Source organism: Virgibacillus oceani (assembly GCF_041521345.1).
Classification (GTDB): Bacteria; Bacillota; Bacilli; order Bacillales; family Amphibacillaceae; genus Virgibacillus_N; species Virgibacillus_N oceani_A.
The window spans coordinates 1-115343 of record NZ_JBGOHB010000009.1; the positions used below are offsets into that span (position 1 = coordinate 1).

Genomic DNA, 115343 nt, shown 5'->3' on the forward strand with positions numbered 1-115343 from the left:
GTTAGAATGGTTTTGAGTCATCGTGAATTACCTCCGTATGGTTTGTGTTTTTGTCAACCTTAATTATACGTGGTTTCACGATGGCTTTCTATTTATTTAGCTGTTGCATTTCATTTTACAATGAACCAATACAAAATTTTGAAAAAGAAAGGCCGTGTTGCATATGAAAGTATCTTTAATCGTTGCCAAGGATGAAAATAGTGTAATTGGCAAGAACAATGATATCCCTTGGCGTATTCCAAACGATTGGGATTATGTTAAAAATACAACAAAAGGTCATCCAATCATATTGGGTAGAAAAAATCTCGAATCCATAGGAAGGGCATTGCCTCATAGAAGGAATATCGTTCTAACTAGAGATAGGAGCTTTAGCTTTAAAGATTGTGAGATTGCCAACTCCATCGAAGAAGTATTTAAGCTGTGCAAAAATGAAGAGGAAATATTCATTTTCGGGGGCGAACAGGTCTATAAATTGTTCATGCCCTATGTAGAGAAAATGCATATTACGAAAATTCATCATGAATTTGAGGGAGATACGTATTTTCCTGAAGTAAATGACGATGATTGGAAAGAAGTATCAGTTGAAAAAGGAATGAAGAATGAGGAAAACCCTTATGATTATTATTTCCATGTTTATGAAAGGAAATAAATTAATGACAGAAGAAGTCCCAGGGGGCAGAGTTACGATGGAAAAGAAAAAAGCACTTGTCATTGCCATAGCCGGAGTTTCAGGTGCAGGGAAAACAACAATCACAAAACAGTTAAATAACAGATTACATAATTCTAAAGCATTATTTTTTGATGACTACGATTTTGAGGGGCCCGACATCGTTGATTGGGTTGACAAGGGAGCAAATTATGACCTTTGGAACTTAACTCCATTAATTCGGGACCTGGAAAAATTGAATCATGAACCATTGGATTATAATGTCATTGATTTTCCGTTTGCTTATAAGCATTCTAGAACAAGTAAATTCATTGATTTTGCCGTCTTTATTGATACGCCATTGGATATTGCCATGGTGCACCGAATGATGAGAGATTTTAAGCATAGCTCCAGTAAAGATATCCTTGCAGATATGGAAAATTACATCTCACAAGGAAGGCGCGGATATCTTGAGATGCTTAAAACGATTAAGCCAAATTCGGACTTGATTGTCGACGGAACTTTATCAGTCTCTGAGGTTACTGATAGGATTTATGAAAGGATATTAAGGCCGTGAAAAAAGGAGCAAAGTTTTAATTTAGATGCAAAGGTGGTGTTTTTTCTGATAGGAAACATAGGAGGAATACTTGGGATAATAATTTCAATTCTCATTTTCACCTTATTAATAATTGGGCTGTTGATTAGTAGAAAACATGCATTTAAAGCAGGCGTTTATTTTTTTGCTTTACTGATCATTCATAAACTCTATTCCTATGCAGCGCCGCGCTTCATAGAAAGTTATGTAGACAGGGTGGTATCCGAAAATATAGAATTATGGTTTGACATGACTATTGCACAACTGGTTGCCTGGTTTTCATTGGTCCCAAAAACGATTGAACTGGCTGCATTTATCTTTTTAGTTACTGGTTTATATCAGCTTAAATTTTATCGTAAACCTTCATAGTAAAAATTAATGAGTTCATTATCTGCAGAGAAGGAAAATTAAGATATGTTGTAAAGGCGGTAGAATGGTGAAAAGATTAGTGGTTATAACAGTTGGCAAAATACATAGCAGGAAAACAACATTTGTCCAAGCTTTAGAAAAAGAACTGGACAACGCACGCTTAAAAAGAATGAGGATGCCGATTGAGTATTGAGAGAATTGTTCGGATTGCTGAATCTATATAAGTTTTTATAATACAGTTCACATAAAGGGGTGTTGATGTCTATGAAACAGTGGTCTGGTTCTGCGGGAGTATGTGTGAATGAAAATGCTGAATTACTAATGATTCTACAGGGAAAACCCGAAGAGAAGAAAAAATGGTCTATTCCTTCTGGTGGAAGAGAAAAGGGAGAAACGTTTGAGGAATGCTGTATTAGAGAGGTAGAGGAAGAAACAGGATACATAGTTAAAGTTGTTGAAAAGATCAAATTGAAAAGAGCGCGTTATGACTATTGGAATACAGTAGCTGAAGTGCATTATTTCCTTGTGCAAATCGTTGGTGGGAATAGAAATTTTCAAGACCCGGATCAACTTATATATGATATTGCCTGGAAAACCATAAACGAAATAAAAACTATAGATTTATCTTTTCCAGAAGATAGGGAACTTCTTATTGATTACATAACGAAAAACTTTGCAAAAACGTAGATGGAGAAAAAAGTGAATTTTAATAGCACCAGCTTATTCAAAGCCGATGCGGAGCAGGCTTTTTTATCCCAAATGGAACTAATTAAAGAATACATTCCGGAGGCTGATATTCAACACGTCGGCAGTACAGCCATTCCAAACAGCTTAACAAAAGGAGATTTGGATATACAGGTTCGGGTTACTGCTGAACAATTTCCAGAAGCGGTTAAGGCACTTTCATTATTATATGAAATCAACGAAGGCAGTATCAAAACAGAGGCGTTCCCGGGCACTTAAAGATGACTCTATGAGTCCTCTTTTGGGGGTGCAACTGACTGTAATGAATTCTGAATTTGATTTCTTTTGGTAGTTCCGTGATGTTCTATTGCAGAATGATCAATACAGGCTGGAGTATGATGAGTTAAAAAGGACATGGCAAGGAAAAGGAATGGAATATTATAGGGAAGCCAAAGATGCTTTTATTTATAAAATTATGCACAGTCCTCAATTCCAAAAGCTTGATCATACAAGGGGTGGTAAGAATGGAGTATAAAATATGGGATAATCTTCTTTAAAAACTTGATATTTTAAAGAAGTAAAAGATATCAAAAAATGCTTGTAACATGAAAAGAAGTCAAATATTAATATTCTCTATACTTCCAGCGATCAGCCTCCTTCTACAGTATTGAACCATGGTATACATCCTAAGAAATCTATTTTTCATCCCAGACATAATGTTGTCAGGGTACTTCTGTATAATGACTTATATAATGTTATCTTTACAGGAGTGGTTAATATGATTGAAAATCAATTTATTAAACTTGTTGGCTTAAAGGAAAATAACTTAAAAAATGTTTCGCTAACTATTCCAAAAAGGAAGATCACTGTATTTACGGGCGTTTCTGGTTCTGGAAAATCATCAGTCATTTTCGACACAATAAGTAAGGAAGCCCAACGCCAGTTGAATCAGACTTTTACGACGTATATTCAAAATCGGTTACCATCATACAGTCAACCAGACGCATTATCCATCGAGAATCTTTCCCCCGCCGTGATGATTGATCAACGACGATTAGGAGGAAATATACGTTCAACACTTGGTACAGTCACAGATATTTACGCCTTATTGCGATTATTATTTTCCCGTATTGGAAAGCCCTTTATTGGCGAATCTGATGTTTTTTCCTTCAACAATCCGAAAGGGATGTGTTCAAAGTGTCAGGGAATTGGTCGAAAGGTTGAGCCTGATATAGAGAAACTAATCGATAAAACAAAATCATTAAATGAAGGAGCAATTTTGTTTTCCACATTCTCCGCGGGGACTTGGTATTGGCAGAAACATTTAATCTCAGGCATATTCAATACGGATAAAAAGTTAATGGATTACACGGATGCAGAGTGGCAAACGTTGCTGCATGGAAAAGACAAGAAAATCGTATTACCCTTAAAAAACGAACCCGTCAAGTATTTTGAAGGCGTTGCAGACAGGTTTAGACGCATGTACTTGAAAAAAGAGATCAATCAATTATCGAATAATGTGAAGAATTTTATCACTATAACACATTGCACAGCTTGTAATGGAACTCGGTTAAGCCAAGAGGTATTAAATTGCAAAATAGATGGTGATAACATTGCTCAGTTCGCTGCTATGGAAGCAGGAGAATTGATAAAGGTAATTGAAACAATACATGCTCCAATCGCAAAACCGATCATTTCCAACATTTTAAATCGATTACATCATCTCGTGGATATGGGGCTTTATTATCTTACGCTGAACCGAGAAACATCAACCTTGTCTGGAGGAGAATCACAGCGTGTGAAAATGATAAGGCATCTTAATAGTAGTTTAACGGATATGATGTATATTTTTGATGAACCGAGTATTGGACTGCATCCCCATGATGTACACAGCCTTAATCGGATGCTCCAAAAACTTCGGGACAAAGGAAACACTGTTATAGTAGTTGAGCATGACAAGGATGTTATTAAAATTGGTGATCATATAGTCGATATTGGACCAGGTGCAGGTACAAATGGCGGAGAAATTGTCTATGAAGGTAATCTTCGGGGGTTATACGACGCTGATACTCTAACTGGAAAATATATGAGGGCGAAACAATCATTAAAAAAAGAACTTCGTAAATATAACGGATATCTTTCCATTGTCGATGCCTCAAAACACAACCTGAAAAATGTTACAGTTCATATTCCTTGTGGTGTTCACACTGTAATTACTGGTGTAGCCGGTTCGGGGAAAAGTACAATGATTTTTGAGGCGTTTTTAGAACAGCATCCAGAAGCCATTGTTATCGACCAAAAGTCAGTGAGTACCTCGATTCGGTCAACGCCAGCGACATATACAGGCATTATGGATGCAATCCGAGATTCCTTTGCCTCTGCCAATAATGTAAGTAAATCACTTTTTAGTTTTAACTCAAAAGGTGCTTGCCCGGAATGCCAGGGGAACGGATTTATTAATACAGATCTTGCATTTCTTGAGCGTATTAGAACGACTTGTGAAACATGTAATGGGAAGCGGTTCAAAGATGAAGTGCTACAGTATAAGCTAGATGGGAAATCTATTTCAGATGTATTAGACTTGTCAGTACTAGAGGCACTTCAATTTTTTCAGGGGAAAGAAGGGCTTTCCATTTTAAAAGCTTTATCAGAAGTAGGATTAGACTATATGACATTAGGTCAGCCGTTGAATACATTATCGGGTGGAGAATGTCAAAGAATTAAATTAGCTGGCGAGCTGTACCGTTCTGGTAATATCTACGTTCTGGACGAGCCGACAACTGGACTTCACATGGCTGATGTTAAACATTTATTATCCATTCTAAATCGTTTAGTTGATAACGGCAGCACCGTTATTGTAATTGAACACAATCTGGATATAATGAAACAAGCAGACTGGATTATTGATCTTGGACCTGATGGAGGAAATAAAGGAGGAGAAATCATGTTCACTGGTACACCACATGATTTAGTGACAAGGAGTAACTCACTAACTGCACAATATCTAAGAAATGATATACAGGGGGACTAACCTTGAAAATCGAACGCTTATTAGGAATTATTGTGTTACTGATTCACAGAAAAAGAATAAAGGCTGTTGAATTATCGAGATACTTTGAAGTATCGGAGAGGACGATATATAGAGATATCGATTCTCTGCATCGTGCAGGAATTCCCATAATATCACTTCCTGGACAAGAAGGCGGTTATGAATTAATGGATGGGTTCAAATTGGAAAAAAAGTATCTTACTTTAGATGAACTGCTCTCTATACAGTGGGCATTGAAAAGCATTGAAAAGGCTACTGGGTTCGAAAGTATCAATGATTTGATTTCGAAAATTAATCAGTTGATTGACTCAGTACCAACGCAAGATAAAAACATCCAATTACAAATTTCACATTCGAATAATAGTTCGCAGCATATTCAAATAATATACAAATCTATTCAGAATTGCAGTATAATTAAGATTCACTATGTAGATCATATAGGAAATGAAACAGAGCGGGACATTGAACCCATGGGAATTTTTTTGAAAGATTACCACTGGTACACTTGGGCATATTGTTTACTGCGAAATGAACTCAGAGTATTTAAATTAACCCGGATAACTGAAACTTATAACACAAATCGCGATTTTACCAGACGTCCATATACGATGGAAGATATTTACGAAAAAGAAGATGAAAATTTGGGAAGCAGCATAAGGCCATTCACGGTTTGCCTCCAATTTAGCCAAGAGATGCGGGCGCAGGTATTAGATAACTTCCAGGAAGATGAAATAGTGAATAATCCAGGCGGAACAATTATTGTAAATAAAAATTATTACAGTATTGATAAAGCTATTACGCAAATTATTCGTTTTGGAAATAAAGTTCGTATTATTTACCCTAAAGAACTTATTTTAGCGTTTATTAAGCGTTTAGATGACACGAAAAAAATATATAAAGATTACAGCTGATGAATGAATAAGTAAAGTTTTATATTTTAAAACTAGTGAAATTGTTCGTGTACTTTATTAGTTTTAAACCATATATTCTTCAAGCATATTGGATAGGTAAAAGGCGGTGAAAGCAATCAAAACGTTAATAAATCAAATTCCTGAATTAAACAATTGTAAAGACATTATTCGAATTAGAAAAGGATTTTCATCTGATGAAAAATATTTGATACATATGAATGATAAGAGGTTGCTTCTTCGAATGTTTAAGCCGGATGATTTAAAACAAAAAAAACAGGAATATTGCATTCAGGAAAAGATGAGAGATTTACACATCAATTGTTCACGCCCTGTTTCTGTAGGTGAAGTGGGAGATTGTGGCTATATGCTCACAACATACATTGATGGTATAGATGCTGAGGAAGAAATTAATAAATACACAGAAAAAAATCAATTTGATATTGGTTTTACTGCCGGGAAAGAACTGAAAAAAATGCACCAACTCGCTGCACCAAATCATGTAACCTCATGGTATTCTCGGAAAGTGAAAAAGCATAAAAATTATATAGATGCATACTTGGAAAGTGGAGTGAAAGTTAAAAACGACCAAAAAATAATGGAGTATATTGAGAAAAATATTCATCTCATGAAACAACGCCCCAATCTGTTTCAACATGATGACTTTCATCTTGGAAACATCATAGTGAAGGATAAGAAATTTGCCGGTGTTATTGACTTTAACAGATACGACTGGGGAGATCCTTATCATGAATTTCTTAAAATTGGCATCTTTAGCCGGGAAATTAGTATTCCTTTTTCCATAGGGCAAATCAGAGGATATTTCAATCATGAGGAACCGAATAAATATTTTTGGCGGCTGTATTCCCTTTACCTGGCAATGTGTGTTTTCTCAACCGTGGTATGGAGTTTGAAATTTGATCCGGATAATATAAATGACATGCTGGATAGAATGTATTTGTTTTTGGATGATCATGATTACTTTAGTCAAGTACAGCCTAGATGGTATGAAACTATGAAATTTTAATCTTTTTAAAAAAAAATCTTACCCAACCGTTCTTAAAGCAGATCAATCAACACCCAGGGGGAATAGTTAGTGAGAGCAAACCTGAAATTCATTCCATTCTATAAAAACGACCCTGATTTGAATGAAATAGGAGAGCTATACTGTAAAATATTTTTAGATAATTTTTCGCTTAAAGATAAAGAAAACGCCTTAAAAAATCTGAACAATCACGCAGGTTATGAAGGTTTTAAAGGCCTAAAAGCAATAGATAGTGACGGGAATATAACAGGTTTTACCTATGGTTATACAAGTATGCCTGAACAGTTTTACCATCAAAAAATTGCAAACCAGTTATCCGCAGACGAAATCAATACTTGGCTGGACAACTGCTTTGAATTTGTAGAACTAGCTGTAGATCCTGATAATAGACGTCTTGGTATTGCAAGCAAGCTGCATGGTTTGCTCCTTGAAAACCTTTACCATAAGACTTCTGTGTTAACAACAGTTGTGGAAAATGACCCTGCAATAAACTTATACAGGACAAAGGGCTGGCAGGTGATTAATAGTAAAGCACCAGTGATCTCCGAAGACAATTTACAAGTGATCATGGGAAAAAGACTATAGTTATGAGGTGAAAGGATGACCATAAAAGGATTGAATCATTTATTATTTTCTGTTTCAGATTTAGAGAACTCCATAGCATTCTATCAAAACGTATTCGATTCAAAGCTGCTGGTGAAAGGCAAAAGCACTGCTTATTTTGACTTAAATGGAATGTGGCTTGCCCTCAATGAGGAAAGAGAAATTCCCCGCAATGAAATAGCACAGTCCTACACACATATCGCTTTTTCCATAGACAAAGCGGATTTTGACAATATGTTCAGAAAGTTGAAGGAGTTAAATGTAAACATACTGTCCGGGCGGAAAAGAGATGAGAGAGACAAAAAATCCATTTACTTTACAGATCCTGACGGTCATAAGTTTGAATTTCATACAGGCACTTTGCAAGATAGACTGGATTATTACAAAGAGGAAAAAGGACATATGGAGTTTTTTAATTAGTTAGTGTACTAAGTTTTGTCTCGGCGTTTGATTGACTGCTTCGAGAAAGTACGCCGTATTGACAGAACACTAAAAAGAACAGGTGGGAGAAAATGATGGATAAACGCTATGCGATCACAGAAGAAAGGGAGAAGGTCTTATTAACCTATTTTAAACAAGGTATTGATGGTAAATTAGATACTATTCCAAGTAAGGAAAAACGAAAATGGATTGCTCTGGAAAATATTATCAAACATTTTGAATCGACTAGAATATACACCGAATAAGAAATTAATGATATATTAAAGGAAATATACAGTGATTTTGCTGCAATTAGAAGATATTTGATAGATTTTGGTTTTATGGAAAGAAGCAAGGATTGTACTGAATACTGGGTGAAAAATTAAGAATATCAGACCCTGTCATCAAAGAGCATTCAAGAACAGGAACAACCGTCACAGTGCTGCTAAACTGAATTTAGAAGGGAGAGAGATACATGGATGGCTTTCAGAAAATGGTGGATAGCATTGAACATATCGAAAATAATTTGGACAGTGATCTTCCCATCGAAGATATTGCTGCAATAGCTTGTATGTCCAAATTTCATTTCCAGCGAATGTTTAGCATGCTAACCGGATATACCGTCAGTGAATATATCCGAAATCGCCGTATCACTGTAGCTGCTCAGGAAATCGTTCATTCCAAAAAGAAAGTGATTGATGTTGCTTTAACATATGGTTATGAAACACCTGAATCTTTCACGAAAGCATTTCGACGTATTCATGGTGTCAGTCCAAGTGAGGCGAGAAAGCATAGTAAGTCACTAAAGGCCTATCCAAAACTCTCCTTTCAAATTCAAATAAAGGGTGATGTGGAGATGGATTACAAAATTGTGGAAAAGGATGCTTTTTCAGTTGTTGGAAAAAGTATTCGAACGACGACAAACGGTGGAGAAAACCACCAGAAGATTGCTGAGTTTTGGGTGGAGTCCAATCAAAATGGTTTTGTGAAGAAGCTTGCTGAACATGCAGGAACGCTTGGATTGCTCGGTATTTGCAGTGATTTTGATAGTACCCAGGAAAATGTAACCTACTTGATTGGAGCGGAAAATAACATCGTGAATCTGCCGACTGATTGGGAAGAACATCAAATCCCAGGTGCAGCTTGGGCAGTTTTTCCGGTACATGGAGCTATGCCTGATGCCATGCCGAAAGTATGGAAAAGAATCTTCACCGAATGGTTTCCGGCAACAGGTTATGAGCATGCTGCCGGACCTGAGATGGAGGTTTATCCTTCAGATGACGACCCTTCAGCTGAGGATTATTACAGTGAGATATGGATTCCGATTAAAAAATAATGAATGAAAGCACATGGGCATTTTTGTCCCTGTGCTTACTTTTTGCAAAAGGAGATGCAAAATGGAAATTCGTAAACTAAAAAAACACGAACAGGCGCCAATGAATTTGTTGTTGTTGGCTGATCCATCCCGAAAAATAGTGGAGGAATATTTAAAAAGGGGAGAATGCTACGTTGCTGAAACCAGCGAAGAAGTTGTCGGCGTTTATGTACTGCTCCCCACCAGACCTGAAACTATCGAATTAATAAATGTTGCTGTAGCAGAAGAACAACATGGAAGAGGTATAGGTAAACAATTAGTAATGGATGCTATTAAAAAAGTAAAAGATAAAGGCTATAAAACAATGGAAATCGGTACTGGCAACTCTAGCATTGGTCAGCTTGCTTTATACCAAAAATGTGGATTTAGAATAAGCGGCATTGATAAAGATTTTTTCACCAGATATTATTCAGAAGAAATATTTGAAAACGGCATCCAGTGTAAAGATATGATTCGGTTGTCGCAGGATTTATAGTACAATGAAAAAAAAGATTGATTGGGAATGAAGAAAGTATATGCCTACATAACAAGGATCATACATTGTCAGGTGCAGGTATTGATTTTGAAACATCCAATACCTGAGGCAGGTATCCAAATACCTAAAGGGACGGTTGAAGAAAAGGAAAACACTTATCAAGCAGTGATTAGAGAAGTGGAAGAGGAAACAGGATTAATGGAATTCGATGTCGTTAGATTAATAGCTGAAGATGTTTGGAAAAACGATGACGGTGAAATACATCATAGATTTTTTTATGAGATTAGTGTGAAAAATCCTCCCGATGAGTGGGCTTATCAGCCAACAGGGGGAGGGGCTGAAGTGGGGTTGACCTTCCGTTTTTTCTGGATGTCTTCCAGGAATGAAGTTGAACTGGTTCGAGGGCATGGGGATTATTTAGACCATATTTTCGCTTGAAATAGTTTTATGTAAATTATTTAGTTTGAAAGGAATGAGTATGGTTGGAAAAAGTGAAGATTCATCCGCTTATACTCCTTGCTCTATGCATCAATTCAATCGCCATGGCTATGTATGCCTATCGTAATTTTGCAAATCAGGAAACGGGCAATGGCGTTATATTTTCAGTTTTGTTTCTCTTCCTGGTCGGGCTGGTCATCTGGGGCATCATCAGAAATAGGGAGATAAAAAAGAAAGCAGGATTTAATGGGAGTGATACTATGGTCAGAATAAGAGATGTACAACCTAAAGATTTAGATCAGATTTTGAAAATCGAACAAGACAGTTTTATCGAAGCAGAAGCTGCCACAAAAGAGGTTTTTATTAATAGAATGAACCTTATACCGGACACCTTCCTGGTGGCAGAAATAGAAGGAGACATTGTAGGATTTATCAATGGTCCGGTAATTCAGCAGCCATATATCACCGATGATCTCTTTAAACGAATAACCAAAAACCTCGATAAAGGCGGAGTGCAGAGCATTTTGGGTGTTGTTATTTCAAAAAATGAGAGAAACAGGGGTATAGCAACCATGCTTATTGAAAAACTGACAGAACTCGCAAAAGAAAAAAGAAGGGATGCTATCACTTTAACCTGCAGAGAGGAATTAGTCCCGTTTTATGAAAAGCATGGCTTTGTAAATCATGGAAGATCGGAGTCCGAGCACGCTGGTGTACAGTGGTATAATATGTTTAAAAACCTGCTGGAATAAGAGATTACAGTGCAATATTACAAAACCCCAAATAAAGTTGTTGCCCAGCCTGGAAAGGATCTGCACAATATACATACCCAAACATTACAAAGAAACAGATATGAAGAAAATCAAAGAATTCATTAAGCGGAATGGTTTTGGCACTGTTGTAATTACGGAAGAAGGTAAACCGATTGCAACGCATATACCTTTGATGTTGCGTAAAATGGATGATGATATTTATTTAACCGGACATATCGCTAAAGTAAACCCGCAATGGAAAACGTTCGGGAACGAGAATAACGATGTACTAATAATGTTCCAGGGATCACACGCCTATGTACCCTCTTCCTGGTATAAAGAGGAGGATGTACCTACATGGAATTATCAATCAGTACATGTTTACGGAACAGCAAGATTATGAGTGAAGAAGAACTGAAGGAAGACATTATATTACTTTTGGAAAATTATGAAATCCGTCGTAAGCATGCAGCCTTGTGGAAAATCTTTCTCCCGAGACGTTAAAACAAATAAGAGGGATCGTTGGTTCTAATATTAAAATCAATGAATTGAGTCAAAACAGAACAGAAGAGGATTATCAAAATATCATTGATAAATTGTATGAGGAAAATGATTTAAATGCTCAGCAGGTAGCAGACGTAATGAAAGATAAATTGAAGTAGTATTTTTAAAGGTAAATATTGTAGAATTTAACACATTCGAAAATTAAAAATCTTAATATTTTATAATTAGTGTATGTAGCAATCATGCAAAAATATGGGTATAATAATAGACAGTTGAAGGTGGTGATTAGGTGGATAAGGAAGAACTTATCAATTATTGGATCAGTTCATCCGATAGCGACTTTAAAACAATGAAAAACTTATATCGGAGTAAGGATTACCACTGCAGTCTCTTCATTGGCCACTTAGTGTTAGAGAATTGTGAAAGCAGTTTATATTCATCAATCTGGTTCTAATAACCCACCAAGATCCCATGATTTATTATTGTTATCGGAGAAATCGGGCCTTGAAACAACTGAACAGCAAAAGATACCTTATATTTAATAACGACATTCAATATTAGTGCAAGATATCCTGATTATTAGGAAACTTGGCTTATCGCCAAGTCCTAATGGAGAAAGCCTTAGTTGAACTTATGCAGGTAGGAATGTTTTATGCTTTCTTACCTGTCAAAAAAAGTTTTTATAAAAAATGCACAGCTTCATATACAGCAGATAATATTGATAAGATAAGGGAATTGAGACTATGGCTACTGTCCATTCTCGAAAGTCAATAACCGACATAGCTGCAAAATATGCCAACCTTCTAAAAGAACATGTCAATCTCCACAGTCTTTATGTATACGGTTCTCATGTTATTGGTACTTATAGAGATGACAGTGATATTGACATTGCCGTTGTTGCTGAAGGGTTTACTGGTGACATGGTTGAAGTTACATTCAAGTTAATGAAGATTAGACGTGAGGTGAATAATCGAATAGAACCACATCCCTTTATGGTTGAAGAATTTGATGAAGCAAATGTAATGGCTTAAGAAGTCATGGCAACTGGTATTTGTATAGTGTGAGAAAAAATCCTGCAGCATCATGCAGGATTTTTTCAATAGTAATATTAAACCTTTCATCTCTCCTACATATTTCCTGGACACATTTCATACTTGAAGATCTGCACAAGATGCCGATAGTGCGAGAACCTTTCCTGTTGTTCATTAATACAGGGGCAATTCATCTAGGACTAATTAAATACAAAGCTATTTTTATTTGACGAAAAATCCATAATTATCCCTATTGTATTAATTATGTGAATTAAGTAAAATCGCCTTGTTAGCAGTATAAATCTATCAAAGGGGTGTGATCTTCAGTATGTTAAAACGAGGTATTTTCATACATATAGGGGCAATGGTATTACTGTTATTTGTTTTAGTGGGGGGCGGAATACTTGTAAGCGGTAATTTTCATGCGGAACCGGAATCTGCAGTTGTGGAATCCGAGAAGGAGCGTGTTGTCATAGAGTTGAGTGAGCCTGCCATTTTTGCCCAGTTAATAGAAGATGATGAGAAACAACTGAAAACGATGGACAAAGAAGTAATACAAAGTACAAAACAGACCTTGCAACATAAGCAGCAGGCCGTTTTAAACGACATAGAAGAAGCCAGTATACATATTGAAATCTCACATGAATATGCTTTTACCTTTAATGGTTTAGCTTCAGAAGTTAGTTCCGATGATATTACCAGATTGGAGAAAGTCCCTGGTGTGGAAGCAATACATAAAGATGAGACATTTTATATTAATCTAGAAGATAGCGTGCCACTAATAGGGGCTCCAGAGGTATGGGAGAAAGAGGATGAAGATGGCCAATCTTTGACAGGAGAAGGAATGACGGTTGCGATTATTGATTCGGGTATCGATTATAACCACCCGGATCTCGGTAATGGTTTTGGTTCTGACTATAAAGTAGTCGATGGCTACAATTTTATTAATGATAGTAATGATCCAATGGATGATAATGGACATGGTACACATGTTGCCGGAATTGTTGCAGGAAATGGGGAGATGACAGGTGTTGCTCCAGATGCCAATCTAACAGCATATAAGGTGATGAATAGTAGCGGAAGAGGGAACACGTCCGATATTATTGCAGCCATTGAGCGTGCTGCAGATCCAGAGAATCCGCACCGGGCTGATGTCATTAATATGAGCTTAGGGGGGCCTGGTGATGAAAACAGTCCACTATCTCAGGCTTCTAATCTAGCAGTACAATCAGGTGTTGTTGTGATAGTATCATCAGGAAATAGCGGTCCGGGTAAGCACACCGTTACTGCTCCAGGAAATGCAACAGATGTATTAACGGTTGGAGCGAGTATGAGTGGGGTAAATATCCCTGAGGCAAGAATAGTTAGTCCTGTTAATCATTTTATCCAATCTAATAGATTGAGTTTTTCTGCAAGTATTGATTCAGATCTGTCAGAGGTTGAAGTTGTTGATGTGGGCAGAGGCACACCAGAGGAGTTTGAAGGAAAAGATGTTACAGGAAAAATGGTACTTTCCTTGAATAGTCCAGGAAATTTTAATATCGCATCGCTTGCAGAAGAACATGGTGCATCGGGGATATTATTTTATTATGAATCAATAGGAGGAAATGGACCTGGCTTCCCGTTTGAGAATTCTAGTGAAAATGAGTATGAAAAGAATGGCCAGCATCAATTTTCAATTGGTCCAAAATTTGATGGAAGGTTAAATATTATTGCTCTTGAGATAGATCAGCAATCCGGAGAATTAATAAAAAGAAACCTTGCAGATGATCAAGTCGTAAATCTTGAATTAACAGAAACTGAAGGAACGGATTTAATGGCGGACTTCAGTTCGCGGGGACCGACCGAAAATTTCCATATGAAGCCGGAGATAGTAGCACCAGGTGTTGAAATTTTATCTACAATGCCGGAAGATTTATTTGAGGGCGGCTATTATCGTTATTCCGGGACAAGCATGGCAGCACCGCATGTTGCTGGGGCTGCCGCAATTTTGGCACAGCAACATTCTGAATGGAATGCAGGAGAGATACAGAGTGCACTTGTCTCATCGGCACATCAACTTCCTGATGCTGACCCTATTACACAGGGAGCGGGAAGATTAGATGTAAATCAGGCATCAGAGACAGAATTGTTTTCTATGCCTGATCAACTATCCTTTCAAACTGCTGATTTGCATCAAGAAGAAGTCAATGAACAGCAGCAATTTAAACTTGTGAATAAAGGAGACGAACAACGAACGTATCAATTATCCCATCAAATGTATAGTAAAGATGAATTGGAGGAGTACGGAGTTACAGTTAGTGTAGAACCGGAAACAGTAACCCTAGAACGGGGAGAAACCAGTGAAATTGAGGTCAGCATTTCGATGGACCAGCCACATGCTGACTTGGATGTTATGGGTTGGATTGAAGCAACACCTGTTGATGACAATGTTGATGAAACGATTCATATTCCTTTTTATCTTGGAGTTCAGTATATGCAAATTCATCTTACGCCTGAACCGGCATATGGTGCAACAGAAGCATTTATTTATAGTCCGCTTCATCTTGAGGAGGCTCCGGTGTTATCCATTACTGCTCCAAGTGGTAAGACAATGGAACTGGAAGCTGAGTTCAGCCATGATTATTGGTGGAGAATTCCAGTTGTACTGGATGAAATTGGTGCATATAAAATAGAGGCAGAAGGAGCAAGTACCTCAGGAAAAACATTAAGGGGCAATACAGTATTAGAATCCTTATCAGTGGAAGGAAGTTATGACCAGGTTAAATGGCAGGCAACAGGACCATATGGAGCAGGCAGTACACAATTATTAAATCCGTCTAAGGATCAATGGACAGTGTCAAGCCCTGTTTCACCAACTTTGTTTCAATCTGATGATGATATGCAGAGCTGGAAAGAGTTACGTAATCTTCCTGTCCCAACTGGTTGGCCTTCTGCTGCTGTGACGAATCCGTTAAATAGTAATCATATGTATGTTGCCATTAATGGAAGAAATGATCCTACCTATGAAGGTAAATTACTGGCTACGACTGATGATGGAAAATCTTGGTCAACACTGCCGTTCCCTGATATACAAATTGATGATTTGATCATTAGTCATGATGGAAGCTCATTAGTTGCTTTGACAAATCAGGAAATTCATATATCTGCTGATAACGGAAAAAGCTGGAAGAAGGTTCCTGGTGCTTGGAATCAGCTTTCAGATATGCATATGGATGGGGATGATTTGTTTTTCGTTCAATCAGATAGTGTTTATGTTGTACGCAATGCAGTCGCTGGTAATCTTGAAGCTGAATTGTTATTTTCTGCCAAAGACGGCTCTGGATCCGTAATTACTGGCGAGGATGGTAAACTGGTGTTTGTTACTAATTACCCGAATCATTTGTATGTATCAACTGATTATGGAGATACTTGGGAGCATGCTAATGAGTTAAGCTCAAGACCTTTTCAAGTAATCTATGAGAATAAGAAAATTACAGTTATTACACTCAATGATATGAAGGTGAGCTCTGATTTAGGTGAATCATGGGAGGAATGGGAGTTACCTCAAAAGGGTTCTATAGTTTACGATATTGTATTTTCAAATCACTCCTCTGGAGCAAAGAATGAAACGGCCTATTTAGCTTCTGAATTGGATGGCATCTATAAGACTGAAAATAGTGGAGATGACTATGAAAGAATGGGTATTCCCTCACTGAATGTATATGATCTGGCAGTAACAAACAGAAATGGTACAGACTATTTACTGGCAGGAACTCAATGGGAAATATATGAGTCTGAATTGTCACAAGAGGACAGTGTAAGGCAGCCAGAACTGGAATGGGGAAAATCCGGTTACGAGTCTACGATGGGGGCAACTGCACGACATGTTGCAGTTGACCCTGAAGATCATTCGATCGTATATAAGGTGATTGAAAGTGCGCAGAGCTACTTCTACATTTATAAAAGTGTGGACTATGGAGAGACTTGGACTAGAAAACTGCAGGCATCAGAGGTACCATATGATTTATATATTCATCCCGCAGATTCAAGCAAGCTATTTGTTCCTTATTGGTCTTTGACAGGCAGAGGAATTTATGTCAGCGAGGATGCTGGTGAAACATGGAGCACCATTTCTTTTGCGGATGTACCAATGGCAGTCGCAGGTGACCCAAATGATGCAAATAAATTCTGGGTTGGAACAGAGGGAGGATTGTTTTTAACCACAGACGGTGGAACTACTTTCACTAATTTGTCTGAAGAGCCAGTGCAATCGATTGCTGTTAACCCTGACAATCCGAATCACTTAGTTGTTGGCGGTGAAGCTTTGTTTGTAAGTGGTGATGGAGGTAAGACATTGGAACAGAGTGATTACTTAGACATAAGACTATCTGTAAGTGATCTGGTATTTCAATTGAATGATTCAAATATCGTGTATGCTGCAACAGATACATTCCAAGAAGCAGATTTAACCAAACGTGGTCGTGGTGTACTGCGCAGTACAGATGGCGGTAAATCATGGCATAGCTTCTCGAATGGTTTGAACAACCTGGATACAACATCACTCGAACTTTCACCAAACGAAAGAGAGTTATTCGTTGGTACGCGTGGAGGCAGTGTGTATCGCATTAGCTTAGAAAATGTAGATGATATAATTAGTAAGGAATGATTACCAGATAAAGAAAGCTGTTTTGGGAAATTTTATCTTACATTGAATTAGCTCATCAGAGTGATCAACACTAACAATTGGATTCGATATGTTAGTTCTCCACTTCATTTTTTGGCAGAAAATAAAGTGGGGAACTTTTTTCTTTTCTTGGTGCTTCCACACCTGAATAAAGATATTCGGTTGATCAATTATGTAAAAACATTTCAGAGGCTGAGACAAAAGAACTTTAACCAAAAGAAAACCCGAACTTTAATAAAGTTTGTGAGAATAATTTGCTCCGGAAATATACTGATATGAACGAAAATGTCAAGTCCCACTCCTTATATTATATTTTGGGCAACCTTAAATCTTTCCGTAGCACCGGATAAATCTTTGGAAAGACCAATTAATTTTAAACCTACGGCATGGGCGTTTTTTGTTTGAATATGCTGCTGTTCGCTGCTGGCAAGCATTTCTTCCGCACTTGCCAATGTTTCCTGTGAAACGGGAGCAAAGTCCTCCGCGGACAGTTCTAATTTAGGAAGTACTTGTTCCAAATTCCCCAGTTCGTGCTGAATACCGCGAAGTTTGCTGTTAACCTCAGAGATTTCTTTCATTAAATCATCAAATGAAACTTTGGAATCATTTGCAATGTCTATATTTGCATTCATTTTCTGAAGCAATTGTTTAAATTCACGGCTTGCACTTACAGTTATATCCTGCATATCTGCTATAGTGGAAGCAATCTCTTCTGTTGCGTTAGATGCCTGTTCGGCAAGCTTTCCAACTTCATTCGCTACTACGGAAAAACCTTTTCCCGCTTCTCCGGCACGAGCGGCTTCAATGGTGGCATTAAGTGATAATAGCTTGGTTTGATCTGTTATTCCATTAACCAGTCCAACAAGCTTTGTTACAGATTATGAATGACGGTTTACTTTTTTAATCGTGTCCGAAAACTGATTAAAGTCTGTTTCCAGTGTTTTGGTAGTGGTAATTAATTCGGATATATTTGTATCTCCTTTGTTTGCCGAATCGCCCATCTTTTCCGAACTGCAGAAAACGAGATCCATATTTTTTATCATCGTTTCTATTTTGTTTTTCATATCAATGAAAATCACCGTACTATTTTCAGATGTGGAGGCTGATTGTTCCGCTCCTGTTTTAACGACGTTTATGGATTCAATCAGATCCTCACTTGATTACAGCGCATCATCAGAAGAAGGCTTCAGCTCCTCCCCATTTTGATCCAACGCAGAGGTGGTATTTTTAACTTCACTTAACATTGTCCTCATATGGTTAATCATCGCATCGTAGCTTTTATGTAAAGATACAAGTTCCGGCAGGGTGGTTTTCGGTTCCCCTGCTGGCTGCAAATTTCCTTTGCGCACCTTTCTCATTGTATTTCTTAATACATTGAGAGGATTTGTCAGTGTTCTAACGAAAAAGATAATGGTAATCATTGAACTGAGGATACTTGCAGTGATAATAGCAATAGTTAAATAGCCCATGTTTTTAAAAGGTTCCATATATGAATCCGTTGGAACAAGCAGCACATATAGACCATCTATTTCATCCATTTGCTGAAAAGAAACAGTATAATCTTCCCCGGCGATGGCTGTGTGAAATTGTCCACTCTGCGTTTCTGTTATTTTCAGTAACCAGACTTTCCGAAATATTAGCTAAAGCTTCATCACTGACTGGAAAGGAATCACTTCATTCTCCGTGATGTAAAAATACTCGGATGCAATTCCATCTCCGGCAAGCTGGTTTTGCTGTGAGCGAATGTTAAAATTGAGCTGCTGCATAAAATAACCTTCGTCATTGACATATGTAAAGTGTAAGTTTTGGGCAATGTACTTCATTAGCTGGGTTTCATGATTTAACCTTTCTTCTATCGATGTCATTGTTAAATCCTTTGCATTTATGTAGGAGGTAGCCCCTACAGCAACGGTTTATAAAATGATCAATGACAGGATAGGTATCGTGTACGCAAAGTAGTTTTTTTAAGTAGATTTCTGATGTTTTTTTCATATGAAATACCTCTTTTTCTATGAAATAGTTCTTTTGGACTATTCATGATAACTAGATTATAGCAATGGAATATTAAGCCAATGTTAATTTTGTGTGAAATTTAGCTGAGTAAAATGAAATACGGAAATACTTTAAAAAGAGGGTACAATTTATATTGCTTTAGCTTTACATATGAACAGTTCCAGTGGGATGACTGAAAATAGTAAGTCCAGGTTTTAATAACAATATTTGAATATTATTCCCCATTAAATGATATGGGCATTTATTAACATGAATAACCATCCATAAGTAGATACTACTAATCTTTAAATAAGAAAATTAGCTGTTTTAGAGCAGGATGATTTTGTGTATTATTCCCTATTGTAATTTTCTGATATCCTATGTACTGTTTTATTAATAGATAAAATCTGACAAAGTATTGCAACATAACTTTAATCTATTAGTGTCATCATAAGATTTTACAAATGATAAAGGATAAACTTTGGGGGTGAATTGCTTAACCGTATTGAAAGCGCTTTAATTATTGTTTTTATTAATTCTTTTTCTCCAGGATTCTGGTATTAGATGTTATAAAAAGGAGTGGATAATAATGAAAAATCACTTTAGGTTTACTTTTGCTATATTTTTTGTAGTAGTTATGTTTTCCCTTGTAACCGGAATTAAACCAATCCTTGCAGAAACAACTTACGACCCTGTTCCTTATGAAGAAATAGGTCCTATATTAGAACAGCATGAAGAAGAAAGTGAACGTGTTTCTTTGGAGGTTATCGGACAATCCGTACTAGGGAATGACATATATGCTGTTACCATTGTCGATCCTCAAAATGGGGAAGCAATGGAAAAATCCGAAACATTAAGAGAGCTAATGATTGAAGATCCGGAAGAAGCCCAAAACTTTCTCGATGAAAACCCGGATGTCAAAGCACCTTTCATGATTAATGGTTCTGTACATGGTAATGAATATGTTGGTACTGACGCTGTTTTAAAATTAATTGATAGATTTGCATATGAAGACGATGAGGCAACAGAAGAAATTCTTGAACAAAATATATTGGTTTTTAATGTAGTAGCAAACCCGGATGGTCGTATTATAGGTACCAGACAAAATAGTAACGGATTTGATCTTAACCGTGATTTCGTTACGATAGCACAGCCGGAGACGGATGCAAATATTGATTTAATTGTTGATTGGTTGCCGCTTGTTCATCTGGACTTGCATGGTTATGTTATCCGTTCGACAGATGCGCCTGGCCTTATCGAACCGACAACCGCACCACATAACCCGAATATCGAACATGATTTGTATATTAAATGGGCATTGGATCAGGCAGTAGCGATGGAAGATGAATTAGTAGCAAATAAAGATGACTTTGAAACAGATATGTATAGAAATATGGAAGGAACCCACATCCCATATCGTGATGCAGAAGATGGCTGGGATGATTATCCGCCTATATTTACACCTGGATACACGATGTATCACGGAACTTATGTTTCGACACTGGAGGCACCAACAAATAGTGTTGATGGCGCTGATTGGCATTACCACGCTGTGATGGGAGCATTGAAGTTTGCTGCTGAAAACAAAGAAGGTATGCTTCGTGACCAAATAGAAGTTTTCGAGCGTGGGATGGAAAATGATCACCCTAATTATGAAGATGGATTTTTTCCAGAAGCTTATTTATTGCCTGTAGATGAAATAGATCCCTCTGTTACGGCAAAAGCTGTAAATCATTTATTGAAAAGCGGCATTAAAATCCAGGAATCTCAAAGTGCATTTACAGTGGATGGAAATCAATATGATGAAGGCACATATATTGTAAACATGAAGCAGGCCAGGGCAGGTTTAGCCAACACATTACTTTGGGATGGTGAAGATATAAGTGACCAGGTAAATGCAATGTATGACATTTCCGGATGGAGCTTGCCGGAATTATGGGGATTTGATGCCATTGCCACCTATTCCAGTATCGATGTAGAAATCAGTGAAGTAGAGCAAGTAGAGCTGGATGGTAATTTAGTAGGGAATGGCCCGTATGAAATTACAAATAGTTCTATTGATTCTGTAGCGTTAGTTAATAAATTGATAGAAAATGAGTTCCCTGTATATAAAGGTAAAAATGGACATTTTTATGTTGAGCCAGAGAACAGGGAATTATTAAGTGAATTTGTGCGAGAAACGTCTGGTATTACTTTAGAAACAAAGGCAATTCCAAATGAGTCCAGCTTATTAAATGAGGTGAATATAGCTTTATTAAATGACTTTAATATGCACGGGACCCGAATGGCACTTCAACAACTTGGTTTTCAAATCAATGATATTGAGCCGGAAGAGATTGCAGAGAATGGGTTAAATGGTTTTGATGTTTTAGTTGCTAACGGATCATCGAGCCATGACAGTAATGAATATAAACAGCATATTGATGAATTTATTGATAATGGAGGGAAGTATATTGCAATAGGAGCTCAAGCTTCCAATGCAGCAGCTGAACTCGGGCTGGTAGATGTGACAATAAATACCGGAGGCAGAAACAGCAATGGTATTGTTGCTGTTGATTTTAAAGATACTTCTTTAACTGCAGGGTATGCTGCAAATGATTTTGGCTTTGTGTACCAGCCTGTATGGTATACCAATTTGGAAAATGATAGAGTTGTAGCATCATATACTGAACAAGATTTCTTTAGAGCAGGGTTTTGGAAAGATAGTCAAGTTGCACAGGGCCAGCCAGTCATTATAAAAGGGCATCATCCGAGTGTAACATTACTGGGACTGGAAGCAGGCTTTCGAGCTCATCCGGAAAATTTATTCAGACTGCTTTCAAATGCTATTTATCCTGGTGAAGAAACGATCCTGACAACCATAAACGGGATGCAAGAGCGAGTTGAACGTTATGAGGAAGAAGGGGAAGTGGAAGATGCACAAGTAATAAGGTCGCTCCAAATACATTTAGAAGCAGTTAATCAATATGTAAAACAGGACGAGGCTGAGAAAGTGATCAGGCATATGGGAGGTTTTGACCAATTGCTTGAAGCACATTATGCTCATGAACTGATTTCTGAAAAAGCGTATACTATTTTAAAAACAGATACGCAGTCTATCATCACTAAGTGGGAATAAATACGATGTGAATATTTACCCAGTGACTTTATAACGAGTTCCTGGGTTTCTTTTTGTACGGTGACCATATTGGCCCCACATTCATAAACTGTCATAGTCTAAACAGAAAGTGGGATGCTGATGAATTATTCCTATCTTGATTGTCTGGCAATGCTTGGTGTTGGCGGGGCACATCCTGGCGGTCTGAAGCTTACAAAGGAACTATTAGCACATGAAAAGCTGGATGTGTCCACGAGCGTTCTGGATGCAGGCTGCGGTACCGGACAGACTGCCGCTTATATTGCTAAAGAATATGGCTGTCATGTCACAGCGTTGGACAATAATGAAATCATGGTGGAAAAAGCAAACGACCGATTTTTAACGGAAAAATTACAGATCAAAGCTGTTGAAGGTTCGGTGGAAGATTTGCCATTTGCGGAAGCTTCTTTTGATATTGTTTTGTCTGAATCTGTCATGCTCTTTACAGATGTTGCCAGGTCGATTCCTGAGTTTAAAAGAGTGTTGAAGCCAAATGGAAAATTGCTTGCTATTGAAATGGTGATGGAGAAAGAGATGAATGATAAGGAACTGGGTGTATTAAAAGCATTTTATGAAGATGCGATCTTTCGCTCAGAGGGAGCGTGGAGGCAGGCATTTAATCATGCTGGTTTTCAGGATGTACAGGTGGAAAAAACGGAAGTTCGGTTTGATCCCGAAGATGTGGATTCTGTTCCTGATTTTTCACTTACCGAACTGATGGATCCTGCCTATTTTGATATCATGAAAGAGCATGAGGAAATGATAGAGTCATATAAAAATATATTGGGATTTCGCATTTTTAAATGCATCAAGTAAAAAGTAAAGCCAGTATTCCAGTTCAAACGGAATGCTGGCTTTGTTCTATTCAAGTGTCAATATCAATAAACTTTCTTCCTGAATTTTGTTTTGGAATAGTAATTTTCAGTATATCTTTTTCAAAGGATGCTTTCGTATCTTTTTCGGAAATGTGAAATGGGAGGGTAATCAGACGCTCTATTTTTTGAAAGGACTGTCTGGTGTCATTATATTTTGTCTTATCATTTTTCTCCTCCAAAACAGTCATGTCTTCTGCAGCAATCCGCAGCTGGTTACCGACAATTTCCAGTTCAATTTGGTCTCGCTTTAATCCAGGTAAATATGCTTCCACAATAATTGCCTTGTTCGTTTCATGCATATTTACCTCAAATGACTTTAAATTGAAAAATGAATCGAAATTACGAATGGAGTCATTCAAAAATGAATCCATGTTATTGAATAAACCTTGAACTCCTGATTTATTGAATCGTGGAAGATTATCTTTATTCGATGCCATAGGCTTCACCTCTTGTTTATGTTGCTTATACCATAAAATATGCAAATGAGTTATATGTGTAGTGGGCGAATTTAATTTTTTACAAGTTGTGATTTGTAAATAGAGTATTTTTGGTTTGTGTGGAATTTTTTATTAAATAATTAATAGGAAGGTACGAAGGTAAAAGATCTGGCTCTGCTTTACCTGCTTCTGCATTTTATCCATCTTCAATTCAGGTGTGAAACCATTCCTCTTACTATTTTCATAAATTTGTAGTAATATATTTTTCGTACAGTATTTTATCAGTAAAAGGAGGTGAATGCAGATGATGGTTGAAATGTTGAATGAGTTATTTGCTGATTCTTCATCTATTTATTTCTATTTCAGCATTTTCTTTTCTGGCATGGGTATGTTTAAACTTACCCAATTTGGTTTGCATAAATTCATCGGGAATACACATGTATCTATTAGAAAATCCCATGCCGTCCAGATCCAGTCTGCCCCCATCCAGAATTCAATCGGAGAGGCAACAGACATCATGAATTGGATTGTAAGAAAAGCTAAACGAATTGAGTCACCAGATGATGATAATGCCGACGCTCATACCATCTCTTTTTTCTTAAATGATGATAAAAAAAGAGGAGGACAACGATGGGGCGAAAATCTGTATTCACTTACACAAAAAAATATAGCCTGATCGGGCTGATACTTGTTATTTTCCTGGCAGGCTGCGGATTACTTGATGAACCTATAAACACCGATACAGAAGGCTTTTTCAATCATTACTTTGTCTATAATTTCTCCCTCCTGATCAAGGGATTGGCAGGCATATTAAACGGGAGCTATGGGTTGTCAATTATCATTATTACACTCATTATTCGTCTTGCTGTCATGCCATTCATGCTGAAGCAGACACGTAACAGTATGGATATGCAGGATAAAATGAAAGAACTCAAACCGGAAATGGACGAAATCCAAAAAAAATACAAGGATAAAAATGATAGTGATTCAAAAATGAAAATGCAACAGGAATTAATGCAGGTGTACCAAAAGCATAATTTCAACCCGCTTGCATCATTTGCCGGATGTTTGCCGCTTATTATCCAAATGCCGATATTAATCGCTTTTTATTATGCAATTCGCCGGACGCCGGAAATTGCGGAACATCAATTTTTATGGTTTGACCTTGGACAAGCTGATATTTTGCTGACAATACTAGCAGTTGTCATCTATTTTATTCAGTTCCAAGTCTCACAAATTGGTCTTGATCCACAACAGAAAAAACAATTTGCTATACTTGGACTCTTGTCCCCGATCATGATAGGTATTATCTCCCTGAATGCACCGGCAGCATTGCCGTTATATTGGGCAGTCGGTGGACTATTCATTATAGGACAGACACTAATATCCAAAAAAATATTTTTAGCACATAAAAAAAGAACGGCCGAAACAACCTGAGCAGTTTTTAATAACCAGGGAGATCTCTATGTTATCATCTCCCTGGTTCAATTTCTTTTAGTGTGTTGAAAAGAGATAACAAGCGCGTATAAGCACAAAAGAACCACCGAATTTGCCCGATAGATGGGGAAAATTCCACACTTAAATTCTGATAAATCCGATTACTCATTCATAGTTTCATAAACTATCCGCAATATCACTGGGCACCCCTCCAGTTACCGGGCACGATCCACTATCCAATGGTCCATTATTTTGCATATTTGTCAGAACAATAATTTGTAAATTATATACAGGGTCAAAAATAATCCGGTGACCGGTAAATCTGGTATGTCTGTAAGCTTCCAAGGGATGGACATTTCCCGTATACCATGATTGATTTTGTTCCCATCCGAAATCTTATCCGGAATGCTGCGCACCTATAAAGGTTTGAACCGTTTCTTCATTATACAAAATGGTACATTTCCATACTGATTATTATTCAGCATGATGTCTCCAAGCCCTCCCAAATCTCGTGCGGTGGAAAAGAGTCCTGCATGTCCTGCAATTCCATCGTTGGCGTAATAACTGTTTCCGTCATTTACTTTACCGTTAAGCGTATAATTTCTCCAGCTTTCAAAATAATCCGCATTTTCTTCAATATAAGCCAAAATCCGGGCCATCAATCATTTTATATTCATAGCCGTTTCCCCAGGAAGTGGATGAGATTATTTTGTTTATTTGACGCTTACATTTTTTACATATCAAATTTATTCCTTAAGTTTTCTGCAGTTTTTATTGAATATCGAATAAACTGGTCTATTTTTTTATATTTTACAGCTATTTATAGACAATGGCGATCATTTAGTACTCACTCCTTCTCATCATGAATAATCACTATATACTCCGCTTAATGCGTTTTGACCTTATTTGTGCGTATGTTAGTCTTATATACGTAACTAAAATAAAACAATTCCATTCAGGAGGTGAGCGCATCAATACAAGCGGAACTAGTGAAATGACATTAACTACCGATATAGAAACGGATTTTCATTTTCGTAAACCGACAAAAGAAGATGGAGCAGCTGTTTGGCAGCTGATTAAAGATATGAAGGTACTGGATCTGAATTCTTCTTACAGTTATTTGATGTGGTGTGAAATCTTTTCTGATACATCTATTGTAGCAGAAAGGGAAGGGAATACGGTTGGCTTTATTTCTGGGTTTATCAATCCGAATAGTCCAGATACACTATTCATCTGGCAGGTAGCTGTAAATGCATCCGAGCGTGGAAGAGGATTGGCAACCAAGATGTTGCGTCAATTGCTAAACCGTACACCAGAGGAAGTTGAATATGTAGAAGCTACGGTCTCTCCATCAAATAAACCGTCACAATCATTATTTAAAGGTCTTGCGAAGAAGCTCGATACCAATTGTGATATCAGTGATTACTTTACTTCTGAAGATTTCCCGGATGAAGGGGAGGACCATGAAGACGAATTACTGTTTAAGATTGGGCCAATTGAGGAAGAAAATAAATAATCAAAAGGATGATTGACTTGACAACGGCAGTATTGAACGATAAGAAAATGGAAACGTTTGAAAAGCTGGAATCTGAAGTAAGAAGTTATAGCCGGGGCTGGCCGACAGTTTTCGAAAAGTCAAAAGGCTATATGTTATGGGATACAGATGGCAAGGAGTACATTGATTTTTTTGCTGGAGCAGGCACTTTAAATTATGGACATAATGATGATGCCATGCAGGAAAAATTAATTGAATATATTAAAAATGATGGCGTTATTCATAGCCTCGATATGGGCACGCCCCCAAGAAAAGAGTTTCTCGAACGTTTTAAAGATGTAATATTGTCACCACGAAATCTTGATTATAAAATTATGTTCCCTGGACCTACTGGTACAAATACAGTGGAAAGTGCGTTGAAACTTGCCAGAAAAATAACTGGACGCGAAACGGTAATAAGCTTTACCAATGCCTTTCATGGAATGACGATTGGTTCACTTTCTGTTACAGGAAACTCCTTCAAACGCCATGGTGCCGGCGTTCCACTGCATCACTCAGTTTCCATGCCGTTTGATAACTTTGTGGAGAATTCTAACTCACTAGCATACCTCGAGCGATTTTTAGAAGATAGTGGAAGTGGAGTTGCGCTGCCAGCTGCCATTATTCTGGAAACTGTTCAAGGAGAAGGCGGCATTAATGCTGCGAGTATGGAATGGTTGAAAAAAGTGGAGGAGCTTTGCAAACGCTGGGATATTCTCCTCATCATTGACGATGTGCAAGCCGGAAATGGTCGTACGGGTACATTCTTCAGCTTTGAACCAGCAGGGATTGATCCGGATATCGTATGCCTTTCCAAATCCATTGGGGGAATTGGCCTGCCTATGGCAATTACATTGATTAAGCCGGAGCATGACCAATGGGGACCGGGTGAGCACAACGGTACGTTCCGGGGTAACAATATGGCATTTATTGCTGCCACTGAAGCACTGAAAAATTGGGAGAATGATGATTTCAGTAATGCAGTAAAAGAAAAAGGGAAATTTTTAAGGAAAGCAGTAGATATGCTGATTGAAACATATCCGGAATTAAACGGAGAAGCCAGAGGCAGAGGTTTAATGCAAGGTATTGCCATAGAAAAAGCAGAATTGGCTGGAGAAATATGTGCCGAAGCATTTAACCGCGGTTTGATTGTGGAAACTTCCGGTCCAGATGATGAGGTTGTAAAATTCCTGCCGCCGCTGATTATTGATCAGGAAGGCTTGGAAAAAGGACTTGAGCTACTGGAAGATAGTATAAAACACGTACTTGGAAAATAAAGTAGTAAGCAGCAAGAATATATTCAGGAGCAGACAGAGAGGGGAAAATATAAATGATTGTAAAATCGCTGGAAGATTTAATGGGAACAGAAGACCACACAAAATCCGAGAACTGGGAAAGCCGCCGTTTTATTTTGAAGAAAGACGGTGTAGGCTTTAGCATGAATGACACAATAATCAAAGCAGGCACAGATAATTTCTTCTGGTATAAGAACCATATCGAAGCGGTTTACTGCATTGAAGGTGAAGGAGAAATTGAAAAGGTGGCAACCGGTGACGTTTACCAGATTAAGCCTGGAACAATGTATCTTTTAGATGATCATGATAAACACCGTCTTCGTGCACGCACACAAATGCGAATGGTATGTGTGTTCAACCCGCCGCTAGTTGGAACGGAAACACATAATGAAGAAGGGTATTACCCGCTTTTAACTGAATAAATGATTTTGATAATCACCTGGTGTGGGAATGCATGCCGGGTGGTTTTTTATTTTATACAGGAACCAGCTCTATTTCTATAATTAGAATAGTGAAAAAGAGGGGGCTGATATGCATGGGGATGGAAAAGCCAAAAGTGGAGATAAACCCTGAATTTAACCTTATTCGACTGGGCGTGAAGAAGCAGTTAATTTGTCACTGGCTACATATTTATTTACGGCAAAACAAATAGCCTTGGCTCGCGTAGCTGAACGCTGCGGAAAAGTGTATCAGATTCATTCGAATTCTAATCGATCATCATTCATTGGGAGCGTATACTGAGGAACATAAAATGATGAAGCGATAAAATTTATATTAAATCAATTTCTTGCGGATTTTCGGGTTGATATAGCGTATATTTTTGAAGATTGATCGACTTTTGGGCTGCATGTCATCCACCTGCTTGGCAATAATCTCTTTTACTTATATTTGTATTTCTGTCTAAATTCAGTATGAAATAACAAAACTGATACATAATACAACAGAAACTTTAGTAAAAAGGAGAGATTTTCATGTCACAGCAACAAGCACAGCAAACACTTCAGCAAATTGGTCAAATCGCTCAGCAATTGGAGCAGCAGGAGCAGCAAAATGCACAACAGCTTCAACAGCAGGCACAACAGCCTGGAGCCCAGCAGCAAGCAGGCAATATGGGCTCTCAGCAAATGGCTCAAACGGAACAGAATGCAGCACAGCAATTACAGCAAATTCAGCAGCTTTGCCAGCAGTGTGAGCAAGAAATAATGAATCCGTAAAGGAAGCTGAAATTTAGTTGAAAAAGAGGCTGTCTCAAAGGAATGATTCATTCGGTTCAGCTATTGAATACGCTTGTAATCTGTTTCCTTTGAGATTAGTCTCTTTTTGTATATTGGAGTGGTTTAGGATAGCACTTAATTTATGATAAAAATAGTTATTTGTTCAGCTCTTAAAAGTTCCTACTTTCTTAAATGCGATATTTCACATATACCATACTTCATTATTTGTAGATGAAATCGCAACTGCTCCAGCCTGCAGTGCGGTAACCACGATTTCTTTTTCACAAACGAGGCCACTCGCTATAATTGGTGTGTCAATTTTGTCTTTAACCCAGCCGATCGCCTGGGGCATACCACCGGGGAGGACTTCGATGAAATTGGGTTGTGATTGAGCGATTTGTTTGTCAATGTTATGGAAAGAAAAAGAATCTATTAGGAAGAGTCGGTGGATGGTATAAAATCCATATTTTTGCGCAGCGTGCACCATCTGGGCTTTTGTACTGATAATTCCATCTGCATTTGTATTTTCATTCAGAAATTGAAGCGCTACTTCCTCATTGGAAGCTCCTTCAAGGAGATCGACGTGAACAAAGGCAAGCTTGCCCTTTTTCTTTATCTTATCTACTATTTGACCGACATTAATAATCGTGCTGTAAAGGACAAAAATAACATTACAATCAGTCTGAATCGCTTCTTCCAGTCCTTGATCATTTTTTACCGAAGCAATGACAGGGTTTTCCTCCAATGTTTTGATTACTTTATTACGCATTGAACAAGCTCCTTACTTACGAAAAGTTACTCAACTATTATTATACAACAACCTGATAAGTAGTAAAGAGAAGCGTTTCAATTTGTCGAATAAAACCGAAATTTAGCCAGCTTAATTTGACATAATGAAAATGGAACCATATAATATAAAACAGTTGCATAAATGTAAATGAAGTTACTAGAGCCGAGAGAAAAGTAACTTCCCCTTGGGGGGAGTATGCTTTTCTCTCTTTTTATTTTGGCGAAAGATAATATGTGGATAATTGTGAATAATTAGATCAAGGGGGTGAGAATATGAACATAACGGACTTTTCTATGAATTATTTTTCATTGAAAGGTAAAACAGCAATCGTTACCGGAGGAAATTCGGGCTTAGGGCAGGCATTCTCCCTGGCGTTGGCAAAAGCAGGGGCAAACCTGTTTATCCCAAGTCTCACCGAAGATGGCGGTGCAACGAAACATCTAATTGAAAATGAAGGTGCGAAAATGGATTTTTTACAGGTTGATATTACAAAAGAAGGAGCACCAAAACAGATTATAGAAAAATGCTTAGAAACATATGGAGCAGTGGACATTCTGATCAATAGTGCAGGGTTAAATAGAATTGCAGCATTTAAGAATTTTAACAGAGGCATGTGGGATTCAATGCTGCAGGTGAATTTAACAGCTGCTTTTGAAGTAAGCCATGAGGCCGCTAAATGGATGATGGAACAGCGAGAGGGAAAAATAATTAATATTTGTTCAATGTTTTCCTATCTAGGCGGGATGGGTTCACCAGCCTATGCAGCGAGTAAGCATGGATTAGCGGGTTTAACAAAGTCATTTGCTGATGAGCTCGCTGGCTATAACATACAGGTTAATGGAATTGCACCGGGCTACTATGCGACAGAACTGACAAAGGAGACAAGAAATGATCCAGAGTCAAACCAAAAAATACTGAATCACACACCTGCCAATCGCTGGGGAGAACCAGTCGATTTAATGGGAGCAGTCGTGTTTCTGGCAAGTCAGGCAGCAAACTATGTAAATGGACATATTCTAGCTGTGGATGGAGGCTATCTTGTTCGATAGTTATGGAGAGGGGGATGAGTGGTTTTGAAGCGGAACAAATATGTCGTTGGTATAGATGGCGGTTCTCAAAGTACGAAGGTGGTTATTTATGATTTGTCCGGGAACGTGATCAGCCTAGGTAAGCAAAACCTCCGGCCAATGCAAACACCGGGAGATGGAATAGTAGAACACCCGGATGATGATCTATGGGCTTCCTTGATAAAAGCAAGTGAGCAAGCACTTGCCGGTTTTCCAGGTGAAAAGGAGGAAATTATTGGGGTAGGCCTTTGTACCATTCGTTTTTGCCGTTGTTTATTAAAGAAAAATGGTGAACTTGCTGCCCCTGTGATGAGCTGGATGGATGATCGCGTATCTAAGCCTTATGAACATAATAACCCAGATGCTGCTTATGTTACCGCGTCTTCAGGTTATATTACACACAGATTAACCGGAGAGTTCAGGGATACTTCTGCCAACTATCAGGGGATGTGGCCAATCAATACTGATACTTGGAACTGGAGTAAAGAACCATCCATCTTGGAACATTATAATATCCCGCGTGAAATGTTATTTGAACTTCAGCCGCCCGGCAGTATTTTAGGGTCTATAACTAAAGCTGCTTCTGAGGCAACAGGTATTCCGGTCAATATCCCTGTTGTAGCTACAGCAAATGACAAAGCAGTGGAGGCATTGGGAGCAGGTCTGCTGGAAGAAAATAGGGCGTTAATTTCGCTTGGTACTTATATAGCGGGAATGGTTCCAAGTCAAATAAATATAAAAGAACCGTCTGATTTCTGGACAAATTTTGCATCTGTTCCCGGAAATTACTTGCTGGAAAGCAATGGAATTCGTCGAGGCATGTGGATGGTCAGTTGGTTCACTGATCTTTTTGGAAAAGACTTAATTAGTCAGGCTGAGGCACAGCAAATGTCCCCGGAAGAAATTTTAAATCAGGAGGCTGGACAAAATGTGCCTGCTGGAAGTGATGGCCTCATAACAATCCTGGACTGGCTGGCACCAGCTGATAAAGCATTCCGAAAAGGTATGATGATCGGTTTTGACGAACGGCATACAAGGGCGCATATGTATCATTCCATTTTAGAGGGAATCGCTATGACGATGAAGAATTACTTGGATGCACTGTTTGCTGAAAGAAACATGGAAATGAAAGAAATTATTATTTCAGGTGGCGGATCCAACGGAGATATCATGATGCAAATGATGGCCAATGTTTTTGGTGTTCCGGCAATACGAAATGAAGTAAACGGTTCAGCAAGTCTCGGGGCCGCCATCAATACAGCTGTTGCCCTGAATGAATATACCAGCTACACTGTAGCGATTGAAAATATGGTGCGTGAGAAGGATTGTTTTTCACCGGATGCAGACAAATATGGTTTTTATAATAAATTAAATGCTGAAATTTACAGCCAGACAGCAAATTATTTGGATGGTTTATTAAAGAAGATGTATTCTTTATAAAATTATATGAAAACACGATTAAAGGAGCTTAGTAAAATGGGACTGACAAGAGAACAAATTGTGAAAGACATAACAAGTGTTTTACCGGAAAAACGAATTATAACAAATGAACAGGTGCTGAAGGATAACAGTGTCGATCGTTTCCGTAAATATGAAACGATTCACGGGGTTTATACACAGCCGATCCCTGCAGCGGTCGTGAAGGTGAAAACAGCGCAGGAAATTTCCGAACTATTATCTTATATGAATAAAAATAAAATTAATGCAGTACCAAAAACCGGCGGTTCAGCCACAGAGGGCGGGCTGGAAACTACAGTTGAAAATTCCCTTGTGATTGATGGTTCAGAGATGAATGAAATTATTAATATTGATCCGTATAATATGCTTGCCACAGTTCAATGTGGTGTTCCTTTGGAGGAGTTAGAGAATAAGCTTCGAGAACAGGGGCTTACTACAGGACACTCACCACAGTCGAAACCGCTTGCTCAAATGGGTGGATTAGTTGCAACACGTAGCATTGGCCAGCTGTCCACCCTATATGGTGGAATTGAAGATATGGTAGTTGGACTGGAAGCAGTATTTCCAAACGGAAACATCTCAAAAATTAAAAATGTTCCAAGACGGGCAGCAGGACCGGATATCCGTCATGTGATCATTGGTAATGAAGGTGCGCTCAGCTATATCACGGAAGTAACGATAAAAATATTCCAATACCAGCCGGAAAACAACCAATTTTACGGATATCTATTGGAAGATATGAAAACAGGTTTTGAAATCCTCAGAGAAGTAATGGTAAAAGGTTATAAACCATCCGTTGCAAGACTTTATGACCCAGAGGATGCCGCAGATCATTTCGATTTTTCCAAAGGCAAATGTGTGCTGATTTTTATGGCAGAAGGTCCAAAATCAATTGTACAGGCAACAGGAGAGGCTATTGAGGAGATTGTCGCGAAACATAACCCTTCTGAACAAGTGGACAGCAGCAAGATACAGTACTGGTTCGAAAATCTAAATTGGGATCCTGCCAAAGTAGAGGAAGAACGAAAAGAAATAAAAGAAACAAATAATATGGGTTTCACTACTGAGGTTTCCGGGACGTGGAGCAATATTCATGAAATATATGAAAACTGTATTCAGCGTATCAGAATGGAAATCCCTGATATTACAATGCTGGGCGGTCACTCTTCGCACAGTTACTTGAATGGAACAAACATGTATTTTGTTTACTATTACGATCTTGTAAATATAAAACCAGAGGAAGAGATAAGTAAATATCATTATCCAATTAATAAAATCATTGTAGAGGAAACACTAAAAGCAGATGGCTCCATGGTCCATCATCATGGGGTTGGGAAACATCGTACCCCTTGGATTAAAGATGAATACGGATCATCCTACTATATCTTAGAAACCTTGAAAGAAGCATTTGATCCAAATGGAATTATGAATAAGGGAACGATCTATCCAGGGAGTGAACAGTAAATAAGACTGATGTTTTTTTATTTAATTGAGAAGGTGGTGACAAAATGGTTGATTTTTTTAATTATGTTCAAAATGACTGGAACAGCATTTATGCCTATACCATAGAGCATATTGAGTTGGTCAGTTTAGCAATTGTGATTGCGATACTGATTGGCGTTCCGCTGGGTATATACCTGACTACAAATAAATATCTTGCCGAAACGGTATTGCAAGTGGCTTCCATCATTTTGACCATACCCAGCATTGCCTTGTTCGGGATCATGATTCCAGTCCTCTCCATTATCAATCAGGGGATTGGATTTCTGCCGGCTTTAATTGCGCTCGTTCTGTATTCGCAACTGCCAATCATTAGAAATACGTATACTGCTATTCAGAATGTGGACCCCAACATAAGAGATGCTGCAAAAGGAATCGGCATGACTACTTTTCAGCGGCTTATCAGGGTAGAAATCCCTAACGGATTGCCTTTAATTATGGCCGGAGTTCGTACGGCTACGGTATTAAATATCGGAATTGGTGCGATCGCTGCATTTATCGGTTCCGGCGGGCTCGGTGTTCTAATAAACTCTGGTATAAGCCGGGGGAACAGTAACATGGTGCTTGCCGGTGCTGTATTCGTATCGTTATTAGCTTTAATTGCAGATTTTATTTTAAAATTCATTCAAAAAAGGGTTACGTCTCCAGGTATTAAATAATAAATTTAGACGAAAGCAGGTGATAATTTGTGATTGATTTTAATAATGTAACAAAGATTTATGGAGGAGATGTCAAAGCTGTTGATGACATCACAATGTCGGTGAATGAAGGAGAATTTGTTATCCTTCTCGGTCCCTCCGGCTGTGGTAAAACGACATTGCTACGTATGGTTAACCAGCTTGAATCAATAACGAACGGTGAAATTAATGTTAACGGTCAAAATGTAAAAGAGATGGATAAAATTAAGATGCGGCGGAACATTGGCTATGTTATTCAAAGTAATGGCCTTTTTCCCAATATGAACATTGAAAAGAATACGATGATTGTGCCGGATCTGCTTGGCTGGGACCGCAAGAAAAAAAGGGATCGATTTAACTATTTGATGGATTTAATCGGGTTGAATCCGGATGAGTTTCGGAAAAGGTATCCGCATGAACTATCAGGCGGTCAACAGCAGCGTATTGGTGTTGCGAGAGCCATGGCTTCGGATCCACCGGTTATGCTGATGGACGAGCCGTTCGGGGCACTGGATCCGATTATTAGAGAAAAAGTGCAGGATGAATTCCTAACGATTCAAAAAGAAGTAAAGAAAACAATCCTTTTTGTCAGTCATGATATTGATGAGGCTGTTAAAATGGGCGATAAAATTTCCCTGCTCAGGCAAGGACATATTATGCAATATGACTCTCCGACTGAAATGCTGCACCGTCCAAAAAATGATTTTGTTTCAGAATTCATTGGCAAAGACCGTGTGTTAAGAAGTATGTCATTGTATACGGTAAATGACCTTGTAAATGCGCTAGGCCTTAAAAGCAAAGAAGATAATTTAGAGAACACAAAGGTGATTACAATTGACACATCCCTTCGTGTTGCATTGTCAATGCTACTGAACAAGGAAGCAGACCAATTATCGATAACAGATGATCAGGGTGAAGCCCACGGCAGCCTGACATTTGAACTCATTGAGAAATTTATTAATCAGGAAGTAAAAGGAGCCTAGCAGGGGATATGAACTCAAAAAAAATCATTGCTTATATTGTTCGAATAACGCTGTGGGCACTGGTAATTGCTTTTTTCTGGTGGGCAATCAGCCAGAATATGTTCGATAAAATCTTTAATGAACCGGATACATTTAAAGGGCTGCTGACGACACATATTCAGCTCACTGCCATTTCAGCGGGGCTGGCGATATTGACTTCCGTGCCGCTCGGTATTTTTATTACCAGACCGCGTTTTCGTAAATCAGAATGGCTGATCGTCAATATTGCGAATCTGGGACAAACCATTCCTAGTTTAGCTATATTGGCGCTTGCGATGAGTTTTTTAGGAATAGGAATGACGACAGCAATTGTGGCGCTATATGTTTATTCCTTGCTGCCGGTTCTGCAAAATACGATTGCGGGATTGGATTCTGTGCAGCCGGAAATGAAGGATGCTGCAAAGGGGATGGGCATGACACCATTGCAAATATTGTTTCGTATTGAACTGCCAAACGCATCATCCTCCATCCTTGCCGGCATAAGAACGGCTGTAGTGCTAAATATTGGAACTGCAGCGCTTGCTTATTTAATTGGAGGCGGGGGCCTAGGTGTGTGGATTTTTACAGGTATTCAGCTATATGATAATCAAACATTAATTTCAGGTGCGATACCGGTTACCCTGATGGCTGTGTTAGTCGATTTTATATTCCGGGGACTTCAGCATGTGCTGGTGCCTAAAGGAAACAGACTGGCAACAAAAGCAGTTACAGATTAAAAATTATAAGGAGAGATTTACAGGATGAAGAATAGATTTTTAATTTTAATTACAGTACTTTTAATTTCTGCATTTTTAACAGCATGCGGTGGTTCTGATGATGAAGAAAATAAAGATATTACCTTTGGTGCAAAAAACTTTACGGAGCAATTTTTACTTGCACAAATGGGTACCATTATTCTTGAGGAAAATGGATTTAATGTGGAAGAACGAAGCAACTTAGGAAGTACGGCTTTACGCCAAGCACTGGAAAATGAACAGGTGGATATCACATTTGATTATACCGGAACAGGGCTAGTCACTTATATGGGCGAGGATCCGATAGCTGATAAAGATGAAGCTTTTGAGACGGTAAACAAATTGGACCAGGAAAGAAATGATATTTACTGGACCAACCTCATGGAGGTAAATAACACATACACAGTTGCGATGAAAGAGGAAGTAGCGGATGAACTCGGTATTGTAAGTTTGACTGATCTGGCAGATTACGTGAATGAAAATCCTAGTGATTTACATTTTGGTACTGATGCGGAATTCGGAAATCGGCCAGATGGGCTTCCAGGAGTGGAAGAGACATATGGTTTTGCGTTTGGCAGTGACAATATTTCAGAAATGACCTATGGCTTACAGTATGATGCTTTGGATACTGATGAAGTGGATGTAGCAGTGGGATTTGAAACAGACAGCCGTATTCGGGAATTAAATCTTGTCAATCTCGAAGATCCGGAAGAATTCTTCCCTTCTTATAATGCGGCACTTGCCATGACGGAAGCTACGTATGAAAATCATCCTGAAATCCGGGAGCTGTTGCAGCCGTTGACGGATGAACTGGATAGTGAGATCATGCGTGAGCTAAATTACCAAGTAGACATTGAAGAAAGCTCTGTAAATGATGTGGCAAGAGAGTACTTGGAAGAGAATGGGTTTTTGGAATAGAATACTACTGAAAAAAGTCAACGTATAATATGTAATAGGGCAAGCAATCTTTGTTTGCCCTATTTATTTGAAAAAAATTAATAGAATTTTTTCAAATTCAATTCTGAATATTGTATTTATGGTACAATGGAAATGGATTAGTAGATGAGGAGGTAATATATGGAACATATTATCAGAGAATATAAGGAACAAGATAGAGATCGACTGAAAAGGAAGGCAACTATGAATAAAACTTTGAATGAATTTGAAAAAACTATTGGAGAGATTTCAAAATTAAAAAATGTGGAAAATGACAGATTGCTGGATCCAATTCAAGAAGGGAAATGGTCAATCAGGGAAATTGTTGGGCATTTGTATTACTGGGATAAACATAACCTCGAATCGATGGTTGCCAAAATGACAGACGGAGCAAACTTGCCGCCGTTTCCTGATCATGACCAACAAAATGAAGAAGCAATTGCCTATTTAAATGGTGAATCGGTAAATGCTATTATAAATTCTTTTATTGCAATGCGAAAAGAACTGATAGAAAGTATCTCAAAAGTGGAGGATAATACCCGGTTTACTATCGGAAAAGGAAAGCGGAAGTTCTCAGCTGAAAGCTTCATCAAAATTTTTGTAAAGCATGACGTATACCATTTACAGCAAATCAACAAAAAAATTGGATGTTTAGCAGAAGATAACTCAATGGGGAAGAACTATGGAAAATAGAAAAATAGTAGTCAATTTAGAACTGGAAGAGGCTTACCTGACAAAAATTAAAGAAGCTGCACTTGGTTTTGAAATCGTTGCAGGAGAAGACTTGGATGAATTACAGCCACATTTGAAAGAAGCGGAAGTTATAGTACGCTGGAAAAAGTCGATAGAACCAATTATATTGGAGCATAATAAAAAGCTTCGGTGGGTGCAAAACTGGAGTGCCGGGGTAAATAACCTGCCATTAGAGGAGCTTGAAAATAGAGGTGTGGTAGCAACAAGTGCAAACGGTGTACATGCTTATCCAATTTCAGAAACTGTTTTCGCTCATATGCTGGGGCTGACAAGGAAACTACATACATATATTCGTCAGCAGCAGGAGAAGAAATGGGATGATGCTGAATTAAACCTGGAAATGCACGAAAAAACCATCGGCATTATTGGGGTCGGTGCCATTGGTCATGAAACGGCAAAAATTGCAAAGGCTTTTGGCATGAAGGTACTTGGCATGCGGTATTCCGGGGAAATGACAGACAATGTGGACCGGATGTATACGCCCGATCAGCTTGATGAGCTGCTGGTGCAATGTGATTATGTGGTGATCACATTGCCGCTCACGAAAGAAACTATCGGCCTGTTTTCAAAGGAGCAGTTCCGTCAAATGAAGGATACTGCATTTATTATTAACATAGGACGTGGCCCTATTATTGAGGAAGAAGATTTAATCCATGCACTGCAAAATAACGAGATTGCCGGTGCCGGGCTGGATGTTTTTGCCACAGAGCCATTGCCGGAGAACAGTCCGCTATGGGAAATGGAAAATGTCATTGTGACTCCGCATACGGCAGGAGCAACAGCGCATTATACGAAAAGAGTGATGGAGGATATTTTTATTCCGAATCTGAGACGATATGTTCTGGGCAAGACGCCAAATATAAATGTGGTGAACTATACACGGGGCTACTAATTTCTTCAAAGGGTGATGTAATGAATTGGGGTGATTATGAAAGTTATATAACGGTGACTGCCAGGAAGCCATTCCGATTTGAGGCATGTTTGAAATGGCTGGAAAGAAGAAACCAGGAGATAATGTATGAAGTGGTTGGGGAGTGTGTTTTTATTCTGATTCCAACTGAGGAAGGAGCTGTGCTGAGCAGTTTAGAGGCAGCGTCGGATGGTGTAAAGGTGACCTTTCCTGGAGCAAAACTAACTACGGCAAGTAAAGCACAAATAGCATGGTTTGTTAATGAATGGTTTGATATGGACAAAGATATTCTTCCTTTTTATCAGCTTGTGGAACAAGATCCTATTTTAAAGCCATTAATCCCGGAATTTAAGGGTATGCGGGTTGTGGGGATCCCGGATTTGTTCGAAGCTTTAACCTGGGCGATTATTGGGCAACAAATCAATCTTACTTTTGCGTATAAAGTAAAACGCCAGTTTATCGAGCGGTATGGAGAGCACATTACCTTTAAAGGAAGACGCTATTGGCTTTTTCCCAGTCCAGAGAGGGTTGCAAAATTGGATCCGGCAGAGCTCAGGGAACTGCAATTCAGCATGAGAAAAGCAGAATACATCATTGATATAGCAAAATTAATCAAGGATGAAGAACTTTCTAAAGAAAAATTACAGCATTATGATCCAGTCTCACTAAAAAAAGAGTTAATGGCAATCCGGGGAGTGGGAAACTGGTCAGCGGATTATGTTCGTATGAAATGTTTCCAGCAGCCTGATGCATTTCCAGTAGCAGATGTCGGTCTGCATAATGCGCTGAAGGCACAGCTTGACTGGGATAGAAAACCGACTGTAGAAGAAATTAAGGAGATGGCAGCCAATTGGAGGGGCTGGGAGGCTTATGCTACTTTTTATTTGTGGATGTCGAGTGGGTGAAGGCTTCTAGGGAATTTTTACGTTAGTTATGGATGAATTTAAATGAAAAGAAACAGTTTCTTCAAAGCTATTAAGTAAAGGCTTCACCCTTATATCGATTTCGGTTGTATTTAGAGAATTAGGGAGGAATTTTTATTAATTTTGAAAAGGAATATCTTATAATTGTAGAAGGGCAATTGGAGCACATTAAAGGACGTGGAGAAAAGGTATTGAGCAATTGTCTGAGAAAGAATTACATTGGAAGCCAAGAACAGAATCAAATAATATTGCAATAATTATTAAGCATATCAGCGGGAATATGCATTCCCGGTGGGTTGATTTCTTAACTGCTGATGGAGAAAAGACATATAGAGATAGAGACTCGGAATTTATTGATTATAATGAATCGAAAGAGGAACTTATGGAAGATTGGGATAGTGGATGAAAGCTACTCTGATACAATAAAGAGCCTTGAACCAGAGGATTTACACAAAACGGTAACCTTAAGACAGCAGCCAATAACAGTTTTCCAAGCAATACAAACTGAAATTGCCCATCTTAGTTATCATTTAGGCCAAATTTTATACATAGGAAAACAGATAAAGGATAAGGAATGGACTATTTTAAGCATACTTAAAAATAGCTAACTACCAGGATTGATGACATATAAAACAGGAGCTGAATACATGCTTAGTTACTATAGCAAACTCTCTTCAGAAGTATATGATATTGACAAACATATTGGCCTCTCATTTGGAGACGTGGAATTTTACAGTGAAAGGCTGGATTCCTGTACGGGTCCTATTCTAGAACCAGGAGTTGGTACCGGCAGGATTCTCATTCCACTTTTGGAAAAAGGATTAAAAGTTGATGGATTCGATGTTTCAGATGAAATGTTAAAAATATGCCGTAGAAACTGTGACTCAAGAGGGTTAAATCCAAAGTTATTAAAAGACCAAATGGAGTCATTTTCCTCCAGTGAAAAATATGAAGCTATCATCATACCAACTGGAACATTCCTGCTTTTACACAGAAGAGAAGAGTCTATCAAAGCATTAAAAAATTTTCATCATCATCTCGCTGATGGCGGGAAGTTGATTTTGGATATATCTTCTATACCTTTACAAACTGATTTATCGACGGACAAGATGTCAACAAGGATATGGCAAACTAGGGCTGGTGAAATGATCACTTTGGAAACTAAATTAGTGGAAGTAGACTATATCAACCAATATACTATATCCCATCATCGTTATGAGAAATGGGAAGGCGGCAAACTGGTACAGACAGAGCTGGAACAATTTCCACTGCGCTGGTATGGAGTGGAAGAATTTAAGATGATGCTGGAGCAGATCGGATTTCAGGTTATTGTAATATCGGCTGATTATAACTACGGAGAATATCCGATTAATGCAAGTCAAATTATTACGTTTGAAGCTGTTGTTAACAAGTGAAATTTTTACTTACTAGAATAAATCAAGGGAGAGTTAAGATTCCCAATTACAACTAGGAGACATCATAAAATTTGAACGAACTTTTACAAAAGAAGACGTTGAAATGTTTACAAAGGTATTGAAGGATGAAGGGGAGTCTAACTTCCAATGAAGAGGGGTTGGCTAGTTGGGAGTAATTTTATAAAACGCTAACGTTGGAGGTATAAATATATCCTGAAAGTAAAGCAACAAATTTGTTTAAATTAAGATAGGTTAGTATTATACCTATATTACAAATAGAAAGGTGTGATGTCTTATGGCATATAAAATTAATTACGGTGTTAAGAGATGGTTCAGTATGTACGAAAGAATTTATGCTAAGGAGATGTCACGTTGGAAATAAAAGAAGAAAAATTTGCTGTTTTTTCTGAAACAGAACGGTTAATTATAAGACCTTTACAGAAAGCCGACTATGAAAATTGGTTAAATGCGTACAAAGCTCGATATTCATCGCAACATCGTCATGATCGAGGGAAATTAGATATGAGTGATTGCACGCGTGAATGGTTTGATGATTTGGTAGATAAACATCAGGAATTAGCACGTACAGATACCGAATTTATTTTTGGTGTCTTTAGAAAAGAGGACAACCAACATATAGGCATGATTGATTTTTCGACTTTATTTCGAGATGAATTTCAGTGGGGAAGAATAGGCTATACCATACATAATCAGTATTGGCGAAAAGGGTATGGTAAAGAAGCGGTAACCGAGGCGCTGAATATTGCTTTTACCGATTTGAAATTCCATCGCATTGAGGCCCATATCAATCTTGACAATACGGCGTCCATTAATTTAGCTGAAAAAGTTGGAATGGTGTATGAATGCATAAGAAAAGGATTTATATTCGAGTTCGGGGAATGGACAGATAATCTTATTTATTATAAGAATTCTATGGAGCAAGGTTCATAACTGTAAAAAAGTGATTGTTCAATAAACAGTCGCTTTTTTACCTGGGTACACTCCAAACATCAAAAGTGGGTGTAAGCAAGAGGAGCGAATTCCTTATGTAATGAGAGCTTCTCCCTATGTTATAATAACATCACAAGTATATTAATGGAGGAGATTTTCATGAGTCTTCCCGAAGAAAAGAAAGTAAGTGTTGAAACATTTTATAAAATGAGAGAAGAAACAGAACAATTATTGGAATATGTGGATGGGAATGTTTTTATGTCACCTTCTCCTTCTACAAGACACCAGCAAGTATCAGCCAGACTGCAGGCAAAGTTGTTTAATTTTCTCGATGGCGGAAAGTGCCAGGTGTTCAGCGCTCCATATGATATTCATTTATACAGAGACGATCTGAATGATACGAAAATATTTATACCCGATTTATCTGTTATTTGTGATGAGGAAGGACTGGAAGAAAACAAGTTTGTCGGCGTGCCTGAAATGATTGTTGAAATACTTAGTCCATCTAACCAAAGTTATGATCTTATAACAAAAATGGAATCGTATATGAAATATGGTGTAAAGGAATATTGGGTAGTCAATCCAATGCTTAACGCAATTCAAGTATATGCTTTAAATGATGAACAAGTGTATCAGCAGGTGGAAATATTAAAGAATGAAGGAAAGATAAAATCGACGGTGATAAAAGGGTTTCATGTTGATTTGAAAGAAGTCTTTCGGTGATTTAAACATAGTTTGGGTGATTTCAGTGTCGCATAAGTTTAACGCACATCAAGGCTATTCGAAAATGTTCAAAGAGAATCAATTGACTTTGGGATTATTTTTTCCGATCGAATCCTACAAGGAAAGTATTCCGGAGATGGATTTAGAGGAGCAAATGAAACGGGCAAAACTGACAGAAGAAGCGGGTTTTGCTTCATTATTTGTTAGGGATGTACCATTACACGACCTGGAGTTCGGCGATACGGGGCAAATCTATGATCCATGGGTTTTTCTTGGGTATTTGGCGGCTCATACAGAAAAGATTGCTTTGGGAACCGGGAGTATTGTTACACCGCTACGTCACCCATTGCATATAGCAAAATCAGCGGCTTCTGTTGATCGTATTTCGGGAAACAGGCTTGTGCTGGGCATTGCTACAGGTGACCGGCCTATCGAATTTACCGCATTTTCCGTAGAAAGAGAAAAGCGCAGTCAACTATTCCAAGAGTCTCTTCATGTGATGAGAAGCGTGTGGAAGGACGAATTCCCCGAGATTCAATCAACGAATATAAATTTAATAGAAGCAGATTTACTGCCGAAACCGGAGCTGAATGATATTCCGGTTTTGATAACCGGGAGTGCTTCCCAGACACCTGATTGGATAGCAAAACATGGGGATGGCTGGTTTTTTTATCAGAGGAATGTGGATCTGCAGGCGTTGAGGATTAAGGAGTGGCGTTCATTCACGAGCGTGTTCAAACCTTTTGCCCAGTCTTTATCTTTGGATCTTTCAGATGATCCAAATGAAGACCCGACATTTATGCAGCTGGGCTTCCGGAGTGGGCGTAATTATTTGATTTCCTACCTGGATGAATTGAAGGAGATTGGTGTGAATCATGTTGCTTTCAATTTCAAAGCCGCAGCACGTCCGGTGGATGAAATGATTCAGGAACTTGGGGAGGGAGTCGTCCCGCGTTTTCCTGCGTTGTCTACTGATTGATTTTTTCAAGGAAAGAAGGTGAAATCATGCCGACTTGTCAGAACTGCCATAATAAATGGAGTTGGAAACAGACTTTTCGAAAGTCGTTCACATTGGATACAGGGATACCATGTCCGTACTGTGGAGAAAAGCAATTTCTTACTTCTAAATCGAGAAAACGGAGCACGTTAGGAATACTTTTAATACCATTCCTTATTTTTGTTCCGAATTTTTTTGATTTCTCCCTTCTAGCCACGCTAAGTATTTATGCAGGTTATGTAATTTTGTTTAGTTTTACTTATCCCTTCCTTATTGAATTATCGAATCGGGAGGAAGCATTGTGGTAAGTGCTAAATTAATAATCTTTGATAAAAAATGCAGGCGTAAACTGTCGGAAAGATAATATACGATCAGGGGGGGTAGTAATGTATACAACACAAGATCTAATAAATGACTTTGAGAAATTTAACCACTTTGTGAGTTCGTTAAAAACAATGGAGGAACCCCTTTTCTTTCAGCCGATTGCTAAAGGGAAATGGGCAACAGCTGAGATTATCAGCCATATGTCATGCTGGGATAAATACATACGTGAAGAAATGTTACCGCAAATGAAATTAGATGCCGTTATCGAAAGTATTGATATTGAAACACTAAACAAACAAGCAGCGGATTATGCATTGTCTGGAGTATCCCATCAAGAGTTGCTTCAAAAATAACTGGAAGAAAGAGCACAGCTTGTAGCTGATTTAAGGAAAAAAAGCGAGGATGCATTTTTTGCAACATTCACATTGAATGGAGAAGAAGTGGATCAGTATTCAGGTTACCCGCATTCCATTTTTAATTATATTGCCGCATTCATATGGCATGATAATCATCATAAGCAGCAAATTGATGGGTTTTTGAAAGAAAAGGGTGTGGAATGGAAAGTGCATCATAACAACAATTAAAAAAGTAAGCTTTATAATCATTCTTTAAGCCGTGATGGCTAGGAACAGCACAGCGGCTAAGGTATCGATACGCTAGTACCCTTCATATCAAATATAAATAGTCGAACAGAGGAGACATATAAATGATTATTTGGTTAAATGGTGCATTTGGGTCAGGTAAAACGACTAGCGCATTTGAATTAAAACGAAGACTGGGGCCCAATTCCTTTGTTTACGATCCAGAAAATATAGGTTTTTTCATTCGTGAAAACATACCAAAAGAATTACATAAGTCTAATTTTCAAGATCATGAACAATGGAGAACTTTTAATTATGAAATGTTAAAATACATTTCTTATACATATGATGGTACCGTTATTGTACCAATGACCATATTTAATCCCCAATACTACGAGGAAATAATTCAAAAACTTATTGATGATGGTATTCCTTTAAGGCATTATATTCTCTATGCTGATAAGAGCGCCATATTAAAACGTTTGAATAAACGGCTTGAACGAGGTGAAACTTGGACAAAGTCTCAAATTGATCGTTGTATCCATGCTTTTAATACAGAAATTACGGAAGAAAAAATCATAACAGACAACAAAAGTGTTGATTTCGTTGTTGAAGAAATCGCCAAAAGGAGTAATGTGACCCTTTTACCAGACAAAAGAAACCACTTGAAAAAAAGGATTGATAGAGTGATTACATTAATAAAGCATATACGGTAATGAAAGATCCAAAGGGAAAAACGGTGCAACTCTTTTAAGAAAATTTACATTTGCTTTGCCTTGATACACACCCTGCAAATCTGAACAGATTACATCGGAACATTGAATGATCTTCTTGTTATCCTTAAAAGCGAAGGGAGGTTATTCAAGTGGATTTGTTTGAAAATATGAACGCTGTAATAAATTATATCGAAAAGCATTTGGATGAAGAGATCAATTATGGCGAGGCTGCACAGATCGCATGCTTCTCTGAACACCATTTCAAACGAATGTTTTCGTTCATAGCAGGTATATCTTTAAGCGAATATGTACGGAGAAGGCGTTTGACCTTGGCTGCTTTTGATTTAATAGAAAGTGACATGAAAGTCATCGATGCTGCAGTGAAGTATGGCTACAATTCAGCTGATTCTTTTTCAAGGGCATTTCAAGTGTTGCATGGGGTAACTCCCAGTTCAGTCAAAAATACTGACGTTCCATTAAAAGCTTATCCTCGGATGACCTTCCAAATCGTCATTAAGGGAGATGTTGAAATGAATTACAGATTTGTAGAGAAAGAAGCTTTTACCGTAGTAGGGAAAAAAGAAACTGTAGCGTCTGGTGGGTCGGAGTTTAATCCGGAAATATGGGAGCATCTTGAAGAGATTGAGGAAATTGTGAAGCCATACGATAATACCTCATTTTCCGGTCTATTACATGTCTCATTGACCAAAGAGAATGGAGATGTTGATTACTATATTGCTGCAGCGACTACCAAGTCATGCCCAAAGGATTTTTATCAATTGGAGTTCCCTTCCCATACATGGGCGGTATTTGAAGCAAAGGGAGAAATGCCGGATGCATTATTAACGACATGGGAGCGGGTGTATACGGAGTGGTTCCCGACCTCGGGTTATGAATTAGCTGAAGCGCCTGAATTTGTTAAAGGAACCGATGATGATAAAACAGAAATATGGGTTCCTGTTATAAAAAAGGAGTAGGCAGAGTGGGGTCTTGCTGCCCCCTTTATACCAAAGATTCGTTGCTCACAAAAGAGGATATTTGAAAGACACATAACTTAACTTTGAAGCCGTTAACAGAGTTTCAATTGCGCCTGGTTCCCGAAGCACTTTTTGATTTGCTAAAATAGAAAGCTGACGGGTGGTATTCGTTGAGTACCTTATGTAAGTGAGTACTGGGATAAGGGGCAGTCCTTTGTTATATGAAAGGGGCAGCAGTTTGTTGGCGATCATAAGGAGTTCCGTTATAATTATCAATAAGAACTGATAAATGACCGGGGTGAAAAAATGAGTGTAAAAGGTAATGTTATAAAATTAATTAAAGAACTCCCCAACGATGTAACTTATGAGGAGGTTATGGAGGAAATATATATTCAATCAAAAATTGACGCCGGATTAAAGCAACTTGATAAAGGGAAGTACCTTACTCATGATCAAGTAAAGGAACGAATGAGTAAGTGGTTGAGTTGGGGTGTTATTAAAGGTTTCTGTTGAAAAAAATTGCTATACCTTCGAATTCAATTAGAAAAGTGATATCAGTCCTTCCCAATACCACAAAGATGCTGTACAGGTTATATATTTAATTGAAAAAGAGAAGCTAATTGCTCCTCTTTTACGTTTCCCGGCTTAATCCACTATTTCCGGCTCCGCATAATCATATCCTTTTGTATCCACCGTTACTTCCTTCATTTGCTGATCTTCAAGCGGTTTGTCCATATCGTCCCGCTCTGCTGAAACGATCTCGTCTGCTACTTCCATACCTTCCGTGACTTCTCCAAACGCAGCGTAATCTCCATCAAGATGCGGGGAAAGTTCTGTTATAATGAAAAATTGGGAGCCGGCTGAGTCTGGATCTTGTGATCTTGCCATCGAAAGAATGCCCCGCTCATGTTCCAGATCATTTTCAAAGCCGTTGGAACTAAACTCACCCGGAATGCCATAGCCTGGATTTCCGGTGCCATTGCCTTCCGGATCCCCGCCTTGAATCATGAAGCCTGGGATGACCCGGTGAAAGATTAACCCATCATAAAATCCGTCTTCCACGAGAGATACGAAATTGGCTACCGTGTTTGGTGCTATCTCCGGATAAAGCTCCACCGTTATTTGTTCGTCATTTTCCATCGTGATGGTGACAACCGGGTTTTCTTCTACATCTTCCGGATAATTGGCTTGTTCGTTTGTTTCTTCCTCTGGTTGCTCTGCGGTTTCGTCTGCCTGCTCTTCCTCTTCCTGGCCACAAGCCGCCAGCAGGAATAAGAGGCCGATCGCCATAAATAATATGATTTTTTGTTTTGCTCGCACGTCGTTTTCCTCTCCTTGCTAAAAAATAAGACTGCATCAAGTATAGCATGTTCTTTTAACGGAAGAAAACGGCAAAAAGTCCCCTTTTCCTAAGCAAAATGTCCGCCGATTTTCTTACTCCGGTCAAGGGTAATCCCGGCGTCTGTATAGCTCGTTGCCCGCAAGATGGCGGTGGAACCGTGCTTGGCCCGAATCGCATCCATGACATAACCTATATCCGTTTTTTTGGAGCGATCCTCAAATAGGCTTAGCTGGGTTTCTCCTTTTTCAAAAAGATGATCCAGGGTGACGTACACGCGCCGTATATTGCTTTCTCCATCATAAAATTCACGGAATAGCTGCATGCACATCTCGTACATATCCATCGTCACATTGGTGGGAATTTGGACAGAGCGGGAACGCGAAAAGCCGCCGCCTGTTTCTTTTGCATAGCCAATGCCGAGATGAATGGTTTTTCCGACCTGATTTGCTGTTCTGGCCCGGCGGCAAACTTCTTCACAAAGGTCAAGAATACAAACCGAAACCTCTTCTTTTGTATAGTCGCGCAACAATGAAATCCCGTGGCCAAATCCTTTTTGCTCGGTTTTTGTAAAATTACCATAAACAGGACTCAAGTCAATGCCCCATGCATGCCAATACAGCTGCTCGCCCATCACGCCGAATCGTTTTTTCAAGCGATTCATATCAAACCGGGCAAGCTGACCAAGTGTAACAATCCCCATCCGGTTCAGGTTCCGCTTCATTCTGCCGCCGATTCCCCAAATATCCTCCACGGGAAAAGGCCAAAGTCTTTCCTTCACATCTTCATATTTGCATTCGGCAATGCCTTCTTTTTTTGCATGCAGATCCATGACGACCTTGGCAAGAAATTTATTGTCTCCAATACCAACCGATGACGTAATCCCGAAGCTGTCAAAAATATCCGCCTTTATTTTTCTGGCAACTTCCCAGCGGTTCCCGAACAGTTTTTGTAATCCATTGACCGTGACCCAAACTTCATCAACGGAATACTGGTGAATCGCTTCTTTCGGTACGTATTGATTAATAAGCCTGGTTATTTCCACCGATACACGCAAATAGTCAGCCATATGTGCCGGGACAATGTGAATGTCCGGATCGTCCGGCAATTCAAAAAAACGGCTTACATTACTGATGCCATGCTTTCGTTTTAATTCCGGGGATGCCGCCAGCACAATGCTTCCCGACCTATTTGGGTCACCAACAACAGCCAGCATCACTTTCATCGGATCAAGTCCCAATTTCACCGCTTCTACACTCGCATAAAACGAGCGCATATCAATACAAAGTACATCATTTCGCGGGTAAGTGGAATAATCCAAGAAAACCACCACCTAAAAAGAACATTTGTTCTTATTATATGCAGAGGATAAAATTTTAGCAATGGTAATAAATGCAATTACTGAATGATCAGATTTTCAGATATTAATCATTCCGCTTGTAAGATAAAAATAAGTATATTATCATTTATTGTAATTATTGCATATTAAAAATTCTTTAAACAACTACACCAAAAAAGGAGATGGACAGACTGTTTTCACCATTAACACACTGGGCTGGAAACAAAGAGCAGTAAAATATTACCCGCAAAAAAAGATGGTAATTGATGGAGAGAAGGAATTTACCGAAAAATGTCTACAATAGAGGCTATAAAGTACACTATAGAGATAGAAAGGGGAAAAAAGTGTTACAAAATATAAAGGTACTTGATTTTTCCAAATTACTGCCCGGTCCATATGCCACAATGATGCTGGCTGATCTAGGTGCAGAAATTTTGCGGGTGGAATCGCCTAGCCTTCCTGACCTAGTCAGGGATTTAGAACCTTTGGATGAGGAGTCGTCCGCTGCGCATCAGCATTTAAACCGTTCGAAAAAATCACTCACCGTTGATTTGAAAAAGAGAGAAGCTGTGGACATTGTAAAACAGCTGATTCAGGAATATGATGTTGTGCTGGAGCAATTCCGGCCTGGGGTAATGGAACGGCTCGGCCTGGATTATGAAACATTAAAACAGGTAAATCCAAATATTATTTACTGCTCCCTTTCCGGATATGGACAAACCGGCCCGTACCGCGACCGACCAGGTCATGATAATAATTACCTTTCCATCGCAGGAATCAACAGTTATTCCGGGCGTAAGCAGGAAGCCCCTGTCCCGATGGGGGTTCAAATTGCTGACTTGGCGGGTGGTTCTTTACATAGTGTGATTGCAATTTTAACAGCAGTTATTCACCGGCAGGAAACAGGGGAAGGGCAATACATCGACCTTTCTATGACGGATGCTTCTTTTGCACTGAATGCCATGTTTGGTCCCGGATACATAACAAAAGGCCTCCAGCCGAAAACAGAAGAGACACTATTAAATGGTGGGACCCATTATGATTATTATGAAACAAAGGATGGGCGTTATTTTTCTGTTGGCAGTCTGGAAGCCCCGTTTCGCATCAACTTATGTGAAGCACTGGGTTTGGAACATATGAAAGAATTGGCACTAAGCAACAGACCAGAGAATATTGCGGCATTTAAAGCGGCCATCAGAGAAGTCTTCCGAACGAAAACATATGACGAATGGTTGACTGTTTTTCAGGAAGTGGATGCATGTGTGGAGCCGGTGCTCCGTTTTTCCGAGGCTGTCAATCATCCGCAAATCCAAGCGCGGAACATGATAACGGAGGTTCCAAGGAAAGACGGGAGCGCACAGCAGCAAATCAGTTCTCCGTTTAAGTTTTCGGAGTATCAGCAGAAATATAAGCACGTAGGCACTAAGCGCGGCGAACACACCACGGAAATTTTGAAAAACCTTGGATGGGATGAAGAAAAAGTAAATACGCTAATCGATCAAAATGTGTTTGGAGAAATAGAAAGGAAGTGAATACAGCTTGCTGGAAAATTTAGGTTTGCAACTGATAAAACTGAATCTTCCATTTCGCCTAAACCACGTCAATTGCTTTATGGCTGAAGGTGAAAATGGCTGGAAGATCATTGATACCGGGCTTCATAATCAGGAAACGATTGATCGGTGGGAACAGGAATTGAAGGGGAAGGAAGTAACGGATATTATTCTAACGCATTATCATCCGGATCATTATGGGTATGCCGGGGCATTACAGAAAAAGACCGGTGCTGATGTATGGATGACAGAGACGGATGAAAAGAATGGAAAAATTTCCTGGGAAGTGGAGTCCATTGAAGGACTGGCGGAAAATTACCGGCAGGCAGGAATTCCACAGGATATTTCAGGCCAGATGAAAAATAATACGATGGAGTTTATTCCGAGGGTCACGCCATACCCGGTGGTCAATCAACACTTGAAAGAAAAGGAGACCATTGTACTCGGTAAAAATGAATATGAAATTATTTCAGCACCGGGCCACTCGGATGGGATGGTTGTTTTTTACAATAAAGAAAATAATGTGCTGCTTTCGGCTGATCAGATATTGCCGAAAATAACGCCAAATATTTCCTATTGGTTCCACGGTAATCCTAATCCGCTGAAGTCTTATTTGGAATCCCTGGACAAACTGAGTGAACTGGATGCAGCGTTCGCCGTTCCTTCCCACGGCAACCCTTTTTACGGAGTGAACGACCGGATCAGGGAAATAAAATCCCATCATGATGACAGGCTGAATGTAACGCTGGATTCGGTGAGTAAAGGAGGAACCGTTTATGAGGTCTGTCAAAAGTTGTTCCCGAAAGCATTAACGGTACATGAAACAAGATTTGCAATTGGGGAAACACTTGCCCATTTGGAATATTTACGCTGCAAAGGAGAATGTGAGCGGGAGATGAGTGAACAAGGCTACGTATATTACAGATAGTAAGTTAAAGAAAAAACTGGATGGTTAGGAATGCCCTGAGAAGTGAATGTAAGGCTGCTTTGTGGACATACTGAAAAAGCGCTAAGGAGGTATGTCGTATTTTTCAACAAATCCATCCATCCTTTTTTCTGCTATTACTTATCCTCACGCTCACTTTATTTTTTCCTCCGCTTATTGAAGCAAACGAAACAGGGGAGAGGGACGTATTGAAAGATCAATTGGATGTGTATATAAATAATGAACCTTTATTGCAGGGAGCGTTAATCGGCATAAGTATCAGGGATGCAAAAACAAATGAGCTGCTGTATGACCATATGGGAGATGTGCGGTTGCGGCCTGCGTCCAATATGAAACTGTTGACAGGAGCTGCAGCTTTGGATGTGTTAGGGGGGGGATATTCATTCAAAACAGAAATTTGCACTGATGGCAAGCAAGATGGACAAACGCTCCGTGGAAATCTTTATCTCGTTGGAAAAGGTGACCCAACATTACTGCCGGAGAATTTTGATACATTTGCTGAAAAACTGAATATGCAGGGAATAGCTTCGATTGAAGGAAATGTTATTGGAGATGATAGCTGGTATGACCATGTTCGCTTATCAACCGACATGATCTGGAGTGATGAGCAGTATCATTACGGCGCTCAAGTGTCAGCGCTAACAGCTTCTGCAGATTACGAGTATGATTCCGGCTCTGTTATTATAGAAGTTGAACCAGCTGCTGAAGGTGAGGCACCCCATGTTTTTACCCATCCTAAAACAAATTATGTAACCGTTGTAAATGAAGCAGTTACCAGTTCGGAAGATATAGAAGAAGATATTACCGTTACCCGGGTGCATGCAGAAAATACAATTATAGTGGAGGGTACGATTCCAGTCGGTTCCGAAGATGTGGAAGAACGCATAAGTGTCTGGGAACCAACTGGTTATGCATTGGATCTTTTCAAACAGGCACTGGAAAGGAATGGAATAACTGTTCATGGAGAAGTATCTGCAGGAACCGCCTCTGAACAAACCGAAATCCTGTTAGAGCACTCCTCCATTCCATTGAAAAAGATGCTCATTCCTTTTATGAAATTAAGCAATAATGGAATTGGAGAAATTTTGGTCAAGGAAATGGGCAAGCAGGTTCATGGAGAAGGCAGCTGGGAAAAGGGGCTAGAAGTGATGAGAGAAGTGCTGACAGAGCAAGGAATAAATACGGATACCCTTTCGTTAAAGGATGGTTCCGGGATATCCCACGCTAATCTGATCCCAGCCAATGAAATTTCCAGTCTATTATATACTATTCAACATAAAGATTGGTTCAGTGTATATCTCAATACATTACCTAACGCCGGCAGAAAAGAACGGATGATTGGCGGCACACTGCATGAAAGAATGGGTCATTTATCTGTCCAGGCGAAAACAGGCACGATCAACGGGGTGACCACATTATCCGGCTACCTGCAAACGCACCACGGTAAAAAGCTGATTTTCTCAATTATGATTAATAATATGCTGGAAGATTTGGAAGAGGAAGGAAAGGAAATAGAAGACAGGTTAATGGAGATTATTACGAATTATGGTTGAAGAAAGGTAAGGACTTTTTTGGCTGCGGATTGGCTAGAGAGTCCTTTTTTGTGTTACGGATGAGGCTAATTTGGAAGTTTTTATTATTGTAAGCGAAATGAATATTCCCTCGTTTTCGAGTTGTTTCCTAAGAAGGACTTTTCGTTGAAGAAATCGCTGAAAAAAGACCATCATAGTATTCAGGACAGCCATTTTGTTGGGGAAATAGGCGATAAGGGTCTTCATAACTTTCATGAAGGGCTGTTTTGAGAGATTCCTATGTGGGCGGAGCGCCCCCACTCTGATTAGGGAAAGGTACGCTGTCCCTGAAAGGATTATTTTGAACATAAAACTAAGACATTCGATAGAGTCGGCTTATTATAGGAAATTCATTTACGTGTGATATTTTTTCACTGGAAGATCCAAAACCACCATCCCAAAAAGTACTCTCATAAAGCCCGCACTGAAATGGCAACCGCCTATTTCTAAACATTCATTAAAAAATTTCATTTTCCTAAAATGCCTATTGACATGTTCTTTATAAAGAACTATACTAATAACTATAAAATTTACCTTTAAACAAAACAAATTTTTTTAAACTGAATGTTCTTTATAAAGAATAATATAATTAAATATAAATATATTGGACTATATTTCAATAGAATAAAGGTGATTCAATGAATAGTGGATATCAGGAATCTTATCAGAAGAATGAACATCCGAAAGAAATTAATTTAAGGGAATATTTTGAGGTACTCAAAAGACGTTTTTGGATTATTATCCTGGTAGCAATGATTATATCCGCTGCAGGTTATTTCTATAATTATTACAGTGCACTTACCAATACCTCCCTTTATCAAACATCGACAAGAATGATTTTTGGTTCCGATACGGAAGATATGAATACACTGATGGTTATGATCAAAGACCCGATTATCATGGAATTGGTCAGGGAGGAACTTCAGTTGACGAGAACCACTGATACAATCGCCAGTCAAATTGAAGTATCAAGGATCGATGATTCCCAGGTCGTTCAAATATCCGTCATTGATGAGCATGCAAAAACTGCAGCAGATATAGCCAATGCCACTGCTGCTTCCTTTAAAAGTGAAATTGCTGACATTCTTGGATTTACCGAAGTTCAATTATTATCCGAGGCAAAAGAAAACCCGATGCCCATTAATGAAACACAAAGCAGCAGTATTGGTATCATATCCGTCGTATTAGGTGTCATTATGGGAATCGGTCTGGCGTTCTTATTGGATTCCATGGATGACAAAGTAAGAAAACAGCGTGAATTGGAAGAAGTGTTGGGGGTACCGGTAATCGGAATTGTCGCCAATATGAATAAAAAGAAATATATCACCGAAGCATCAAACAGAAAGGAAGCAAGAGGAAGAGGTGAGTCCGCTGCAATTAAAGACAATGCCTACAATGAGTAATAAAAAAACACGTCTTGTCACTTATTCAAATCCGAATTCGATCATATCGGATCAGTTTAGAACAATACGCACGAATATCCGTTTTTTAGCGAATGAAAAAGAAAAAAACGTCATTCTCGTTACGTCACCAGGAGATGGGGAAGGTAAATCAACGATGATAGCAAACCTTGCTGTCTCCATCGCGACTCAAAAGGAAAAGGTTCTTTTAATAGATGCGAATTTAAGAGAATCGGTTATGCACAGTACATTTTTTTTACCTAATAATGTGGGTTTGGCTAATGTATTAAAAGGAATAACCACATTAAAAGATGCAATCAGTCGCACAGACGTCGAAAATTTGGATGTACTGACAAGTGGACTGGAAGTACAGAATCCAACAGAATTACTCGGCAGTGATGTCATGGCAAAACTGCTGGAGGCAGCAAAAGCCCATTATAATATGGTGTTAATAGATGCGCCAACCATATTAAAATCTACGGAAACAAGAGTGCTGGCCAATCAGTGTTCAGGTGTAATTCTGGTAGTAAATCGCGGGAAAACCGGAATGGAAAAGGTGGTTGAAGCAAAAAGAATATTAAAGCTGGCTCATGCCAAATTGATGGGTGTTATTTTTAACAACAGATAAGTGTATATTTTTTTATCTTTATCGTTCTTAAAAAAGAATAAAATAATCTCAATAAAGTCTAGGTGATGTCTGCTAACCTTTATCAAGGCAGGCACTCGGTCATGCTGTGGGTTTTCTTTGAAACCTTAGACGCATTAGTTGTCGGTAGTGTGATGTGAGGGCGGGTTAGATGCCCAAGTTACATACATATTTATCTGGATCTTTGCAATTGGAAATGTTGCTGAAGCTGGGTAAATACCCAAAACTCACATATAAATTTACCAAAAGTTATTCAGAAAGGAGGAGATGGCAGTGACCTATCGGCAACGGCTTTCTTTATTTATATTTGTTGACTCACTTATTGTATTAAGCGCCATTTTTTTAAGTACTTTTCTGTTAAGCATAAATATATTGGTATTTGCTGTCCCTTTGCTTATCAGCTCACTAGCCATTGTTATCTGTCATCACCTGTTTGCGATAAAATATAAGCTGTATAAAAAGGTATGGGAATACGCCAGCATTCAGGAATTATTAATTATTTTAAAGGTTGTTTCCTTTTCCGTTTTGACAGCAATTGTACTTCAGCTTGTATTCATTCAGGCAATCCAATTCAAACTTATCGCAGTAACCTGGCTGCTCCATTTGTTTTTAATCGGAGGATCTCGGTTTGTCTGGCGGGTTTACCGGGATACTGTTATGAATAAATCCGAGGATAAAATAAGAACATTGATTATAGGTGCAGGGGCTGCTGGGACGATGATTGCTAGACAAATGCTGAAAAATAAAGAGAGTGAGCTGCTGCCTATTGCTTTTATTGATGATGACAAGACAAAGCAACGTCTGGATATATACGGACTGCCAGTAATCGGTGGGGTGAAGGACATAGAAAGGAATGTTAAAGCACTACAGATTGACCATATTATTATTTCCATCCCTTCCTTAAGCAAAAAAGAGCTGAATACCATATTTCAGGAATGCACCAAAACAAGCGCACAAACGAAAATCCTTCCTTTGCTGGAGGATTTAATTACCGGCAAGGTGTCGATCAATGCGTTCCGGGACGTGCAGGTGGAAGATTTGCTGGGAAGGGATCCGGTTCATATGGATATGGAAAGCATCTCCGAAAATATAACGAATAAAGTAATTCTCGTTACCGGGGCAGGAGGTTCCATAGGTTCAGAGATTTCAAGACAAATTGCTTCGTTTCAACCACGAAAAATCATATTACTGGGCCATGCGGAAAATGATATTTACGCCATTGAAATGGAACTGATGGAAAAATACAAACATAGCGAAATAGCAATCATCACTGAAATTGCCGATGTGCAGGATGCGAAGAAAATGATGACCATCATGCGCCGGTATAAACCGGATGTGGTTTATCATGCCGCAGCCCATAAGCATGTGCCTTTAATGGAAAGAAATCCGGAAGAGGCGGTGAAGAACAATATCATTGGTACGAGAAATGCAGCCATGGCCGCTCACAGAAATAATGCAGGAACCTTTGTCATGGTTTCCACCGATAAAGCGGTGAATCCGACAAGTGTGATGGGAGCTACCAAACGGCTGGCAGAAATGATCGTGCAGGATATGCACACCAAAAGCGGTACAAAATTTGTCGCTGTCCGTTTCGGTAATGTGCTGGGGAGCACTGGCAGCGTCATTCCTTTATTTAAAAAACAGATAGAGCAGGGCGGTCCGGTTACGGTGACCCACCCGGATATGGTCCGCTATTTTATGACAATTCCTGAAAGCTCCAGACTCGTCATTCAGGCAGGGTCTCTCGCAGCAGGAGGGGAAATATTTGTGCTGGATATGGGGGATCCGGTGAGGATTGTCGACCTTGCCAAAAACCTCATCAAATTATCGGGAAATTCCGTCGAAGCCATCGGAATTGAGTTCACCGGCATCCGGCCAGGAGAGAAGCTTTTTGAAGAACTTTTGCAAGAAAGCGAAGTGCATAATCATCATGTTTTTCCAAAAATATATGTAGGGAAAACAACAGAACTCTACATCGATGAAATCAATGAAATTATCGCAAACTATCACCATTATGATATGGAACGGCTGAGAGAACAGTTACTAAAGCTGGCAAATAATGAAGTAGTTGTCCAGGAGGCAACAACGGCCATATCGATATAGAAAAAAGAGTGAAAAATTTATGAGACCGAATAAATAAAGGAAGGAAGGGAGAATGCATGACAAATAAAGTATTATATTGTGCCCCACTGTAGATTACCATTTTAAAGCATTTCATCTGCTGTATAAAATGGTATAAGGAACAGGGGTGAGGAGAAGTTGATGTTGCTTATTTACACCGGCCTACAACAGAGCATATGGTCTTTACCGGTGCTATGAAAGCCTGAAAAGCCAGACTTGCAGCGACTTTGCATGGCTGATTATTGATGATGGATCAACAGACAGCACAAGGGAAATCATAGAAGCCTGGAAAGAGGAAAATGTTATCGATATCCAATATCGTTACCAGGAAAATCAGCGAATGCATGGCGCGCATAACAAAGCATATGAATTAATTGAGACGGAGTTAAATGTATGTATGATTCCGATGATTATATGTCGGCGGATGCAGTGGAAAAAATTCTTGATTTCTGGTTGAAACATGGAAACGATCAGGTGAGCGGCATTATGGGCTTGGATGCAACAAACGGAGATGAGATCACCGGTACCGGGTTCCCAGCCAATCTGAAATCATCCACACTGTTCGATCTTTATAACAAATACCGTTTAAAAGGGGATAAAAAACTTGTCTATCGAAGTGAATTAACAAAAAAATATCCCTATCCAACCTTTGCAGAAGAAAAATATGTTGGGCCTGGCCTATAAGTATTACATGATCGACAGAGATTATGTAATGCTGTTAATGAATGAAGTCTTATGGTATGTAGAATATCTCCCGGATGGTTCTTCACGTAATATGCTGAAGCAATATCGAAGGAACCCGAGAGGTTTTTCTTTTTACCGGAATTGATGAAACTGCCATTTGGAAATGGGATGTTTAAATTCAGGCAGGCCATTCATTACGTATCCAGCAGCATGTGGAGAGAAATAGCAAATTTCTGCAGGAAACACCGAATAAACTGGCTTACCATTCTGGCATTGCCACTCGGAACATTGCTGCTTCTATACATCACATCCAAAACAAGAGATGTACATGTTTAATTGAAAGGGTATCGCTTATGACTTTACTTTGGATCAACCTGATACTGGTATTTGCTTTTGCCTTTTTCGCCAGGTATTTTGCTGCTCCAGCCTATGCGGGCGGCTTCAGCCATACTATAAGACCAAATAAACTGCTGATACTTGGTTCAATGTCGGTACTTATCATGATTGCCGGCCTTCGCTCCAATATCGGTGATACATTTTTTTATAAACTAATTTATACTAGCAACGAATTTACATGGGAATATGTTTTATCGGAGAAAGACATCGGGTTTGGCGTAATGCAGATGGTGTTAAAAAATTATATTTCCGAAGATCCGCAAATTATGATTTTTACGGCGGCACTCATCACTAATATACTGATTGTTGCGGTTTTATACAATTATTCCAGAATGGTGGAGCTTAGTCTATACGTTTACATTACAGGCGGGTTGTTTCTTGTATCCATGAATGGCATCAGACAATTGCTGGCAGCAGCCATCGCCTTTCTAGCCATCCGATATTTAATGAATGGGAATTTCTTTAAATATGCAGCAATTGTTGTCCTGGCTTCGTTATTTCATCAAAGTGCATTAATTCTGCTACCTGTATATTTTCTCGTAAGGTTTAAAGCATGGTCCAAAGCTACGGTAGTATTAATCCTGCTTTCCGTACTTGTTGTCATAGGGTATGAAGCGTTCACCACATTATTATTCAGTGCGATTGAGGACACCCAATATGCAAACTATGACAGCTTTGCCGAGGGGGGAGCCAATATTCTCCGGGTGGCTGTCGAGGCAGCACCCCTTTTTATTGCATATCTGGGTAGAGAAAAGCTGAGAAGTATTTTTCCGAACAGTGATTTTATTATAAATATGGCGTTAATTGGTTTTGTTTTCATGGTGATTTCTACCCAGGAATGGATTTTTGCCAGGTTGGCCATCTATTTTCAACTGTATCAATTAATTTTAATCTCCTGGCTTCCAGTATTATTTCGGGAGAAAGACCAGAAATTTGTTTATCTGGCCATACTTGGTTGTTACTTTGGTTATTATTTTTACGAAAATGTGATCACGCTGAATATAATTTATGAGAGTGATTTCCTGGGCAGATAAGAAAAGGGGGGAGAAAGCGTGGCAATTCTTATTACAGGCGGTGCCGGCTATATCGGGACCCATACTTGTGTGGAGCTTTTGAATAGCAACAATGACATTATCGTACTTGATAATTTTTCCAACAGCAATCCGGAAAGCTTAAACAGGGTAGCAGAAATAACGGGAAAAACATTTCGAATCTATCATAAAGACCTGCAAGACAAAGTAGGTTTAAGAGAAATCTTTGTGGAAAATAATGATATTGATGCCGTGATTCATTTTGCGGGATTAAAGGCAGTAGGCGAATCTGTTTCCGTTCCGGTTTCCTATTATAAAAATAATATTATAGGCACACTTCATTTATGTGAAGTGATGCAGGAGTATAATGTGAAGAATCTTGTATTCAGTTCATCCGCAACCGTTTATGGTGCTAGAGCGGAAGTTCCCATCATCGAGGATACACCACTTGAGGCAACGAATCCGTACGGCAGAACAAAACTGATGATAGAAGAGATACTAAGGGATATTGCGTTTGCAGACCCGGCATGGAGTATCGCGTTGTTAAGGTATTTCAATCCGGTTGGGGCGCATGAAAGCGGTCTGATAGGAGAGGATCCCCAAGGTGTACCTAATAATTTAATGCCTTTTATTTCCCAGGTGGCGGTTGGCGAAAGAGAAGAACTCCATATATTCGGTAACGATTTCAATACAAAAGATGGCACTGGGGTAAGGGATTATATCCATGTCGTTGATTTGGCAGAAGGTCATTTGAAAGCACTGGAAAAAGTAAGGACGACAAAAGGGATTGATGCCTATAATCTTGGCACGGGAAAGGGCTATAGTGTGCTGGAAATGGTAAAAGCTTTTGAAAGAGCATCGAAAAAGAAAATCCCATTTCGATATACAAACCCTCGGCCGGGAGATGTAGCCATTTGTTATGCAAATCCGAACAAAGCAAGAGCAGACTTGGGGTGGCAGGCAGTAAGGGAAGTAGATGCTATGTGTTTGGATACCTGGCGCTGGCAGTTTCATCATCCTTCAGGTTACCGAAAACCGAAAGTCGCATTGACCATATACCCGAATTAAAATGAGAAAGCTCCGCTGCAAGAGGCACCGGAGTTTTTTTAATGCCTGAATGGGGAGGGAGTTATAAGTGAAACGATGTATGGATCTTTTTATCTCAATACCCTTAATCACTATATTATCTCCGCTCATGTTAATCATTGCTCTATGTATTAAAGCTGTAATGGGGTCACCAATACTATTTAAACAGAAGCGGCCGGGATTGGATGGAAAGCCTTTTTTACTTTTTAAATTCAGAACGATGAAAAACTTGAATCAAAAAAATGATAGAGAGGATGATGAAAATCGCTTAACAGAACTGGGAAAAAAGCTGCGAAAATACAGTCTTGATGAACTTCCCCAGCTGATTAATGTAGTGAAAGGCGATATGAGTCTGATCGGCCCTAGGCCATTACTGATGGAATACTTACCCCTTTATAACGAGGAGCAGTCAAGACGGCATGATGTAAAACCGGGGATTACCGGCTGGGCACAAGTGAATGGAAGAAACAATATTTCGTGGGATGAAAAATTTCAATTTGATAAATGGTACGTGGAAAATCAAAGCCTGCTCCTGGACTGCAGAATTCTCTGGATGACCGTTTTTAAAGTACTGAAAAGAGAAGGCATTAACCAGCAGGAAGCCGCGACAATGGAGAAATTTAACGGCACGAAAGAAGTGTTCAAATGAAGATAATTTTATTGGGAGACGGCGGACATAGCAGGGTTATACAGGAAATGGTTTATTCAAAGGCGGGGTACGATATTGCTGCCGTGCTGGATGATAAGTATGAACAAGGATTCCAGTTGAACGGGATGATCCATGCGCCTATTTCCTTTATATGGAGACTGCTTCGTAAAGATACTAAAGTAGTGGTGGCCATTGGAAATAATGATGTAAGAAAAAAAACTGTAAAAGAACTGGATCTTCCGCCGGAGCGTTTTGTAGCTATAGTTCACCCCACGGCAGTCATCAGCACTACTTCAAAGATAGGATGCGGAACGGTAATTATGCCATATGCCGTTGTGAATGCAAAAGCGGATATCGGCATGCACTGTATTATCAATTCGGCTGCTATCGTCGAGCATGACAGTGAAATTGCCGACTATGCTCATATTTCACCAAATGCCACGTTATCAGGTAATGTAAGTACCGGTGAAGGGGTGCATATTGGCTCCTCTGCAACGGTTATACCCGGGAAACATATCGGCAACTGGTCAGTTGTCGGTGCAGGTTCCACAGTCATTGAACATATACCGGCATATAGCAAGGCAGTTGGAAGTCCAACGAGGATTATTGAACGGATACTGATAAAGTAATACTTGGGGAAAATGAGGGAAATATCAAAGCCAGCCAGTTCATCAAATTATTTGATAAGTTTATTAAAGTGATGAAGTAATGAGATACGACCGTGAGAATATTCGAGCTCGCATAAAACCGACCGAGAAGTATGAAAAATCGATCGAAAGGGGCATCAAATCGCTCGTAAGCATCAAAAATCGAAATAAAAAAGGTGGTGGTTATTTGAAAAAATCGAGGATTTTTCTTTCTCCTCCACATATGAGTGGAAAGGAGGAAAGGTATATAAAAGAAGCATTTGCATCTAATTGGATCGCTCCACTTGGGCCAAATGTTGATGCTTTTGAAGAAGAGATTGCAAACTTTATTGGCGTAAAAAGTGCAGTTGCAACGAACTCCGGAACGGCTGCAATTCATCTGTCACTTGAATTATTGGGAGTGGGAAAAGGAGATATAGTGTTCTGTTCCACTTTAACATTTGTTGCAAGTGCCAATCCGATTCTTTATCAGGGGGCAGAACCTGTATTTATTGATTCAGAACCCGAGTCATGGAATATGTCTCCTAGAGCACTAAAAAAAGCATTTCAGTTTGCAGTACAGGAAGGAAAACTGCCAAAAGCGGTTATTATCGTTAATTTGTATGGTCAGAGTGCCAAAATGGACGAAATTATTGCTCTATGTAATCAATATGAAGTGCCGATGATTGAAGATGCTGCAGAATCCCTGGGAACAACTTATAAAGGAAACGCATCAGGTTCGTTTGGGAAGTTTGGTATTTTTTCCTTTAATGGGAATAAAATTATTTCCACTTCCGGTGGAGGCATGCTTGTATCCGATGATACCGCAGCAATTGAACGGGCAAAATTTCTGGCAACACAATCACGTGACCCAGCTCCACACTATCAGCACAGCATAATCGGTTATAACTATCGTCTCAGCAATATATTGGCAGGGATGGGCAGAGCTCAGCTTGAAGTACTGGAAGAACGTGTTGCAGCAAAAAGAAGTATTTTTAATATTTACAATCAGGCATTATCAGATTTACCAGGAATTGCATTCATGCCGGAATTGCCAGGCACAAGAATGAACCGCTGGTTATCCGTATTATACCTGGATGAAGTAAAAACAGGCATGACAGTAAAACGGCTAATGAATGCATTATACAGGGAAAACATTGAAGCCCGTCCTGTATGGAAACCACTTCACCTGCAGCCGCTTTTTGAAGGAGCACTTTACTTTGCGCACAGCACCAATTATCATGTGGCAGAGAGGTTATTCAATACAGGTATTTGCCTCCCATCAGGGTCGAACCTGAAGGCTGAAGAGCAAATAAGAATTATTAAGTGTATAAGAGAAACAATGGAAGAAACTGTTCGTAGTAGAGGTTATCTAATCTTAGGAAAACATGAGGTATAAATCATGATTGGGACAAATATAAAAAAGATTCGGAAAAAGAAAGGAATCACATTATCAGAGTGTGCCCACAGAGCAAATATATCAAAGTCATATTTAAGCAATATTGAACGAAATTTAAATCAGAACCCTTCCATTCATGTTCTGGAGAAAATTGCTAGAGTCCTAGAGGTGGATCTTCGCAGGTTAATTGACACAGAACCTTCAGGTGGTGTTCTTTCTGATCATGAGTGGATTGAATTTATCAAGGAATTAAAAAAGTCAGGCGTGAAAAAAGATCAGCTACAGGAATTTAAAAAGGTAATTGAATTTGTTAAATGGCAGAATGAACATAAGAAAAATAATTCAAATTCATAGAGGGGAAAACAAATGGGAAATGCTAAGCCTTTCAAGGTTTTGCACATAGTTGGAGCTATGAATGCGGGCGGGACGGAAACGATGCTGATGAATATTTACAGAAAAATAGACCGTGATCAAATTCAGTTTGATTTTGTTTCCTACAGTTCAGAAGAGGCCCATTACGATCAAGAAATTAGACGTTTTGGCGGGAAGATTATTAAACTCTCAAAAACAAATTCCGTAAAAGCTTTGTATGATGTGATGAAAAAATACGGCACGTATGATGTGGTGCATTCGCATACATTATTCCACAGTGGCATTTCAAATGTTGCTGCTTTTTTAGCCGGTGTAAAGGTAAGAATTTCCCATGCACATACGACCCGGGATGACAGCAGTACATTGTTTAGAAAAATGTATATTCACGTTATGCGTTTAATTATTCTTCGTTTTTCAACAAATCTATTGGCTTGCAGTGAGGATGCAGGGAGGTACTTATTTGGTCGAGGAGGTATAAAGAAAGCAATATACGCCTATTTTCCAAATACGATTGATTATTCGGGATTTCTGCAAGCACCGGAAACAGAGGTTAAAAAGTTTAAATTGGAAAAGGGACTGGGAAACAGCGTAGTTATTGGCCATATAGGCAGATTCATTGAAGCAAAGAATCATCTATTTTTATTGAACATATTTAAAAAGCTTGTGGAGAAGGATTCTACCGTGAAACTGCTCCTTGTGGGAGATGGTGAATTAAGGAAGTTAATCGAGAAACGTGCGAAAAAAGAAGGAATCTATAAAAATATCACTTTTGCCGGTATCCGGAATGATATAAATACGATGCTTCATAGTATGGATGTATTCGTTTTTCCTTCCATTTATGAAGGGCTGGGGCTTGTTTTGCTGGAAGCACAGGCAAGCGATGTTCCTTGTGTCGTATCTGAAGCGATACAGCCTGAGGCAGATGTCGGAGTTGAATTGGTATCAACGCTTTCTCTGGATGATTCCCCGGATGTATGGGCAGATAAAATAGTGGAAGTAGCTGCAAATAAAGAAAGAAACATAAATAAAATAACTGAAGCCTTTGAACAAAGCGGATATTCCATAACGGAAGGAGTTTCGACATTAATAAATATCTACCAAGGGAACAAAGGAGAAGCATATGAAAGACATGTTGATCGCCTCATTTGATTTGGAAGTGGGAGGGGTGGAAAGAAGCCTGATCAGTATGCTGGATCATTTCGACTATACAAATTACAAAGTCGATCTCATGCTATACAGGCATCAGGGGGAATTCATGAATTTGCTTTCGGATGAACCAGTTTTACTGGAAGAAATACCGCAATATGCCACTTTCAGGAAGTCGATTAAAGATGTGTTTAGTGATAAACATTATGTGATTGGATTTTCCAGGATTTTTTCCAAGTTGAATGCAGATATGAGAGGAAAGCTAAAAAAAAATGATGAACCAGGTTATTACCAAATGCAGCTTATGTGGAAATATGCATTGCCCTTTCTCCCAAAGCTGTATAAAAAATACGATGTGGCTGTCAGTTATTTGTGGCCGCATTTTTTTGTTGCTGAAAAGGTGGAGGCAAGGACGAAAATAGCCTGGATTCATACCGATTACGCTTCAGTGGATACAAATGTGAGGCTGGATCTGAAAATATGGGAGAAGTTTGATCATATCATTGCTGTATCGGAAGCTTGTGAGGCTTCATTTTTAAAAAAATATCCACAGCTGAAACAGAAAGTAACGGTTATGGAAAATATTTCATCTCCCCAACTGATACACAATCTTGCCGGAGAAAATGAGGTGAATCCGATGACTGATGATTCCCGTTTCAAATTAATTACAGTGGCAAGACTTTCCCATGCAAAAGGAATTGATCAGGCAATCAAGGCATTACATGTTTTGAAAAAAAGGGGATACACCAACATTGCATGGTATGTCGTCGGTTATGGTGGAGATGAAGAGGTACTGCGACAGCTGATTGTCTATCTCGGGTTGGATGACAGATTTATTTTATTGGGTAAAAAAATCAATCCATATACTTTCATAAAAGCAGCAGACCTATACGTCCAGCCTTCTCGATATGAGGGAAAAGCAGTCACTGTTCGGGAAGCGCAAATTCTTGCCAAACCGGTTTTGATCACGAATTATGCCACTGCCCCGAGTCAGGTGAAAGATGGATTTGATGGTGTTATTTGTGACTTATCCGCAGAGGGAATCGCTGATGGCGTGGAAGCACTGTACAATGATGCTGTTCTCAAAAATCAGCTTGCTGTAAACTGTGCGGCAACAAACTATGAGAATGATGAAGAATTAGAAAAATTGTATGAATTTGCTTAAGGGGGGATCACATGCCGGAAAAAGGAAAGGTTAGCATTATTGTTCCATTATATAAAGTAGAAAAATATATTCACAGATGTATTGATAGCATTACAGAACAAACTTATGAGGACCTGGAAATTATTCTGGTCAATGATGGTTCCCCGGACAATTGCGGCGAAATAGCAGAAGAATACAGAAAAAAAGACAGCCGAATCAAGGTGATTCATAAGGAAAATGGCGGTTTATCCGACGCCAGGAATTACGGTATGCGACCGGTTACTGGAGAGTATACGATGTTTATTGACAGTGATGACTGGATTGAAAGGGACATGGTGGCATGCCTTCTTGAAAATTGTCTGAAGTTTAATGCGGATGTGGTGCAGGGTGCCTTTTATTATGCCCATGATGATCAACTGCTTTTTGATGATAGAATCTATAAAGAGAATAAAGATTTCGCGATTTTCAATAAAAAGGAAGCAATGAGAGAACTTGTAATGAATGAAAAAGTGAAGAATTTCGCTTGGGGCAAGCTTTATAAAACGGAGTTAATCCGGGACATTCCGTTTAAAAAAGGTGTTTTATTTGAGGATGTATTTTGGGCTCACCAGGTCATAGACCGGGTTGAGAAATTCATTCTCATTTCACGGCCCTTTTATTATTATTACCAGCGCGAGGACAGTATTGTTGCCACGTATACGCTAAGAAATTTGGATATGATCAAAGGGTTAAAGGAAAGGCACCGTTTCCTGGAATCATTTTACCCGAAACTGAGAGAGGAATCGCTTAGGCTCATATTAAAAATGTGTCTCATTCATTATCAGCTGTTATGGCTAAACAGAAAAAAAGATCCGAAGAAGGTGCACAGGAAGGAACTTCAATCCTATCTCAGGCAGAATTACAGGGAATTAAAAAATGCAGTGAGTGATGATAGTGTATTGAGTTGGCAATTAAACTTATTTTCATTGCATCCATTTTTTCAACTTGGTTTTCTCGGTGTAAGAAAAGGTCTGCGATCCATGAAAATAATTTCTACGCCAAAAGGATTACATAAAGTAGAGCAAAATGCTGAGAAGGAGTCTAGTGTAAAATGAAGCAAATGGTAACTCGAATTCTTATTTATTTTTTTCATTTATTTCCAATCAAAACGAATAAAATTTTTCTATTCAGCTATTATGGCGGCAATTATGGATGTAATCCGAAATACATCTCTAAATTTATTGCTGAGCATGATCGAAATGATAACTATGATGTTGTCTGGGCTTTCCATGATCCCGATGCAAAACAGGAATTAAATCACATACGGAAAGTGAAGACGATGTCGATAAAATATTTTTATGAATTATGCACCGCCAGGATAGTGATTACAAACTACCGAACGACAGATTTATTTGTGAAGAGGAAAAATCAGTATTACATCCAGACATGGCACAGTTCATTGCGATTAAAGCAAATTGAAAAAGATGCAGCGAATGTGCTGGGAACGGAATACATTGAAATAGCAAAGAAGGATTCACGGAAATGTGACTTATTGCTGTCCGGATGCGCGGATAGTACAGCTATATTCAGAAACGCGTTCTGGTATGATGGGGAGATTTTTGAACACGGGACACCGAGAAATGATGTGCTGTTTAAAACAACGCCGAATCACAGGGTGAATATACGTAAAGAGCTGAATATAGAACCGGATACAAAGGTTTTATTGTATGCACCGACCTTCAGGAAAAACAATGATGTAAGTGTCTATGAGCTGAATTGGAAGAGGATTACGGAAAGACTAAAAAAATCATTTGGAAACGACTGGGTGGTATTGGTGAAACTGCATCCGCATTTAATACATCAATCTTCTCAATTGATTTATGAAAACAATGTGATGGATGTGACTTCCTACGATGACATTCAGGAATTGCTGCTTATTTCCGATGTTTTAATAACAGACTACTCATCCCTGATGTTTGATTTTGCTATTACAAAACGTCCGTGCTTTCTTTACATACCGGATGTCGAAGCCTATACAAAACAGGACAGAAAGCTGTATTTCAATATTAGGGAGCTTCCTTTTATCTCTGCAACGAGCGAAGAAAATCTTATTGGGGAAATAAAGACATTTGACAGAAGAAAATATGAAAAGAATATTAGACACTTTCTCGATAAAACAGGATCTTTTGAACAGGGTAAGGCAAGTGAATTTTTAATGGAACGCATTGAAGCTATTTGTTTCGGCGAGCAAAGGAGAGAATTGGATGAAGCGGTATAAAATAGGATACACTACAGGCGTTTTTGATTTATTTCATGTCGGGCATCTGAATATTTTAAGAAGAGCAAAGGAACAGTGTGATTATCTTATTGTTGGTGTCAGCACCGATGAACTGGTAATGGAATATAAACAAAGGGAGCCGGTCATTCCATTTGAGGAGAGAAAAGCTATTGTGGAAGGAATTAAGCATGTAGACCGGGTAGTTCCGCAAATAAATAGAGATAAGTTTGCTGCATGGGAGCATTTGCTTTTTAATGTCATGTTTGTCGGTGATGATTGGAAGGGTGATGTGTTTTTTAATGAATTAGAAGGTAAGTTTGCTGAAGTTGGGGTTGAGATTGTTTATTTTCCTTATACGAAAGGTGTCTCTTCGACGATTGTCAAGGAGAAATGTATACATAAGGGCGGTGGCAGGGTGAACCTTAGCGAACGTCAGTTGTTAAATTCCTTTCCATAGAAACAAAAGAGCATGTAAGTCGTTTTCAGTCCATCTTTATTTGAGTTCATTAAAAATGCAGAAGTAGAGTAAGATTTTTAATAAAGTGAGGAGACTTTCACGAAATGAAAAAGAATTTATTATTTGTAATAGATTCACTGGATATTGCCGGGGCTGAAAAAAGTCTGGTCACATTGCTTGGACTGCTAGATTATAATAAGTTCTCCGTGGATTTAATGTTGTTTGCCCATGGTAAAAAATTGGAGCAACACGTTCCGAAAGAAGTAACGATATTGGATCCCTTGAATTATACGACATTTTCCAATTTGCCTTTAAATACGGCAGTTGCTGAAGCAATCAAAAAATCTGAATACAGTATGCTTTTATCTAGATTCAAGTATTCTTCAGTTTTACGTGTTAAAAAATACGATAATAAAGAAAAAGCAAGGCTGTTCTGGCAAAGTATTTCAAAGGTGATTGAAGCCAATCCGAAAAAATATGACATTGCCATCAGTTATGCACAAGGAATTCCGACATTTTATGTGGCGGGTAAAGTGAAGGCAAAGCAAAAATACGCCTGGGTAAATGCCAGTTATAGATTGAATGAAAAAGAAAAGCAATTTCAAAAATACTATTACGATCAATACGATAAAGTAGTGGCTGTATCCGAATCAGCCAAGGAAGTTTTTACGGAAACATTTCCGGAATACGAAGATAAAATGACAGTTGTATATGATATTAACAATCCACATATAATTTCAAAAATGGCGGAAATAGGAATAGGTTATAAAGATAATTTTGATGGGGTAAGAATATTAACGGTTGGCAGACTTAACAAGCAAAAAGGCTATGATATTGCACTGGATGCATGTAAAAAATTGAAGGAATCCGGACTGCATTTCCGCTGGTATGCAATGGGTAAAGGTCCGTTTCAACAAGAAGTGGAACAGTATATAGCGGAGAATGATTTACAAGAACATTTCATTCTTCTCGGTGTGGAGACCAATCCGTACCCATTTGTAAAAAATGCGGATATATATGTTCAACCTTCCAGGTTTGAAGGATTCGGACTCGCGATTGCAGAGGCTAGAATGTTGAATGTTCCTGTTGTGACAACAAGATTTGATGCAGTCTACAATCAAATGGTTGATGGGAAGAACGGACTTGTAGTTGATATGAATGCAGCCGCAGTATGTGATGCAGTTTTAAAATTAATAAGTGATAAGGAATTAAGAGAACGTATTGTTTGCTATCTTGAGAATGAAAAGAAAGGGAATGTAGAGGAAGTCGAGAAATTTTATCAATTAATAGGATAACAGATATCAATGTGAATCTATACGCCTTGAGGGGGAGGGGAAATTATGATACAACCAGACATAAGTATAATTGTTCCTGTCTATAATTCAAGCCCATATATTAGCAAGTGTATAGATAGTATTCTAGCTCAAACCTTTAGAAAATTCGAACTGATTTTAGTTAATGATGGATCGGCTGATCAGAGTGGACATATTTGCGAACAATATGCTCAACAAGATGGCAGGATTAAAATAGTTCATAAAGAAAATGGAGGCGTGAGTTCTGCGAGAAATGCTGGAATAAATATAGCCAGTGGTGAATTTATTACTTTTGTTGATGCAGATGATTGGATATATAAAGATATGTATTCCAAATTATATAATTTATGTAAAGAAACAAATAGTGATATATCCATATGTAGCATATATAGGGAAATAAACGGAAAAGTTATTGATACTAAAAGGGAAGCGTTAATAAAAGAAATGGATAACACGGAAGCAATGAAACAACTTTTTACTGGTAAATATTTCAGGTTTGCAGTGTGGGCGAAACTATATAAAAAGTGTTGTTTTAAAAATATCCGATATCCTGAAGATAGAAGACTTGATGATTTACCGACAACGTATAAAATTTTCTCCAATGCAAATAAAGTAGTCTATACAACCTATGCTGGTTATATATATTTATTGAGAGAAAATAGTATATTAACCTCACCTTATAATGAGAAAAAATTGGATATATTTTTAGGTTGGGATGAAATTATTGCTTTTATGAATAAAAATTATCCAAATTTGTCTAATGAATATATATCGTGTTTTGTGTACTACAGTATGGATCATGTTTATTCTATTTTAAATCAAGTTGAAGATCCAGTGGAGCGCGATAAGTATATATTATATATACAACTATATATTAGAAAGTATTATAAAGAGATCCTAAAAACCAGCCGATTATCATTGAAATATAAATATTTAATTACTTTATTAAATTACAATGTGAAACTTTTGTATTTAAATTTTAAATTAAAAAGAAAATTAACTGCCAGGTAATTAAAATACTTTAATTTTGTATGTACATTCTAATTGGATGGAAGAGAGTAGGTTTATGAAGAAAAATATAATATTTATGGTTATTAATATGAATGTTGGTGGGACTGAAAGAGCACTGCTTAATATGATTGCAGAAATGCCTAAGGATACATTTGATATTACGATATTAATGCTTGAGAAGTATGGGGGTTTTTTAGAATCGATTCCATCTTATGTTCAAGTTCAGTATCTTGATGGTTACCAAGATATCAAAAAGATATTGAATAGGCCACCAAAAGAAACAATTATGAAGAACTTTAAAAATGGTAAGGTAATAAAAGGTTTAAGTCTATTGTTAATATTATTTTTATCTAGGTTAACGAGAAATAAGGGAATATTTTTTAAATATGTTTTAAAAAATATTCCGAATTTAAAAACCGAATATGATATTGCTTTAGCTTATGCTGGTCCAATGGACTTCATAAGCTATTTCGTTGTGAATAAAATTAAAGCTAAAAAGAGAGTTCAGTGGATCCATTTTGATGTTACAAAGATTGGCTTTAATAAAGTTTTTTCAAGAAGGATATATCAACAATACGATAAGTTGTTTATTGTTTCTAAAGAGGCTAGAAATAAATTGATTAATTTAATACCAAACATTGACATTAAAACAGAAGTATTTCTAAATATAGTCTCACCTGAAATCATAGAACGTGAGTCCAAAAAGGGGAAAGGATTTGATGATTATTTCAAAGGCTTTAGAATATTTACTGTTGGCAGATTATCTAATGAAAAAGGTCAGGACTTGGCTATAGAAGCATTGACAAGACTAGTGAATGAAGGATTTGATGTTAATTGGTATTGCTTAGGGGAAGGAAGCTCACGACATAAATATGAGAAATTAGTTCAAGAAAATAAACTTGAAGATAGATTTATTTTGTTAGGCTCAAACCCTAACCCTTATTCTTTTATGGAGCAGTGTGATATTTATGTACAGCCTTCAAGGCATGAAGGTTATTGTTTAACGATTGCAGAAGCCCGAGCATTAAAAAAACCGATTGTGACGACGGCTACAGCAGGTGCAAAGGAGCAAATAAGACATGGTGAGACGGGATTAATTGTAGATATTGATTCGAAGGAAATTTACCAAGCCATAAAACAACTAATTGAAAACACTAAACTCAGAAATGATTTAACTAAAAATTTAAAAACCGAAAAGCTTGATAACCCGTTTAACATTGATGATAAAAATTTAATGATAGTTTGAAGCGTAGATTTGATTTAGCTTTATTGTTGAAGGAGGAAAAAATGAAGAAAGTACTATTTATGCTAAGTAGTATGAATATAGGCGGGGTGGAAAAGTCCTTTTTATCTTTATTATCTAAGATACCAAAAGATAAATATAAAATTACGCTATTGTTGCTTGAAAAAAAAGGTGGCTTTTTAGAATTAATTCCTGATTGGGTAACAATTGAAGAAGCCACATGGTTTAAAGAATTAAAGCCGATTATTATGCAACCACCTCAACAGACGATTCTAGATTATAAAATGAAACATGAGTTTATCAAAATTCCAACATTTATCTATTCATATATTCTTTCAGAGAAGTTATTTAAAGATCGGCATATTTATTATAAACATGTATTTAAAGTGATCCCAGAACATGAAGATACATATGATATTGCGATATCATATCAAGGTCCAACAGAAACAATTGATTATTATATTGCTAACAGAGTTAAAGCTAAAAAGAAAATATCCTGGATTCACTTTGATGTGTCAAAACATCAAATTAATAGAAAGTTATACACGAAGTTATATAGGGAATTTGATAATATTTTTGTGGTTTCTCATGAGGGTAAAGAAAAACTGAACGAAAGAATACCTAGTATCAGAAATAAAGTGGCGGTATTTAAGAATATTATCTCAACACAATTAATTAATAAAATGTCTGAAGTGGAAATAGATTTTGAGGAGAACTATAAAGGGATAAAAATTGTAACGGTTGGAAGACTCACAAAGGAAAAAGGTCAGGATCTAGCTATAAAAATTCTAGCTAGACTGCGGGATAATGGATATGAAGTGAGGTGGTATTGCATCGGTGAGGGGGAGCACAGGAAAGAATATGAAAATTTAATAGAACAGTATGGATTGAAAAAGGACTTTCTCCTAATAGGTGCAAAAACAAATCCTTATCCATTTATCAAAAAGTCGGATATTTATGTTCAAACATCAAGACACGAGGGGTACTGTTTAACATTAGCTGAAGCCAGATGTCTAAATAAACCAATTGTAACTACTGATTTTACTGGAGTAAAAGAACAAATAGTAAATAATGACACAGGATTAATTGTTAGTTTTAATGAAGATGAATTGTATCTTGCAGTAAAAGAATTAATTAACAACCCACATCTTCGACAGCAGTTTAGTAATAAACTATTGAGGGAACAAAATGAAACTATTATAAAAGAGGAAAAAATTGCTCAGTTAATTTAAAGTGGAGTAATATGGAACCGGCTACTTTATCAAGGATATAGGAACATATAATCGTAAGTAACTATTCCTAATTTCAAAGATTTTAATTTAACAAAAATCAAGTCTAGGGCTGAAAAATAATTTGATGGAATTGACTTGTTCATAAATAGTCGTATAGGTGAACCGAGTGTTTAGCATAGCTTGAATTTAATTCCTAAGGTCTAAAAGGTGTGAAATCATGAAAGAAACAATAAGAAAGTTGTTTTACCTATTCAACAAAAGGGAGAAAAAAAAGTTATTAATTTTATTTTTCATGATGATCATTGCTGCGTTATTTGAAACTGTAGGTATTGGATTGATTGTTCCTTTTGTTGGTATCGTGACAAATCCAGATATGATACACGATCAAGCCGCTCTTTCAGCAATGTATGATTGGTTGAACTTCCAATCAGCAACATCATTTATTATTTTAACAGTTATATTTTTATTACTGGTGTTTGTTTTGAAGAATCTCTATTTACTTGTATTCAACTATGCACAGTTTAGGGTCATCCTAAATCAGCAAGTTAAATTATCGCGTGATTTGTTTAAAGAATATTTAATTAAGCCATATTCTTTTCACTTACAAAGAAATTCAGCAGATTTATTGCGTAATGTAAATACAGAGGTTTCAAGGGTATTTCAAGGAATCATCCTGTCTGGATTTCAATTATTAACAGAAATATTAGTAGTTCTTTGTATTTTAATCTTACTTTTAATAACATCACCTGTTGCAACAATAACAGCATCTATCTTACTTGGTGGAAGTGTTTTTTTATTTTTCGCATTCCTTCGTAAGAAAATTAGTAGACTCGGCAAAGAGCAGCACGTAGTAAGTGGAAAGATGATTAAATGGGTGAATCAGGGGTTGGGCGCAAGTAAAGAGGTGAAGGTTTCGGGAAAGGAAAGATTTTTTATAAGTTCCTATACTGGTCAGAGCCAAATTAAAGCAAACAACAGTAGATATATGAAAATGTTAGAACTTGCACCAAGGCTATTTATTGAAACGTTGTTAGTATCCATTGTTCTGATTACAATGCTAATTATTGTATTTCAGGAAACAAGTGCAACTCAACTTATTTCAACTATGGCATTGTTTGCAATGGCTGCGTTTCGATTAATGCCATCAATCACCCGTGTTGTAACATTGATTACAACTATTCGATATAGCCAGCCTGCATTAAACGCGGTATATGAGGATTTGATAAAGAATAAGGAAAAACAATCAAAAGTTAATCGCACAAAACTGGGAATGATTAATCGAGGGCAAAGAACTTATACTGACTCAATAAATTTAAATAAAGTATCGTTTCGTTACCCGAATCAAATTGAATACGCAATCAAGGATATTTCTTTGGAAATTCCAATTGGCAAATCAGTAGCACTTATCGGAGAATCGGGAGCTGGTAAGACGACACTTGTTGATATTATTTTAGGATTGTTTCCTCCAGAAAAAGGGGACGTTTTAGTTGATAACAAAGATCTTCAGAACCAAAAATCACTATGGCAGCAAAAAATAGGTTACATTCCACAGTCGATCTTCTTATCAGATGATACAATCCGTGGTAATGTTGCCTTTGGTATTGAAATGAATCAAATAGATGATTCGGAAGTATGGAGAGCTCTAGAGCAGGCACAACTGAAGGAATTTGTTGAAGGTCTTCCAGAACAATTAGATGCTTCAGTAGGAGAAAGAGGGGTTAGGCTTTCTGGCGGGCAGCGGCAGCGTATTGGTATAGCTCGTTCTTTATACCATAATCCTGAAATATTGTTCATGGATGAAGCAACTTCAGCATTGGATAATGGAACGGAAAAGGAGATTATGAAGGCAATTGATGGACTTAAGGGTGAAAAGACATTGATAATTATTGCGCATCGGTTAAGTACGATTGAAAACTGCGATATGGTATTTAATATTAATGATGGAAGACTAGATTCAATAGATACTGAACTTGAACAATCATCATAAAAATATACATTTTATAAAGGAAAGTCAATCAATTTTACTTTTTTGTTAATCAATATTCCAAAACAGTCTTAGATTAAAGGGGACTATGAATGCTGCGACTACAAAATAATTTAGAATATATAAAAATACAAGGGTTATTTTTGTGTGTTGAAAAGAACAGTTTTATTCAAGCATGGTATCTTTTAACAAAAACTAGACCATTTAACTTACATTTACCAGCGAATAACAGGTTTTTGAAAATAATCCCAGGGAAATTCATAAAAATATTTAGAATTTTGAGGATTATACTGCAGTACCTTATACTAAAATATACTAAACATGGAATAGAAGATGGAGTTATAAGTGTGCCATATGATGGTCATTTACTATTGAAAACCTCAAATGGTTTTAAATTATTTAACCTTAAGGAAAATGTGGTTGCAACCCAATACGACATAAACATAAAAAAGGATCTTTTTAGCTGTGTAATTAAGAATATAAAATACATTGAAGGACTTAATATTTCACCTAAAATTAGATCAGTTGATAATGTTAATAAATGTCTCTATGAACAGTATATAAATAGTTACAAAGCAGGGCAGTTTTATCCTACTTCTCTATATTTTTATAAAGTAATATTACCTGTATGGCAAAATATTATTGAAGTATATCCTAGTAGAAAAATAAACCTTTTTGAATATGTTACAAATCAAAAGTCTTATATTTTAAATATTATAGAGAAACTTAAAAAAGAATCATATGATAATAAACTATTAATTAGTATAAGTATTTTTATAGAAAGTTTAACAAATAAAATCTTAAATGAACATAATCAAACAAATATTAGTATTTCCTTGTCTCATGGAGATTTACATCCTTGGAATATTTTGATTAGCCGTAAAACTGCGGTAGTCATTGATTGGGATACTCTTAAAGAAAGGTCATTATATCACGATCTTTTTTACATGTTTTTTCAAAATATTTTTGGAAAAGAAGACGTAAATTTAGAGGGGTTTATATTTCATTTAAATAGATCGATTAATATTACAAGCTATAAATTCAAGAACAAAGATATAAATAATAAACTCAGTAAAATAAGCATTAATAAAGATTTATATAGGTTGTTATTTTACTTGGAATATGTTCAGCTAGATTTTGAAAAAAGGTTAAATATGTTTACTGATAGGAGCCACATTCTGGATCGTATAGTGAAAATTAATGAATGTATCAAAGCTTTTGAACAGGTGGAAATGAAAATAAATGAATAATTAAAAGAGAAAATATGTTAAGGGGTTTAGTGTCAATCAATTATTATTTTTAAATTATTAAAAAAACCACAGTAAAGAGACAATAAACTGGGATTTCAGACTATATTTCCCTATGAAAAGCAGCATCTCACAATGAGGTGCTTTTATTTTCTTCTTAAAAACAAGTGAGGTGGGATTACATGAAAGGAATTATTCTAGCAGGCGGAAGTGGCACGAGACTCTATCCATTAACACGATCGATATCCAAACAATTATTACCGATTTACGATAAACCAATGATTTATTACCCAATTTCCGTACTAATGCTAGCAGGTATTAAAGAGATTCTTATTATTTCAACGCCAGAGGATACACCACGTTTCGAACAATTGCTTGGGGATGGTTCGGAACTAGGAATCGAAATTTACTATGCGATCCAGGAAAAGCCAAACGGACTGGCAGAAGCATTTATCATCGGGGAAGAATTTATCGGAAACGATAATGTTTCACTAATTTTAGGAGATAACATTTTTCATGGACATGAATTTACTTTCCATCTGGAGAGAGTGGCTAATGAACTAAAAGGCGCCACCGTGTTTGGCTACAATGTCAAAGATCCGGAGCGATTCGGTGTGGTGGAGTTTGATCGAAACGGGAAGGTGATGTCTATTGAAGAAAAACCGGAAAAACCGAAATCCAACTATGCCATTACAGGTTTATATTTCTTTGATGATCAGGTGATGAACATCGCAAAGCGTGTAAAACCATCTGCAAGAGGTGAGTTAGAAATTACCGATATCCTGAAAGAGTACGTAAAAAGGGATCAACTCCAGGTGGAACTGCTCGGGCGGGGGTTTGCATGGCTTGACACGGGCACCCATGAATCACTCCTTGAAGCATCACAGTTCATTGAAATTATTGAAAAACGGCAGCGTTTGAAGGTGGCATGTTTAGAGGAGATTTCCTACAACAAAGGATATATTTCGGAAGAAAAATTACTGGAATTGGCAGAGCCATTGAAGAAAAGCGAATATGGTCAATACCTGTATAAACTGGCGGAGATGAATCGGGATAAGGAAGAAGTTGGATTACAACTCGTAAAGTAACGCCTGAGTTAACTAAAAAGATTGGAGGGCGATCCAGGATGAAAATCATTGATACATGGCTTGAAGATGTAAAAATTATCGAACCAACGGTTTTTAAAGACAACCGTGGTTATTTTATGGAGAGTTTTAACCTGCAAAAATATGAATCTCTAGGTATAAATTTCAATTTTATCCAGGATAACCATTCGCTTTCCGTTGATAAAGGTGTGATTCGCGGATTACATTATCAGCGGGAACCAATGGCACAAACAAAGCTTATCAGGGTGATCACGGGTGCCATTTATGATGTGGCGGTTGATATACGTATTAATTCTCCCACATTTGGCAAATGGATCGGTGCTGAATTGACAGGGGATAATCACCGGATGCTGCTTGTTCCAAAGGGCTTTGCACATGGATTTTGCACATTAACTGAGAATACGCATGTACAGTATAAAGTGGATGAATACTATTCCCCGGAAAATGACAGAGGAATCATGTGGAATGATCCGGATCTGCACATTGACTGGCCGACAGCAAATCCTATTTTATCTGATAAAGATAGTCAGCAGCCATTGCTCCGAGAAGCAGAAATTCATTTTAAATATAATGTTAAAGAGGAATGGCATAAGTCATTTAGCGGGGGTATAAAATGAGATTTATCTGTTTCATACACGAAAACCCGTTCTTCTGTTTAAAAGGATATATTTAAGAATCCAAGTTATTTGAGCTTGCCGAGCCACTAAAGATTAGTGAACACGGTCAATATTTACTTCAAATTGTAAAGGTGAACAGAATAAAAGAGTGAGAAGTTATTGTCAATTAATAGCTTGGAGTGAATAAAAATGAATATATTAGTAACTGGTGGAGCAGGATTTATTGGAAGTAACTTTATAAAACATATGCTTGAAAAATACCCAGAAGTTAAAATAGTAAACATTGATAAGTTAACATATGCAGGGAATCTGGACAATTTAAAAGATATAGAGGCCTGTATTAACTACCAATTTGTTCAAGGTGATATTAGCGACATGTCTTTAGTTAATTCAATAATAAAAAAGCATAAAATTAATATAATTGTCAATTTCGCTGCTGAATCCCATGTTGACCGAAGCATTGAGGATCCAGCAATTTTTATTCAAACAAATGTACTGGGAACCCAGACGTTGTTAGATGCGGGATACCGAAATAATATAAGTAAGTTTATTCAAATCTCCACAGATGAGGTGTATGGAAGTCTTGGTCGAGAAGGATATTTTACGGAAAATAGTCCGCTTGCACCTAACAGTCCATATTCGGCAAGCAAAGCAGCTGCAGATTTATTAGTCAGGTCCTATTATGAAACTTATCATATGAATGTCAACATTTTACGTTGTTCAAATAATTATGGGCCATTCCAATTTCCGGAAAAGCTAATCCCTTTGATGGTTACGAGAGCATTGGAAAACCAATACTTACCAGTCTATGGTGATGGGTTACATGTCAGAGACTGGCTGCATGTGAAGGATCACTGTAATGCGATTGATTTAGTTCTTCGTAGAGGATTACCAGGAGAAGTTTATAATATAGGAAGTCATAATGAAAGACCTAATATCGCAATGGTAAAGGAAATTATAAACTATCTTGGAAAATCTAATGCATTGATCAAGCATGTAGAAGATAGAAAAGGACATGATCGCCGTTATGCTATAGATTCAACTAAAGTGATGAAGGAACTCGATTGGGAACCAACATACCATTTGGATATGGGCTTAAAAGAAACGATTAAATGGTATTTAGATAATAAACAGTGGTGGAAGAACATAATAAATAGTCAGGTGAAAAACGATGAGAAAATGATAGAGAATGTAATATGATTTGAACTAAAGATATATCTCATGTTGATCCATTTTAAGAGATTGCAGATAACAGAGTTTATTTATAAAGCTATAATGCTATGCGTCCGAAAATAAAGTAGATTAAAACCGCTATTTATGAACGTGCGAGGAGGTCTAATAATTGGAAGAAATTACAAGAGTCGGCATTATTGGTACAGGTTTAATCGGTAAGGGTTTAGCATTTGAAATTGAAAAACAATCTGAATTAGAACTAACAAAGGTGCTTTCCCGACGCGAGATAGAGAAAATGCATGATTATCCATTTCGAGAAGTGCTTACTAATTCAGTGGATGCATTTTTGGGGGAATGTGATCTGGTTGTAGAGTGTAGTGGAGACGTTATTTATGGAACAGAAGTAATAGACCAGGCGATCAAAGCCAAAATACCTGTTATTACCATGAATGCGGAGCTTCAAGTGACAACTGGCTCCTATTTTGCTAGAAGAGGTTTTATTACAGAGGCAGAAGGTGACCAACCAGGCTGTTTGGCTGCTTTGCATGAAAACGTTGTTCAGATGGGATTTAAACCGTTAGTATACGGTAATATTAAAGGGTTTCTTAAGTTAGATCCTAATCTAGAGGATATGAAAATCTTCTCCCAGAAAAACGGTGTGCGACTTGATATGACAACATCTTTTACTGATGGAACGAAAGTACAAATCGAGCAAACATTAGTCGCAAATGGACTTGGTGCAGGGATTGCAATGGATGGACTGCTTGCACCAAGTTCAAGTGATTTAAATGAAACAGGAGTAGAATTGGCAGAAGTGGCAAAGCGTTTAGGCTATCCGATAAGTGAATTTGTCGTAGCACCAAAAGCTCCTGCAGGTGTTTTCATCACAGCTGAACACGATCCCAGACAAAAAGATGCATTAAGCTATTACAAGATGGGCGAGGGCCCATATTATACGATTTTACAAAACTATCACCTTTGCCATTTAGAAATCATGAAAACAATAAGAAGGGTAATGAATGGTGGGGGTATTCTATTAAATAATGGTGGAACCCCTTCTATAAGTGTAGCAGCGATAGCCAAAAGTACACTTCAACCTGGAGAGAAAATGGAAAAGGGAATCGGTAGTTTTCAAGTTAGGGGGAAATCTGTAAAGATAGCTACGAATGAATCCCACGTGCCAATAGGACTGCTCGTAAATGCGGTGATGAAAAAAGAAGTAAAAGAAGGGGAAATGGTAACTTTTGATGATGTGGAGTTACCTGAAAGTTTAGCATTAACAGCATGGCTTGAAACAATTGAAAAAACACCAATGAATATAAGCTAAAGTAATAATCGAAACCTGAAGAGATGATTAGATAAAAATAATCATCTTTTTTCTATATGATAATTATTGTCGCTCTATATACATATTAAAGAAATTAATTCTGGAGTGATAAAATGAAAAATATATGTTTTGTAACGACGACATCCATTACAATTAAAAGCTTCTTATTGGGACAATTAAATTACTTAAGTAAAAACGGTTATAATATTACTGTTATTTGCGACTATTGCGATAGTTTAAAGAACCATTTGCCTAAAAATATTAATTATATTCCCGTAAATATGAAGCGAGGCATTGATTTTAATACACCAAAAAGCATTCTTGCATTATATAAGGTATTTCGGAATGGAAATTTTAATATTGTACAATATTCAACTCCAAATGCTGCCTTTAACGCTTCTATTGCTGCTCGATTAGCAGGCGTCCCAATTCGAATCTATGCTCAATGGGGAATTCGTTATGTTGGATATAATGGCTGGAAAAGAAAAATATTTAAACTACTCGAAAGGTTAGTGTGTACACTTTCAACAAGAATTCAACCTGATAGTAAAGGCAATTTAATCTATAGTCATAAGGAAGGCCTGTATATACACGAGAAAAGTAATGTCATATGGAACGGCAGTGCGAATGGTGTGGATCTAAATAAATTTGATATTTTGAAAAAAGAAGCGTGGAGAACTGGTATCCGGAATAGGTATAACATAGGTGCCAATGATCTGGTTCTCGGTTTTATTGGTAGGTTAGATAAGGATAAGGGAGTCAATGAACTGCTGGAAGCTTTTAAAATTATATTGCATAAACATCCTGGGTTAAAGTTACTTATGATTGGCCCCAGTGATAAAGATGATGGTCTAAATCAAGGATTATTAGCATGGTCCAAACAGTCTGAATCAGTTATATTTACAGGATTTATTGAAGGTATTGAAAAGTATATGTCCGCAATTGATATACTTGTACAACCAAGTTATAGAGAAGGATTTGGCTCTGTCGTTATCGAAGCAGAAGCGATGGGTATTCCAGTAATTGTTACAGATATACCCGGTCCTACCGATGCAATGCAATCAGGGTCAAATGCAACTGGATTAATTGTTCCGAAAAAAGCAGTACAGCCATTAGTTCAGGCAATGGAAAAGATGGTTTTAGATCCCGAATTGCGAGAGGAAATGAGTCAAAATGCAATCAGCTTTGCCAGAAGTCATTTTGATCAAGCAAAACTATTAAACTTTATACTTGAGGATAAAAACCGTCTTTATCACCAACTTATTTCTTCAAAAGAGGAGAAAATGAATGCATAACATGAATCCAAAAATATCGATTATCATGGGAATATACAATTGTGCTGCAACCCTTCATGAGAGTATCGATTCATTGCTGAACCAAACCTATACAAATTGGGAGCTTATCATGTGCGAGGATGGTTCAACAGATGATACGCTTACTATTGCAAAAAAGTACGCAAAAAAGAATGCTAACATATTTCTTATACAGAATGAAAAAAATCTTGGGCTAGCTCATTCTTTGAATAAATGCATGGAGGTTTCCAAGGGGGAGTATATTGCACGTCAAGATGGGGATGATCTTTCAAAAACAGATCGACTTGAAAGGCAAGTGCAGGTTTTAGATAATCACGCAGAGTTTGATATTGTTAGTAGTGGAATGATTCTTTTTGATGAAAATGGGTATTGGGGCAAAATAAACTCAGTTGAAGTCCCACAAGCAAGTGACTTTATGAAACAAAGCCCATTCTGTCATGCGCCTAGCATGATGAGAAAAAAAGCTTTATTGAATGTAGGTGGTTATAACACGAATAAAAGAACATATCGGGCGGAGGACTATGACCTATGGTTTCGAATGTATGCGAATGGGTCACGAGGATATAATATTCAAGCTGCGTTATACGAGGTAAGAGACGATCGAAATGCAATCAAAAGAAGAAAATATAAGTATAGGATTAATGAAGCATATGTGCGATTTCATGGTTATAGACGATTAAAATTTAAGAAAACTTCCTATCTATACGTTTTTAGAGCCATTATCGTAGGTCTTGTTCCAAGTGCAATTTATAAATTAATGCGGAGAAGAAAATATAACTTACATTAGAATTGTAATTAGGAAGGCGGGGATTTATGCTACAGCGGACCAGAACCCAAACAATCACTGGATTCGGTGAAATTTTAGATACCGATCTCATGAAAGGTAATGCGGATAAGTGGGTAGTGCGCGGTATAAATAAGGAGAAGTGCTTTAGATTGCACTTGGGATCATAAGGGAAGAACTGGAATGGACTTATTCGAAATTAGATAAGGAAGATGTAAATTATCTTGAAAACCTTCCGGAAGAATTAAATCTGTAATACGGGGATTTGAAAATCCATGCTTTTCATGCAACTCCTGACAGTTTGTTTGAGGTGGTTCTACCCGGTGAAAGCGATGAAACGCTTAAAGAAAAATTGATGAATGATACGGCAGATGTATTTATTTATAGTCATGTTCACAGACCATATATCAGATATATAGGGGGGGAATGTGTTGTAAATACCGGCCGTACGGGGCTTCCTTTTGACGGTCAAAGAAAGGCTTCCTATTTGATTTTGAAATGGTTGTCAAATCTCAATTGTCCGGGTGGATTCCAATACTGACGATAAGATTTATGAAATGGAGAAATCGGACTATCCGAATCATTCATAACGAGCGTTTTAAAGAACAGATCTGACTAATGCAGGAATATAAAACATAGCGGAGAATCCCCCTGTTTTATCTGAAAAAGATTGACATGACAGCAGGAAAATGGTACTTTTTACTTAGGTTGTTCCTAACGAAGAACGATGAACGAAGGGGCTCCTATTATTTTTAAATTTATTGTGCTTTATAATGAACTATTTTAGTACTGGAGGCATACCATGAGTGCCATAACCGGAATTGTACATTTCAATGAACAACCTATTTCAACAGTTGACTGTAACAGTTTAATGACATCCTTTCAGCGTTACCCTGCAGATCGTATTGATACATGGGAAGACAATCGGGTATTTCTGGGATGCCATACACAGTGGATCACTCCGGAATCCCTCGGGGAATCGCTGCCATTCCACGATTATGAGCGACAGCTGGTCATTACGGCAGACGCCATTATTGATAACAGGGAAGAATTATTTGATCTTCTGCAAGTCAATAAAGACCATAGAAAAATCATGCCTGACAGCCACTTGATCCTGTTGACATATAGCAAATGGGAAGAAACTGCCCCAAGGTATTTACAAGGCGAGTATTCTTTTATGATATGGGATGAAAGGAAGAAAAAAATGTTTGGTGCACGGGACTTTTCCGGTGCCAGGACACTTTATTTTCATCAGGATGTATCCAGGTTTGTATTTTCTACGACAATTGAACCACTATTCACTTTGCCAACTATCAATAAAACACTTAATGAGCATTGGCTGGCTGAATATTTGGCGATCCCGACTATGGTGGAAGCGGTGGATATGATGGGAACCGTTTATAAATCTGTTTATCAGCTTCCTCCAGCACACAGCATTACAGTGGAGAATGGCAAAGTATCACTAAAACGGTACATGACGATCGAAACCCAGGACAACCTGAAACTGAATTCGAATAAGGAATATGAAGAAGCATTCAGGAATGTTTTTCAAAAGGCGGTAAAACAGAGAATACGTACACATGGAGAAGTTGGCTCCCACTTAAGCGGAGGGCTTGATTCAGGTTCTGTTGTCAGCTTTGCTGCAGGAATGCTGCAGAAAGAGAATAAACAGCTGCATTCATTCAGCTACGTCCCAGTAGATTCCTACAAGGACTGGACGCCTAATTATTATGATGCGGATGAAAGATCCTTCATTAAAGAAACTGTGAGTCATATAGGTAACATAGAAGACAATTATCTAAGCTTTGGTGGCAGAGATTCACTAACAGAAGTAGATGGTTTTATCGACCTTATGGAAATGCCATATAAATTTTTTGAAAATACATTTTGGTTAAAAGGAATTAATGAAATTGCCAGCGAAAAAGGAATAAAAGTCATGCTAAATGGTTCCAGAGGCAATCATTCCATTTCCTGGGGCTCCATGACCATGACGTATAACTATTACGTAAAACTAATGAAGCAATTAAGATGGATCAGGTTATATCAAGAACTGGATGCTTACTGCAGAAATTTCAGGACAGGAAAATCCGTCATGCTCCCATTTATTGCAAAAAGAACATTTTTAAGTCTTTCTGATACTGGGTCCGAGGATAATAAATTTCCCGTCTTGATTAATCCTTCATTTGCAGAGAAGACAAAGGTATTTGAAAAGCTTTATGACTGCGGAATCGATCAAAATGGCCTTATCATTAATAACCTTACGGACTACAGAAGGAAATATTATAATCAGCTTTTTGCCTGGAATAAAAGTGGTGTAGCCAACACCAAAATGTCCCTGCGTTATGCTATGTGGGATCGCGATCCGACAAACGATATAAATGTCATTCGTTTTTGTCTTTCAGTTCCGGAAAAACAGTATGTTACAGATGGAATGGAGCGTTCTTTGATACGTAGAGCGATGAAGGGATTTCTTCCGGAAAAAATAAGATTGAACCAGACAAGCCGAGGATTGCAGGGTGCGGATGTAATACATCGAATGAAAGGCAAGTGGAAAAGTTTTTTAAATGAATTGCATGCAATTGATAATGACAATGACAGCAGTATTCATTCATTTATAAATAAAAATGTATTCAAAGAAGCCCTAACCGGGATAGGCGAGGAACCAAGGCCTGATTTAATTTTTAAGGATGAATTTAAAATACTCACCCGGAGTTTAATTCTCTACAGGTTTCTTCAGCAATTTAAGTAGGAAAGGGTAACATGCATATTACCCTAATAGTGTAATGAACCATGGATATGCCAAGGGTTCACCCCTTGTTTATCAACTATATATATTTATTTTCATACATGGAGGTGATGATGAAATGAAAAAAGTTTGGAAAAGACCTGTGCTTGAAGTGCTTGATGTCAGTATGACGATGAACGGGCCTGGAAATGCAAATGCCGATTGTTTCGATGTGTCTGATGGAAAAGATGAAACACATGACGGAAGATCAAATGCCAGCTGCTTGGATGAAAGTTAGTACATGTACTTAAATGCTGCCCTCATCCTTTCCGGAAGTTTGAGGGCAGTCCAAAAGTAGGGGGGATTTCATGAGTGCGACAGCACGGAAGTTTGCATACAAGGCATTCGGGTTCACTATTCAGAGTGATATTGAGCTTCCGGAATTACTGCCGAGTTATCTAAATAGAAAAGGCCCGGATATTACGGTGCAAAAAACAGATTTGACTGATTTGTGGAGAAATAAAGCAGAAACTGACAGGTATTTTAGCGTGGAAAAAGATTTTTGCATGTTTGAGGTATCTGATGCAGCAATTTACAAGATAGAAAAGGGAAATGTCATTTCCGTATCTCCTATAGAAGACGCGCCAGAAGGCCGGATCAGGCTTTATATTCTCGGAACATGCATGGGGGCTTTATTAATGCAAAGAAGTATTATCCCTCTCCATGGCAGCGCAGTTGTCATTGATGGGAAAGCCTATGCCATTGTCGGTGATTCCGGTGCGGGGAAATCAACCCTTGCCGCGGAATTTTTAAGGCAGGGTTATCAGCTTTTGAGCGATGATGTCATTCCAGTGATATTAAATGAAAGAAACAACACCCCAATTGTTACACCGTCCTATCCGCAGCAAAAATTATGGCAGGAAAGCCTGGACCAATTTGGTATGGAAACCGTCGGGCTGCGTCCTATCATTAACAGGAAATCGAAATTTACCGTTCCTGTAAAAGATCAATTTATTAATAAGCCAATGCCATTGGGCGGTATTTTTGAACTAATAATAACGGAAAAGGCTGGGTTGGACATGAAACCCGTTCAGGGGCTTGACAGCATTCACAGGTTTTTCCATCATACATACCGTAATTTTCTGATTTACCGCCTTGGTTTAATGGATTGGCACTTTAAAACGTCAGCACGAATCATGAGTAGTGTGAAATTTTACCACTTGAGACGTCCGGAATCATGTTTCACGGCGATAGAACTCGCCGATATGATCCTGTCAGAAGTGAAAAGAGGAGTGAGGGCAGTATGAAAAATATTTCGATCGAGCAGCTTGTTTTTCAGGGAGAAGGACATATCGTAAGTGATATGGACGGGGAAAAAGTGATGTTCAGCATTCAAAATGGAAAATACTATAATCTTGGGGAGATCGGTGGAGAAATCTGGGAACTTATAAGAGAAGGTGCCACGGTACATGAAGTCATCCTTGAGATGACGGACAGATATAATGTGAATAAAACGGAATGCAAAGAGCAGGTGCTTGCATTTATAGCGCATTTATATGAAGAGGATTTGGTAATAATTAATAATTAATAGGTGGGGGGGGAAGGAAGCATGCGAAAAATCAAATTATTTTTAGGTTTAAGCACGAAGCAGAAATTGCTATTCATTGAGTCTTATTTTTATCTTGGTTTAGCTCGTGTTTTAAAAAGCTTTAAGTTTGAAAGAGTGGCACCTTCCCTTGGCGAGCAAATGGCAGAAACGTCAGAATCAGCTGATTCTGCGGATAGAAGTGTGTTAAGCCAAGTTTCCTCAGCCATTCACTTGGCCAGTAAATATACTTTTTGGGAAAGTGAATGCCTGGTGAAAGCAATTGCAGCGATGAAAATGCTGGAAAGACGAAATATGGAAAGTACGCTATATTTGGGAACTGCAAAGGATCAATCCGGAAAAATGATTGCCCATGCCTGGCTTCGGAGCGGTCCTTTTTATATTACTGGGGCGGAGGGGATGGAGCGATTTACAGTGGTCAGCAAATTTGCCAAACATATGGATTCGAAAAAATTTGAACTTGATTTAACGAAGGTGCCTAAAGAATTAAAGCTGATGATGGAAATCCTTGCTAGTGAAAGTGGAAAATTCTCTCAAAAGCCCCATTTATTTGAAGGAATAGACTGGGATTACTTTCTTGAATTAAGCTTGCACCACCGGGTCTACCCTATTCTTTATTCGAGGCTGAAGCATATCAAGCATGACCTCGTTCCTGAGGAGGTCAGGGAAGCAATAGCTCAACAGTATAAGAGAAACACCTTTAAAATGCTCCATTTAAGCGGGGAGATGGAGCACGTGAGCAAGTTGTTTTCAAATCAAGATTTGCCGCTTCTTTTTCTAAAAGGCCCTGCACTGGCACATGAATTGTATGGAGATATTTCTTTCAGAACTTCCAGTGATCTGGATATTTTAATTCCCCTGAATCAGCTTGAAAGGGCGAAAACACTTCTTGAAAAAGAAGGTTATGAAAAAAATGATTACATCCAAACTGTGTTAAATGACTGGAAATGGCGGCACCATCATATTACATTTTACCATCCCAAAAAAGGTATTAAGCTTGAGGTTCACTGGCGATTGAATCCGGGTCCCTCAAAAGAACCTGAATTTCAAGCGCTGTGGGAAAGGAGAACAACAAGCCGGCTGACAAGCACACCTGTCTATATGTTAAGCATGGAGGATTTATTTTTATTTCTCGTTTCCCATGGATCGCGTCACGGGTGGTCCCGGCTACGCTGGCTGCTGGATGTGGATCGGATGATGGAACAGGGGGTGGATTGGAAGCTGTGCAGGAAGCGATTGCACAAGTATCATGATCACCGGGCAGGAGGGCAGGGCATCCTGCTTGCATCCCTGCTGTTTAAAACAGAAGTTCCGTATGAATTGAAACATTTGGCAGCCAGAAAGTCTGTAAAACAGTTGGCTCAGCAGGCGGTCTATTATATTGAGCATAACGTTCACTTGCACGCTGATACTGTACCAGAAGCTGTCTCACGTTTTCATAAACGCCATTTATTTGCTTTAATGGACTTTCGGCAAAAATGTATGTTTATGATGAGCTTTCTTTATCCTTATCCGGAAGATCAACAGACCCTGTCATTACCAAAGCTACTTCATTTTCTCTATTTTCCGCTGCGGCCATTTTTATGGGGATGGAGAAAGCTGAGAAAACAGCCTATGATATAGGAGGATGACAGATGAAGCATATTATATACTTTTTAAAACAAATACACGCCTTTTCGGGAAAAATCCTCTATATCAATCTGTTCGCCATGATGGCGATCGGCTTAATGGAAGGGATTGGAATTCTTTTATTGATACCTATGATTACATTGACCGGAATCGTCGATATGGGTGGTACAGCGGGAATTCCGCTTGAAAGCTTTTTTGGTTTTATTGAAAATATCCCTGTCTCTTTCGGACTTCCTGCAGTCCTGGCTATATTTGTCATCGTAGTCATTGGGCAAAATATCGTGAACAGACAGCTGACAGTGAAAAACGCCGAGCTTCAGCATGGATTTTTAAGGCATATGCGGCTGGAAACCTATCGCTGCTTATTGCATGCGGATTGGAAGTTTTTTATTAAACGAAGAAAATCTGACCTGATCCATATCTTAACCGCAGAGATTGCCCGGGCAAGTGTGGGGACGCATTCTTTTTTACAGTTTGTCGCCTCGCTTATTTTAACCATCATCCAGATCGGATTGGCGTTTTGGCTATCACCGACGATCACTCTGTTTGTTTTAGCGTTTGGGTTAATTTTGATTTTTTTAAACCGGAGATTTTTAAAGAAATCCCTCACCCTCGGGCAGCGGAATTTTGAACTGGGGAGAAATTATATGGGAGGGATTACCGATCAGGTAAACGGCATCAAGGATATAAAAAGCAATACGCTGGAAGCCTCGAGAATGAACTGGTATTCCTCTATCACAAATGAAATGCAAAAGGAGCAAGTTGCTTACACCAGGTTGAAATCCACTTCACAGCTCTACTATAAAGTGGCTTCCGCGGTCCTGATTGCTTTGTTCATTTATATTTCGGTAACGCTGTTTCATGCTTACGCGGTTCAGCTTATGCTTATTATTGTAATCTTTTCCAGGCTGTGGCCACGGGTTGCAGGAATTCAAGCGTCCCTTGAAAAAATAGCGTCGACGATCCCTGCTTTTAAAGCGGTAAAAGAGCTGCAGCAGGAGGCTGAGGCAGCAAGGGAATTTGATGTTGGATTGGATGATGGTGCTGATTCTCTTGAAATAAAGAACAGTATACAATGCGAAGGTATCTATTTCCGTTATGATAAGGAAAAGCCGGTTTATGCATTGCGGGATATTAATATTTCCGTCCCAGCCAATCGGATGACTGCTGTTGTCGGAAGATCCGGTGCGGGGAAGAGTACGTTAATTGATTTATTAATGGGTCTGAATAAGCCGGGGGAAGGGCAGGTGCTTATTGATGGCAGCCCAATGTCTGACGATCTTCTTTTGTCTCTGAGGCAATCGATTGGCTATGTACCGCAGGATCCGTTTTTATTCAACGAAAGTATTAGGGGGAATTTGCTTCTTGTGAAACCAAATGCCACAGAGGAAGAGATTTGGGAAGCATTGGAATTTTCCTCCGCAGGCGATTTTGTGCGTAAGTTGCCTGAAGGACTGGAAACATTGATTGGGGATCGCGGGGTGAAATTGTCCGGCGGAGAGCGACAGCGTCTCGTGCTCGCCCGTGCTATATTAAGGAAGCCTTCCATCCTCGTTCTTGATGAAGCCACCAGTGCCCTTGACATTGATAATGAGACCAAAATCCAGGAAGCCCTGGAACGGTTAAAAGGAAAAATGACGCTTATTGTCATTGCCCACCGTTTATCCACGATTCGAAATGCTGATCAGGTTGTCGTGTTGGAAGATGGTAAAATTATACAGCAGGGAGGTTTTAAGCAGCTTTCCAGGGATAAGAAAAGCATGTTCCGGCATTTGCTGGATAACCAGTTGGAAGCAATACGTTGAATAATATATTGGAGAGCGATCGAGCGTGAAAAAAGCGGGTGGGAAAATGTTGATGGGGTTTTTATTTTTCATAATAGTTTTTGTGTTATATGTTTTTTGGGATAATAATCGATTTGTAGTAATTGAGCAGGAAATAGTTATCAATAACTTGCCTGAACAGCTGCAGGATTTTCGCATTCTCCAAATTTCAGATTTACATGAACATCAATTCGGCGATCAACAAACAGGATTGATTGAAGCGATTAATGCTGCAGATTATGATGCCATTGTTTTTACCGGTGATATGCTGGATGATAAGGAAAGTACCGATTATGTAAGTTTCTATACATTGATCGAAGGTATTGATAATAAAGAGAACGCCTGGTTCGTCCCGGGAAATACGGATCCGGACAGTTATCAGATTGGGTCTTCGGTGGAGAAAAGTGATTTTATTTTGGGGATGGAGGAAAGAGGGGTAAAATTACTGGAAACAATGGATAGTGTAGCAGTTAATGACGAAAACATTCACTTTATTAATTTTGAATTATCTATTATAGCAAATCCGGAATACATTGGAAAGACAAAAGGCATTGTAAGGCCTGATTATAATAAGGATAGCAAATATCATGAACACCAGGCAGCGCTTTGGGAAGAGATTACTTTACCTGAAAGAGGAGTAGTAGTGGCTTTAAACCATTATCCTGTACCTGATGTGCGGATAGACCATATAAAAAATAATCCTGACTTAAAATGGCTTGATTATGATTTAATTCTTGCAGGCCATTATCATGGCGGGCAAATTCGGCTACCAGTTATCGGAGCCCTTTTTGTCCCTGAACCCTGGTATAAGCCGAATAGCTTTTTTCCGCCAAGAGACCGTGTAAGTGGTCTTTGGGAGTATACTGGAACAAAGCAGTATGTCAGCAGGGGGCTTGGGAGCAGTGATGCTATTTCTTTTTTGAATTTTCGTTTGTTTAATACGCCTGAGATTAATATGTTGATTTTAAAATGATTATATAGGCATTCGCTCGGAAAGCGAATGCCGTGGTTATAGTGCTAGCTCATGCCATAGGGTCCAAGCTGCTGGGATTGGGATTGCTGTTGTCCCCCATCTGAATTGGTATTCATCTGGGATTGCTGATTTCCTCCGCCATTCATCTGGGAGACCAATGGAATCATTTGCTGCATGGTTTGCCCTAAATTCTGGTTGTGTTTCGTCATCGAGTAAAACGTAGCTGCTCCAACACCTACAGATGCAATGAGTGGTATCCATACTCCATTATTTTGCATACAAATCCATCCTTTCCATGAGCCAAATTTTGTGCCTGGACAGTAATAGCTTGCTGCAAAAAGGATGAAACATGTCAGGTATCATCTGGCAACAGAACTTGCGACTAAATTTTAAGTTTTTTTGAACAACCCTTATGGAATTAATGATAATTGCCCACTTCTATTTTGGTCAATGCCAAAGTTCACAATAACAGTAGCGCGCTTTGCAACAAAAAAACCGTCCTGCTGTTTCATGTCCAAGCTGCATTCATGCCGGCGAGTCTTCCTGTTACTAAGGCGGAGGTGATGTTGTAACCTCCTGTGTAGCCGTGTATGTCGAGGATTTCTCCGCAAAAAAATAGGCCGTCCATTATTTTTGACTGCATCGTGTTAGGGACAATTTCTTTCGTTGACAAGCCACCCCCGGTGACAAAAGCCTTCTCCATCGGCTGTGATCCGTGAACATAGAAGGTGAACTTTTTCAAGGTATGGGTAATAGACCGAAGCTTTTCCTTGGAAATGGTCCCTGCTTTTTCCTCTTCTTCAACGTTATTGGCTCGTAGTATATATAAGAGCATTCTTTCAGGAACAAGTCCTTTCAGCAAATTTTTCAGTGTTCTTTTTGGTTGCTCGGAAATACTGTTTTGAAGTTGTCTGTACAGATGATCCTCATTGTCATCAGGCAATAGATCCAGCAACATATTTACTTTTTCATTCCCTTTCATCAGCTCTTTTACGACAAACTGGGAGCATCGCAATACAGCCGGACCAGAAATGCCAAAATGGGTAAAGATCATATCCATGCGATGGGTAATGATGGGCTTGTTTTTTTGGTTCATTACGGATAACGATACATCCCTTAGTGACAGGCCCTGCAGCTCCCTGTTTTGAATAAATGGCTCCTTTGATGTTAGCGGCACTTCCGTCGGATATAAATCGGTAATCGTATGGCCGGCTTTTTTTGCCCATCCGTACCCGTCGCCTGTAGAACCGGTATGCGGCACAGCTTTGCCACCAGATGCGATGACGATTGCTTTTGTGTTTATTTTTTCTCCATCGGAAAGAATAACATTATGATGATACTCATCATAATGAACAGCTTCCACTTTCGTATTCATTTGCACTGTCACTTGAAGCTTCTCCAATTGATTAATCAATGCATTAACGACAGATTTTGCCGAATTCGAGACAGGAAACATGCGGCCGTGATCTTCTTCTTTTAACGCTACGCCCAGGTTTTCAAAAAATGCAATGATATCTTCATTATTAAATACGGAAAAAGCGCTGTATAAAAACCGGCCATTACCGGGAATGTGTTTAATGATTTCATCTTCCGGGAGCCGGTTTGTCACATTGCACCTGCCACCGCCGGAGATAGCAAGTTTCTTTCCCAGCTTTTTTCCTTTTTCCAGTAATAATGTATTTGCACCATGTTCTGCTGCGGCAATGGCTGCCATTAGTCCGGACGGTCCACCGCCTATGACAATTACGTCGTATTTCATGCATTGTTCCTCCTATTGGAAAGCTTGAAACTGATATTGTCTTTGTATCTTATCATTTCCTTGTAAGCGAGGCTATTATTAAGAGGGTATGATTTGGTTTTCGCCAAGTTTCTTAACACCGGGCCGCATGGATTGACTGATGGATAACTCTCTGTAAGCACTTTATAATTTGACTGTGACGTATTATATCGACGGAGCCCGATTGCCGGTGGTTCTTTTACTTTCGGTAACTGATAGCAAAGATTAGAGACCGAACACCGGTGAGCTTTTTTGTTCATTCATCTTCTTGAAGTGTTACCAAATGGCGGTAATTTCACCGAGCAGATGCTACAGAAGAATTGTCCCTGTGTTTCACGTGTTCCAAATAAATAAAATGTGATAAAATAGAACAAGGTGTTTGTTTTTTCTGTTTAATATTTATACATAATGAAACAAACTCGTGCTATTATTTAAAAATTGCGGGTGAAATAATGTCGAATATTATGAGAGGCACCATGTTACTTACGGGTGCATCGTTTTTATCTAAATTTCTGGGAATGATTTATGTCATTCCTTTTTATCAGCTTGTAGGCCCAGCAGGTGGTACGCTATTTGCTTACGGCTATACGCCATACAGTATTTTCATCAGTTTATCTACCGTCGGCGTACCGATGGCTGTGTCAAAATTTGTTTCTAAGTATAATTCTGTCGGGGATTATGAGACCGGTATGCGGATGTTTAAGGCCGGAATGGTATTAATGAGTATTACAGGAATGCTTTCGTTTTTGGCACTTTTTTTTAGTGCTGAATTCTTTGCCGAACGGATGATTACGAGTGATGATCCGGACAGCATTTCTGCAGCGGATGTTACCTTTGTGATTCGAGCGGTCAGTGTAGCATTACTTGTCATTCCTGCAATGAGTATTGTCAGAGGTTTTTTTCAGGGTCATCAGTCTTTTGGTCCTACATCCGTTTCTCAGGTCATTGAGCAAATTGTCCGGATTGCTTTTGTTTTAGGCGGTTCTTTTATTATCATTAATCTTTTAAGTGGAACGGTAACTGCTGCTGTCGGTTTTTCCACGTTTGCTGCATTTCTTGGAGCGCTGGCTTCCTGTACGGCTTTATATATTTACTGGAGAAAACGCAAGCCGCATATTGACAGGCAGAGGCAGCAGCAGGTCTACACACATGAGATTCCAACGAGCGATTTATTTAAAGAATTGTTCCGCTATGCTGGTCCATTTGTATTAGTAGGTCTTGCAATCCCGTTATACCAATTAACGGATCAATTCACATTTGAAAGAGCCATGGTTGCGATTGGACTGCAGGATGTATGGGAAACATCCTATGGGGTGATAAACTTTTATGGGCATAAGCTTGTAATTATTCCAATAACACTTGCAACCGGTTTATCCATTGCAACCATGCCTGCTTTAACGAAATCATTTGTAGAAAAAGATGATAAACTCTTGACACAGCAAATCAACCAGGCATTCCAGGTGATCCTGGTGCTGATTATTCCGGCAGTAGTCGGATTGTCACTGTTATCCCATGAAGCGTACGGCGCACTGTACGGAATGGAGGATATTGAAATAACAGGATCTTTGCTTGCCTGGTATGCACCAGTTGCTTTGTTTTTTGCTCTGTTTACCGTGTCGTCCGCTGTGCTGCAGGGGATTAACGAACAGCGATATGCGGTATACAGTCTGGCTGCCGGATTATTTTTAAAAATCACGCTGAATATCCAGCTCATTCATATGTTTGGTGCAAAAGGTGCTATCTTTGGCACAGCGCTTGCAGTAATCACCTCCGTTACCTTGAATTTATGGCGGATAAAAGTTGCGATTGACTTTTCATTTAGACAGATTTTTAAACGCACAATGCTTGTAGGGATATTTGTGGTGATCATGACTGCAACGGTTCTCTTATTAAAACTTATTTTCGGATTGTTTATCCCATATGAAGAAACACAAATGGGGGCGATTGTGATGCTTGCTATTGGCGTAACCGTTGGTGCTTTCATTTATTTATGGTTTGCCTATCATTCCACATTGCTGGAACGTGTTTTGGGAAGCAGAATCAGATTTCTGGATCGTATCTTTGGAAGGTAAAAGGAGGTTTAAGGATGCGCTTGGATAAACTTGTTTCCAATGCCGGTTATGGCAGCAGAAAAGATGTCAAAGGCATGCTGAAGAAAAAAAAATTACTGTCAACGATAAGCCAGTCAAGGATGGGGGATATCAAGTAAATCCTGAAACCGATGTCGTCAAACTCGATGATGAGACTGTTCATTATGAAAAATACATTTATTTTATGCTGCATAAGCCTCCGGGTGTTGTTTCAGCTACTACGGATGCCAGGGATAAAACCGTGATCGAACTGCTGGATAGTGCTGAACAGCGTTTTAAGCCGTTTACAGTTGGCAGGCTTGATAAAGACACTGAAGGGCTGCTATTGGTTACCAATGACGGAGAGCTGGCACATAAACTCACCTCTCCAAAAAAGGATGTAGAAAAAACATACTATGCAAAAATAGAAGGAAATGTTACAGAAAAAGATGTGCAAGAATTTGAAAAAGGCGTTGTACTGGATGATGGTTATCAGGCAAAACCGGCTGGACTCAACATTTTGAGAAGTGGAGAAGCGTCCGAGGTGGAAATCACGATAACCGAGGGGAAATTTCATCAGGTCAAGCGGATGTTCCAGGCAGTTGGGAAAAAAGTAGTCTACTTGAAGCGGCTGACAATGGGCGGTATCAGTTTGGATGAAAATTTGCCAATTGGTTCCTACCGGAGACTGACTGACGAAGAACAAAGCTATTTGGAAGCATTGAAAAAATAGGAAGGGTTTGGATTGCATGTCATCCCATTATTTTATCGCGATACATTTACCGGAGACACTTCAGATGTATTTTTCAACCTGGCAGGAAGATTTAAAACGAGAATTTCCGTATAAACAGTGGCCGCATAAAGAGGATCTTCACATTACGCTAAAATATTTAGGTGCCATGGACGATAATAAATTAACTCTATTGGAAAATAAATTACAGGATATTAATCGGTTTGATCATTTTTCTTTAGAGACTGGAGAACTTGGAACTTTTGGAAATCCAAAGAAACCGAGAGTGCTTTGGGCTGGAGTGAAAAAAACAGAAGCTCTCATGAGGCTTCAAAGAAATGTGGAAAAAATTTGCGCCGATGTTGGATTTGAAAAAGAAAAACGTGATTACCGTCCACATATAACTTTAGCTAAAAAATGGGATGGAGCTGAAATAAAGAATATCAATCAAATACTTGGTAGTAAGACGCTGATAAAGCAAACATTGCCCGTAGAGGATATTGTGTTGTTTCGGATTCATCCAAAGGAGAATCCGAAATACGAAGCGGTTGCCAAAATTCTAGTGCAGGGAGGTGGAAACACTGGCTCAGCTTATTAAGCTACAGGATTATATTTCCCGGTATGAATGGGACGCGTACCGTTATCCAAGCCAATATATTCGGCTAAAGAAAGATCAATGGGAAAAGCTGCATCATTTATGGGAAAATCCGGAAAAAGAACCAGAAAAAAGGGAAGAGGAGTCAGAACAGGAGTCAGCCTTAACTCGTATTAAATCAGTATTTAAAAGAAATAAAGAAAGTCCTTTTCCGCTAGAAGAGATGGAGAGCGAGGAAAAGCTCCCCGAGACGGAACAGGAGTTAAAACAGCATTTTCTGGATAAGCTGCTCCATTTTCAATTAAAATGGGCAACTTCCACGGTAACAGATGCTTCATTTATGGATAAAACTTATTATACGGATCCGGTTTTAAAATATTTTCTGCAGCGCTTTCCGGATACTTATCTTATTATGTTCTATCCGATTTTTTCGATTAAAAATGCGCCTGTGGATGGAGAAATAATCATGATAAGTCCGCTTGGTGTCGAGATTATTTACCTTGCAGAAGCAGAAGAAGAAGCTACCATTATGGCAGGGGATGAGCGAACGTGGTTAATCGAAACAGAAAAGGAACAGCGAAAATTATTAAACCCATTAATCTCCTTAAAACGAACGGAAAAAATTATCCGCAGTATTTTTCATGCCGAAAAGCATGATTTCGATATTCAAAAAACGATTTTATCAAGAGTGAATCCGATTGTTTTTGCTCAAGAACCTTACCAAACAAAGATAGTTGGCAAGCAGCAATATGAGAAATGGTTTCAGGAAAAACGTCAATTGGATTCTCCGTTAAAAAGCAATCAGTTGAAAGCATCCGAGGCCTTGCTCAAATTTTGCCAGACTACATCTGTAAAACGGCCGGAATGGGAAGAAGACACGGATGATTTTCGTTTTACAGAGAAGGAATAGATGCGATGTATATTTTTATTGTAAATACAAAAGCAGGAAACGGCAGGGCGAAGCGGACTTTTTCAAAGCTGGAGGAGACGGAGCTTTATCAAAAAATAAATAGTTCGTTTTATTATACGGAATACGAAGGACATGCTGAAGAAATCGTCCGATCACTTCCAAATAAGCAGGGAATTTCTGCTATTATTGTAGTTGGCGGGGATGGCACATTGCATGAGGTGATCAATGGGGTGGATTATCATTATATGCCGATTGCTTTTATTCCGGGCGGATCCGGTAATGATTTTGCCAGAGGGATTGGATTAAATGAAAGTCCGCTGGAAATATTGAAAAGCATCGTGGAAGGAAAGGCAGAAACGCCATATTTTTTGGGTGATTACCATTTGGACGACGCGGGAAAACGCAATTTTGTTAATAGTATGGGTTTCGGGTTTGATGCATTGATTGCAAAGAAAGCGAATTACTCCTTTTACAAACGGATATTGAATTTTTTAAACGTTGGCAAGCTTAGTTATGCTATTGCACTTATTCAGATATTAATTACATTTAAACCAACGGAAGTAGAATTGAATGTAAATGGAAAGATTCGAGAGCTTTCAAATTGCTGGATGGTTACGATCACAAATCACCCATATTATGGTGGCGGTATGAAGATCATTCCCACGGCCAAAATTCAATCTAATACATTTTCGGTTCTTGTAATTCATTCCATTTCAAAATGGAAAGTTTTAGCTTTATTTATGACTGTTTTTACAGGGAAGCATATTCATTACAGGGAAGTGGAAGTAATGGAAACAACATCGCTTAAAATTACTTCCAAACAGAAAATGGATTACCAGGTAGACGGGCAGACAGATACCTGTTATTCGTGTAAGATAACGAAAGAGAGAAAAGGAATTTCCATTTTGGGGACAACCGAAAAAGATAATCTTAGTGTTTCTTGAAAAAACTATTTGTATTTTCTTTTCTGTCACTATAAAATAAAATATTGAACCTTAAAATTGAAAGATGTGAGTGATCTATGGTGGACTGGCTGAAGCGAGTTCTTGGAAACGATTGGGATGTAACACCGGCAGGCGGGCTGACTGGTGACGCATATTTGGCGGCAAAGAATGAGGAACGGCTTTTTCTGAAACGGAATTCCTCGCCATTTCTTGCAGTGCTGTCCGCAGAAGAAATAGTTCCCAAGCTGATTTGGACAAAACGGATGGAAAACGGGGACGTCATTACAGCACAGGAATGGGTGGAAGGAAGAGAGTTAAAGCAAAGTGAAATGAGAGAGCAAAAGGTTGCAGAACTTATCCGGAAAATCCATGATTCCCAGGAACTGCTTTACATGCTAATGAGGCTGGGAAAAACGCCATTAAGTGCTCATACGCAATTTGAATTCGTAAAAAAACGACTAGATAGCTCGAACCTGATTAATGGCTATCACGAAGTTCATACTGCTTTATTATATCTGGAGGAGCTTTTACAGGTAACGGAGGAACAAACGCCGGTTGTTTGTCATGGGGATTTAAACCATAATAATCTGCTCATGGCAAAAGAAGATAATCTATATCTTGTGGACTGGGACAATGCGCGGATTGCTGATCCAGTCGTTGATTTTGGCATGGTGTTAAAGTGGTATATCCCGAAAGAGGAATGGAATGACTGGTTAAAGAAATACGGCTTGATCAATGAGACAAATTTGTATGAACGAATGTATTGGTATTTAATGTTGGATACCCTTCAATACGTCAGCTGGCACAGTGAGAGAAACGAGCCGTTCAAGGTAACAGAGCGGCTCAGAGATTTGCAGGAATTAAATGTGCATGTGAAATCATTTATTTTAGGGTAATGTGATTAATGGCACTAATCCAGCTTTCAATATTTTGCTTGTTATTTGTAATATGATCTGTAACATTTGAAGCACTTTCGCCCTGTTTGCCGTATTCATATATTTGTGGCAGCATATCCAGTACTTCATGATTTTGGATTGTTTGATTATCGAGCATGGATGTAACCAAGCGGGCAATTTGCTGATATTCACTATGCGTTGCACTGTTCTCACCCGATTGTTCATCAAGCAGGTCGAGTAATAATGTTAATTGGTCATTTACGCTTAAACCCATAAAAATCACCTCGCAGTTAGTTTTGTTATTTTTAGTTATTGTATACAGTTAAAATATTTGCAAGGAGCGTTATAGAAATGCGTCAACGGAATAAGCCGTGGGCTGATGAATTTATAGAAAGTCATACAGATATAGTTGTACCAGAACCAATGGAAAAGAAGAGTGATTGGAAGGCAATGTTTGGAAATGATCATCCAGTTCATTTAGAAATCGGGACAGGTAAGGGGCAATTTATTGTCGGCATGGCCAGGAAGTTTCCAAATATTAATTTCATTGGGATTGAAATAGCCAAAACAATCATTGTTCGCGCTGCACAAAAGGTGGCTGATGCAGCATTGCCGAATGTAAAGCTTTTACATGTAAATGCAGAGGATCTTCTGGATATATTTGCAAAAAATGAAGTTTCACAGCTTTATTTAAATTTTTCCGATCCATGGCCGAAAAATCGCCATGAAAAGAGAAGACTTACCTATCATCCATTTTTGGAGCAGTATGAGCAGGTGCTTGAACCAGAGGGAGAAGTTATTTTGAAAACAGATAATCAGGGCTTCTTTGAGTATTCGCTGGTTAGCTTTTCCCAATTTGGCATGAAGCTTGAGGAAGTGAATCTGGATTTGCATGCAGTAGAGGATCCGGATAATGTGATGACGGAATATGAAAAGCGATTTTCGGAAAAAGGACAGCCGATTTATCGTTGTAAGGTTGGTATTTAAGGTTAGTTTAAAGGTGTAGGAAACGGGGAGCGATTTGTTATCTGTTTAGAAAGTTATTAGAGAATATGTATAAAGAAAAGCACCGCTATAAGTGTGGTGCTTTTCGTCTGGGAATAACTTCTGGTTTTATTTTGTGTGATCTATAGAGTAGAAAAAAGAGAGTGTGTATAAGTACAAATGTTCGCTGACTGAATAATGGTGTAATAGTGGTGGATGAATATGAAATAGTTGCTTTTATCATGGCTATTGTTGGATTGGTCTCGGCAGTGGTGAATTTGACAATCTCAGTATTACACAGCAAGAAAAGACCATCGTTAAGGCCCACTAAACGATAGTCTTGAGACGCAACACGCAAAGGGATATGAAGGGTTACCAAAAAACGTCCAGATTTTATCTAGACGTTTGAATAGGTTTATTTTGTTCTCTCCTGATAAGCAAAATAAGCCTGAATTAATGCTTTGGCAGCAATCGGCAATGCCCGCTCGTCAATATCAAATTTCGGATGGTGATGTGGGTAATCACTGCCTTCTTTATGCGCTCCGGTGAAGAAATAGGTTCCCGGTTTTTCCATCATATAATAGGCAAAATCTTCTCCGCCCATGACTGGTAAAATTTCTTCTGTTACATTTACTTCTTTAATATTTTTGCTTGCCTCGAGAACCAACTCCGCTTCTGCTTTATGGTTAACCAAAGGCGGATAGCCTTTCAAATAATTAAATGTATAGCTGGCATCATTGGTGTCAGTAATTCCTTTTATTATTTTTTCCATTTCTTCGATGATTCTATGCTGAACTTCTGGATTAAAATAGCGAACCGTACCCACCAGTTTGGCAGAATCGGCAATGATATTAAATGCCTGGCCTGCAACAAACTCGCCTACTGTTACTACCGCTGTTTCAAGTGGGTCCAGCCTTCTGCTCACAATCTGCTGAAGTTGTGTTACGAGCTCTGAACCGAGAACAATGGCATCTTTTGTCTGGTGGGGGAGCGCCCCATGACCACCTTGGCCTTGGATCGTTATTTCAAACCGGTCTGCTCCAGCCATGAACTCGCGTTTAGATGTTTGAATGACACCGAGGGGAGTAGTCACCCATAAATGCGTGCCGAAAACTGCTTCCACGTTATCAATTGCGCCAGCTTCAATCATTGGTTTAGCGCCGCCGGGAGCGTACTCCTCTGCATGCTGATGGAGAAAAACTATCGTCCCGGTCAGCTCTTCTTTATATTCTTTCATTACTTTAGCAAGTGTCAGAAGGGTTGCTGTGTGCCCGTCATGTCCGCATGCATGCATAACGCCATCCACCTTGGATTTATACGGCACATCTTTTTCATCCTGAATCGGCAGCCCGTCAAAATCAGCCCTAAGCGCAATGATTTTTCCCGACTTTCCTCCTTTTAATGTGGCAACAACGCCATTCCCGCCGATATTAGTTACATACGGAATTCCCAACTCCTCATAAAAATCAGCGATATATGCTGCGGTTTTCGTCTCATGAAAAGAAAGTTCCGGGAATTGATGAAGGTACCTGCGAATTTCTACCATCTCCTCGTAATGTTCATCTATGTCCTGAAAAATATTCTCAAGCAAAAAAAACGCCCCCCTATGTACTTTTCCAATAATTATAACATTATTTATGTTTTAAGTAGGCTTTAAACGCATAAAAACATCAAACGACAACAAAATGACCGAACAGCGAGATAAGAATTATACTGACAATACCTACTGACACTGCAGCTGTAAAGCCGATATAAAATGGTTTAATCCCAATTCCCTTAAAAGCAGCAAAGTTAGTAGATAAACCGACTCCCGCCATCGCAATTCCAAGAAGATAAGTGGTTCCGAACGAACTGGCATTACTATAGATCCCTTCCCATGTACTCTGCTGGAGAAATCCAAAGGCTGTACCTGTATTTTCAAGTGTCACATCCCCGATCGTCCTTACGAAGGAGAGGAGCAAAAATCCAATCACGAATAGCGGAATAAATGTATACCATTTCGGCATTTGCTTTTCCTCGGCATTTTTCTTGTTCGTATTTTTGAAAAATAAATAGGAAACAAGCGGTATAATAGCAATAATAAATAAATTCCTTGTTAATTTTGTAACGGTTGCGACATCAACGACAGTCTGCGTTTGAAAGAACTGGTCATAAATTAATGCAGCACCTGTCACTTGGGCTGTATCATGAATGGCTGTACCGAGAAACATCCCAGCTTTAATAGGGTCATCCGCAAATAAAAAATTGGCTAAAAACGGATACAGCATCATACCGGTTAACCCGAAAATAGTAATATTAGCAACCGCATAAGAAATTTCATTTTCCTTAGCCTTGATGACAGGGGATGTCGCCATAATCGCAGTTACGCCGCAGATCCCTGTTCCGGTAGCAATTAAGGTTCCTAAGCGATAGGACTGCTTCATCTTATTCGTTAAATACAGCGTGATAAATAACCCTGAAGCAATACATGCCACAATAAGTGGTATGCCGAACGCTCCCAGTTTTATTGCCTCCATTAAACTTAAACGAAGCCCGAGCAAAATAATTCCGGCACGCAAGGCATATTTTACGGAAAAAGAAATACCCTTGGCAAACACATCTGAAAGGCTAATCGTATTACGAATAATGATTCCTATAATTATAGCCACAAAGATCCCGGAAACCGGTGTTTCACTTTCCGGTGATAAAAGCCCTGCATTAATCATGATATATCCAATAAACTCAGCTCCGTAAATGCCGATGAACATTACGCCCAGGCAAAGAATAAGCCCTGGCAATAATTTAACGATAACATTCCATCTTTCACTGTTTATAAGTTTTTGCAAATTCTCCATCCTTCCTGCATCAGCAATACACTTGGTTGCTGTTTTCGAATGAACCTAGTTATAGATTAATGATTTTTTTACAATAAGTAAAATAATCAGTGATACTAACTGTAATAGGCAGTATTTGTTGAAATTGTTTAAAGTTTTATTTTTATAATAATAAAGTCCTTTCGCGTAACTATAACCAGTAAATTTGTTATGATAAAATTAATTAAGTATGATGTAAAGAGATTCAACTTTGTGTTGCAAGGAGGAGAAGCAAAATGGAAACATTGCAGGTAGGAAGAGCAAAATTAACATGGCTGAACGGGGGAGTTAATTTTCTTGATGGGGGTGCTATGTTTGGTGTAGTGCCCAAAGCCTTATGGAGCAAAAAATATCCTCATAATGATAAAAACCAAATCGAGCTGCGGACAGATCCGATTTTACTGCAGCTGGACGGGAAAAATTATCTGATTGACACTGGAATGGGGAACGATAAATTAACGGACAAGCAATTGCGGAATTTTGGTGTGAAGGAAGAATCTTCGATAGTAGCTTCATTGGAGAAAGTTGGACTTAATGTTGGTGATATTGATATTGTGCTCATGACCCATTTACATTTTGACCATGCTTGTGGTCTCACGAAAAAAGATGAACAGGGTGAGTTTGGGCCAGTTTTTGAAAACGCTAAAATTTACACTTCTGCTGTGGAATGGCATGAAATGAGAAATCCGAATATCCGCTCCCAAAATACATATTGGAAGATGAACTGGGAGCCAATTATTAGCCAAGTAGAAACTTTTGAGAAAGAAATAAAAATTGCTGATGGATTAAAAATGATCCACACGAGCGGTCACAGTGATGGCCATTGTATTCTCGTATTTGAAGAGGGGGAAGACTGCTTCATTCACATGGCAGATATTATGCCGACACATGCCCACCAGAATAAATTGTGGGCATTAGCCTATGACGATTATCCGGTCACTTCCGTACATCAGAAAGAGCAGTGGATGGATTTTGGCTATAAAAAACAAGCTTGGTATACATTTTATCATGATGCCTACTATCGTGCGATAAAGTTTAATGTGGATGGGGAGAGATTGGACGAGGTAGAACGTGAGCGTTATGAGTATGGTGGCAAATAGGGAATAAGCGGTTGTATTAATTTGGAGTACTCGAATTTATTTTTGGGTACTCTATTTTAGTGATAAGGATTGCCTTCAATATTAAAACAAAATTTCTTTCTCCTGCATACAGTTATTGACAGCGATTAAATCATTGTTTTTCCCCACGTAATATATTATTATTTATTGTATGAAAACAGTGTATTGACTTGTTCATTACTTCACTAGCATATTATTATACAGTTTTTTGGCGTTAGAGAGGAGAATCAGTTTGAAAATAGGAATCGATAAAATAGGATTTTACGCACCTCATCTATATTTGGATATGAAAAATTTAGCTGCAGCAAGAAACATTGATTCGGATAAATTTACAATTGGGATTGGACAGGAGGAAATGGCGCTTGCACCGATTACTCAGGATCCGGTAACACTTGCTGCTAATGCTGCTTTGGAAATATTAAGCAAAGAAGATAAACAAGCTATTGATTTTGTGATATTTGGAACCGAAACTGGCATTGACAACTCAAAAGCAGCTGGCGTTTATGTTCATCATTTACTCGGACTAAACGAGCAGGCAAGAACAATTGAAGTAAAGCAGGCATGTTATGGTGCAACTGCAGGGGTTCAAATGGCAAAAGGTCATATAGCGCTAAACCCTGACAGCAAAGTGCTTGTGCTCGGATCAGATATAGCAAGATACGGTCTAAACACTGGCGGGGAGTCTACTCAAGGTGCAGGGGCTGTTGCCGTACTTATGAGCAAAGATCCAAAAATCATGGCCCTTGAAAGTGATAGTACGTATTTAACGAGCGATATTATGGACTTCTGGCGTCCGATTTATTCGGAAACCGCGTTTGTAGACGGGAAGTTTTCTAATGAGCAGTATATTGCATTCTTTTCCAATGTATGGAATGGCTATAAAGAAAAAACAGGGCTTGGCATCAAAGATTTTGAAGCATTATGTTTTCATTTGCCGTATACGAAAATGGGTTTAAAAGCGCTGCGAACCATTTTTGATGAAGGCAGTGAGGAAGATAACGAGCGATTAGTGAATAATTACCAACAAAGCACACTCTATAACCGGATTGTCGGAAATATCTATACGGGTTCCTTATATTTGAGTTTAATATCTTTACTTGAAAATAAACCGGGCCTGGAAGAAGGGGCGCGAATTGGTCTGTTTAGCTATGGTTCAGGCGCAGTCGGTGAGTTTTTCACGGGGATTCTTCAACCCGGATATCAAGACCATTTACGGATAAAGCAGCACACTGAATTGTTTGAATCACGGAAAGAAGTATCAGTTGAAGAGTATGAACAGATTTTTGAAGAAACATTACCTGTGGATGGTTCCACTATGAAGCTTGAGGTTGAAAAAGATCCTGCAGTAATTTGCCTGGCAGGAATAGAAGATAATAAACGACAATATATTAATAAAAATAATTAAAGGGTTCAGCTTCAGGGGAGAAGGTACTCAATAGCATTATATTCAGGGAGTGTAAAGCGCATAGCGTTTCACACTCCCTATTTTGCACTTAAGCGGGCAGCAGAGTGGCAGAAACGAGAATATGTAAGGGTATCATTTGATAAACTGGACTATAAAACACTAAAGGAAGTACAACCATATCGTTGGTATAAAGCCTATGCAGAGCGATTTTGAATATGAAAGTAACTGGTGCAATAATTGAACAAGAAGATTATATGTATAAACCAGACAGAAGAAGGTATCTTTTTTAAATGATACGTGTTATACTATGAATAACTTAAATTGTTCGTGTTAGCAATACAGGATCTATGTCATAGCTTGAAAATGTATATCATCGTCTTGAATTATTATCAGAACAACTAAAGTAATAAACGTGCAGTATGCACAATGGAGGAATTTCACATGAACACAGGTTCAGTAAAATGGTTTAACGCAGAAAAAGGTTTTGGATTTATCGAAGTTGAAGGTGGAGACGATGTATTCGTACACTTCTCAGCAATTCAAGGCGAAGGTTTCAAAACATTAGAAGAAGGTCAAACAGTTTCTTTTGATATCGAAGAAGGTAACCGTGGACCACAAGCAACTAACGTTGTTAAATAATAATTTATAATTGATAAGAAGCCCTTCTGTAACAGAAGGGCTTCTTATTTTTTTGGCAGATAAGAAAGTATAAAACTTTCTTACTGTAAAATGAGAAAGCTGAATTAAAGGTAAAAAACACACCATTTTATGAGTTGTTTTGCTTATTATATTCATAATGCTAATTGGTAAGTTGTCTCTACTATTATTAGCATTTCTCTCCCCAAAATGGATCAGTTGTATTTGGTTTACTAAACGTGATATCTATCCGGCCTATGTCATAAATACTGATTTCTATGTTGTTTCAATCGAATCAATAACCGTTCCCGTTTCAAGATCCACATAAAATTCATATTGCTTATTAGTTCCATCCACATTACGGGTAACGCCGCCTTTATACGCATCATACAACAATCCGTTCATTTCCACTTCCTCCGGCTTCATATAAATCCAAGAGCCACTTATTGGACCGCTCTTTTTATATGTTTCTTTTGCCCGATTCAATGCTCTTTCCGGGGTTATTTTTTGAAAGTTTTCCATTTGTTGACCAGCTAAGTAACCAACTACAACTCCTATCCCTGCAGCAAGTGCTACTCTTTTTACACCCATTGTTCTTTCACCTCTTGTAAGCAATTTAAATTACATAATATATACTCCTCATTATACAGGAAAGCAATTAAAATAGAAAATTAAATAAGCAAACAATTGGAAAGTGGAAACAAATTGTCGCTTTCCGTTATACTTAACACTATACATAGAATCTAATGGAGGGATTACATGAACCAGGAAACGAAGGATTTATTTAAAAATCTAACTGAACTGCAAGGAGCCCCGGGGAATGAACAGTTAGTCAGAGGCTACATGGAAAAGGAATTAGAAAAATACGCTGATGAAGTGATCCAGGATAATCTCGGTGGTGTATTCGGTGTGAAAAATGGGGAAGGTCCGAAAGTAATGGTTGCCGGACACATGGACGAAGTAGGCTTTATGGTCACCCAAATTACGAAAAACGGAATGATTCGCTTTCAAACGTTAGGAGGCTGGTGGAATCAGGTATTACTTGCTCAGCGCGTACAAGTAATGACAAATAATGGGCCTGTGGTTGGTGTGATTGGTTCCATTCCGCCGCATAATTTGACGCCTGAACAGCGGAAAAAGCCGATGGAAATTAAACATATGCTGATTGATATCGGGGCGGATGACAAAGAGGATGCAGAACAAATTGGTGTAATACCTGGGCAGCAAATTGTTCCTTTGACACCATTTACGCCGATGGCTAACGAGAAAAAAATCCTTGCTAAAGCTTGGGATAATCGTTATGGCTGTGGTTTATCCATTGAATTACTAAAAGAATTGCAAAGTGAAACGGTGCCAAACAAGTTATATTCTGGGGCAACAGTTCAGGAAGAGGTGGGCCTTCGCGGGGCACAGGTTGCAGCGAATATGATTAAGCCGGATATTTTCTATGCGCTCGATGCTTCCCCTGCCAATGATGCAAAAGGGGATGAAAAAGAATTCGGTCATGTTGGAAAAGGTGCCTTGCTCAGAATTTTTGACCGCACGATGATAACGCATCGTGGTATGAGAGAATTTATTCTGGACACAGCAGAATCCAATAATATTCCGTACCAGTTTTTTGTATCTCAGGGTGGAACGGATGCAGGACGTGTACATATCTCAAATGATGGCGTGCCGTCTGCTGTTGTAGGTATTTGTTCGCGTTATATTCATACTTCGGCTTCCATCATTCATGTAGATGACTATGCAGCTGCAAAAGAACTGCTTGTAAAGCTTGTAAAACAAACGGACCAAAATACAGTAGATCAAATTAGAAAAGCATAAATTGTTACTAGAAATGGATGAACGTATGTGAATATCATTTTAGGTTCTGAAAACCCCGCTAAAATAGAAGCAGTACGAGCTGTATTTCCGGAAAGAGATATAATTGGCGTAAAAGTTTCGTCTGATGTCGCTGCACAGCCATTCTCCGATGAAGAAACAAGGCAGGGAGCGATGAACCGAGCGATGAAATGCTTGGATTACGACCCTTTTTCCAGAGGGATTGGATTGGAAGGCGGCGTAATGTACCTGAATGATCAGCTCTTTTTATGTAATTGGGGAGCACTCGTGGCACCGGATAAAGATGTTTTCACAGCGAGTGGTGCAAGAATTTTACTTCCGGAGGAGATCACCGAAAAGTTGCAGCAGGGTGCTGAACTTGGGAATGTCATGGACAGCTATGCAAAAAAGAAAGATGTAAGAAATAAAGAAGGCGCTATCGGCATTTTTACGAATGACCGAATTTCTCGAAAGTATATGTTTGAACATGTTGTATGGCTTTTGAGAGGACAAATGGAATATTGGGAAAGGAAAAAGCAGCGGTAAATCCCCGCTGCTTTTGCACTTGCTATTCATAAATATAGGCAATCACATCAAGTGCCTGTTCTACCGTTTCCACTGTAATGTTTGCTTTGTTGGATAATTCCTTTAATGGATGCACAAGCGATTCGTCACGGACGATAATGGTTGGCTTGCCCATTGTGATAGCGGCACTTGCATCCATCGCTGTGTTCCACTGTTTATATTTTTCTCCGAATAACGCAATGACAACGTCTGATTTTTGCATAAGCACCTGTGTGCGGAAGTTATTGACACTGGATGCTGCGTCATCGCGGTACACATTATCCGGCTGTTTTCCTAAAATCGCTTCCCCAATATCATCTGAACGATAATGGTTCGTTTGTGGAGCTACAAAAGTTAATGACAGATCTTTTTCCTTGGCGATTTGTTTAACATCTTCACGCCAGTCATCGTGAATTTGTCCAGCTAAATAAACTGTTAAATCCATAATATCCCTCCGTTATTTTTCATGAATCTATCTATTATAGTAAACAATATTCGTGTATTTTTAAAGTAATTGTTACAGCAGGTTCAATTTGAAGGAAATGTGCCGAGTCATTTTTTCTTGCCTAACGGGTTCGAATCTTGGATAATGATAACAAGGTCATGAACATCCATTTTTAATAAGTCTATATAATTAATGTCAAAAGCTTTTGAAGGAGGATGCAGCAATGGAAAATCTTCAATCAACAGATCAATTTAATCAAAAGATAAAAGACAACAAAATAATCATGTATTTCACTGCAGGCTGGTGTCCGGATTGTACATTTATTGAACCTGTTTTACCGGCCATCGAGGAAGAATTCTCCGATTTCACTTTCGTACAAGTGGACCGCGATGAATTTATAGCTATCTGTCAGGACTATGACGTATTTGGAATCCCAAGTTTTTTGGTTTTTCACCAGGGAGAGGAAGTTGGAAGATTTGTAAGCAAAAATAGAAAGACAAAGGAAGAGATCACACAATTTTTAAAAGAACTTCCAGTATAATTGACAGAAGCTTCCAGCTCTTGAATTAAATGAGGAGGCAATAAGTATGAAAATGACGACAGTGAAACTGAAAAATATACTTAAAGAACGTTTTGATAACGAAAATTACCGAACTTCCTATAACAGGGATAAGGATACATTTCGTGTCGAATGGAAGCACGCTAAGAAGGGAATCACGATTACCCTCCCGAACGTCGTCGCCAAATATAATGAGCGCGGCGAGGTTGCCCTCGACGATATAACAGAGCATGTGAGAGAAGCGCTTCGCATCATGAATGAGGAACACCATCTGTCCGGTATGGAAAAAAATATATTCCCTGTTATTCGAGCCACTTCTTTTCCTACTGAAACAAAGTCAAAACAAAAAATGGTGTATAAGGAGCATACTGCGGAAACGAGGGTTTATTATGCCCTTGATTTAGGCAAGTCTTACCGGTTAATTGATGAATCCCTGCTTGAAAAAGAGGGATGGACGAAAGAAAGAGTCGATGAAGTTGCTTCATTCAACCTGCGTTCACGAGAAATTGATTATAAAAAGGATACCGTAGCGGATAATGATTTTTATTTTGTTGCGAAGCAGGATGGTTATGATGCCAGTCATATTTTAAATGAAGCTTTTCTTGAAGAAATGAAAGCCAATGCGAAAGGGGAGGAACTGGCTGTTGCGGTTCCGCATCAGGATGTGCTTATTATCGCGGATATTCAAAATAAAACCGGCTATGATATTCTGGCGCAAATGACGATGAAGTTTTTCGCTGAAGGGCGGATTCCAATTACATCGCTGCCATTTATTTATGAAGATAAACATTTGGAGCCTATCTTTATCCTTGCAAAAAACAGGCCAGAAACCAAATAGGAAGGAAGATTGTGATGGAAGTTTTTTATAATCCGGACGGAATAGGAGATGTACTCATCGTTCCCTTGAAGGAGGGTGAACGTTATAATATAAAACATGAAAAACATGGGGATGTTGTAAAAATAATGGATCTTGAAGGGGGCTTTCTCGGCTACAATATATTTCAAGCATCGAATTATTTTTCACTATCTGAGACAGGACAAATAACTTTAACAGAAGCCCTTTTAAACCAGATAAAGCAGGTCTTTGAAAAAAATGGTATAAAGGATAAGCTGGATGTAGATTTAAGCTCGAAATTTGTAGTTGGTTATGTCACAGATAAAGGCAGCCATGAAAATGCGGATAAACTAAGTGTCTGCCAGGTCGATGTCGGTGATGAGATACTGCAGATCGTTTGTGGTGCTCCAAACGTGGAAAAAGCCCAGAAGGTCGTTGTTGCGAAAGTTGGTGCTGTCATGCCGAGCGGATTAAAAATTAAACCGACAGAATTGCGCGGGGTGCCATCGAATGGTATGATATGTTCGCAAAAAGAATTAGGGTTGCCAAACGCACCAAAAGAAAAAGGCATTTATGTGCTTGAGAACTCCTGCGGGATAGGGGAGCCATTCGAATTTTAATATAAAGGTAAATGACAATCTTTTTTAAGGTGGATTGTCATTCTTTTTATCTTGTTTAAAAAATGTATCGGCAAAATAATTGATATAATGCTAATATAGTATTAACTGTAAGAAAAGAAATGAGTGAAATATGATGTGGGGAAGTTGGAAAGACAAATTAGGCAAGCTTTTTTCAGATAATGAACCGAATAATCATCAGGAAATAGATCAGAAAAACAGAAATCTGAATGTAAAGGCAAAAATGACCTATCAATATCCAAAAGAGAAACCCTTTCGTTTTCCTGTCATCCCTGATCAGCATTCGGCGCAACCAGAACATAAACAGGTTGCAGATAAGCCTGCTTATGAACGGAGAAAGCCTGATACAAAGCAGACAAAGCCAACCGGGAATAGAAAAATAGAGGATACAAGTAAAATATATAAGAAGAAACAGAATACACCATTTAAACCAACAGAAGTTCCTTCGCCGATTTACGGATTTCAGCCTCGAAGAAATAGAAACGAGATTGAAAATGTACCCGCGTATAAACGAAAAAGAGAGAAGCACCAAGAATTTGCGGAAGAAATTAAGACTGAAGATGGGGAGGAAGGCATTCAGCAAACAGCAGCAATGTTCTCTCCCGATAAATATGAAAATAATCAGGAATACCTAAATATTCAGCAGGATCCATCTGTCAGTGAGGAAACAACGGAGCAAGAAGTAGAGGCGGGATGGGCTGGCAGTGAGAGCGGCATCCCGAATACCGATAATAAACTAAATGCCGTTGATAATTTTTCCACAAAAACAGAGACAGGAAAATTTATCACTGAAAGTTCAATGACGAATACGGGGGATGAAGTACAAAATCCAGAGGAAAGCATCTCAGCAAAGCCAAGACAAACAAGCGAGCAGGAAAATAAAGCTATGCCTGTTCGCGAGAGAAAGGATTCTTCGCGTTCGGAATCAATTACAGATTCACAACAAAAATCAATCAAAAATCAATCAAAAGAAAATCCTGTTACATACCGGAAACACAGCCAAAAGGATAAAAGAAATCAGCAAGAGAAAAATAAAGTACCTTTCAATGTCATGATGACGCCAGCTGACAAAAAAAGACAGCTGGAGCGGGAAAAACAGGTAAAAGATACTTCAATCGAGATGAAAAGATTCAAACGGGTCCCTTACCATTTGCTTGATGACAAAGAAGAGTCAACCAATGAGGATCACAGGTGGATTCGCCAGCAGAGAGAATTGCTGGAGGAAACATTGAAGCATTTTAATGTGCGGGCACGTGTAGTAAATGCTACGCAAGGGCCAACAGTAACCCGATTTGAAGTTCAGCCTGAAATGGGTGTGAAGGTCAGTAAAGTGAAGAATTTAAGCGATGATTTAAAATTGAATATGGCAGCGAAGGATATCCGGATTGAGGCACCCATTCCCGGTAAACGGACAATTGGTATCGAAATTCCGAATAAAAAGGCACAGAAAGTTGGTTTACAAGGAATTTTTGAAACGGATGCCTTTAAAAATAGTGACTCCCCGCTATCGATTGCTTTAGGATTGGATATTGAAGGAACGCCGCTTATTACCAATATCCAAAAAATGCCGCATGGACTTATCGCAGGTGCTACAGGCTCTGGCAAAAGTGTCTGTATTAACACCATCTTAGTCAGTCTTTTGTACAAAGCAAATTATGAGGATGTGAAATTCCTTCTGATTGACCCGAAAATGGTAGAACTTGCTCCGTACAACGGCATTCCGCATCTTGTTTCCCCGGTTATTACTGATGTAAAAGCTGCGACCCAAGCCCTCAAGTGGGCTGTAAGGGAAATGGAGGAGCGTTACGAGAAATTTGTAGAAGAAGGTGTCCGGGATATAGAAAGGTTTAATCAAAAAATAGCCGGGCAAGGCAGGCAGGATGAAAAAATGCCGTTTATTGTGATCGTGATTGATGAACTGGCCGATCTCATGATGGTCGCACCACAGGATGTGGAAGATGCGATCAGCCGAATTGCCCAAAAAGCAAGGGCATGCGGAATACATCTACTTTTGGCTACACAGCGGCCATCTGTTGATGTAATTACAGGTTTGATCAAAGCAAATATACCAACCAGAATCGCCTTCAGTGTCTCCTCCCAGGTTGATTCACGTACCATTTTGGATACGGCGGGTGCCGAGAAGCTGCTTGGCAAAGGGGATATGCTGTTTATTGAAAATGGCACAGGAAAGAGCACAAGACTACAGGGCCCTTTTGTTTCCGATGAGGAAATTGAAAGGGTGAGCGGGTACGCCAGAACGCTGGCAGAACCAAATTATTTATTTGAACAGGAGGATCTGCTTAAAGAAGTATCCACGGAAGAAACAGAAGATGAACTGTTGCAGGACGTGATCCATTTTGTCTTAAACCAGCAAGGTGCAAGTACATCGCTATTGCAACGACACTATAAAATCGGCTATAATCGAGCAGCAAGACTGATTGATACTTTGGAGAATAAAGGAATCATTTCCGGCCAAAATGGCAGTAAGCCAAGGGAAATACTCGTGACACAAACTCAGTTACAAGAGGGTTATTGATGATGATTTTTCAGGTTAAAATGATGCTGACTCATCACAAATATGGCTTTATATTAATTAAATTAACAACTTGTGGAAATCAGTCTGAAACCAGTCACTCAATTCGCGTAATCCACCTTGCAAGAAGGTTGAATTAAAGTGAGTAAGCATCAGTGTTATGTTAGCGGGATGAACATCTATAACCATAAATGTATACAATGTGGTAAAAGAAGCACGAACCTAGGCGAATAAAAACCAATTGTATAAGTTGTTAATCATACCTATTTTACCCAGTCATCCAGATAAAATATACTATGTTTATCGGCGAATTAGATCAACATCAAAAGTAAACAATAATGCTGGAGATACATGGATAAAAAATAGGTTACTTTACTTTAATTAGAAAAGGTTATATTATAGTAGAGCTTTGCATCCCTTGAATACGTTTAAAATGTCATACAAAGGTAAATCGTCTTGTATGAAAAAGCGAAAAATATTTTCAACCCTGTTATATTTTGATATAATGTGAAAATAAGTGTGAGCAAACTCATGTCGTAAGGAAGAAGGTTTAATAATCAAACAATAAAGGAAATATTCATCAATAATAAAATGAATTATGGATAAATAGATACTTTAAGAAGACGGCAGCCATTGATATTTAGAGAATGTGAAACACGTTTCTTACAGCATATTTTGGAGGTTCTTTTTATGACAACTTACCATTTTATTGGTATAAAAGGGACAGGAATGGCTTCTCTTGCACAGATCCTTCGTGATTCAGGCGAAAAGGTGCAGGGTTCAGATGTAGAAAAACGTTTTTTTACACAGAAGGCATTGGAAGAGAAAGGAAT

General features: G+C 38.5%; 115 protein-coding genes and 8 pseudogenes (1 of these 123 running past the window's edge). 106 read left to right on the forward strand and 17 right to left on the reverse strand.

The window, feature by feature from the left end; genetic code table 11:
* Window positions 1-163: 163 nt before the first annotated feature.
* The 19 genes and pseudogenes from dfr (at window position 164) to ACDX78_RS08390 (ending at window position 17542) form a co-directional block, all read left to right on the forward strand.
* Entirely contained in the window at window positions 164-649 is a 486-nt protein-coding gene (gene dfr, locus ACDX78_RS08300; RefSeq protein WP_486026917.1) for a DfrD/DfrG/DfrK family trimethoprim-resistant dihydrofolate reductase, read from the forward strand.
* 37 nt (window positions 650-686) lie between these two features.
* A complete protein-coding gene (locus ACDX78_RS08305; protein ID WP_486027134.1) occupies window positions 687-1223 on the forward strand; it encodes a nucleoside/nucleotide kinase family protein in 537 nt (178 codons plus the stop codon).
* Window positions 1224-1343: 120 nt separating this feature from the next.
* Window positions 1344-1610: a hypothetical protein gene (locus ACDX78_RS08310; RefSeq protein WP_486026919.1), complete on the forward strand. Its 267-nt coding sequence runs from the start codon at window positions 1344-1346 to the stop codon at window positions 1608-1610.
* Between the two features lie 67 nt (window positions 1611-1677).
* The gene (locus tag ACDX78_RS08315) at window positions 1678-1803 is read left to right on the forward strand and encodes a hypothetical protein (protein ID WP_486026921.1); all 126 of its coding nucleotides are present in this window, start codon (window positions 1678-1680) and stop codon (window positions 1801-1803) included.
* 71 nt (window positions 1804-1874) lie between these two features.
* On the forward strand, window positions 1875-2297 hold the full coding sequence (locus ACDX78_RS08320; RefSeq protein ID WP_486026923.1) for an NUDIX hydrolase: 423 nt from the start codon (window positions 1875-1877) through the stop codon (window positions 2295-2297).
* A 12-nt stretch (window positions 2298-2309) separates the two neighbouring features.
* Window positions 2310-2573: a GrpB family protein gene (locus tag ACDX78_RS08325; protein WP_486026924.1), complete on the forward strand. Its 264-nt coding sequence runs from the start codon at window positions 2310-2312 to the stop codon at window positions 2571-2573.
* Between the two features lie 502 nt (window positions 2574-3075).
* A complete protein-coding gene (locus tag ACDX78_RS08330; RefSeq protein WP_486027136.1) occupies window positions 3076-5325 on the forward strand; it encodes an ATP-binding cassette domain-containing protein in 2250 nt (749 codons plus the stop codon).
* A gap of 2 nt (window positions 5326-5327) precedes the next feature.
* Entirely contained in the window at window positions 5328-6254 is a 927-nt protein-coding gene (locus ACDX78_RS08335) for a helix-turn-helix transcriptional regulator (RefSeq protein WP_486026926.1), read from the forward strand.
* A 106-nt stretch (window positions 6255-6360) separates the two neighbouring features.
* The gene (locus ACDX78_RS08340; RefSeq protein ID WP_486026928.1) at window positions 6361-7278 is read left to right on the forward strand and encodes an aminoglycoside phosphotransferase family protein; all 918 of its coding nucleotides are present in this window, start codon (window positions 6361-6363) and stop codon (window positions 7276-7278) included.
* A 69-nt stretch (window positions 7279-7347) separates the two neighbouring features.
* The gene (locus ACDX78_RS08345) at window positions 7348-7881 is read left to right on the forward strand and encodes a GNAT family N-acetyltransferase (protein ID WP_486026929.1); all 534 of its coding nucleotides are present in this window, start codon (window positions 7348-7350) and stop codon (window positions 7879-7881) included.
* A gap of 15 nt (window positions 7882-7896) precedes the next feature.
* Entirely contained in the window at window positions 7897-8319 is a 423-nt protein-coding gene (gene fosM / locus ACDX78_RS08350; protein WP_486026931.1) for a FosM family fosfomycin resistance protein, read from the forward strand.
* 95 nt (window positions 8320-8414) lie between these two features.
* A pseudogene (locus tag ACDX78_RS08355) lies at window positions 8415-8705 on the forward strand (DUF2087 domain-containing protein).
* 89 nt (window positions 8706-8794) lie between these two features.
* Window positions 8795-9655 carry an AraC family transcriptional regulator gene (locus tag ACDX78_RS08360; RefSeq protein WP_486026933.1) on the forward strand — a complete coding sequence of 287 codons (861 nt, stop codon included), beginning with the start codon at window positions 8795-8797 and terminating at the stop codon, window positions 9653-9655.
* A 61-nt stretch (window positions 9656-9716) separates the two neighbouring features.
* Window positions 9717-10169: a GNAT family N-acetyltransferase gene (locus tag ACDX78_RS08365; protein WP_486026935.1), complete on the forward strand. Its 453-nt coding sequence runs from the start codon at window positions 9717-9719 to the stop codon at window positions 10167-10169.
* A 27-nt stretch (window positions 10170-10196) separates the two neighbouring features.
* The gene (locus ACDX78_RS08370) at window positions 10197-10607 is read left to right on the forward strand and encodes an NUDIX hydrolase (RefSeq protein ID WP_486026937.1); all 411 of its coding nucleotides are present in this window, start codon (window positions 10197-10199) and stop codon (window positions 10605-10607) included.
* Window positions 10608-10660: 53 nt separating this feature from the next.
* A complete protein-coding gene (locus ACDX78_RS08375; RefSeq protein WP_486027138.1) occupies window positions 10661-11359 on the forward strand; it encodes a GNAT family N-acetyltransferase in 699 nt (232 codons plus the stop codon).
* Between the two features lie 67 nt (window positions 11360-11426).
* A pseudogene (locus tag ACDX78_RS08380) lies at window positions 11427-12021 on the forward strand (FMN-binding negative transcriptional regulator).
* A 585-nt stretch (window positions 12022-12606) separates the two neighbouring features.
* Complete coding sequence (locus tag ACDX78_RS08385; RefSeq protein ID WP_486026939.1) at window positions 12607-12894, forward strand: nucleotidyltransferase domain-containing protein; 288 nt, start codon at window positions 12607-12609, stop codon at window positions 12892-12894.
* A gap of 328 nt (window positions 12895-13222) precedes the next feature.
* Entirely contained in the window at window positions 13223-17542 is a 4320-nt protein-coding gene (locus ACDX78_RS08390) for a S8 family serine peptidase (protein WP_486026941.1), read from the forward strand.
* 320 nt (window positions 17543-17862) lie between these two features.
* On the opposite strand, the pseudogene ACDX78_RS08395 reads toward ACDX78_RS08390, so the two are convergent.
* The 4 genes and pseudogenes from ACDX78_RS08395 to ACDX78_RS08410 all read right to left on the reverse strand — a co-directional run.
* Window positions 17863-18423: pseudogene (locus ACDX78_RS08395) on the reverse strand (methyl-accepting chemotaxis protein); the annotation flags it as partial.
* 15 nt (window positions 18424-18438) lie between these two features.
* Entirely contained in the window at window positions 18439-18624 is a 186-nt protein-coding gene (locus ACDX78_RS08400) for a hypothetical protein (protein WP_486026943.1), read from the reverse strand.
* A 96-nt stretch (window positions 18625-18720) separates the two neighbouring features.
* Complete coding sequence (locus ACDX78_RS08405; protein WP_486026945.1) at window positions 18721-19047, reverse strand: hypothetical protein; 327 nt, start codon at window positions 19045-19047, stop codon at window positions 18721-18723.
* Between the two features lie 153 nt (window positions 19048-19200).
* On the reverse strand, window positions 19201-19425 hold the full coding sequence (locus ACDX78_RS08410) for a hypothetical protein (protein ID WP_486026947.1): 225 nt from the start codon (window positions 19423-19425) through the stop codon (window positions 19201-19203).
* Between the two features lie 716 nt (window positions 19426-20141).
* On the opposite strand from ACDX78_RS08410, the gene ACDX78_RS08415 reads away from it, so the two are divergent.
* Both ACDX78_RS08415 and ACDX78_RS08420 read left to right on the forward strand, forming a co-directional pair.
* Complete coding sequence (locus ACDX78_RS08415) at window positions 20142-22670, forward strand: FIMAH domain-containing protein (RefSeq protein WP_486026949.1); 2529 nt, start codon at window positions 20142-20144, stop codon at window positions 22668-22670.
* A 120-nt stretch (window positions 22671-22790) separates the two neighbouring features.
* Window positions 22791-23504, forward strand: a complete 714-nt coding sequence (locus ACDX78_RS08420) for a class I SAM-dependent methyltransferase (protein ID WP_486026951.1) — start codon at window positions 22791-22793, stop codon at window positions 23502-23504.
* 49 nt (window positions 23505-23553) lie between these two features.
* Here ACDX78_RS08420 and ACDX78_RS08425 read toward each other — a convergent pair whose 3' ends face one another.
* A complete protein-coding gene (locus ACDX78_RS08425; protein WP_486026952.1) occupies window positions 23554-24000 on the reverse strand; it encodes an Hsp20/alpha crystallin family protein in 447 nt (148 codons plus the stop codon).
* A 304-nt stretch (window positions 24001-24304) separates the two neighbouring features.
* Here ACDX78_RS08425 and ACDX78_RS08430 point away from each other — a divergent pair, with 304 nt between their 5' ends.
* Together ACDX78_RS08430 and yidC are read left to right on the forward strand one after the other, a co-directional pair.
* Window positions 24305-24676 carry a hypothetical protein gene (locus ACDX78_RS08430; RefSeq protein ID WP_486026953.1) on the forward strand — a complete coding sequence of 124 codons (372 nt, stop codon included), beginning with the start codon at window positions 24305-24307 and terminating at the stop codon, window positions 24674-24676.
* Entirely contained in the window at window positions 24631-25437 is an 807-nt protein-coding gene (yidC, locus tag ACDX78_RS08435) for a membrane protein insertase YidC (protein WP_486026955.1), read from the forward strand. The genes ACDX78_RS08430 and yidC overlap by 46 nt, the downstream gene beginning before the upstream one ends.
* A gap of 177 nt (window positions 25438-25614) precedes the next feature.
* On the opposite strand, the gene ACDX78_RS08440 is transcribed toward yidC, so the two are convergent.
* Window positions 25615-25782, reverse strand: coding sequence for a hypothetical protein (locus ACDX78_RS08440; protein WP_486026957.1), 168 nt, complete (start codon window positions 25780-25782; stop codon window positions 25615-25617).
* Window positions 25783-25853: 71 nt separating this feature from the next.
* Window positions 25854-26084: a hypothetical protein gene (locus ACDX78_RS08445; RefSeq protein WP_486026959.1), complete on the reverse strand. Its 231-nt coding sequence runs from the start codon at window positions 26082-26084 to the stop codon at window positions 25854-25856.
* A gap of 347 nt (window positions 26085-26431) precedes the next feature.
* Between ACDX78_RS08445 and ectA the strand changes: the two genes are divergently transcribed.
* The 4 genes from ectA (at window position 26432) to ACDX78_RS08465 (ending at window position 29480) form a co-directional block, all read left to right on the forward strand.
* On the forward strand, window positions 26432-26953 hold the full coding sequence (ectA, locus tag ACDX78_RS08450; RefSeq protein ID WP_486026961.1) for a diaminobutyrate acetyltransferase: 522 nt from the start codon (window positions 26432-26434) through the stop codon (window positions 26951-26953).
* A 17-nt stretch (window positions 26954-26970) separates the two neighbouring features.
* A complete protein-coding gene (ectB, locus tag ACDX78_RS08455; protein WP_486026963.1) occupies window positions 26971-28248 on the forward strand; it encodes a diaminobutyrate--2-oxoglutarate transaminase in 1278 nt (425 codons plus the stop codon).
* A 53-nt stretch (window positions 28249-28301) separates the two neighbouring features.
* Complete coding sequence (locus tag ACDX78_RS08460; protein WP_486026964.1) at window positions 28302-28688, forward strand: ectoine synthase; 387 nt, start codon at window positions 28302-28304, stop codon at window positions 28686-28688.
* A 549-nt stretch (window positions 28689-29237) separates the two neighbouring features.
* Entirely contained in the window at window positions 29238-29480 is a 243-nt protein-coding gene (locus ACDX78_RS08465; protein ID WP_486026966.1) for a hypothetical protein, read from the forward strand.
* A 202-nt stretch (window positions 29481-29682) separates the two neighbouring features.
* Here ACDX78_RS08465 and ACDX78_RS08470 read toward each other — a convergent pair whose 3' ends face one another.
* Window positions 29683-30249 carry a glycerol-3-phosphate responsive antiterminator gene (locus ACDX78_RS08470; protein WP_486026967.1) on the reverse strand — a complete coding sequence of 189 codons (567 nt, stop codon included), beginning with the start codon at window positions 30247-30249 and terminating at the stop codon, window positions 29683-29685.
* A 293-nt stretch (window positions 30250-30542) separates the two neighbouring features.
* On the opposite strand from ACDX78_RS08470, the gene ACDX78_RS08475 reads away from it, so the two are divergent.
* From ACDX78_RS08475 to ACDX78_RS08580, 22 genes and pseudogenes are all read left to right on the forward strand, one after another.
* Window positions 30543-31319 carry an SDR family NAD(P)-dependent oxidoreductase gene (locus tag ACDX78_RS08475; protein ID WP_486026969.1) on the forward strand — a complete coding sequence of 259 codons (777 nt, stop codon included), beginning with the start codon at window positions 30543-30545 and terminating at the stop codon, window positions 31317-31319.
* A 24-nt stretch (window positions 31320-31343) separates the two neighbouring features.
* Window positions 31344-32777: an FGGY-family carbohydrate kinase gene (locus ACDX78_RS08480; RefSeq protein WP_486026970.1), complete on the forward strand. Its 1434-nt coding sequence runs from the start codon at window positions 31344-31346 to the stop codon at window positions 32775-32777.
* A gap of 36 nt (window positions 32778-32813) precedes the next feature.
* A complete protein-coding gene (locus tag ACDX78_RS08485; RefSeq protein WP_486026972.1) occupies window positions 32814-34259 on the forward strand; it encodes an FAD-binding oxidoreductase in 1446 nt (481 codons plus the stop codon).
* Window positions 34260-34303: 44 nt separating this feature from the next.
* Window positions 34304-34954, forward strand: a complete 651-nt coding sequence (locus ACDX78_RS08490; protein WP_486026973.1) for an ABC transporter permease — start codon at window positions 34304-34306, stop codon at window positions 34952-34954.
* Between the two features lie 29 nt (window positions 34955-34983).
* Window positions 34984-35955 (forward strand): ABC transporter ATP-binding protein, encoded by a 972-nt coding sequence (locus ACDX78_RS08495; RefSeq protein ID WP_486026975.1) that lies wholly within the window; start codon window positions 34984-34986, stop codon window positions 35953-35955.
* Window positions 35956-35963: 8 nt separating this feature from the next.
* A complete protein-coding gene (locus ACDX78_RS08500; RefSeq protein WP_486026977.1) occupies window positions 35964-36710 on the forward strand; it encodes an ABC transporter permease in 747 nt (248 codons plus the stop codon).
* 24 nt (window positions 36711-36734) lie between these two features.
* Window positions 36735-37646: an ABC transporter substrate-binding protein gene (locus ACDX78_RS08505; protein ID WP_486026979.1), complete on the forward strand. Its 912-nt coding sequence runs from the start codon at window positions 36735-36737 to the stop codon at window positions 37644-37646.
* A 159-nt stretch (window positions 37647-37805) separates the two neighbouring features.
* Window positions 37806-38357, forward strand: a complete 552-nt coding sequence (locus ACDX78_RS08510) for a DinB family protein (RefSeq protein WP_486026981.1) — start codon at window positions 37806-37808, stop codon at window positions 38355-38357.
* Window positions 38347-39309, forward strand: coding sequence for a D-2-hydroxyacid dehydrogenase (locus tag ACDX78_RS08515; RefSeq protein ID WP_486026983.1), 963 nt, complete (start codon window positions 38347-38349; stop codon window positions 39307-39309). Before ACDX78_RS08510 ends, ACDX78_RS08515 begins: the two co-directional genes overlap by 11 nt.
* Window positions 39310-39329: 20 nt before the next feature.
* On the forward strand, window positions 39330-40232 hold the full coding sequence (locus ACDX78_RS08520; RefSeq protein WP_486026984.1) for a DNA-3-methyladenine glycosylase family protein: 903 nt from the start codon (window positions 39330-39332) through the stop codon (window positions 40230-40232).
* 217 nt (window positions 40233-40449) lie between these two features.
* Entirely contained in the window at window positions 40450-40656 is a 207-nt protein-coding gene (locus ACDX78_RS08525; RefSeq protein ID WP_486026986.1) for a DUF1572 family protein, read from the forward strand.
* Entirely contained in the window at window positions 40649-40858 is a 210-nt protein-coding gene (locus tag ACDX78_RS08530) for a DUF1572 family protein (RefSeq protein WP_486026988.1), read from the forward strand. Before ACDX78_RS08525 ends, ACDX78_RS08530 begins: the two co-directional genes overlap by 8 nt.
* 39 nt (window positions 40859-40897) lie before the next feature.
* Window positions 40898-41665 (forward strand): class I SAM-dependent methyltransferase, encoded by a 768-nt coding sequence (locus tag ACDX78_RS08535; RefSeq protein ID WP_486026989.1) that lies wholly within the window; start codon window positions 40898-40900, stop codon window positions 41663-41665.
* Window positions 41666-41726: 61 nt separating this feature from the next.
* Window positions 41727-41798: pseudogene (locus ACDX78_RS08540) on the forward strand (enoyl-CoA hydratase); the annotation flags it as partial.
* A gap of 239 nt (window positions 41799-42037) precedes the next feature.
* The gene (locus ACDX78_RS08545; RefSeq protein WP_486026991.1) at window positions 42038-42616 is read left to right on the forward strand and encodes a GNAT family N-acetyltransferase; all 579 of its coding nucleotides are present in this window, start codon (window positions 42038-42040) and stop codon (window positions 42614-42616) included.
* A 159-nt stretch (window positions 42617-42775) separates the two neighbouring features.
* The gene (locus tag ACDX78_RS08550) at window positions 42776-43339 is read left to right on the forward strand and encodes a Uma2 family endonuclease (protein ID WP_486026993.1); all 564 of its coding nucleotides are present in this window, start codon (window positions 42776-42778) and stop codon (window positions 43337-43339) included.
* A gap of 64 nt (window positions 43340-43403) precedes the next feature.
* Window positions 43404-44318 carry an LLM class oxidoreductase gene (locus ACDX78_RS08555; RefSeq protein WP_486027140.1) on the forward strand — a complete coding sequence of 305 codons (915 nt, stop codon included), beginning with the start codon at window positions 43404-43406 and terminating at the stop codon, window positions 44316-44318.
* A gap of 26 nt (window positions 44319-44344) precedes the next feature.
* A complete protein-coding gene (locus ACDX78_RS08560) occupies window positions 44345-44644 on the forward strand; it encodes a TIGR04104 family putative zinc finger protein (RefSeq protein WP_486026995.1) in 300 nt (99 codons plus the stop codon).
* Window positions 44645-44722: 78 nt separating this feature from the next.
* The gene (locus ACDX78_RS08565; RefSeq protein WP_486026997.1) at window positions 44723-45013 is read left to right on the forward strand and encodes a hypothetical protein; all 291 of its coding nucleotides are present in this window, start codon (window positions 44723-44725) and stop codon (window positions 45011-45013) included.
* 353 nt (window positions 45014-45366) lie between these two features.
* Window positions 45367-45957, forward strand: a complete 591-nt coding sequence (locus tag ACDX78_RS08570; RefSeq protein ID WP_486026998.1) for an AAA family ATPase — start codon at window positions 45367-45369, stop codon at window positions 45955-45957.
* A 149-nt stretch (window positions 45958-46106) separates the two neighbouring features.
* Window positions 46107-46934, forward strand: coding sequence for an AraC family transcriptional regulator (locus ACDX78_RS08575; RefSeq protein WP_486026999.1), 828 nt, complete (start codon window positions 46107-46109; stop codon window positions 46932-46934).
* 306 nt (window positions 46935-47240) lie between these two features.
* Window positions 47241-47447 carry a hypothetical protein gene (locus tag ACDX78_RS08580; RefSeq protein WP_486027001.1) on the forward strand — a complete coding sequence of 69 codons (207 nt, stop codon included), beginning with the start codon at window positions 47241-47243 and terminating at the stop codon, window positions 47445-47447.
* Between the two features lie 132 nt (window positions 47448-47579).
* Here ACDX78_RS08580 and ACDX78_RS08585 read toward each other — a convergent pair whose 3' ends face one another.
* Window positions 47580-48224, reverse strand: coding sequence for a peptidylprolyl isomerase (locus ACDX78_RS08585; RefSeq protein ID WP_486027141.1), 645 nt, complete (start codon window positions 48222-48224; stop codon window positions 47580-47582).
* Window positions 48225-48343: 119 nt separating this feature from the next.
* Window positions 48344-49594, reverse strand: coding sequence for a DNA polymerase IV (locus ACDX78_RS08590; RefSeq protein ID WP_486027003.1), 1251 nt, complete (start codon window positions 49592-49594; stop codon window positions 48344-48346).
* Between the two features lie 362 nt (window positions 49595-49956).
* Between ACDX78_RS08590 and ACDX78_RS08595 the strand changes: the two genes are divergently transcribed.
* The 40 genes and pseudogenes from ACDX78_RS08595 (at window position 49957) to ACDX78_RS08790 (ending at window position 92199) form a co-directional block, all read left to right on the forward strand.
* Complete coding sequence (locus tag ACDX78_RS08595; protein ID WP_486027004.1) at window positions 49957-51144, forward strand: CaiB/BaiF CoA transferase family protein; 1188 nt, start codon at window positions 49957-49959, stop codon at window positions 51142-51144.
* 7 nt (window positions 51145-51151) lie between these two features.
* The gene (locus ACDX78_RS08600) at window positions 51152-52090 is read left to right on the forward strand and encodes an MBL fold metallo-hydrolase (protein ID WP_486027005.1); all 939 of its coding nucleotides are present in this window, start codon (window positions 51152-51154) and stop codon (window positions 52088-52090) included.
* 110 nt (window positions 52091-52200) lie between these two features.
* Entirely contained in the window at window positions 52201-53661 is a 1461-nt protein-coding gene (dacB, locus tag ACDX78_RS08605) for a D-alanyl-D-alanine carboxypeptidase/D-alanyl-D-alanine endopeptidase (RefSeq protein ID WP_486027142.1), read from the forward strand.
* A 656-nt stretch (window positions 53662-54317) separates the two neighbouring features.
* Window positions 54318-55082: a YveK family protein gene (locus ACDX78_RS08610; RefSeq protein WP_486027007.1), complete on the forward strand. Its 765-nt coding sequence runs from the start codon at window positions 54318-54320 to the stop codon at window positions 55080-55082.
* Complete coding sequence (locus tag ACDX78_RS08615) at window positions 55075-55707, forward strand: CpsD/CapB family tyrosine-protein kinase (RefSeq protein ID WP_486027008.1); 633 nt, start codon at window positions 55075-55077, stop codon at window positions 55705-55707. Before ACDX78_RS08610 ends, ACDX78_RS08615 begins: the two co-directional genes overlap by 8 nt.
* A 291-nt stretch (window positions 55708-55998) precedes the next feature.
* Window positions 55999-57828: a polysaccharide biosynthesis protein gene (locus ACDX78_RS08620; RefSeq protein WP_486027010.1), complete on the forward strand. Its 1830-nt coding sequence runs from the start codon at window positions 55999-56001 to the stop codon at window positions 57826-57828.
* Window positions 57829-57884: 56 nt separating this feature from the next.
* Window positions 57885-57974, forward strand: a pseudogene (locus tag ACDX78_RS08625) (hypothetical protein); the annotation flags it as partial.
* 20 nt (window positions 57975-57994) lie between these two features.
* A pseudogene (locus ACDX78_RS08630) lies at window positions 57995-58866 on the forward strand (glycosyltransferase family A protein); the annotation flags it as partial.
* Window positions 58867-58883: 17 nt separating this feature from the next.
* Window positions 58884-59960 (forward strand): EpsG family protein, encoded by a 1077-nt coding sequence (locus tag ACDX78_RS08635; protein ID WP_486027012.1) that lies wholly within the window; start codon window positions 58884-58886, stop codon window positions 59958-59960.
* Between the two features lie 18 nt (window positions 59961-59978).
* Window positions 59979-61025: a UDP-glucose 4-epimerase GalE gene (gene galE, locus ACDX78_RS08640; RefSeq protein WP_486027014.1), complete on the forward strand. Its 1047-nt coding sequence runs from the start codon at window positions 59979-59981 to the stop codon at window positions 61023-61025.
* 67 nt (window positions 61026-61092) lie between these two features.
* A complete protein-coding gene (locus tag ACDX78_RS08645) occupies window positions 61093-61692 on the forward strand; it encodes a sugar transferase (RefSeq protein ID WP_486027016.1) in 600 nt (199 codons plus the stop codon).
* Window positions 61689-62321 (forward strand): acetyltransferase, encoded by a 633-nt coding sequence (locus tag ACDX78_RS08650; protein WP_486027018.1) that lies wholly within the window; start codon window positions 61689-61691, stop codon window positions 62319-62321. The genes ACDX78_RS08645 and ACDX78_RS08650 overlap by 4 nt, the downstream gene beginning before the upstream one ends.
* Window positions 62322-62562: 241 nt before the next feature.
* Window positions 62563-63717 (forward strand): DegT/DnrJ/EryC1/StrS family aminotransferase, encoded by a 1155-nt coding sequence (locus tag ACDX78_RS08655; protein WP_486027143.1) that lies wholly within the window; start codon window positions 62563-62565, stop codon window positions 63715-63717.
* Window positions 63718-63720: 3 nt separating this feature from the next.
* Window positions 63721-64071, forward strand: coding sequence for a helix-turn-helix domain-containing protein (locus ACDX78_RS08660; RefSeq protein WP_486027019.1), 351 nt, complete (start codon window positions 63721-63723; stop codon window positions 64069-64071).
* Between the two features lie 12 nt (window positions 64072-64083).
* Window positions 64084-65238: a glycosyltransferase family 1 protein gene (locus ACDX78_RS08665; protein WP_486027021.1), complete on the forward strand. Its 1155-nt coding sequence runs from the start codon at window positions 64084-64086 to the stop codon at window positions 65236-65238.
* Window positions 65210-66400: a glycosyltransferase gene (locus ACDX78_RS08670; protein WP_486027023.1), complete on the forward strand. Its 1191-nt coding sequence runs from the start codon at window positions 65210-65212 to the stop codon at window positions 66398-66400. Before ACDX78_RS08665 ends, ACDX78_RS08670 begins: the two co-directional genes overlap by 29 nt.
* 11 nt (window positions 66401-66411) lie before the next feature.
* Window positions 66412-67473, forward strand: a complete 1062-nt coding sequence (locus ACDX78_RS08675; protein WP_486027025.1) for a glycosyltransferase family 2 protein — start codon at window positions 66412-66414, stop codon at window positions 67471-67473.
* On the forward strand, window positions 67470-68636 hold the full coding sequence (locus ACDX78_RS08680; protein ID WP_486027027.1) for a CDP-glycerol glycerophosphotransferase family protein: 1167 nt from the start codon (window positions 67470-67472) through the stop codon (window positions 68634-68636). The genes ACDX78_RS08675 and ACDX78_RS08680 overlap by 4 nt, the downstream gene beginning before the upstream one ends.
* Window positions 68623-69093 (forward strand): FAD synthase family protein, encoded by a 471-nt coding sequence (locus ACDX78_RS08685; protein WP_486027029.1) that lies wholly within the window; start codon window positions 68623-68625, stop codon window positions 69091-69093. The genes ACDX78_RS08680 and ACDX78_RS08685 overlap by 14 nt, the downstream gene beginning before the upstream one ends.
* 104 nt (window positions 69094-69197) lie before the next feature.
* A complete protein-coding gene (locus ACDX78_RS08690) occupies window positions 69198-70388 on the forward strand; it encodes a glycosyltransferase (RefSeq protein WP_486027030.1) in 1191 nt (396 codons plus the stop codon).
* Between the two features lie 45 nt (window positions 70389-70433).
* Complete coding sequence (locus ACDX78_RS08695; protein WP_486027032.1) at window positions 70434-71417, forward strand: glycosyltransferase; 984 nt, start codon at window positions 70434-70436, stop codon at window positions 71415-71417.
* Window positions 71418-71472: 55 nt separating this feature from the next.
* Entirely contained in the window at window positions 71473-72663 is a 1191-nt protein-coding gene (locus ACDX78_RS08700; RefSeq protein WP_486027034.1) for a glycosyltransferase, read from the forward strand.
* Between the two features lie 41 nt (window positions 72664-72704).
* Window positions 72705-73892 (forward strand): glycosyltransferase, encoded by a 1188-nt coding sequence (locus tag ACDX78_RS08705; RefSeq protein WP_486027036.1) that lies wholly within the window; start codon window positions 72705-72707, stop codon window positions 73890-73892.
* Between the two features lie 217 nt (window positions 73893-74109).
* Window positions 74110-75879, forward strand: coding sequence for an ABC transporter ATP-binding protein (locus ACDX78_RS08710; protein WP_486027038.1), 1770 nt, complete (start codon window positions 74110-74112; stop codon window positions 75877-75879).
* Between the two features lie 89 nt (window positions 75880-75968).
* Window positions 75969-77126: a phosphotransferase gene (locus ACDX78_RS08715; RefSeq protein WP_486027040.1), complete on the forward strand. Its 1158-nt coding sequence runs from the start codon at window positions 75969-75971 to the stop codon at window positions 77124-77126.
* 179 nt (window positions 77127-77305) lie between these two features.
* Window positions 77306-78211 carry a glucose-1-phosphate thymidylyltransferase RfbA gene (rfbA, locus tag ACDX78_RS08720; protein ID WP_486027042.1) on the forward strand — a complete coding sequence of 302 codons (906 nt, stop codon included), beginning with the start codon at window positions 77306-77308 and terminating at the stop codon, window positions 78209-78211.
* 38 nt (window positions 78212-78249) lie between these two features.
* Window positions 78250-78846, forward strand: coding sequence for a dTDP-4-dehydrorhamnose 3,5-epimerase (gene rfbC, locus ACDX78_RS08725; RefSeq protein WP_486027044.1), 597 nt, complete (start codon window positions 78250-78252; stop codon window positions 78844-78846).
* A gap of 189 nt (window positions 78847-79035) precedes the next feature.
* Window positions 79036-80046 carry a dTDP-glucose 4,6-dehydratase gene (gene rfbB, locus ACDX78_RS08730; RefSeq protein ID WP_486027046.1) on the forward strand — a complete coding sequence of 337 codons (1011 nt, stop codon included), beginning with the start codon at window positions 79036-79038 and terminating at the stop codon, window positions 80044-80046.
* A gap of 142 nt (window positions 80047-80188) precedes the next feature.
* The gene (locus ACDX78_RS08735) at window positions 80189-81346 is read left to right on the forward strand and encodes an NAD(P)-dependent oxidoreductase (protein ID WP_486027048.1); all 1158 of its coding nucleotides are present in this window, start codon (window positions 80189-80191) and stop codon (window positions 81344-81346) included.
* Window positions 81347-81459: 113 nt separating this feature from the next.
* A complete protein-coding gene (locus ACDX78_RS08740; RefSeq protein WP_486027050.1) occupies window positions 81460-82641 on the forward strand; it encodes a glycosyltransferase family 4 protein in 1182 nt (393 codons plus the stop codon).
* A complete protein-coding gene (locus tag ACDX78_RS08745; protein WP_486027051.1) occupies window positions 82634-83446 on the forward strand; it encodes a glycosyltransferase in 813 nt (270 codons plus the stop codon). The genes ACDX78_RS08740 and ACDX78_RS08745 overlap by 8 nt, the downstream gene beginning before the upstream one ends.
* A 307-nt stretch (window positions 83447-83753) precedes the next feature.
* Complete coding sequence (locus ACDX78_RS08750; protein WP_486027144.1) at window positions 83754-83984, forward strand: metallophosphoesterase family protein; 231 nt, start codon at window positions 83754-83756, stop codon at window positions 83982-83984.
* Window positions 83985-84245: 261 nt separating this feature from the next.
* Window positions 84246-86192 carry an asparagine synthetase B family protein gene (locus ACDX78_RS08755; RefSeq protein WP_486027053.1) on the forward strand — a complete coding sequence of 649 codons (1947 nt, stop codon included), beginning with the start codon at window positions 84246-84248 and terminating at the stop codon, window positions 86190-86192.
* A gap of 115 nt (window positions 86193-86307) precedes the next feature.
* Complete coding sequence (locus tag ACDX78_RS08760; protein ID WP_486027055.1) at window positions 86308-86466, forward strand: paeninodin family lasso peptide; 159 nt, start codon at window positions 86308-86310, stop codon at window positions 86464-86466.
* Between the two features lie 70 nt (window positions 86467-86536).
* The gene (locus ACDX78_RS08765) at window positions 86537-87475 is read left to right on the forward strand and encodes a phosphoenolpyruvate carboxykinase (ATP) (RefSeq protein WP_486027057.1); all 939 of its coding nucleotides are present in this window, start codon (window positions 86537-86539) and stop codon (window positions 87473-87475) included.
* Window positions 87472-87756: a lasso peptide biosynthesis PqqD family chaperone gene (locus ACDX78_RS08770; protein WP_486027059.1), complete on the forward strand. Its 285-nt coding sequence runs from the start codon at window positions 87472-87474 to the stop codon at window positions 87754-87756. Before ACDX78_RS08765 ends, ACDX78_RS08770 begins: the two co-directional genes overlap by 4 nt.
* Before the next feature lie 21 nt (window positions 87757-87777).
* Window positions 87778-88215: pseudogene (locus ACDX78_RS08775) on the forward strand (lasso peptide biosynthesis B2 protein); the annotation flags it as partial.
* The gene (locus tag ACDX78_RS08780) at window positions 88213-89397 is read left to right on the forward strand and encodes a nucleotidyltransferase domain-containing protein (RefSeq protein ID WP_486027146.1); all 1185 of its coding nucleotides are present in this window, start codon (window positions 88213-88215) and stop codon (window positions 89395-89397) included. The pseudogene ACDX78_RS08775 and the gene ACDX78_RS08780, both read left to right, overlap by 3 nt.
* Window positions 89398-89408: 11 nt before the next feature.
* Window positions 89409-91208: an ABC transporter ATP-binding protein gene (locus ACDX78_RS08785; protein WP_486027061.1), complete on the forward strand. Its 1800-nt coding sequence runs from the start codon at window positions 89409-89411 to the stop codon at window positions 91206-91208.
* Between the two features lie 52 nt (window positions 91209-91260).
* Window positions 91261-92199: a metallophosphoesterase gene (locus tag ACDX78_RS08790; RefSeq protein WP_486027062.1), complete on the forward strand. Its 939-nt coding sequence runs from the start codon at window positions 91261-91263 to the stop codon at window positions 92197-92199.
* A 44-nt stretch (window positions 92200-92243) separates the two neighbouring features.
* On the opposite strand, the gene ACDX78_RS08795 is transcribed toward ACDX78_RS08790, so the two are convergent.
* Together ACDX78_RS08795 and ACDX78_RS08800 are read right to left on the reverse strand one after the other, a co-directional pair.
* Window positions 92244-92477: a hypothetical protein gene (locus ACDX78_RS08795; protein WP_486027064.1), complete on the reverse strand. Its 234-nt coding sequence runs from the start codon at window positions 92475-92477 to the stop codon at window positions 92244-92246.
* Between the two features lie 230 nt (window positions 92478-92707).
* Complete coding sequence (locus ACDX78_RS08800) at window positions 92708-93958, reverse strand: BaiN/RdsA family NAD(P)/FAD-dependent oxidoreductase (RefSeq protein ID WP_486027066.1); 1251 nt, start codon at window positions 93956-93958, stop codon at window positions 92708-92710.
* 470 nt (window positions 93959-94428) lie between these two features.
* Between ACDX78_RS08800 and ACDX78_RS08805 the strand changes: the two genes are divergently transcribed.
* The 6 genes and pseudogenes from ACDX78_RS08805 to ACDX78_RS08830 all read left to right on the forward strand — a co-directional run bounded on the left by ACDX78_RS08805 (window position 94429) and on the right by ACDX78_RS08830 (window position 100120).
* On the forward strand, window positions 94429-96048 hold the full coding sequence (locus tag ACDX78_RS08805) for a putative polysaccharide biosynthesis protein (protein WP_486027068.1): 1620 nt from the start codon (window positions 94429-94431) through the stop codon (window positions 96046-96048).
* Window positions 96049-96062: 14 nt separating this feature from the next.
* A pseudogene (locus ACDX78_RS08810) lies at window positions 96063-96778 on the forward strand (pseudouridine synthase).
* A 16-nt stretch (window positions 96779-96794) separates the two neighbouring features.
* Entirely contained in the window at window positions 96795-97373 is a 579-nt protein-coding gene (gene thpR, locus ACDX78_RS08815; RefSeq protein WP_486027070.1) for an RNA 2',3'-cyclic phosphodiesterase, read from the forward strand.
* A complete protein-coding gene (locus ACDX78_RS08820; protein ID WP_486027071.1) occupies window positions 97348-98280 on the forward strand; it encodes an NERD domain-containing protein in 933 nt (310 codons plus the stop codon). Before thpR ends, ACDX78_RS08820 begins: the two co-directional genes overlap by 26 nt.
* Window positions 98281-98285: 5 nt before the next feature.
* Complete coding sequence (locus tag ACDX78_RS08825) at window positions 98286-99224, forward strand: diacylglycerol/lipid kinase family protein (RefSeq protein WP_486027073.1); 939 nt, start codon at window positions 98286-98288, stop codon at window positions 99222-99224.
* A 77-nt stretch (window positions 99225-99301) separates the two neighbouring features.
* On the forward strand, window positions 99302-100120 hold the full coding sequence (locus ACDX78_RS08830) for a phosphotransferase (protein WP_486027074.1): 819 nt from the start codon (window positions 99302-99304) through the stop codon (window positions 100118-100120).
* On the opposite strand, the gene ACDX78_RS08835 is transcribed toward ACDX78_RS08830, so the two are convergent.
* A complete protein-coding gene (locus tag ACDX78_RS08835) occupies window positions 100107-100394 on the reverse strand; it encodes a YtzH-like family protein (protein WP_486027075.1) in 288 nt (95 codons plus the stop codon). The genes ACDX78_RS08830 and ACDX78_RS08835 overlap by 14 nt on opposite strands.
* A gap of 77 nt (window positions 100395-100471) precedes the next feature.
* Between ACDX78_RS08835 and trmB the strand changes: the two genes are divergently transcribed.
* Complete coding sequence (trmB, locus tag ACDX78_RS08840; protein ID WP_486027077.1) at window positions 100472-101107, forward strand: tRNA (guanosine(46)-N7)-methyltransferase TrmB; 636 nt, start codon at window positions 100472-100474, stop codon at window positions 101105-101107.
* A gap of 412 nt (window positions 101108-101519) precedes the next feature.
* On the opposite strand, the gene ACDX78_RS08845 is transcribed toward trmB, so the two are convergent.
* Window positions 101520-102695, reverse strand: coding sequence for a M20 metallopeptidase family protein (locus ACDX78_RS08845; protein ID WP_486027079.1), 1176 nt, complete (start codon window positions 102693-102695; stop codon window positions 101520-101522).
* 79 nt (window positions 102696-102774) lie between these two features.
* Complete coding sequence (locus tag ACDX78_RS08850) at window positions 102775-103929, reverse strand: YeiH family protein (RefSeq protein WP_486027081.1); 1155 nt, start codon at window positions 103927-103929, stop codon at window positions 102775-102777.
* 263 nt (window positions 103930-104192) lie between these two features.
* Between ACDX78_RS08850 and ACDX78_RS08855 the strand changes: the two genes are divergently transcribed.
* The 3 genes from ACDX78_RS08855 (at window position 104193) to cspD (ending at window position 107118) form a co-directional block, all read left to right on the forward strand.
* Complete coding sequence (locus tag ACDX78_RS08855; RefSeq protein ID WP_486027082.1) at window positions 104193-105056, forward strand: YtnP family quorum-quenching lactonase; 864 nt, start codon at window positions 104193-104195, stop codon at window positions 105054-105056.
* Window positions 105057-105306: 250 nt separating this feature from the next.
* Window positions 105307-106479 (forward strand): hydroxymethylglutaryl-CoA synthase, encoded by a 1173-nt coding sequence (locus ACDX78_RS08860; RefSeq protein WP_486027084.1) that lies wholly within the window; start codon window positions 105307-105309, stop codon window positions 106477-106479.
* 441 nt (window positions 106480-106920) lie between these two features.
* Window positions 106921-107118, forward strand: a complete 198-nt coding sequence (gene cspD / locus ACDX78_RS08865) for a cold-shock protein CspD (protein WP_212926126.1) — start codon at window positions 106921-106923, stop codon at window positions 107116-107118.
* A 273-nt stretch (window positions 107119-107391) separates the two neighbouring features.
* Here cspD and ACDX78_RS08870 read toward each other — a convergent pair whose 3' ends face one another.
* Window positions 107392-107706 carry a PepSY domain-containing protein gene (locus tag ACDX78_RS08870; protein WP_486027086.1) on the reverse strand — a complete coding sequence of 105 codons (315 nt, stop codon included), beginning with the start codon at window positions 107704-107706 and terminating at the stop codon, window positions 107392-107394.
* 168 nt (window positions 107707-107874) lie between these two features.
* Between ACDX78_RS08870 and ACDX78_RS08875 the strand changes: the two genes are divergently transcribed.
* Both ACDX78_RS08875 and ACDX78_RS08880 read left to right on the forward strand, forming a co-directional pair.
* Window positions 107875-108939: a M42 family metallopeptidase gene (locus tag ACDX78_RS08875; protein WP_486027088.1), complete on the forward strand. Its 1065-nt coding sequence runs from the start codon at window positions 107875-107877 to the stop codon at window positions 108937-108939.
* A 27-nt stretch (window positions 108940-108966) separates the two neighbouring features.
* Window positions 108967-109482 (forward strand): DUF84 family protein, encoded by a 516-nt coding sequence (locus ACDX78_RS08880; RefSeq protein ID WP_486027090.1) that lies wholly within the window; start codon window positions 108967-108969, stop codon window positions 109480-109482.
* Between the two features lie 22 nt (window positions 109483-109504).
* Here the strand turns inward: ACDX78_RS08880 and ACDX78_RS08885 are convergent, their stop codons facing one another.
* Window positions 109505-109945, reverse strand: coding sequence for a YtoQ family protein (locus tag ACDX78_RS08885; protein ID WP_486027091.1), 441 nt, complete (start codon window positions 109943-109945; stop codon window positions 109505-109507).
* 223 nt (window positions 109946-110168) lie between these two features.
* Between ACDX78_RS08885 and ACDX78_RS08890 the strand changes: the two genes are divergently transcribed.
* The 5 genes from ACDX78_RS08890 to murC form a co-directional block, all read left to right on the forward strand.
* A complete protein-coding gene (locus ACDX78_RS08890) occupies window positions 110169-110486 on the forward strand; it encodes a thioredoxin family protein (RefSeq protein ID WP_486027093.1) in 318 nt (105 codons plus the stop codon).
* A gap of 46 nt (window positions 110487-110532) precedes the next feature.
* Window positions 110533-111342, forward strand: coding sequence for a DUF1444 domain-containing protein (locus ACDX78_RS08895; RefSeq protein ID WP_486027094.1), 810 nt, complete (start codon window positions 110533-110535; stop codon window positions 111340-111342).
* 14 nt (window positions 111343-111356) lie between these two features.
* A complete protein-coding gene (ytpR, locus tag ACDX78_RS08900) occupies window positions 111357-111959 on the forward strand; it encodes a YtpR family tRNA-binding protein (protein ID WP_486027096.1) in 603 nt (200 codons plus the stop codon).
* Window positions 111960-112092: 133 nt separating this feature from the next.
* On the forward strand, window positions 112093-114513 hold the full coding sequence (locus tag ACDX78_RS08905) for a DNA translocase FtsK (protein WP_486027148.1): 2421 nt from the start codon (window positions 112093-112095) through the stop codon (window positions 114511-114513).
* A gap of 687 nt (window positions 114514-115200) precedes the next feature.
* Window positions 115201-115343, forward strand: partial view of a UDP-N-acetylmuramate--L-alanine ligase gene (gene murC / locus ACDX78_RS08910; protein ID WP_486027098.1) — the 5' end (the start) only. Its footprint extends 1156 nt past the window's final position; 143 of the gene's 1299 nt are visible here — the first part of the coding sequence; its start codon is at window positions 115201-115203; the stop codon falls past the right edge of the window.

Bases quoted from the DNA above. Each gene is read 5' to 3' on its own strand.
- dfr (WP_486026917.1), top strand. From the start codon at position 164: ATGAAAGTATCTTTAATCGTTGCCAAGGATGAAAATAGTGTAATTGGC.
- ACDX78_RS08305 (WP_486027134.1), top strand. From the start codon at position 687: ATGGAAAAGAAAAAAGCACTTGTCATTGCCATAGCCGGAGTTTCAGGT.
- ACDX78_RS08320 (WP_486026923.1), top strand. From the start codon at position 1,875: ATGAAACAGTGGTCTGGTTCTGCGGGAGTATGTGTGAATGAAAATGCT.
- fosM (WP_486026931.1), top strand. From the start codon at position 7,897: ATGACCATAAAAGGATTGAATCATTTATTATTTTCTGTTTCAGATTTA.
- ACDX78_RS08360 (WP_486026933.1), top strand. From the start codon at position 8,795: ATGGATGGCTTTCAGAAAATGGTGGATAGCATTGAACATATCGAAAAT.
- ACDX78_RS08365 (WP_486026935.1), top strand. From the start codon at position 9,717: ATGGAAATTCGTAAACTAAAAAAACACGAACAGGCGCCAATGAATTTG.
- ACDX78_RS08370 (WP_486026937.1), top strand. From the start codon at position 10,197: ATGAAGAAAGTATATGCCTACATAACAAGGATCATACATTGTCAGGTG.
- ACDX78_RS08385 (WP_486026939.1), top strand. From the start codon at position 12,607: ATGGCTACTGTCCATTCTCGAAAGTCAATAACCGACATAGCTGCAAAA.
- ACDX78_RS08390 (WP_486026941.1), top strand. From the start codon at position 13,223: ATGTTAAAACGAGGTATTTTCATACATATAGGGGCAATGGTATTACTG.
- ACDX78_RS08400 (WP_486026943.1), bottom strand. From the start codon at position 18,624: ATGAAAAACAAAATAGAAACGATGATAAAAAATATGGATCTCGTTTTC.
- ACDX78_RS08405 (WP_486026945.1), bottom strand. From the start codon at position 19,047: ATGGAACCTTTTAAAAACATGGGCTATTTAACTATTGCTATTATCACT.
- ACDX78_RS08410 (WP_486026947.1), bottom strand. From the start codon at position 19,425: ATGACATCGATAGAAGAAAGGTTAAATCATGAAACCCAGCTAATGAAG.
- ACDX78_RS08415 (WP_486026949.1), top strand. From the start codon at position 20,142: ATGAAAAATCACTTTAGGTTTACTTTTGCTATATTTTTTGTAGTAGTT.
- ACDX78_RS08420 (WP_486026951.1), top strand. From the start codon at position 22,791: ATGAATTATTCCTATCTTGATTGTCTGGCAATGCTTGGTGTTGGCGGG.
- ACDX78_RS08425 (WP_486026952.1), bottom strand. From the start codon at position 24,000: ATGGCATCGAATAAAGATAATCTTCCACGATTCAATAAATCAGGAGTT.
- ACDX78_RS08430 (WP_486026953.1), top strand. From the start codon at position 24,305: ATGATGGTTGAAATGTTGAATGAGTTATTTGCTGATTCTTCATCTATT.
- yidC (WP_486026955.1), top strand. From the start codon at position 24,631: ATGGGGCGAAAATCTGTATTCACTTACACAAAAAAATATAGCCTGATC.
- ectA (WP_486026961.1), top strand. From the start codon at position 26,432: ATGACATTAACTACCGATATAGAAACGGATTTTCATTTTCGTAAACCG.
- ACDX78_RS08460 (WP_486026964.1), top strand. From the start codon at position 28,302: ATGATTGTAAAATCGCTGGAAGATTTAATGGGAACAGAAGACCACACA.
- ACDX78_RS08465 (WP_486026966.1), top strand. From the start codon at position 29,238: ATGTCACAGCAACAAGCACAGCAAACACTTCAGCAAATTGGTCAAATC.
- ACDX78_RS08470 (WP_486026967.1), bottom strand. From the start codon at position 30,249: ATGCGTAATAAAGTAATCAAAACATTGGAGGAAAACCCTGTCATTGCT.
- ACDX78_RS08475 (WP_486026969.1), top strand. From the start codon at position 30,543: ATGAACATAACGGACTTTTCTATGAATTATTTTTCATTGAAAGGTAAA.
- ACDX78_RS08485 (WP_486026972.1), top strand. From the start codon at position 32,814: ATGGGACTGACAAGAGAACAAATTGTGAAAGACATAACAAGTGTTTTA.
- ACDX78_RS08490 (WP_486026973.1), top strand. From the start codon at position 34,304: ATGGTTGATTTTTTTAATTATGTTCAAAATGACTGGAACAGCATTTAT.
- ACDX78_RS08500 (WP_486026977.1), top strand. From the start codon at position 35,964: ATGAACTCAAAAAAAATCATTGCTTATATTGTTCGAATAACGCTGTGG.
- ACDX78_RS08505 (WP_486026979.1), top strand. From the start codon at position 36,735: ATGAAGAATAGATTTTTAATTTTAATTACAGTACTTTTAATTTCTGCA.
- ACDX78_RS08510 (WP_486026981.1), top strand. From the start codon at position 37,806: ATGGAACATATTATCAGAGAATATAAGGAACAAGATAGAGATCGACTG.
- ACDX78_RS08515 (WP_486026983.1), top strand. From the start codon at position 38,347: ATGGAAAATAGAAAAATAGTAGTCAATTTAGAACTGGAAGAGGCTTAC.
- ACDX78_RS08520 (WP_486026984.1), top strand. From the start codon at position 39,330: ATGAATTGGGGTGATTATGAAAGTTATATAACGGTGACTGCCAGGAAG.
- ACDX78_RS08535 (WP_486026989.1), top strand. From the start codon at position 40,898: ATGCTTAGTTACTATAGCAAACTCTCTTCAGAAGTATATGATATTGAC.
- ACDX78_RS08550 (WP_486026993.1), top strand. From the start codon at position 42,776: ATGAGTCTTCCCGAAGAAAAGAAAGTAAGTGTTGAAACATTTTATAAA.
- ACDX78_RS08555 (WP_486027140.1), top strand. From the start codon at position 43,404: ATGTTCAAAGAGAATCAATTGACTTTGGGATTATTTTTTCCGATCGAA.
- ACDX78_RS08560 (WP_486026995.1), top strand. From the start codon at position 44,345: ATGCCGACTTGTCAGAACTGCCATAATAAATGGAGTTGGAAACAGACT.
- ACDX78_RS08565 (WP_486026997.1), top strand. From the start codon at position 44,723: ATGTATACAACACAAGATCTAATAAATGACTTTGAGAAATTTAACCAC.
- ACDX78_RS08570 (WP_486026998.1), top strand. From the start codon at position 45,367: ATGATTATTTGGTTAAATGGTGCATTTGGGTCAGGTAAAACGACTAGC.
- ACDX78_RS08580 (WP_486027001.1), top strand. From the start codon at position 47,241: ATGAGTGTAAAAGGTAATGTTATAAAATTAATTAAAGAACTCCCCAAC.
- ACDX78_RS08585 (WP_486027141.1), bottom strand. From the start codon at position 48,224: ATGGCGATCGGCCTCTTATTCCTGCTGGCGGCTTGTGGCCAGGAAGAG.
- ACDX78_RS08610 (WP_486027007.1), top strand. From the start codon at position 54,318: ATGAATAGTGGATATCAGGAATCTTATCAGAAGAATGAACATCCGAAA.
- ACDX78_RS08615 (WP_486027008.1), top strand. From the start codon at position 55,075: ATGAGTAATAAAAAAACACGTCTTGTCACTTATTCAAATCCGAATTCG.
- ACDX78_RS08635 (WP_486027012.1), top strand. From the start codon at position 58,884: ATGACTTTACTTTGGATCAACCTGATACTGGTATTTGCTTTTGCCTTT.
- ACDX78_RS08650 (WP_486027018.1), top strand. From the start codon at position 61,689: ATGAAGATAATTTTATTGGGAGACGGCGGACATAGCAGGGTTATACAG.
- ACDX78_RS08655 (WP_486027143.1), top strand. From the start codon at position 62,563: ATGAGTGGAAAGGAGGAAAGGTATATAAAAGAAGCATTTGCATCTAAT.
- ACDX78_RS08660 (WP_486027019.1), top strand. From the start codon at position 63,721: ATGATTGGGACAAATATAAAAAAGATTCGGAAAAAGAAAGGAATCACA.
- ACDX78_RS08665 (WP_486027021.1), top strand. From the start codon at position 64,084: ATGGGAAATGCTAAGCCTTTCAAGGTTTTGCACATAGTTGGAGCTATG.
- ACDX78_RS08670 (WP_486027023.1), top strand. From the start codon at position 65,210: ATGAAAGACATGTTGATCGCCTCATTTGATTTGGAAGTGGGAGGGGTG.
- ACDX78_RS08675 (WP_486027025.1), top strand. From the start codon at position 66,412: ATGCCGGAAAAAGGAAAGGTTAGCATTATTGTTCCATTATATAAAGTA.
- ACDX78_RS08680 (WP_486027027.1), top strand. From the start codon at position 67,470: ATGAAGCAAATGGTAACTCGAATTCTTATTTATTTTTTTCATTTATTT.
- ACDX78_RS08685 (WP_486027029.1), top strand. From the start codon at position 68,623: ATGAAGCGGTATAAAATAGGATACACTACAGGCGTTTTTGATTTATTT.
- ACDX78_RS08690 (WP_486027030.1), top strand. From the start codon at position 69,198: ATGAAAAAGAATTTATTATTTGTAATAGATTCACTGGATATTGCCGGG.
- ACDX78_RS08695 (WP_486027032.1), top strand. From the start codon at position 70,434: ATGATACAACCAGACATAAGTATAATTGTTCCTGTCTATAATTCAAGC.
- ACDX78_RS08700 (WP_486027034.1), top strand. From the start codon at position 71,473: ATGAAGAAAAATATAATATTTATGGTTATTAATATGAATGTTGGTGGG.
- ACDX78_RS08705 (WP_486027036.1), top strand. From the start codon at position 72,705: ATGAAGAAAGTACTATTTATGCTAAGTAGTATGAATATAGGCGGGGTG.
- ACDX78_RS08710 (WP_486027038.1), top strand. From the start codon at position 74,110: ATGAAAGAAACAATAAGAAAGTTGTTTTACCTATTCAACAAAAGGGAG.
- ACDX78_RS08715 (WP_486027040.1), top strand. From the start codon at position 75,969: ATGCTGCGACTACAAAATAATTTAGAATATATAAAAATACAAGGGTTA.
- rfbA (WP_486027042.1), top strand. From the start codon at position 77,306: ATGAAAGGAATTATTCTAGCAGGCGGAAGTGGCACGAGACTCTATCCA.
- rfbC (WP_486027044.1), top strand. From the start codon at position 78,250: ATGAAAATCATTGATACATGGCTTGAAGATGTAAAAATTATCGAACCA.
- rfbB (WP_486027046.1), top strand. From the start codon at position 79,036: ATGAATATATTAGTAACTGGTGGAGCAGGATTTATTGGAAGTAACTTT.
- ACDX78_RS08740 (WP_486027050.1), top strand. From the start codon at position 81,460: ATGAAAAATATATGTTTTGTAACGACGACATCCATTACAATTAAAAGC.
- ACDX78_RS08745 (WP_486027051.1), top strand. From the start codon at position 82,634: ATGCATAACATGAATCCAAAAATATCGATTATCATGGGAATATACAAT.
- ACDX78_RS08755 (WP_486027053.1), top strand. From the start codon at position 84,246: ATGAGTGCCATAACCGGAATTGTACATTTCAATGAACAACCTATTTCA.
- ACDX78_RS08760 (WP_486027055.1), top strand. From the start codon at position 86,308: ATGAAAAAAGTTTGGAAAAGACCTGTGCTTGAAGTGCTTGATGTCAGT.
- ACDX78_RS08765 (WP_486027057.1), top strand. From the start codon at position 86,537: ATGAGTGCGACAGCACGGAAGTTTGCATACAAGGCATTCGGGTTCACT.
- ACDX78_RS08770 (WP_486027059.1), top strand. From the start codon at position 87,472: ATGAAAAATATTTCGATCGAGCAGCTTGTTTTTCAGGGAGAAGGACAT.
- ACDX78_RS08780 (WP_486027146.1), top strand. From the start codon at position 88,213: ATGGATTCGAAAAAATTTGAACTTGATTTAACGAAGGTGCCTAAAGAA.
- ACDX78_RS08785 (WP_486027061.1), top strand. From the start codon at position 89,409: ATGAAGCATATTATATACTTTTTAAAACAAATACACGCCTTTTCGGGA.
- ACDX78_RS08790 (WP_486027062.1), top strand. From the start codon at position 91,261: ATGGGGTTTTTATTTTTCATAATAGTTTTTGTGTTATATGTTTTTTGG.
- ACDX78_RS08795 (WP_486027064.1), bottom strand. From the start codon at position 92,477: ATGCAAAATAATGGAGTATGGATACCACTCATTGCATCTGTAGGTGTT.
- ACDX78_RS08800 (WP_486027066.1), bottom strand. From the start codon at position 93,958: ATGAAATACGACGTAATTGTCATAGGCGGTGGACCGTCCGGACTAATG.
- ACDX78_RS08805 (WP_486027068.1), top strand. From the start codon at position 94,429: ATGTCGAATATTATGAGAGGCACCATGTTACTTACGGGTGCATCGTTT.
- thpR (WP_486027070.1), top strand. From the start codon at position 96,795: ATGTCATCCCATTATTTTATCGCGATACATTTACCGGAGACACTTCAG.
- ACDX78_RS08825 (WP_486027073.1), top strand. From the start codon at position 98,286: ATGTATATTTTTATTGTAAATACAAAAGCAGGAAACGGCAGGGCGAAG.
- ACDX78_RS08830 (WP_486027074.1), top strand. From the start codon at position 99,302: ATGGTGGACTGGCTGAAGCGAGTTCTTGGAAACGATTGGGATGTAACA.
- ACDX78_RS08835 (WP_486027075.1), bottom strand. From the start codon at position 100,394: ATGGGTTTAAGCGTAAATGACCAATTAACATTATTACTCGACCTGCTT.
- trmB (WP_486027077.1), top strand. From the start codon at position 100,472: ATGCGTCAACGGAATAAGCCGTGGGCTGATGAATTTATAGAAAGTCAT.
- ACDX78_RS08855 (WP_486027082.1), top strand. From the start codon at position 104,193: ATGGAAACATTGCAGGTAGGAAGAGCAAAATTAACATGGCTGAACGGG.
- cspD (WP_212926126.1), top strand. From the start codon at position 106,921: ATGAACACAGGTTCAGTAAAATGGTTTAACGCAGAAAAAGGTTTTGGA.
- ACDX78_RS08870 (WP_486027086.1), bottom strand. From the start codon at position 107,706: ATGGGTGTAAAAAGAGTAGCACTTGCTGCAGGGATAGGAGTTGTAGTT.
- ACDX78_RS08875 (WP_486027088.1), top strand. From the start codon at position 107,875: ATGAACCAGGAAACGAAGGATTTATTTAAAAATCTAACTGAACTGCAA.
- ACDX78_RS08885 (WP_486027091.1), bottom strand. From the start codon at position 109,945: ATGGATTTAACAGTTTATTTAGCTGGACAAATTCACGATGACTGGCGT.
- ACDX78_RS08890 (WP_486027093.1), top strand. From the start codon at position 110,169: ATGGAAAATCTTCAATCAACAGATCAATTTAATCAAAAGATAAAAGAC.
- ACDX78_RS08895 (WP_486027094.1), top strand. From the start codon at position 110,533: ATGAAAATGACGACAGTGAAACTGAAAAATATACTTAAAGAACGTTTT.
- ytpR (WP_486027096.1), top strand. From the start codon at position 111,357: ATGGAAGTTTTTTATAATCCGGACGGAATAGGAGATGTACTCATCGTT.
- ACDX78_RS08905 (WP_486027148.1), top strand. From the start codon at position 112,093: ATGTGGGGAAGTTGGAAAGACAAATTAGGCAAGCTTTTTTCAGATAAT.